The organism is Micromonospora sp. HB375 (genome assembly GCF_017872985.1).
GTDB lineage: Bacteria > Actinomycetota > Actinomycetes > Mycobacteriales > Micromonosporaceae > Micromonospora > Micromonospora chalcea.
In genome coordinates this window covers 56,291-167,666 of the sequence record NZ_JAGGJO010000001.1, presented here as the reverse complement: position 1 = coordinate 167,666, position 111,376 = coordinate 56,291, and the positions used below count along the sequence as shown (strand labels likewise).

Sequence of the window (111,376 nt, the reverse complement as noted above, 5' to 3'; positions counted from 1 at the left end):
ACGGCCGCAGCACCCCGGCCGGTGAACGGGTCGCCGAGATGCGCGACTTCTTCCTCTTCGTACAGGAGGAACTGGAATCGCTCGGCGACCGGTGGCGGGCCCGGCGGGCCGCGACCGGGCACGGCGGCTGACCCGTCAGCGGGTGTTGCCCCAGCGCGCCTGCTCCAGCAGCTCGACCGCGCGTTCGCGGGTGGACGGGTCGTCGTCGGCGCGCAGCAGCGCCGTCGCCTCGTCCACCGCGTCGGTCAGGTGCCGCCACTGCAGATCCCGCTCCCGCACCAGGTCCGACTGGGCGGCGAGCTGCCGGGTCTTCACCCACAGGTCGACGAAGACGGTCACCTTCGCCCGCAGCACCCACGGATCGAACGGCTTGGTCAGGTAGTCGACCGCACCCGCCGCGTAGCCGCGCAACGCGAGCTGCGCGTCCTTGTCCGCGGCGGTCAGGAAGATGATCGGTACGTGCCGGGTGCGCTCGCGCCGCTTGATGTGCGTCGCCGTCTCGAAGCCGTCCATGTCGGGCATCTGGGCGTCCAGCAGGATCACCGCGAAGTCGTCCACGAGGAGCTGCTTGAGCGCGGCCTCGCCGCTCTCCACCGCGACCGACTGCACCGGGAGACCCTGGAGGATCGCCTCCAGCGCCATCAGGTTCTCCCGCCGGTCGTCCACCAGCAGGGCCTTGGCCGTCTGCGTCACGCGTTCTCCTCGCCTCGGCTGCGGCCGATCCAGGACGCCATCAGCTCGATCAGCTCGTCCAGGTCCACCGGCTTGGTGATGTAGTCGCTGCCGCCGGCGCTGAGCGCCGACTCCCGGTCGCCGGGCATCGCCTTGGCGGTCAGGAAGACGATCGGCAGGTCCGCGAACCGGTGGTTGCGGCGGATCTGCGCTGTCGTCTCGTACCCGTCCTGGTCCGGCATCATGGCGTCCATCAGGACGATGTCCACCTCCGGATGCTCGGCGAGCTGGCGGACGCCGTCCGCCCCGTTGTCCGAGTACAACACGGTCATGCCGTGCAGTTCCAACGCGGACGTCAACGCGAACACGTTCCGCACGTCGTCGTCGATGATCAGCACGGTCACGCCGTCCAGCCGCCGGGTGGCCGGCGTCTCCTGCGGCTGCGGCAGCTCCATCGGCATGAGCAGCGACGACGGCAGGCCCGCGCGGCTCGGCGACGGCGGCGCCGGCGCCACCACCGCGTCCGGCGCCAGCACATCGGGTACGAAGAGAGTGAACGTCGAACCCTGACCGGGCGCGGACGAGACGGTGATCGTGCCGCCGAGCAGGCGGGCCAGATCACGGCTGATGGACAGGCCCAGGCCGGTCCCGCCGTACCGCCGGCTGGTGGTGCCGTCCGCCTGCTGGAACGCCTCGAAGATCAGCGACAGCTTGTCGTCGGAGATGCCGATGCCGGTGTCGATCACGGTGAACGCGATCACCCGCTGCGCGTTCGTCAGCGCCGGCACGTCGAAGACGGCGTTCTCGGCCGCCGGCCCGATCCGCAGCGTCACCGCGCCGTTGTCGGTGAACTTCACCGCGTTGGAGAGCAGGTTGCGCAGGATCTGCTGCAACCGTTGGGCGTCGGTCACCAGCGCCGGCGGCAGGTCGCTGCTGACCCGTACCTGGAAGTCCAGGCCCTTCTCCTCGGCCTGCGGCGCGAACGCCTGCTCCACGTAGCTCCGGATCTCGGCGAACTGGATCTCGGTGGGCTCCACGTCCATCCGGCCCGCCTCGATCTTCGACAGGTCGAGGATGTCGTCGATCAGCGAGAGCAGGTCCGAGCCGGCGCCGTGGATGGTCCGCGCGAACTCGATCTGCTTCGCGCTGAGGTTGCGCTCCGGGTTCTCGGCCAGCAGCCGGGCCAGCAGGAGCAGCGAGTTCAGCGGCGTACGCAGCTCGTGGCTCATGTTCGCCAGGAACTCCGACTTGTACGCCGACGCCCGGGTGAGCTGCTGCGCCTTCTCCTCCAGGCCGAGGCGGGCCAGCTCGATCTCCCGGTTCTGCGTCTCGATGTTGGCCTTCTGCTCGGACAGCAGCTTCGCCTTGTCCTCCAGCTCGGCGTTGGTGCGCTGCAACTCGGCCGACTGGTCCTGCATCTCGTGCGCCAGCCGCTGCGACTGCGCCAGCAGCTCCTCCGTACGCCGGTTGGCCTGGATGGTGTTGACCGCGACGCCGATGGTGAGCACCAGCCGCTCCAGGAACGCCAGGTGCAGGTCGGAGAACGTGGCCACGCCGGCGAACTCGATCACGGCGAGCAGTTCGCCCTCGAACAGGACCGGGAGCACCACCAGGTCGGCCGGGGGCGTGTCGGCCAGCCCGGAGCGCACCACGAGGCGCCCGTCCGGCTGCGCCTTGACCCGGATGGTCCGGCGGGACAACGCGGCCTGCCCGACCAGCCCCTCACCCGGGCCGAACGTCACGTCGTGCCCCCGGGCCACGTACCCGTAGGAGGCGGTGAGCCGCAGCCGCATGCTGCCCTCGGAGCTGTCCGCCAGGAAGAACGCGCCGAGCTGCGCGTCCACCAGCGGGGTCACCTCCATCATGATCATGCGGCAGACCTCGCCCAGGTCGCGCTGGCCCTGCAGCAGACCACCGATGCGGGCCAGGTTCGAGTCGAGCCAGCCCTGCTCGGCGTTCTTCTTCGTCGTCTCCCGGAGGGTGACGATCATCTGGTTGATGTTGTCCTTCAGCTCGGCGACCTCGCCCTGCGCCTTCACGTTGATCCGCTGGGTCAGGTCGCCGCGGGTCACCGACGTGGAGACCTGCGCGATCGCGCGCAACTGCGTGGTGAGCGTGGAGGCGAGCTGGTTGACGTTCTCGGTGAGGTCGCGCCACGTACCGGAGACGCCCTTGACCTGGGCCTGACCACCCAGCTTGCCCTCGGTGCCCACCTCGCGCGCCACGCGCGTGACCTCGTCGGCGAACGAGGAGAGCTGGTCCACCATCGTGTTGACTGTGTTCTTCAGCTCCAGGATCTCGCCCTGCGCGTCCACGGTGATCTTCTGACCCAGGTCACCGTTCGCCACGGCGGTGGTGACCGAGGCGATGTTCCGCACCTGGCTGGTCAGGTTCGACGCCATCGAGTTCACGTTGTCGGTCAGGTCCCGCCACGTACCCGAGACGCCCTTGACCTGGGCCTGACCACCCAGCTTGCCCTCGGTGCCCACCTCACGGGCCACCCGGGTGACCTCGTCGGCGAACGACGACAGCTGGTCCACCATCGTGTTGACAGTCGACTTCAGCTCCAGGATCTCGCCCTGCGCGTCCACGGTGATCTTCTGCGACAGGTCGCCCTTCGCCACCGCCGTGGACACCTGGGCGATGTTGCGCACCTGCGCGGTCAGGTTCGACGCCATCGAGTTGACGTTGTCCGTCAGGTCCCGCCAGGTGCCGGCGACGCCGCGTACCTGCGCCTGGCCGCCCAGCTTGCCCTCGGTGCCCACCTCACGGGCCACCCGGGTGACCTCGTCGGCGAACGACGACAGCTGGTCCACCATCGTGTTGACAGTCGACTTCAGCTCCAGGATCTCGCCCCGGGCGTCCACGGTGATCTTCTGCGACAGGTCGCCCTTCGCCACCGCAGTGGTGACCGAGGCGATGTTCCGCACCTGGCTGGTCAGGTTCGACGCCATCGAGTTCACGTTGTCGGTCAGGTCGCGCCACGTACCGGAGACGCCCTTGACCTGGGCCTGACCACCCAGCTTGCCCTCGGTGCCCACCTCACGCGCCACGCGCGTCACCTCGTCCGCGAACGACGAGAGCTGGTCGACCATCGTGTTGACGGTGTTCTTCAGCTCCAGGATCTCGCCCTGCGCGTCCACGGTGATCTTCTGGCCCAGGTCGCCCTTGGCCACCGCCGTGGAGACCTGGGAGATGTTGCGGACCTGGCTGGTCAGGTTGCCGGCGAGCTGGTTCACGTTCTCGGTGAGGTCCCGCCAGGTGCCGGAGACGCCGCGCACCTGCGCCTGGCCGCCCAGCTTGCCCTCGATGCCCACCTCGCGCGCCACCCGGGTCACCTCGTCGGCGAACGACGACAGCTGGTCCACCATCGTGTTGACGGTGTCCTTCAGCTCCAGGATCTCGCCCTGCGCGGCCACCGTGATCTTCTGCGACAGGTCACCCTTGGCGACAGCCGTCGACACCTGGGCGATGTTGCGGACCTGCGCGGTCAGGTTCGACGCCATCGAGTTGACGTTGTCGGTCAGGTCCTTCCAGGTGCCGGCCACGCCCGGCACCTCGGCCTGGCCGCCCAGCTTGCCCTCGGTGCCCACCTCGCGGGCCACCCGGGTCACCTGCTCGGCGAACAGCCGCAGCGTGTCGGTGAGCGAGTTCATCGTGTCGGCCAGCTCGGCCACCTCGCCGCGCGCACCGACCGTGATCTTCTGCGACAGGTCGCCCTTCGCGACGGCGGTCGCCACCTGCGAGATCGACCGCACCTGGCCGGTGAGGTTCGACGCCATGGTGTTCACCGAGTCGGTGAGGTCCTTCCAGGTGCCGGCCACGCCACGCACGTCGGCCTGGCCGCCCAGCTTGCCCTCGGTGCCCACCTCACGGGCCACCCGCGTCACCTCGTCGGCGAACGACGACAGCTGGTCCACCATCGTGTTCACCGTGCGGCCGATGCGCAGATACTCACCCCGGAGCGGACGACCGTCTATCTCCAGCGCCATGTGCTGGGAGAGGTCACCGTCGGCGACCGCCACGATCACCCGGGCGATCTCCGTGGTGGGCCGGCCCAGGTCGTCGATGAGCGAGTTGACCGCCCGCTGCCCCTCCGCCCAGGAGCCGTCCAGGCCCTCGTCGTCCAGGCGCTCGGTGAGCCGGCCGTCGCGGCCGACGATCCGGCTGATCCGGCGCAGGTCCAGGTGCTGCCGCTCCTGCAACGACACCACGTCGTTGAAGGCGTCAGCGACCTCACCGGGCAGTCCGGCCCGGCGCGGCAGGCGTACCCGCAGGTCACCGTGCGCCACCCGGCGCAACGCGTCGACCAGCTCGCCGAGGAGCACCTCGTGGTCGGGCGCGGACGGGTCCGCGGTCACCGACTGTTTTGCCGTGGTCATGGTTCCTCGCTCCGCTCGGGCTCGTGCCGTCACGCGGCCATCCCATCATTCTGCCGCGCGATCCGTCGAGGTCACGGCGTGCAACCGCGCGTCACGCGCCGTATCCGCCCGACTGGCCGGTTCGCCGGACCCTTGGCACCCGGGGCCGGACCGGTGGAGGATACGGAGGTGTCAGCGGAGGCGGGGGCCACTCGGAGCGGCGGTGCGGACGAGCACGTCCGCCGCGTCCGCCTCCCCGCAGACCGCCGCACCCCGGCGGCGGCCCGCGCGGTGGTACGCACCATGCTGCTCGAAGCGCGGCTGCCCGAACTGCTGAACGAGGCGCTGCTGCTCACCACCGAGCTGACCACGAACGCCGTCGAACACGCGCGCACCGAACTGGACATCGAGGTCGAAGCCGACCCGAACGGCCTCACCGTCACCGTCACCGACTTCGCCTCCGGACCCGTCGACGAACTGATCGTCGGCGTGCGCAACACCACCTCCGACATCACCGAAGTGGCCGCGCGGGGACGCGGACTGCTGCTCGTCGACCACTTCTCCAGCCGGTGGGGCACCACGTACCTGCCCACCGGCAAGGGCGTCTGGTTCCGCCTCGACCGGCCCGGCCCCGGCGGCCCCGCCCGCCCGTCGGCCGGCCCACCGCCGGTGACCGAGCCGGAACGGACCGGCGACGGTACGCCCAGCGCCGCCGCGATGAGCGAGTTGATGCAGATCACGCCCGACCCGTACGCCGACGAGCCACTGCCCGAGTTCGCGACCGCCCTGCTGAGCCGGGTCGGCGAGATGGTCGGCGCCGCCGGTGGCACGGTCCGGCTGGACCGGGGCGACGGGCTCGGCACCCAGGTGTTCGCCCGGTACGGCCGGCACCCGCGTGAGGGCAACGAACTGCTGCGCGTACCGCTCGCCGTGCACCGCCCGTACACCGGTGAGCTGGAACTGGACGCGGCGCCCTCGACGTACGCGCGGCCGCTGGCGGTGCTGGCCGCCGAGCGGCTGTCGCTGCACCTGGAGAACGACCGGCTGCGCCGCGCCGACGTACGCCGGTCCACCTGGCTGACGTTCCTGGCCGAGGCGAGCGAACTGCTCGCCCAGTCGCTGGACGTCGAGCTGACCATGGCGCTCATCCCGCAGCTCGTGGTGCCCCGGCTCGGCCAGTGGTGCGCCGTGCACACCACCGACGAGTGGGGGCGGCTGCGTCTCGCCGCCTCCAGCCATGCCGACGAGGCCATGCTGCCGCAGCTGCACCGGATCCTCCAGGAGACCGGCCCGGACTCGATCCAGTCCCGGCTGCGCGAGGCGTCCCGCAACGCCGCCCAGGTGCCGCTCGGCGGACCGATGGAGGGCTTCGCCGTACCGCTGATCGCCCGTGGCCAGCGGCTCGGCACCCTCGCGGTGGGCCGGCACCAGCGGCACCGGCACGACCCGGACGAGGTCTCGGTGCTGGAGGACGTGGCCCGCCGCGCCGCCCTCGCCATCGAGAACGCGCGCATCCACGCCGAACGCCGCCGGGTCGCCCAGACGCTCCAGCAGTCCCTGCTGCCGCCGGTGCTCCCGGTGGTCGAGGGCATCGGCTTCGCCGCCGAGTACGTCCCGACCGGCGACGACGCGGAAGTCGGCGGCGACTTCTACGACGTGGTCCCGCTGCCGGACGGCCGCTGGCTCGTGGTGGTCGGCGACGTTTCCGGCAAGGGCGTGCAGGCCGCCGCCGTGACCGGCCTGGTCCGGGACGTGATCCGGGTCCTCGTCGGCGACGGCAAGCCGCTGCCCGAGGTGCTCAGCCGGCTCAACGAGACGCTCGTCGAGCGCGGCGGCGGACGCTACTGCACGCTGGCGCTGGCGGCCGTCTCACCCGGCGACGGCGACCAGCTCGACGTCTCGCTGCACCTGGCCGGCCACGACCGCCCGGTGCTGCTGCACGGTGGAGGCGGCGCCACCTTCGTCGGCACCGGCGGTACGGCGCTGGGCCTGCTCGACACGATCACCACGCCGACCGCCGAGCTGGCGCTCAAGCCCGGCGACGCGCTGATCTTCTACACCGACGGGGTCACCGAGCGGCGGCGCGGACGCGAGCTGTTCGGCACCGAACGGCTGCGCGAGTCGGCGGCGCCGCTGGCCGGGTACTCGGCCGACGTGGTCGCGGCACGGCTGCGCGCGGCGACGATCGCCTTCTCGGTGGAGCCACCGCGCGACGACATAGCCGTCCTGGTCCTCCGAAACGACACCCCGTAGCCCTCTCCCCGCGCCCCGCCCCCGGTTCCGACTCCGGTTCCGACCCGGCGGTGATCAAGGAGTTTGTGGCCTGGGGAGGCGCGAAACGTGACACAAACTCCTTGATCACGACAGTGGTGGGGAGTGCGGGTTGTCGGTGGCGGGTAGGCGGCGCCAGCTCGCCGAAGTGGCGGCATCCGGCGCACGTGGACACAACCACCACCCCGAACTGGTGCCTGCCGGTGCCGCGCCCGCTGGGACGGGCGTCCAGTGTGGAGGCAGGTCGGGGTGCCGGGTGAGCAGGCCGAGGCGGGCCGGATTCAGAGACCACCGGGGAGGCGGCCGGGGGCCAGCCGGTGGTGCGGGTCCAGGTGGGCCTTGGCGCTGCGCAGGCGCGGCAACGCGGGCAGCTCGCCCCAGAGGTCCACGGCACGGCGCACCGCCGGCGGCGCGGCCACCACCACACACCGGCCTCGCCGGGCGATCAGCACGCTGCGGACGGCGGTGAGGATCGAGGCGACCCGCTCCGGCGGCAGCGCGCCGGGCAGGGCGGCGTGCACCGCGCCGCCGCCGGCCGAGCCGCGTACCGGCACGGGGGTGCCGGCGGCGTCGCGCAGCGCGTAGACGGCGGCGTGCAGGTCGTTGATCGGCACCTCGATGCGCAGCGCGGTGTCTCCGGGCGCGAAGGGATAGCGCCCCCACCACTCCGGCGCGTGGTGGCTGACCATCGCCGGGGCGCCGAGCACGGCGGTGAGCCGTTCGGCCCGCTCGGTCACGTCGGCCGGGCCGCCCTCCAGGAGCACCACCAGGCTGCCCGCCGCGGGCCGGCCGGTCACGGCCGGGTGATCGGGGCGGTTGATCACCGACGGGTGCGTGGCCGGAATCCGGCGACGGGGCAACGGCACCGGCACGGGCAGGTCCAACTCGACGGCGGCCGGGCCGACGCCGGACGCCAGTACGGCACGGACCAGGTCGTGCACCTCCAGCGGGGTCCAGACCGGACGGGACACCCAGACCCGGCTCGCGGGCACGGCCTGCACCCGCATGGTGGCCGAGACCAGCACGCCGAGCCCGCCCTGCGAGCCGCAGAGCAGCCGTGCCACGTCCAGCCCGGGCATCCCACCCCGACCGAGGATCGCATCGCCACCACCGCGACCCGGACCTCCGTCGGCACCGGCATCGGCCGCCGGAGCGCGTCCGCCCGGACGGCCACCGCCAACATCCGGGGCGGCCCGGCCGAACGCCTCCGTGCCGGACTCGCCGACGCTCACCAACTCGCCGTCGGCGTCGAGATAGCGCACGCCGATGAGCTGGGCGCACGGGCTGCCGTGCCGGTGCCGCAGCGGACCGGACTCGTCGGCGGCGAGCACCCCGCCGAGCGTCGCGCCCGGCGAGGGCGCGTCGACAGGCAGCCGCCGGTTGGTGCGCGCCAGCGTGGCCTGGACGGCGCGCAGCGGCGTACCGGCGCCGATCTCGGCCACCGCCGCGGCATGCGGCTCGTGCCAGACGCCGGCGAGGCGGCCGGTGTCGAGCATGATGTCCACCTGCGCCGGAGCGGCGCCCCAGTCGATCTTCGTGCCGGCGCCGCGGGGCACCACTGTCAGGTCGTACGCCGCGGCCAGCCGCAACACCTCGGCGGCGGCGTGCGGGCCGCCCGGCACGGCCACCCAGCGGGCGGTACGCCCGGCCACCTCGTCGGCCGGGCCGGCGAAGCGGGCGAACGGCGAACCACAGATCTCCGCCAGCTTCCGGGTGATGTCGAGGGCTCCGGGTCGGTTGGTGGAACGAGCTGCATCCGCCATGGCGCTTATCGTACACATGTTCGAAAGCCCTGGCGGCGAGTCGCCGGATTCGCGCGGCGGGCGGCCCCGGCGGCGGTCCGGCGCCCGGTAACGTGGCGCCGTGACCGAAACCCCACTGCCCGTCGCCAAGCGCGTCCCGACCGAGCGCGTCCATCACGGTGACACAGTCCTCGACGAGTACGCCTGGCTCGCCGCCAAGGACGACCCGGACACGATCGCCTACCTGGACGCCGAGAACGCTTACACCGAGGCGCGCACCGCCCACCTGGCCGAGTTGCGCGCGGAGCTGTTCGAGGAGACGCGCCGGCGCACCCAGGAGACCGACCTGTCGGTGCCGACCCGCAAGGACGGTCACTGGTACTACACCCGCACCGTCGAGGGGCAGCAGTACGGCGTGCACTGCCGCCGCGCGGTCCGCCCCGGCGAGACCGCGCCCCCGGTCAGCGCCGACGGCGCGCCGCTCGACGGCGAGGAGGTGCTGCTCGACGGCAACCATCTCGCCGAGGGGCACGACTTCTTCTCGCTCGGCGCGTTCGACGTCAGCCCGGACGGCCGCTGGCTGGCCTACTCCACCGACTTCTCCGGCGACGAGCGCTTCACGCTGCGGATCAAGGACCTGACCACCGGCGAGTCGCTGCCGGACGAGGTGCCGGACACGTTCTACGGCACGGCGTGGTCGAGCGACGCCTCGACGCTGTTCTACGTGACGGTGGACGAGGCGTGGCGGCCGAACCGGGTCTGGCGGCACACCGTCGGCACGTCGTCCACCGAGGACGTGGTGGTCTACCAGGAGGACGACGAGCGGTTCTGGGTCGGCGTCGAGCTGACCCGCTCCGAGCGCTTCGTGGTGATCGACATCCACAGCAAGATCACCAGCGAGGTGCGGGTGATCCCGGCCGCCAACCCGACCGGCGAGCCCGCCGTCGTGGCCCCGCGGCGTCAGGGCATCGAGTACGCGGTGGAGCACCACGGCCACCGCTTCCTGATCCTGCACAACGACGGCGCGGAGGACTTCGCGCTGGCGTACACCTCGGCGGACGCGCCGGGCGAGTGGACGCCGCTGATCCCGCACACGCCGGGCACCCGGCTGGAGGCGGTCGACGCGTTCGAGAACCACCTCGTGGTGTCGCTGCGGGCCAACGGACTGACCGGTCTGCGGGTGCTGCCGGTCGGCAGCGACGACAGCTGGGACATCGACTTCCCCGAGCCGATCTACAGCGTCGGGCTGGACGCGAACCCGGAGTACCGCACGAACGAGGTACGGCTGCGCTACACCTCGCTCGTCACCCCGGACTCGGTCTACGACTACGACCTGGTGACCCGGGAGCTGACGCTGCGGCGGCAGAAGCCGGTACGCCCCGGGCCGGACGGGCGGCCGTACGACCCGGCCGACTACGAGCAGCACCGGGACTGGGCGCTCGCCGACGACGGCACCCGGGTACCGATCTCGCTGGTCTGCCGCCGGGACACCCCGCGCGACGGCTCGGCGCCCGCCGTCATCTACGGCTACGGGTCGTACGAGGCGAGCATGGACCCGTGGTTCTCGATCGCCCGGCTGAGCCTGCTCGACCGCGGCGTGATCTTCGCGGTGGCGCACATCCGGGGCGGCGGCGAGCTGGGCCGGCGCTGGTACGACGAGGGCAAGCTGCTGGCGAAGAAGAACACGTTCACCGATTTCGTGGCCTGCGCCCGGCACCTGGTGAAGGCGGGCTGGACGGCGAGCGACCGGCTGGTCGCCCGGGGCGCGTCGGCCGGTGGCCTGCTGATGGGCGCGGTGGCGAACCTCGCCCCGGACGCGTTCACCGGGATCGTCGCGCAGGTGCCGTTCGTGGACGCGCTCACCTCGATCCTCGACCCGTCGCTGCCGTTGACGGTCACCGAGTGGGAGGAGTGGGGCAACCCGCTGGACGACCCCGAGGTGTACGCGTACATGAAGTCGTACACGCCGTACGAGAATGTGACCGCCGCCGACTACCCGGCCATCCTGGCGGTGACCAGCCTCAACGACACTCGCGTGCTCTATCACGAGCCGGCCAAGTGGATCGCCCGGCTGCGCGCGCTCGCGCCGGCCGGCGACTACCTGCTCAAGACCGAGATGGGCGCGGGCCACGGCGGGCCGAGCGGCCGGTACGACTCGTGGCGTGAGGAGGCGTTCGTCAACGCCTGGATCCTGGACCGCGTCGGCCGCGCGTGACGGGGTTCAGGCGGCCAGTGCCGCGGTGAGCACCTGCGGGTCGGCGTTGCCGCCGGTCACGACCGCGACGGTACGGCCGGCCGGCAGCTCGCCACTGTGGAAGAGCCGGGCGGCCAGGGCGACCGCGCCGCTCGGCTCGGCCACCAGTCGCGCGTCCCGGAGCAGCCAGCCGGTGGCCGCCATGATCTCGTCCTCGGTGACCGTGACGATGCCGTCGAGCCGGTCCCGCAGGTGGGCCAGCGTCAGCGCGGACAGGCTGGTCCGCAGCCCGTCGGCGCACGTCCGGTAGGTGCGTTCGACGTCCCAGACGACCACCTCACCGGCGGCGAGTGACTCCTGGGCGTCGGCGGCCAGCGCCGGCTCGACGCCGATCACGGCGGCGGACGGGCGCAGCGCCTTGACCGCAGTGGCCACGCCCGAGCCGAGCCCACCGCCGCCCACCGGCACCAGCACCACGTCCACGTCCGGCAGGTCGGTGACGATCTCCAGCCCGACGGTGCCCTGACCGGCGATGACCGCCGGGTGGTCGAACGGCGGCACCAGCGTCGCCCCGGTCCCGGCCACGATCCGCTCCGCCTCGGCGAGCCGCCGGGCCGGCGGCACCAGCCGTACGTCCGCGCCGAGAGCCCGCATCCGGGCCACCTTGACCTCCGGCGCCCCCTCGGGGACCACCACCGTGCAGGGCGCGCCGAGGGCGCGGGCCGCGTACGCCAGGGCTTGCCCGTGGTTTCCCGACGAGTGGGTGACCACCCCCCGGGCGCGGGTCGCGGGATCGAGCCGGGCCACCGCGTGGGTGGCGCCGCGCAGCTTGAACGACCCCACCGGTTGCAGGTTCTCCGGCTTGAGCCACAGCTGATCGTCCCAGAGCACCGGCACCAACGGGGTCCGCAGCACGGTACCGGCCACGTCCTCGGCGGCGGCGCGGATGTCGGCGATCGAGATCAGCTCCATCGCACCAACCTAGACTGCCGGCATGAGTGCGGAGGAGCCCTCGGCGGCGCGACGCGGACCGACCTGGCTGATCCTCGTGGTGGTGGCCGCCGCGCTCGTCGTCTGCTGCTGTTCGACGGTGATCGGGCTGGTCGTCGCCGGCTCCGCCGGGCTGCTCGGTCGCTGACCGCCGGGCCGGACGCCGGCCGTCCCGGCCCGGCGGGCGCCGCCGTCCGTGCCGCTCGCCGCCCCGTGCCGGCGAGCAAGCAACGTCAGCGGGTCCAGGCCGGGTTCCGTCCGGCCCGGCCGAGCAGCGCGTCCATGCTGGCCGGCGCCGCCTCGGTGGGCACCGGCGGGCCGAACGCGCCCATCTTCTGCCCCATGTCGCCCATCCGGTCCATGAACTCGTGCCCGGCCGACACCACGGCCGGATCCACTGTCAGCTCCTGGCCGGTGGCCCGGGACAGGTCCCACCCGTGCACCGTGAGGTCGATCAGCGCCATCGACCCGACGGTCTCCTGTGGGAGCCCCATGCCGGGTGACACGCCCTCCAGCGCGGCCGGGTCGGACCAGGCCTCGGTGAGCCGGGCCGTCTCGGTCGCGAACCGGTCACGCCAGCCCTCGGTCAGGTGATCGGTCTTGCCGGACCAGTCGACCTCTTCCCGGCGGGCCAGCGCCTGGAAGTTGACCACCACGTCGAACAGGTGCCCGAGCAGGTCGCGCACCGTGTAGTCGGGGCACGGGGTGGGCAGGCCGAGTTGCTCGTCGGAGATGCCGCGAACCACAGCGACCGTACGCGGCGCCGCGACGGCGAGCAGCTCACTAGTCTTCGTGCTCATAGGGGCAGCGTATGAGGGCGGTCTTGAAGAAATGCGACACGAACCTCGGCGTGACAACCGGGGCATCCTCGATCCGGGCCGGCTGCGGCAGCAGGTCCGGTTCCGGCGCCGGATGGCCGCCCCGGCGTTGCGCCGGTGGGTGGAGCACTACTGGTTGATCGACTGGGATCTGACCGAGCCGTTCGAGCAGCGGGTGGTGCCGCACCCCACCGTGAACGTGGTGTTCCAGGCGCAGGAGGGCGCGCCCGAGCAGGGCGAGATCGCCGGCGTCGACACCGGCCTGTTCGCCGTCACGCTGCACGGCGTCGGCCGGGTCTCCGGCGTCCAGTTCCGCCCGGGCGGCTTCCGGCCGTTCTGGCGGCGCCCGGTCGCCGAACTGACCGGCCGGCGCGTGCCGATCCCCGGCGGGCCGATCTGCCCGGGGACCGACGACGAGCGCTGCGCGAGGCTGGACGAGCTGCTGACCTCGTGGCCGCCGGTCGCGGATCCGCTCGCCGCGGAGGCCACCACGCTGGTCGAGGAGATCCGCGCCGACCGGACCGTGCTGCGGGTGACCGACTTCGCCCGGCGGCGCGGCGTCTCCGTCCGCCGGCTCCAGCGCCTCTTCCTCGACCACGTGGGCGTCGGTCCGAAGTGGGTGATCCGCCGCTACCGGCTCCAGGAGGCGATCGAACAGGCCGCCGCCGGGCCGCTGGACTGGTCGCGGGTCGCCGCCGATCTGGGGTACGCCGACCAGGCCCACCTGGTGCGCGAGTTCACCGCCGTCGCCGGGGTCTCGCCCGCGGCGTACGCCCGCTCGCTGGCGGCCCTGCGGCCGTGACGCGGGTCAGGCCTGCCGAGCGCGGGCCAACCCTCACTCCGCGCGGTTACGCAAGGTGACAGTCGGCCCGAGCGGCGGGCCTCGCCTCGCGCCGACTTTGCTCTGCAGCCACTGACGCAACGCACACCGACGGTGACGGTGGCGGTGCGACGCCGCCGACCATGGTCAACAGGAAGCGCCTGCTCAGGCGCCTGCTGCACCGATGGCTGCAGAGCAAAGTCGGCAGCAAGCCCACTCACTCGCCCGGCGGCGGCCGTGACGCAGTGTTACAGGCAGCTTGGCTACGGTACGTGACCGGGAACGCGCGTCAGCGGCGGCGGACCGCCACCACCGCAACGTCGTCCTGGATCTCCGGCGGCGCCAACTCGACCAGCAGCCGCTGGCAGAACTGGTCCAGGTCGTCGTCCACCCGGGCGGCGGCCACGCCGAGCGCCGCCATGCCGTCGTCGATGGTGGCGTCCCGCCGCTCGATCAGCCCGTCGGTGTAGAGCACGAGCGTCGCCCCGGCGGGAAGCACGAACTCCAGGTCGGGCGGGCGCGGCGCGCGTACCCCGAGCAGCGGCGCGGACTGCGCCACGAACTCGACCCGGCCGTCCCGGCTCAGCAACGCCGGCAGGTGCCCGGCGCTGGCCATCCGGACCAGCCCGGTCGACGGCTGGAGCAGCAGCACGCAGATGGTGGCCAGCTCATTCGGCAGCAGGTTGCGCATCAGCTCGTTGACCCGGTCCAGGATCACCCCGGGCTGATGGCCCTCGACCGCGTACGCCCGTACCGCGTGGCGCAGCTCGGCCATCACGGTGGCCGCGTGCAGCGAGTGCCCGGCCACGTCACCGATCGCCACCAGCAGGTGCCCGTCGAGCATCACCAGCTCGTAGAAGTCGCCGCCCACCTCGGTCTGCGCGCTCGCCGGCTCGTACCGCACGGCCAGGTCCAGGCCCACGACGTCGGGCAGCCGCTGCGGCAGCAGGCTGCGCTGCAACGTCACGGCGATCCGGTGCTCCTCGTCGAAGGAGCGCTGCGCCTCCACCGCCGAGGCGACGGCCTGGGCGAGCTGCACCAGCACCGGCGTACGGACGGTCTGGGTGGCGGTCGGCACCACCACGTACAGCGGGGCGCGGTCCTCCCGCAGCCGGGAGGCGGCCACCGTCACCGTGTCCCCGTCCGGCCAGCCCGTCAGCGCCCAGTTGCCCGGGTCGTCGACCCGTACCCGGGTGCCGATCGGCACGCCGGTGTCGTCCACCACCCACGGCACGATCGTGGCCGGCGTGTGCGGGTCGGCCGCCACCCCGGCCAGGCAGTCCCCGTCGAACGTCTCGGCGACCACCGCCGCGGGGGCCTTGAAGATCCGCGCCGCGCCGCTCGCTGCCGCCTCCAGCAGCCGGACGAAGTTCGGCGTCGCGTGCATCTCCACCGTGGCGTCGGCGAGCGCGGCGAGCCGCTCGGCGAGCTGCTCGGCACGCAGCCGGGCCTGGTAGTAGCGCAGCACCGCGTGCGCGGTGGCGACCAGTTCCTCCGGCTCGATCGGCTCGGCCAGGTAGGCGTCCGCGCCCCGGGTGAGACCCTGCGCCCGGTCGACCACGTCCACCGCGTGGGCGGAGACGTGGATGACCGGAATGTACGGGTGCGTCTCCTTGATCCGCTCGCACACCTCGAAGCCGCTCATGTCGGGCAGCCGCACGTCGAGCACCACGAGGTCGACGTGCTCACGGGCCACCCGGTCCAGCGCCTCCGTGCCGTTCTCCGCCTCCACGGTGACGAAACCGGCCCGGGTGAGCCAGTTCACCAGCAGGTACCGCTTGGGGCCGCTGTCGTCGACCACCAGCACGGTCACCGGCCCGCTGTCCACCGTCACGCTCCGCCCGCGGGAAGGACCACTGTGAACGTGCTGCCCCGGCCGGTTTCGCTCGTCAGCTCCAGCGTCCCGCCGAGCAGCGTGACCAGCCGCCGCGCGTACGGCAGGCCGAGCCCGGTGCCACCGACCCGCGTCGTGCCGGGCACCTGGTAGAACTCCTCGAAGACCCGCTCGTGCAGTTCGGGCGGGATGCCGACGCCGGTGTCGGTGACCGACAGCGTCCACTGCTCGCCCCGGCGCTCGGCGCGCAGGCGTACCTCGCCGCGCTCGGTGAACTTCAGGCCGTTGTGCAGCAGGTTGCGCAGCACCTGGGCGAGCAGCACCTCGTCCGAGCGGAGCGTCGCCGGGGCCGGGGGCTCCTCGACCACAAGCTCCACATCGGAGCGGACGGTGAGCGCCCGCAGCGTGCCGCGCAGCTGCCCGAACACCGCGCGCAGGTCGACCTCGGACCAGTCCGGCTCGATCCGGCCCGACTCCGCCTTCGCCAGGTCGAGCAGCTCGTTGACCAGCCCCAGCAGGTCACCGGCGGAGGACCGGATCAGCCCCACCTGGCGGGCCTGCTCGCCGGTGAGCGGGTCGGAGGCGGAGTCGGCCAGCAGCCGGGCCAGACCGATGATCGCGGTGACCGGCGCGCGCAGCTCGTGGCTGACGTTGGCGAGGAACCGGCTCTTCGACTCGCTCGCGGCCCGCAGCTGTGTGGACTTCTCCTCCAGCTCGGCGTAGAGCGCCACCACGCCCCGGTTGGTCTCCTCCAGCTCCTCGGTGAGCTGGTTGTAGAGCGCCATCACGCCCCGGTTGGTCTCCTGCAGTTCGGAGTTGAGCACCGCCAGCTCGTCGCGCTGGCTGCGTACCTCGTCGAGGGCCGCGATGAGCTGGGAGTTCTGCGCGGCCAGCTCGTCCAGCGCGGAGGCCGGAGCACGCTCGGCCAGCTCGGCCCGGAGCCGGCCGGCGCGTTCCGGCGTCAGCTCCTCGGCGTGGTCGGGCACCCGTCTGGACATCCTCACGACGGTATCGCCCTCGACGGCCACGACCTGCAACGTGTCCACCAGACGCGCGACGGCGCCGGACTTCGGCTCGTACCGGCCGCCTGGCAGTGGACGCAACGGCGACAGGTCGACCTGGAGGATCCGGCGGCCCACGGCGTCCCGGTCGAGAGCGAACGTGACGTCCGCGCCGTCGGCGCCGCTCAACAACTCCCGGGCCACCTCGCTGAGCGCGGTGGCGATCCGCACCTGGTCCTGGTGTTCCAGCCCGACCGCCGCGGCCACCTCGCGGCCGCGCTGCCGGACCAGGAAGATGTCCTGCTCGACCCGGAGTGCCAGGTGCAGAAGGGGTTCGGTCATGCCGCCCCCCGCGCGACCAGGACGCAGGCGTCGTCGCGACGGACGGCGGCGTCACGCAGCAGCGTCGCGGCGGCCAGCAACGGGTTGCGCCCGGCCAGCCCGGGGTAGTCGTCCAGGTCCCAGCGATCCACCACCCCGTCACTGTGCATGACCAGGGTGGAGTCACGCGAGAAGGGGTAGTCGTACCCGCGGATCGCCGGACGCTGGTGCCCGGCGATGCCCGGCAGCGAGACGAGCCCGCGCCGCCGCTCGCCCGGCGCGACGATCATCGCGGCGATGTTGCCCAGGCCGGCGAAGCGGAGCAGCCCGGCGGCGGGATCCGGTTCGGCCACCGCGAGCGCCGCGCCCCGGGTGTGCGACATGGCGGCGTGCAGGTGCCGCACCACGACGTCCGGCGGCCCGTCCGGCGCCGAGCGGAACGCGGACACGGCGGCCCCGGTCGCGGCGGCGGCCAGTGGCCCGTGGCCGAGGCCGTCGGAGACCAGCACCTGACGACGGCCGTCCACCTCGCGCACCGCGTACCCGTCGCCGCTGCTCTGCTCGCCGGTGATCGGCCGGGCCAGCCCGGCCGCCCAGTCCGGCTCCGGCGGCGCTCCGTCCCAGACCTGGACGACCAGGACCGTGCCCCGGCCGGGCGTCGAGTAGCCGTCGAACCGGCTCGACTGCCGGGTGATCGCGCCGAGCCCGATGCCGAGCGTGCCGGCGGTGGAGTGGCCGTCGACCGACGAGAGCGTGAGGTCGGCCATGCCGGGGCCGGAGTCGATGGCCACCAGTTCCACCCCGGCCCGTCCGGCCCGGCGCGCCGGGCGCAGCAGGAGCGTGCCCTCGCGGGCGTGCTTGACCAGGTTGCTGGTGATCTCGGCGGTGACGATGGCCAGGTCCGCGACACGATCGGTGCTCAGTTCGAGCTGCCGGCCGAGACGCTCGGCGGCCCGGCGTACGCCGCCGGCGGTCGCGCCGTTGTCGACCCGGAACCACACCCCGTGGTCGGGGACCACGTCGGCGGTCATCGTGACCACTTGGTGACGGTGATCCTCGTCCCCTCGCCGACAGCCGTCTGGATGTCGAAGTCGTCCACCAGCCGGCGGGCCCCGCTGAGCCCGAGGCCCAGCCCGCCCCCCGTGGTGTAGCCGTCGGTCAGCGCCAGGTCGAGGTCGGGGATGCCCGGCCCTTCGTCGGCGAAGAGGATCCGTACGCCACGCCGGCGGCCGTCCTCCACTGTGCTCACCTCGGCGCTGCCCCCGCCGCCGTAGATCAGCGTGTTGCGGGCCAGCTCGCTGGCGGCGGTCACCAGCTTCGTCTGGTCGACCAGGGAGAGCCGGACCGCGACGGCCGTGGTACGCACCAACTGCCGGACCCGCACCACGTCCTCGTCGCTGCGGATCGCCTGCGTCGCCGGCACGCCGAGGTCGACGCCCGTGGTCATGCCGTCGCCGTCGTCTCGGTGTCCTCGTCGTCGGCGCCATCGTCCCACTCGTCGGCCCGGCTGGCCGCGATCAGCTCCATGCCGCGCTCGACGTTCAGCGCGGTACGGATGCCGTTGAGCGACAGCCCCAGCTCGACGAGCGTGATGGCGACGGCCGGGCGCATGCCGACCACCACCGTCTCGGCGTCCAGCACCTTCGAGATGGACGCGATGGTGGAGAGCATCCGGCCGACGAAGGAGTCGACGATGTCCAGCGCCGTGATGTCGATGATCACGCCGTGGCAGCCGGTGGCGACGATCCGCTCGGCCAGGTCCTCCTGCAACTGGATCGCCGTCTGGTCGGACATGTCGACCTGGATGGAGACCAGCAGGATGTCGCCGATCTTGAGGATCGGCACCCGTTCCATCAGGACTCCCGCCGCGGGCGGCGAGCGGTGGTCTCGACCCCGGTCAGGCGCAGCACGTGGCGCAGCGCGTCGGCGAGGCTCGCCTTGGTGGCGATGTCGCCGAACTCGATGCCGAGGGCGACGATCGTCTGGGCGATCTGCGGGCGGATGCCGGAGATGATGCAGTCGGCGCCCATCAGCCGGGCGGCCACCACGGTCTTGAGGATGTGCTGCGCGACCTGGGTGTCCACCGCCGGCACGCCGGTGATGTCGATGATCGCGTACGGCGAGCCGGTGTCGACCAGGGTCTGGAGCAGCCGCTCCATCACCACCTGGGCGCGGGCCGAGTCCAGCGTCCCGACCAGCGGGACGGCGACCACGCCCTCCCAGAGCTTGACCACCGGGGTGGACAGCTCCAGCAGCTGCTCCGCCTGGTCGGCGATCAGGCTTTCGCGGGCCCGGACGAACGTCTCGAACGTGAACAGGCCCATCTGGTCGACGAGCGCGGAGAAGGCGACGAAGTCGCGCAGGGTGTCGTCACCCTTCTCCTCTTCCATCAGCTCCAGCAGGGCGTCCTTGCACGCGAACACGCTGATCGCGGTCTCGGTGGCGGAGAACCCCTGCCGGGCCCGGTTGGTGGACAGCTCGGACAGCACCGCCCGCAGCTCACCGCCGTGCTCGTCGGCCAGGTCGGAGACGCCCTGGCGCCCGGCGTCGACCAGCGCGCGGTGCAGCTCCTGCACCTGCCGGGCCAGCTCGGCCCGGCTCAGGCGACCGCGCAGCGAACTGGCGACGATCTCCGTCCAGCGGTTGGTCAGCCGGTCCGCGTGCTGACTGAGCAGGTGGGCGAGCCGACCACCCTGTTCGGCGCTCAACGCCATCCTGACCTCCCTGATTTGGACGGGCGGACTCTATCACCGGGGGCTGACGCGGTACTTGTCGCGGAGCAAAGAATGATCGACCGCACCCGTGACCGCTCCCGTTCTGCGCGGCGCGCCCGTCGTGGGATACCGTTTCCCCCGAACACAGGAGGTCGACGAATGTCCTTGACGGTGCACACGGAACAGCGCGGCGACGTGGTCGTCGTGTCGGTCGCGGGCGAGCTGGACATGGCCACGGCACCGCAGCTGCAGGACCAGATCACGGATCTGCTGGACAAGGGGCGCAACCGCCTGGTCTTCGACCTGGCCGAGGTGTCGTTCTGCGACTCCACCGGCCTGTCGGTGTTCGTCCGGGCGAAGAACAACTGCGACGAGGCCGGCGGCGTCGTCCGGCTGGCCGCTCCGCAGCGCGGCGTGCTGCGCATCCTCGAGGTCAGCGGGCTGGTCGAGGTGCTGCACACGTACCCGACCGTGGAACAGGCCGTCGCGGGCGAGCCCACCCCGACCTCCTCCTGACCGGTTCCGCTCAGCGCTCGTCCTCGATGTAGCGGGGACGGGCGATCACCATGCCCGCCGCCGTCTGCACGGCGAGCGCCACCAGCAGGAAGCCGATCGGGGCGGTCCAGCCGCCGGTCGCCTCGTAGAGGATGCCCACCAGCAGCGGCCCGAGCGCCGCGATGACGTACCCGGTGCTCTGCGCGAACGCGGACAACGCCACGGTCCCCTCGGCGGTCCGGGCGCGCAGCCCGATCGTGGTCAGGATGAGCGGGAACGCGCCCTGGCCGAGCGCCAGCAGCAGCACCCACAGCGGCGCCAGGCCGTGCGGGGCCAGCGCCAGACCGGTGTACGCGGCGGCGGAGAACACGGTGAGCGACAGCACCAGCGGCCGGAGCGTGGCCAGCCGGCCGGCCAGCGTCGGCATCATCAGTGCCACCGGCACGCCCAGCGCGGTCACGCCGGCGAGCAGCAGCCCGGCCGCCTCCGGGCGGTACCCGGCGTCCCGGAAGAGCTGGGCCAGCCAGCCCATGATCGCGTACCCGCTGAGCGACTGCGCCCCGAAGTAGACCGCCATGGCCCAGCCGAGCCGGGTCCGGGCGGGTTGCACCCGGGCCGGGGTGGCGACGGCCACCGCCGGGGGCGCGGCCCGTCGCGCCGCGCGGGCCCGCAGCGCCAGCGGCACCCACGGGAGTACGGCCAGCGCGGCCAGCCCGGCCCAGACGCCGAGTCCGGCCCGCCAGGAGCCGAAGGCGTGCGCGACCGGCACCGCCGCGGCGGCGGCCACCGTCGTGCCCACCGTCAGGGCCATCGTGTACGCCCCGGTGACCAGCCCGGTGCGGTGCGGGAAGTGCTGCTTGACGAGCATCGGCAGCAGGATGTTCGCCACCGCGATGCCGGCCAGCGCGAGCGCGCTGGTGGCCACGAAGACCGCCGCCGAGCCGGTGAGCGCGCGCAGCACCTGCCCGACGGTGAGCGCCAGCATGGCGAGCACCAGCACCCGGGGCGCGGCCCAGCGGCGGACCAGCCACGGGGTGAGCGCGCCCAGTCCGGCGAACGCGATGGTGGGCAGCGTGGTGACCAGGCCGGCCATCGCCCCGGAGAGGCCGAGACCGACCCGTACCTCGTCGAGCAGCGCGCCGAGGCTGGTCACCGCCGCGCGCAGGTTCAGCGCGACGAGCAGCATCCCGGTCAGCACGAGCAGGCCGCCTCGGACCGCGCGGGGCGCCGGGGTGGGGAGGGCCGCGGAGCCGGCGCCGGGGGCGGGCACTGTCGCGGCGGGCGCGGGTGGCGGAGTCATGACCTCGAACCTACAATCATGGGATGAATTTCGGCACGAGGTGTAACCGGTGACACCCGCCGTGGATTCCGTCGTCGTGCCGCCGCGCGGTCACCGGGTCCGCCAGACCATCGAGCAGCTCCGGGAGCGCATCCTCGGCGGCGAGTGGCCGGTGGGCGGGCGCATCCCCACCGAGCCGCAACTCGTCGCCGAGCTCGGCGTGGGCCGGAACACGGTCCGCGAGGCGGTCCGGGCGCTCGTGCACGCCGGGGTGCTGGTGTGCCGGCAGGGCTCCGGCACGTACGTGGTGTCGACCGACGAATTGGCCCCGGTGGTGGCCCGCCGGCTCACCGACGACCGGATGACCGAGGTGATCGAGGTCCGGCGCGCGTTCGAGGTGGAGGCCGCCCGGCTCGCCGCATTGAGGCGTACCCCTGAGGACCTGGTGGCGCTCGACGGCGCGCTCGCGGCCCGCGAGGCCGCGTGGCGCGGCGGCCGGGTGGACGAGTTCGTCGAGGCGGACGCCGCGCTGCACACGGCAGTGGTGGCGGCCGCGCACAACGCCATGCTGGCCGAGCTGTACGCCTCGGTCGGCGCCGCGCTGCGCAGCACCGTGGCCCAGGCGATGGGCGAGGCGCTGACCCCGGAGCGGTACGTGGATCACGGCCGGCTGGTGGAGGCGATCCGGGCCGGCGACCCGCAGCGGGCGGCGATCGAGGCCGGTGCTTTTCTCGAAGGGCCCGCCGGGGCATAGGTTGTCCCCGACGCAGACTCATCAGGGCACGGGAGTACGGATGCTCAAGGGCTTCAAAGACTTCATCATGCGCGGCAACGTCGTCGACCTGGCGGTCGGTGTCGTCATCGGCGCCGCGTTCACCGGCGTGGTGACCCAGCTCACCAAGTCGTTCCTGGAACCGCTGGTACGCGTGTTCATCGTGTTGATCACCGGCAACGAGGACGGGATCGGCGGCTCGACGCCGTCCTTCCGCGGCGTCGCCTTCGACTGGGTGGCCTTCGTCAACGCGCTGATCACGTTCGTGCTCACCGCGGCGGCGCTGTACTTCCTGGTCGTCTACCCGATGAACAAGCTCGCCGAGCGCCGCAAGCGCGGCGAGGAGCCGCCGCCGTCGGCCCCGAGCGAGGAGGTCAAGCTGCTCACCGAGATCCGTGACGCGCTGCTCGCCGGCAACCACGGCACGCCGGGGCAGCGCAGCGCCCTGGACGACGTGCTCGGCCGCCGGCAGGAGCCGCCCGCGCCGCGCTGACGCCATAGCCGATCGGCCCCCGCGACAATCTCGCGGGGGCCGACGTGTATCGAACACATGTTCGATAGAGTCCGGGCATGGAGCAGCGTAGGCACTGGTGGAACGGGAAATGGGGACGCCTCGCCCGGCGTGACGTCTTCCTCCGGGTGGACGGCGACCGCTGGCACGTCGAGCAGCGGGCCGGCGGCGCCGAGGGGGTTTCCCGGTTCTACGAGCACGCCAGCGTCGAGGAGGCGGAGGAGACGGTCCGGGCGCTGCTGGACGGCACCGACACGTGGCGCGAACTGTCCCCCCGCCCGCCGGGAGGCTGGGCCCCGTCCGTTTAGCGCCCGTGCGGCCCGGGAACCGCTGCCGTATGAGCCAGCAGCAGGACACCGTCTCCCGGGTCACCACCGGCATGCGGGTGGTCGACTCCGCAGGCGTCGAGGTGGGCACAGTCGATCTCGTCCAGCGCGGCGACCCGGCCGCGGTGACCGTGCAGGCGCCCGCGCCGGTCGACCCGGGCAGCAGCCTGGACGAGCTGATCGAGTCGGCGGCGGTCGAGGAGCCCGACGTGCCGGCCGACCTGGCCGCGCGACTGCTGCGCGACGGCTATCTCAAGGTCTCCACCGACCTGGTCCGCACCGGCGCGGTCTACGTGCTGGCCGACCGGATCGCCGCGGTGCACGACGGCGCGGTACGCCTCACCGTCCCGGCCACGGAGCTGCCCGCCGAGGAGTGACGCCCGTCGAGGTGATGGATTTGTCACCCGCAGTAATAGGTGATCAATGCAAGTTGCCCGGAAAAGCCGCCCGTCAATCCCCTTGCGCAGAGTCTCAATGCCATGACTTTGCGCTTTAATCGCTGATGAGCGACTTGATCGTTGATCTTCAAAAACATTGCGCGCGTTCTGGTATCTACATCGGCCTCTCGCCACGGATAGTAATTGGCGAACCAAGGGGGCCGAGGGGGAACAATGAACGAAGCGCTGGCGGAACCGCTCACCGGATATCAGGTGGTGGCCGTGGCCACTGCCGTCGCCGGAGTGGTGGCGGGCCTGGTGCGGGCCTACGTGGCATACCGCGCCCGGATGAACGAGGAACGCGAGGCGACAACACGCACCACAGCGCGGGTCACGTGGCTGATCCGGCTGGCCGAGGCGGACCATGACGTCGTACGGATCGTGGAGCGCGATCGCGACGGGCATCGGGAGGTCGAACTGGGCGGGCGCGCTGCGTCGAAGCCCGGCCCCGTCGAGGAGGCGGCGTGACAGACATCAAGGGCACCGCCGCTCTCACACCGGATCCCGACGACAACGACGCTCTGCGCGAGGCGGAGGCGGCCCGCCTGAAGGCCGTTCACGACCGGGAGTTCGCCGAATTCACCGAAGGCTCGTACCACACCGTGGAACGGATTCTCCGGGCGAGATGCCGGGACCGTCAGGCGGTGGAGGACGCGCTTCACGAAGCCTTTCTGCACGGTCGGGTCGAGTGGTCCAAGCTCCGCGACCACGTCCGGCCGATCGGGTGGATCGTCCGTACGGCGCGGTTCAAGATGCTGAAGGATCACGACCGACGACTGCGGGAGGCCGCGGTGGCGCCGGAGGACCTGCCGCCGTCGTCCCACTCGGACATCGCTGACGCGTGGGAGGCGCAGGAGACGCTGCGCGGCTGGTTGCACCAGTTGCCGGTACGGCACGCCGAGGTGTTCCAGATGTCGAAGGAGGGCTTCTCCAACCAGGAGATCGCCCGCATCCTCGGCCTGACCGAGAACAGCGTCCGCTCCTACAAGGCCGCCGCCAAGAAGGAGCTGTGCGAACTGGCCGAGAAGGCCGGCTTCACCCGCTCGGAGAGCGAGCGGCGGCAGGGGGCCGGCCGTGGATCTCGATGACATCCTGGCGCTCGCCGAGACCACACCCAGCCCGTTGGAGCTCGCGCGCGCCCGCCGGGTGGCGCGGACCGTGCAGAGCCAGCACGACCTGTCCCTCGCCGAGGGCTACAAGATCATCGTCGACACCGACCTCGCCGATCCCCTGACCTGGGACGCCGACGAGGCCGTCCGGGTCACCCGCGCCGCCCAGCTGGCGAAGCAGGGCACCGTCACCTGGCTGCCCGGCGACCACGACGCGGAGCGCTTCGAGCGGCTCTCCTGGTCCGACGAGATGGCGATGATCGTCGGGCACGCGCCGGGAACGCTCCGCCTCACCCCGCGGACGCTCGCCGACCTCGTTCATCCCGCCGATGTCGAGCGCGTCCTCGCCGCGGTGCGGACGGCGTGGGAACAGAGCCGCCCCGACGAGATCGGCTTCCGGGTGGTCCAGCCCGGAGGCAGCGTCCGCCACGTGTACTGCCACCTCGAGATCCTCACCGACGCGGGCCGGCCGGTCGGCGTCATCGCCACCGGCGAGGACATCACCGCGCTCGAACTCGCCCGCCAGGAGCAGCGCCGGCTCGCCGTACGCAGCCGGATGCTCGGCCCCGACCCGGCCGTCCGGGACGTGCTCACCGGGCTCCAGACCCGCGGGTACGTGATCGACGAGGTCGACCGGGCGCGGCGCACCACCGGCGGCGCCCTGATCGTCGTGGCGACCGAACCGGCCACCCGGCTGCCCGACGCGCTGACCGACGAGGACCGCGACCAGGTGACGGCGGAGATCGCCCGGACCCTGCGCGCAGTCGCCGGGGACGGCGTCACCAGCGGGCTGGTGGGTTCCGGCTCGTGGGGCCTACTGCTCGCCCCCCGGGACGACGCGGGGAAGGCCGAGGCCCTGGCCGCCCGGATCGTGGACAAGTTCCGGAACCATCTGTTCAGCGTCCGGCAGAAGCCCCTGCGGCTCAACACCTCGGCCGGCGTGGTCCATTTCGACAACGACATCCCGGACACCGGCTTCGACCTTCTCGTGGACGGCGAGCACGCGGCCCGCGACGCGCACCGCAACGCCACCGCCGTCAAGGTCCTGGAGCGGCCGGTCGCCGAGCGGGAACGGACGGACCGGTGCCGCCGCCGGATTCACCGCGCCGTCTCGGCCAACCGGTTCGCCCTGTACGCCCAGCCCATCATCGATCTCGGGCTCAATCAGGTGGCCCGTCACGAGATTCTGCTGCGCGTTCGCAGCGACACCGGTGAACCGGTCGCGCCGTGGGCCTTTCTCGACATGGCCGAGCGGGTCGGCGAAATCCTGGCGGTGGACAAGTGGGTCATCGACCACGCTCTGGAACTGATCGGCCGCGGGGCACAGACCTCCCATTACCAGGTGAACATTTCCGGGAAGTCGCTCGCCGACCCGGGACTGCTCGCTTTCGTGACCGGGGCGATCCACCGGCACCACGTCAAGCCGGAATGCCTGACGTTCGAAATCACCGAGACCGCGCTCATCGAGAATCGCAACGAGGCGCTGGCCTTCGCCACCGGGATCAGAGAAGCCGGCTGCCACCTGGCGCTGGACGACTTCGGCACCGGATACGGCGCCCTCGCCCAGCTCAAATACCTGCCGGTGGACCTGGTGAAGATCGACGGCGCGTTCATCGTCGACCTGTGCCGGTCGCCGGCCGACCAGGCTGTGGTGTCGGCGCTCGTCGAACTGTGCCACACGCTCGGCATCCGGGTCGCCGCCGAGTACGTCCAGGACCAGGAGACCCTGGATCTCCTGCGCGCCGCGGAGGTCGACTTCGCGCAGGGCTACCAGATCGGGCGACCGGAACCGATAACTGTGAGTCAGGAGGAAGTTCAGAGCATCGAACTCGAACTGCGGCTCCCGCCTCAGCAGACCGCCATGGGATGACCGGTCGTCACCCGGCCCGGCTGGGAACCGGCGGGGCGGGTTCCGCCTCGGGCGACCCGGCCGGCGGGGACGCGGCCGCGCGGCGGCGGAACAGCAGCAGCATCAGCCAGCCCGCGACCAGTCCCCAGAACGCGCCGCCCACCCCGAACAGGCTCACCCCGGAGGCGGTGACCACGAACGTCACCACCGCCGCCTCCCGCGCGTCCGGCTGGGCCACCGCCGCCGCGACCGCTCCGGCGAGCGCGCCGAGCAGGGCGAGCCCGGCGACGGCCTCGACCAGCACCGGCGGGGAGAGCAACACCAGTGTGGTGGCCACGCCCGCGCCGAGCCCGAGCAGCGCCAGCCCGATCCCGGCGGTGACCGAGGCGATCCAGCGCCGTTCCGGGTCCGGGTGAGCGTCCGGCCCGGCCGCCAGCGCGGCGGTGATCGCAGCCAGGTTCACCGCGTGCCCGCCGGCCGGCGCGCCGAGGGCGGTGGCGAGCCCGGTCACCCGCAGCGCCGAGCCCAGCGGGGCCCGATAGCCGTACCCGGCGAGCACCGCGGTGCCGGGCACGTTCTGGGCGGCCATGGTGACCAGGAACAGCGGCAGGGCGAGCCCGACGACGGCGGGCAGCGTCCAGGCCGGCGCGGTGAGCGCGACGACCGGTGCGGCGTCCATCCGGGCCGGGCCGGAGGTGGTGAGCGCGATCGCGACAACTGCCACGGCGAGCGCGCCGGGTACCGCCCAGCGGCGGGCGAACCGGTGCAGCAGGAGCCAGACCAGCACCACCGGCCCGGCCAGCCGGGGCACCTCCACGAGGGCGCGTACGGGCGCCGTACACAGCGGCAGCAGCACCCCGGCGAGCATGGCGGAGGCGATCGGGGCGGGGATCGCGGCGACCGCGCGGCCGAGCGCGGGGATCAGCCCGGCGGCGACGATCAGCAGGCCGGCGAGCAGGAACGCGCCGACCGCGGCGGGCCAGCCGCCGGTGACCGGCCCGGTGGCGACGAGCAGCGCCGCGCCCGGCGTGGACCAGGCGATCGACAGTGGCAGCCGGTGCCGCAGGCCGAGCCAGACCGCGCAGGCGCCACTGGCGACGCAGAGCGCGAGCAGGCCGGAGGCGGCCTGGTCCCGGTCGGCGCCGACGGCGCGCAGCCCGGCCAGGACGACTGTGAACGAGCTGGCGAAGCCGACCAGGGCGGTCACCACGCCGGCCAGGACGGGTTGGAGCCGACCCCCCATGCTCTCCTCCTCCGCCGTTCCGTTTACGGAACGGCACGGTGTAGCACGATAGCCCTCATGACAGCCGCCGCACCACCCGATGACCGGGGCGCCCGGGAGGTCGGCCGGCGCATCCGCTCGCTCCGCACCGAACGGGGCATCTCCCTGTCCGAGCTGGCCCGCCTCGCGGGCGTCGGCAAGGCCACGCTGTCCGGCCTGGAGAACGGCGTACGCAACCCCCGGCTGGAGACCCTGTACGCGATCACCGCGCAGCTCGGCGTGCCGCTGACCGCCGTACTCTCCGCGCCCGAGCAGGCACCGACCGTACGCGGGGCGGCTGTCGGCGCCACGCTGCTGGAGGTCTTCGGCGACCGGGAGGCGACCTACGAGCTGTACCGGATGTGCGTCACCCCGGGTCCGGCGCAGCTCTCCCCCGCCCACTCCAGCGGCGTGACCGAGCACGTCACAGTCTTCTCCGGCGTACTGCGCGCCGGCCCGGTCGACGCCCCGCTCACCGCCGGTCCGGGCGGCTACCTGCGGTGGGTCTCCGACGTGCCGCACACGTACGCGGCGGTGGGCGAGGAGGAGGTCCACGCGAGCCTGCTGCTGCGTTATCCTCGACCGTCCACACCGGACAGTTGACGCATACCCAGGATGCAAGCGGATGACATTTCTTTCAGCAGACCCGCCACCGCGTAGAGACGCGGAGCCGTTCTTCTTGGCAAGCTTGTCCTCATGACGCTCATCCTCCGCTCGGCCATCCTCAACGACGTCGGCCTCGTCCGGACCAACAACGAGGACTCCGCCCTCGCCGGTGACCGCCTCGTGGCGGTGGCCGACGGCATGGGCGGGCTCCCCGCCGGCGAGGTGGCCAGCGAGATCGTCATCCGGATCCTGGACGAGCTGACCCCGCCCACCGGCGCCGACGAGGCGGCCGACGCGCTGCGCGCCGTCGTCAGCACCGCCAACCAGCGCATCCGCGCGGCCATCACCGTCGACCCGGCCCGCGACGGCATGGGTACGACGCTGACCGCCGCCCTGCTCGCCGGGGACACCCTGGTGCTCGCCCAGGTCGGCGACTCCCGCTGCTACCTGCTGCGCGACCACGAGCTGACCCAGCTCACCCGCGACGACACGTTCGTCCAGGCGCTCGTCGACCAGGGCGCGCTCTCCCGCGACCAGGCCCGCCACCACCCGCAGCGTTCGCTGGTCACCCGCGCGGTGCAGGGCTCCGACGCGCCGCCCGCCGTCGGGGCGCTCACCGTGTTCCCCGGCGACCGGCTGCTGCTGTGCAGCGACGGCCTCTCCGACTACGTGGAGGACGCCGCCATCGCGGCGGCGCTCGCCACCTACGGCGACCGCCAGCAGTGCGGCGAGCAACTGGTGAAGCTGGCCCACCAGGCCGGCGCGCCGGACAACGTGACTGTGGTCATCTCGGACGTCACCGAGGCGTGAGTCGGCGTCCTTTCCGGTTGCGGAGCGCGCCCGCTGCGGTTGGGATGAACGGATGCACATCCGCCGGCTGGCCGCCGATGAACGACTGACCACCAGCTTCCCGCTCCAGGCGTACGCGTTCGAGGCCTCGCCGATGGGCGCCTCCCGGACCGACCAGTTCCGCGCCTACCTGCCGTACAACGCCGGGAACACGACACTGGTGGCCGAGGAGGACGGCGTCACCGCGGCGGCGGTCTCGGCGATCCCGATGCGGCAGAACCTGCGCGGCGCGGTGCTGCCGATGGCCGGTGTCGCGGGCGTGGCCACCCATCCGCTGGCCCGCCGGCGCGGACACGTCCGCACGCTCATGCACCAGCTCCTCGACGGCATGCGGGACGAGGGGCAGCAGCTCAGCGCGCTGCACCCGTTCCGCGCCTCGTTCTACGAGCGCTTCGGCTACATCGGGCTGCCCCGGCGGCGTACCGCTGTCTTCTCCCCCGCGGACCTGGCGCCGCTGCTGCGCGCCGAACTGCCGGACGAGCTGGTCTGGGAGCGGATCGGCACCGGCTATGCGCGGTGGCGCGCGTACACCGAACGGTGCCTGCGGGAACGGCACGGCTTCGCGGTCTTCCCGGACTTCCGGGCGGTCGGGCTGCGCGACCGCGACGACCGCTGGCTGGTCAGCGTGGTGCGCGGCGGCGAGACGGTCGGCGCTGTCACCTACCGGATCGACGACCACGCCGGCACGCTGCACGCCGACGACCTGCTCGTCGACGACCCGTACGCCCGGGCGTCGGTGCTCCAGTTCTTCGCCCGGCACGTCGACCAGGTGGCCCGGATCAGCGTCCAGATTCCCCCGGACGAACTGCCCGAGCTGTGGCTCACCGACCTCGACGTGCAGGTGGAGGCGAGGGTGGCCCGGCCCGACCCGACCGCGCCGATGGCCCGGCTGCTCAGCCTGGACGCGCTCGCCGACCAGCCGGTCGGGGTGGGCCGGGTGCTGATCGAGGTGGTCGGCGACCGCTGGCTCGCCGGCCGGCACCTGCTCGACGGCACCACCGGCAAGCTCGCGGTGCTGCCCGCGCAGACCACCGCCGAGGGCGGCGTGCCGGCCGCGCGGCTCACCGCCGCCGGGCTGTCCGCCCTGGCGTACGGGGTGCTCGACCCGGCCGAGGTGGTCGTACGCGGCCTGGGCGACGTGCCGGTGGACGCGGCCGGTGAGCTGCGCCGCCTCTTCCCCCGCGAGCTGCCGCACCTGTTCGCCGACTTCTGACCCGGTTGGCGGCACGCGGCCGGGGGTAGGATCCAGCGCGTGCCGGAATGGCTGGAAGCGGGATTCTGGGGCCTGCTCGCCGGGTCGGCCCTGCTGATCGGGGCGGCCGTCGGGTTCTTCGCGCGCGTACCGCGCCGGACGACCGCCTCGGTGATGGCGTTCGGGGCGGGCGTGCTGCTGTCCGCCGTCTCGTTCGAGCTGATCGACGAGGCGCACGAGCAGGGTGGCCTGCGGCCGGTGGTGATCGGTGCGGCGATCGGCGCGCTCGCGTACACCGGGGCGAACGTCCTGCTGGCCCGGCACGGCGCGCGGCACCGCAAGCGCTCCGGCGACGAGCAGCCCTCCGAGCAGGAGCAGCCCGGCTCGGGTACGGCGATAGCTGTCGGCGCGCTGCTCGACGGCGTACCCGAATCGGTGGTGATCGGCGCGAGCCTGCTCGCCGGCGGCCCGGTCAGCCTGGTCACCGTCATCGCGGTCTTCCTCAGCAACGTGCCGGAAGGGCTGTCCAGCGCGGCCGGCATGCGGCAGGCCGGGCGCACCCGGCGCTACGTGTTCGGGCTGTGGACGGCCATCGCGTTGATCTCCGGCGCGGCTGCGCTGGCCGGGTACACGCTGCTCGGCGGCGCGCCGCCCGAGGTGCTGGCGACGATCACCGCGCTCGCGGCGGGTGCGATCCTCGCGATGATCACCGACACGATGGTGCCGGAGGCGTTCGCCGACGCGCACCTGCTGGTCGGGCTGATCACCGTGCTCGGCTTCCTGGTCGCGTTCGCGCTGTCGCACGCCTGACCGTCGCGCGCTTTGCCGGGGCCGCTGCCCGCGGGCACGCGGCCGCTCGCTGCGGCTGCGGTGGTGGCTGCGGTTGCGGCTTAGCGGCGGGTTAAGGATCGGCTGTGGAGTCGTGCCGGGGCGGCCGGGCCTCCTAGCATCGGGCGGTGCGCGTGAAGTCGGCTGTCCCTCTGCTCGTCCTCGCCCTGGCGACGGCGACGCTGCCCGCCTGCGGCGACGATCCGGCCCCCGCACCCGCCGCCGACCCCGGTTCGCCGGCCGGTCCGGCAGCCGCCCCGTCGGCCACCCCGAGCGGGCGTTCCGGACTGGGTAGCGCCCGGTCGAGCCCGACCCCCGCCACAGTGGCGTTCCGCGCCGGCAACCCCGCCGGCCGGGCGAGCGTGCCGGCCGAGGCGCGTCCGGTGGACACCTCGCGCCCGACCCGTACCGTCGGCAGCGGCACCCCGGCGAGCTGCACCTCCGAGGCGGTGGTGAAGGCCGTCGCGGCCGGCGGCGTCATCACCTTCGACTGCGGGCCCGCGCCGGTCACCATCACCATGAAGGCCACCGCCAAGGTGGTGAACTCGCACGGCCCGCGCATCGTGCTGGACGGCGGCGGCACTGTCACGCTCAGCGGCGGCGGCAAGCGCCGCATCCTCTACATGAACACCTGCGACCAGGCGCAGGGCTTCACCACCTCGCACTGCCAGAACCAGGACCACCCGCAGCTCACCGTGCAGAACCTGACGTTCGCCGACGGCGACTCCACCGGCGAGCGGACCGAGGGCGGCGGGGGCGGCGCGATCTTCGTCCGGGGCGGGCGGTTCAAGGTGGTCAACTCGCGGTTCGTCGGCAACCGCTGCGACCGTACCGGCCCCGACCTGGGCGGCGCGGCGCTGCGCGTGCTCAGCCAGTTCGAGAACAAACCGGTGTACGTGGTGAGCAGCACCTTCACCGGCGGAGTGTGCGCCAACGGCGGGGCGCTGAGCAGCATCGGCGTCTCCTGGACGGTGCTGAACAGCGTCTTCCGCGACAACCGGGCGGTCGGCACCGGCGCGAACCCGGCCCGGGGCGGCACTCCGGGCGGCGGCAGCGGCGGCGCGATCTACTGCGACGGCAACGAGTTCGCGGTACGGATCGCCGGCACGGTCATCGAGGACAACAGCGCGAACGAGGGCGGCGGCGCGATCTTCTTCGTCAGCAACAACCGCACCGGCTCGCTGCAGATCGACAGTTCAACGCTGCGCCGCAACCCGAGCAGAGGCTTCGAGACAAAGGGCCACCCCGGCATCTTCTTCCTGGGTGCCCAAATCTCCTGACCCCCTCCCTGCCCCGCCCCGCCTCGCCTTGCCCCGCCTCGCCTCGTCGATCATGAAGTTGACGGTCCCGATATCGGCGTGTCGACCCGCCAACTTCATGATCACCGGCCAGTCCTCCGCCCTACGGCCCCCGCCCCACCCGCCCCACCCTCGCACCTGCCCTTCAACTCGGTGATCAAGGAGTTTGTGTTCCAGTTGATCTCTGCGCGTGACACAAACTCCTTGATCAACAGGGCGGGGTGGGGCGGGGTGGCGGGGTGGGGCGAGGGCGGGGCCGACGCCGGAGCGGATGGGACAGCGGCGGGCAGCGGCGATGGGTGGGATCAGTAGGGGTTGGGGTGGCCGGGGAGGTGGCCTCGGGTCAGGGCTGCGGGGCGGCCGGGGAGGGTCGGGTCCGGGGACAGCGGCGGGGAATCCGTGCCGGCTCTCGTGGCCATGCCGGTGAACAGGTCCTTCAGGGCGGTCACCGAGTCGATCGCCGGGGCCCAGCCGAGTTCGGTCTCGGCGCGATGGCTGGACATCAGCGGCACGTTCAGCGCCAGGTCGACCCAGCCGGTGTCGACCGGTTGCAGCCGCGCCCGCCAGGTCAGCGCCGCCGCCGCGCGCAGCACCGGCGTCGCCACCGGCACCGTCCAGCCGTGGAAGTGCCGGGCCACCAGCTCCGGCGTCAGCACCGGGTCGGCCGCCACGTTGAAGGCGCCGCTCGCATCCCCCAGAACCGCCCGGGCGTACGCGTCGGCCACGTCGTCGGCGTGCACCGCCTGCATCCGCAGTCGCTTGTTCGACGGCACCAGCGGAATGCGGCCGTACCGGAGAAGGCGCACCGGCGCCAGCGGGCCGAGGAAGTAGCGGCTGATCTCCGTACCGGCCTCCCGCTGGAAGATCAGCCCCGGGCGCAGTCGTACCACCCGCAGCTTCGGGTGCTCCCGCTGCACGCCGTCGAGCAGCGCCTCCACCTCCGCCTTGTCCCGGCTGTACGACGACGTCTCCACCCCGGTCGCCGGCCAGTTCTCGCTGACCGGATGGTTCTTCGGGCCGGGCGCGTAGGTGCCGACCGATGAGGCGTACACCAGGGCCGGAACGCCGACCCGGACGGCGGCCTCGATCACCGCGCGGCTGCCGCCGACGTTGGTCCGGTAGAGCGTGCGGCGGTCGTGGCTGGGCTGGATCTGCCAGGCCAGATGCACCACCGCCCGCGCGCCGGCGAAGATCCGCACGAGCTGGTCGGCGGCACCCGGCGCGCCGATGTCGCAGGAGTGCCACTCCACGTCGGCGTACGGCTCACCGGCGTCCGGTCCGGGCAGCCGGCGCGCCACGCCCACCAGTTCCGCTCCCGCCTCCCGCCGCAGCCGGCGCAGCACGGCCGTCCCCACGTTGCCGGTCGCTCCCACGATCACGATGCGCATGTCCGGTGCGGTACCCGCTGAACCGGACAGCAACCGCTCACGGACGGGGGTTCGTGCGTACCCAGCCCTTCTCCCGATCGCGGCGACCCGACGTGGCGGCCAGGCAGCGCGGACAGACCCAGCCCTCCGGGTCGGCCTCGGTGAGGACGTCGGTGCCGGAGTAGTCGAACGGCACGTGCGGGAAGCGGCGCAGGCGGGTACGGCTCAGCGGCAGCCCGCACAGCGTCTGGTTCTGGCCCGGCAGCCAGGCGTGCACCTCACCGCCGGGCCGGCGTACGCCGTCGGCGCCCGGCACCTCGCGGGAGGCCGCGACGGCGGCGGTGCTGGTGACTCGCATGGTTGCCCCGGTTCCCCAGGCGGGGAGGTTCACGCCTCGCGTCCGGCGCGTCGCCTGGTTCAGGTCTGAAGATCGACAGGCGGTGGAAGCCGCGAGCTTAGGGCGGGTGGGTTCCGGTAACCTGAGCGGGCGGGCCGCTAGCTCAATGGCAGAGCTGTGGACTTTTAATCCATAGGTTCAGGGTTCGAGTCCCTGGCGGCCCACTCTCTTGCAGCTCAACGGCCCCATTGCGTGGGCGCGATCTTGGCTCAGCGGTTCGACCAGGGCGAGACGCGGACCACTTACTTTGGAGGTGGTCATGCGGACCGTCAACTTCGCCCAGCTAAGGCAGAACCTGGCCGCTGAACTCGACAGCGTCATCAACGACGCCGAGGAAGTAGTGGTAACCCGCTCGGGCCACGAGCCGGTGGTCATCGTCCCGCTTGCCGAGTACGAGGCGATGAAGGAAACCGACTACCTCTTTCGCAGCCCGGCCAACGCCGCCGCGCTGCGCCGTTCGATGGAGGAGCTCGAGAAGGGCGATGCGGCTGACTAGAACCAGTACCTCAGCCACACGGGCCAAAAGCTGGTCGAGCTCATCAACGGCCTCATCGCGGACGTGATGCAAGGTTCGAAGCCCTGCCGGCCCACCACATACCGTCTCCCGGGTCCTCCGGGGTCGAGCCGAGTGACGGGCGCCGCGGACCGCGACCCGGCACCGCTGGTCGGATACTGGCCGTGTGACGGAGGAACTGGCTAGCAGGTCGACGCGCTGGACGATTCACAGCGAGCGGGTAGTGGACGGCAGCCGGCGCTCCCGGTTGAGCATCGCCGACGTGGAGTTGCCGGACGGGGTGCGCTTCGAGCAGTACGTGATCCGGGCGCCCAGGTCGGCCATGGTTGCCGTGCTCGACGGCCAGGAGCGCCTGTTGCTGATGCGGCGGCACCGGTTCGTGTTCGACAGGTGGGTGTGGGAGCTGCCGGGCGGATACGTCGATGAGGGCGAGGATCCGGCAACCTGCGCGATCCGCGAGGTCGAGGAGGAAACCGGCTGGCGCCCGGGCACCGTGGAGCCCTTGGTGTCGTTTCAGCCTTGGGTGGCGACCGCAGACGCGGAGAACTTGCTGTTCCTTGCCCGGATTGCGGAGTACACCGGCGCTCCGGTTGACGTCAACGAGACCGAGCGGGTGGCCTGGATTCCGTTGGAGCAGGCACGGCAGCTCGTGTCTGACGGTGAGATCGCAGGCGCCGGCACGGTGATCGCGGTGTTGGAGCTAATGGCACGCCAGGCGCGGGGTGAGCTGTAGTCAGCGCCGCTGGCCGAGCGCCGCGTCGACCCGGGTGATGAACTGCCGCACTGCCGGCTTGCGGCGGTGGGGTGCCAGGCCGGTCTGCAGATCGCGCAGGTAGCGGACGGCGCGAGCCGACCGTAGTTGGGTGGTCAGGGTCAGGGCTTCCGCGCCGACGGCACTCGCACGTTCCGGCTCGCCGTGGCGAGCGTGGACGCTGGCCAGCAGGGCGAGGTTGAAGGCTTTGCCGCGTACGTAGCGCTCGTCCATCTTGAGTGAGCGAGCGGCGAAGCGCTCGGCTCCTCGGTGTTGACCGAGCGCGTGGAAGCAGTGGCCGAACTTGGCCGACAGGTACGCCTCGTCGAAGTAGCCGAGCCACTGAGGATCGCTGCTGCGGTCCGCTCGGTCGAGGGTTCGCTCCGCTTGGTGAAGCGCGGTCGCACAGTCGCGTTCGTGAAGGGCGACAGCGTGGGCATGCGCTTCCATGACCAGCGCTTCGGCAGTCAGCGCGGTGAGGCCGGCGCGTTGTGCTGTCTGCCGGGCGGCGCGGGCGAGGTCGACCCCGGTGGCGGCGTGCCCGAGGTAGGTGGCTTGATGGCTCATCGCGGCGAGGATCTCGGCACCAAGGCCGGCGTCGGCGGCCGTTCGGGCGAGGTCCAGGGCATGCGTGAGGTATCGCTGGGCGAGGCCGTGTTCGGCCATGTCGTACGCCTGCCACCCGGCGAGCTGCGTCAGTTCGGCAGCAGCGGCGAGCAGTCTGCGGCCGGTCGCCGGGTCGTACCGGCCCTCGGTCACCAGGGGCGCCACCTCGTGGTGCAGGAAGCGGGTGACGTTGTCGCGGGCATGCCCGCCGCCGTACTGGTTGTCGAGTCGCCGATAAGTGGCGGTCATCTGCCGGATCGTGTCGATGTCGGGTTGACCGACTGTTCGGCGGCCCTCCTGCTCGACGGGCTGCGCCGTGGTGGCGGTGAACCAGCGTAGGGCGGGCAGGGTGTACGCGGTGGAGCTGAACACTGTCTGGCGAAGCATGTCTCGACGGTTCACATCGCCTTCCCATAGCTGCGCGGCGGCCTGGACGTCCTCGCGCCAGGACCGGTTGGCCGGCACGTCACTGTGCCGACCGAGGGAGTGATCCGCCATGGCCGGGCGATATGACCGCAGGCAGGGCGCGAGGCCCAGCGTCATTCGAGCTTCGTCGGGCATGCCGCAGCCGTCGGCGATCCGCTCCAGCACGTCGATCGAGGTCACCCGTCGGCCGGCGATGATCCGGCTGATGTAGCCCTGCTCCAGGCCGACAGCCGCACCGATGCGAGTTTGGCTCGCGCCGGTGTGCCGAGCGAGCAGCCGGAACACGGCACCGATGTCGCGGGCCGCCAGAGCCTTGTGCATGTCCTCGCGCGACCAGAGGTCGTCGGGTATCCGGAGATTTTCCAGCAGCACTACGGCTCCCAGCGTCGTCAGACGACTACCCATGGTGGTCGATCAGGAGCCTACGGTCGGTGTACGGGCAGGGTCGAGTCCGCTCATGTCACCGTGACATGACCAGTCGACATGGTCACCGCACCCCACTCGGCGGGACCGTCTCCGGCATGGACTTCGACGTCGACAACCCACCGGGCGGGATGTTCGTCTACGGCTCTGAGCCGCCGGTCAGGCTCGCCTTCCCGACCCTGCACGGCAGGACGGGCTCGTGACTATCCGGGGTCGCCTGTGTCCGTTGGTGCGATGGCTGTTCCGGCAACCCGATCCGGCACCACCGTCCGGAACAGGGCAGCGGTACCAGGACGCCGAGCGCGCGGCAGCGCGGCAGCGCCTACTCGACCTGGCAGCGCAGCTGGGGCGACCGGAAGGCAACCGTGAGCCGGCGCAGGACGCGGCAGAGCAGCAATGAGCCGAAGGGCGGCCCGGACGACTCCGAGCAGACGACACGTCTCGTACGAGGACTACCTGGTCGCGACGGCACTCACTCTCGCCCGGAGGCACCGCCCTGTCTGGTGCTGGCGGAAGTGGCGACGGATCTGCCGCTGCGGAGCGGATCTGCCCTGCCGCGCCCGGCACCGAATCCCTATCGATCGTGGCCACTGGCCGGGAGAGGACGCGTCGTGAAGGACGACCTGGAGCAGGCGATCCTGGCTGTGCATGTCCGTGGGTGCGACGGCATGTGCACCGGCTGCCGCGCCTGGTGGTCGCGGCTGTCGCCGTACCCCTGCTGGCAGGTGGAATGGGCGACCAGCCGGCAGGCACGGACGATCACCGCCCGTTTCCTCGAGGGTGTGCGGTGACCACCCACGGCCCGGTCATGCCGGTCTGGAGCTGCGGAGGTTGCGATCTGCCCTGGCCCTGCCCGACACGGAAACGCGAGCTGCGCGCGGAGTATGACCGCGCTCCCGTGTCGCTGGCCCTCTACCTCGGCGCCTACCTGGTCCAAGCCACCGAGGACATGCCGTGGACGCCGGCCGGGGTGTTGCACCGCCGATTTCTCGGCTGGACCAGGCAGGCCGACTAGGTCCGGCCGACGGAGGGTGAGTTCTCGCCCGTGACGGACTTCGAGTTCCCCGTCGGCAACGCGCCCTATGTCGTCACCGCTCAGTATCCCGACGGCACCTGGTCGGGCGGTGCCGGTGTTCCCGGCACTACGACCGCGTACGCGCCGGCCCCTCCGGTGTCGGAGATCGGGACGCCAGAGGGGTCGGCCAGAGCCGGCACTGCCTGTCGATCGACGCCCCCACGCTAACGCTCGTTAGGTCTATGGTCAGCGACCATGATGAATACGAATCGCAATCTGGGGCTGGGGCACGGCAGCGCATTCGGCGAGCGTGGGGTGGCGAAGCGGCTCGGCACATTGGGCCGGCACACATCGCTGACCGGCCGGCGATTACTGGAGATCGGCTGCGGGGACGGCACGTACACGATGCGGCTGGTCGACGCGTTCGCGCAGATCGAGGCCGTCGACATCCAGCAGGATCGGCTGAAACTGTTCCGGGAGCGGCTGGCCGGCGATCCGGCGGCGGCCCGGAAGATCAACGTACGGGAGTTGTCCGCCACCGAGCTGGACTACCCGGACGGCAGCTTCGACCTGGTCACCGCCATCGAGGTGGTGGAGCACATCGACGACCTGGATGCCGCCCTGCGGCAGGTCCACCGCGTGCTCGTGCCCGGCGGCCGGTTCGCGCTGACGACGCCCAACCGGTGGTTCCCGTTCGAGACGCACGGCTTCCTGATCCGGGGCCGGCGGTACCGGCCGGCGCGGGGCCCGTTCCTGCCGTGGATCGTGCCGCTGCACCGTCGGCTCGCCGACGCCCGTTCCTTCACCGCCCGTGGCTTGTCCGCGCAGTTGCGGCGGGCCGGGCTGGAGCCGGTAGCGGTGGACTACATCATGCCGCCGTTCGACAGGTCCCGCTTCGGGCGTCGCATCCGGCCGGTGACCGACGCTATCGAACGCTCGCCGTTGAAGTTCTTCGGCATGGCCCTGGCGGTTGTCGCCCGCCGCCCGGCATGACGGTCCCAGCACGGGAAGCGCCCCAGGTTTAGCAGCTTGCCGGATGGCTATGAGGGGAATCGATCCGCAGACCGACGATCGAGGAGAGAGCCGATGGCCAGCGGTGCGATCCCGTCCGACGATCCGACCCGTACCCTCGTCCACGCCCGGCCCGACGACCCCGGCCTCGCGCACCTCGCCATCGCGGGCGGCACCTACACGATCCTGGTCACCGGTGAGCAGACGGCCGGCCGGTACTGCCTGATCGACATGCGGGTTCCGCCGGGTGGTGGGCCGCCTCCGCACCGGCACGACTTCGAGGAGATGTTCACGGTGCTCGACGGGGCGGTGGAGTTCACGTTCCGGGGCGAGCAGACCGTCGCGCGGGCCGGGGAGACGGTGAACATTCCGGCGAACGCGCCGCATTTCTTCCGCAACTCCTTCGACCAGCCGGCGCGGCTGCTGTGCATGTGCACGCCGGCCGGGCAGGACGAGTATTTCCTGCGCGTCGGCGACCGGGTGGACGGTCCCACTTCGCCGCCGCCGGCTCTGACCGAGGAGGAGCAGGCCGAGCGCCGGAACCGGGCCGCCGCGCTGGCCGCCGACTACCGCACGGAGTTGCTGATCGGCTGACACCGGCAGCACGCGAGCACCACGAAAGCGGCTCACCGCCGTGGCCGAGACCACGACGGTGAGCCGTTTTCCGTACGCGAAGGTCAGCTCGTCGCGACGAGCTGGAACCGCTGGTTGGCCTGGCCGTTGCAGTCGTAGATCTGCACCTGCTGGCCGTTGCCGGTGCCCCAGACGTCGAGGCAGCGGCCGGACTGGACTCCGGTGATGGTGCCGTTGGAGTTGACGTTCCACTGCTGGTTCGTCTGGCCGTTGCAGCTGTAGATCTGGACCGCCGAGCCGTTGCCGGAGCCGGCGGCGTCCAGGCACATCGAGCCGTACACGGTCAGCTGCCGGCTGGAGGTGTAGGTCCACCGCTGGTTGGTCTGGCCGTGGCAGTCGTAGAGCTGCACCCGGGTGCCGTTGCTCTGCGAGGAGTTCGGCACGTCGATGCACCGGCCGGACTGGTTGCCGACGATCCGGCTCGCGCCGGTGGTCGGCGGCGGCGTGGTCGGTCCGCCGGTCGGCCCGGCGGTCGGGGACACGGTCGGCGAGACGGTCGCGGTCGGCGTGGGGTTGGGCGACGCGGAGTTGAGGACGTTGAGGACCGAGTTGTATGCGGCCTTCTTGTTGCCTCCGCCGTCGAACAGCAGCGGGCTCTCGTTGGAACGCCACGAGTCGCTGTCACGCACGCCCCACACGGTGATGCCGATGCAGCGCGGCACGTTGATGCACGCCTGCGTCAGACCGGCGTACTGGCTGGTCGAGGAGTTCGTGACGTCGACCTCGGTCAGCGCCACGTCCACACCCAGCGCGGCGAAGTTCTGCAGCGTGGTCTGGAAGTTGCCGGGCAGCGAGCTGCCGCCGGTGAAGTGGGTCTGCAGACCGACGCAGTCGATCGGCACACCCCGGGACTTGAAGTCCCGGATCATGTTGTAGACGCCCTGCGTCTTGCCGTACGACCAGTTCTCGATGTTGTAGTCGTTGTAGCAGAGCTTGGTCGACGGGTCGGCCGCGCGAGCGGTGCGGAACGCGACCTCGATCCAGTCGTTGCCGGTGCCCTGCAGGTTCGACTGCCGACGGCTGCCGTCCTCGTTGAACGCCTCGTTCACCACGTCCCACGCGGCCAGCTTGCCCTTGTAGTGGGCCATCACGCCGTTGATGTGGTCGATCATCGCCTGACGAAGGTTGCTGCCGTTCAGGCTCTGCATCCAGCCCGGCTGCTGCGCGTGCCACGCGAGGGTGTGGCCGCGGACCTGGAGACCCCGCTGGGTGGCCCAGTTGTAGATCTGGTCGCCGGAGGAGAAGTTGAACTGGCCCCGGTTGGGCTGGAGCGCTTCCGGCTTCATCTCGTTCTCGGCGGTGATCATGTTGAACTCACGCGCCGCGATCGTGCTGTACGTCGAGTCGCCCAGTCGGTTCGCCGCGATGGCGGTGCCGAAGTAGCGGCCCGACTGTGCTGCGGCGGCACCGAGCGTGCTCGCCGCCGCCTGGGCAATGGTGGGCACCACGAGCGCGGCACCGGCGAGAGCCAGCGCGCTGCTGACGGCGGCCAGCACCACGCGGTGGCTGCGCCTCGGTAGATGTTTCATGACACTCCTCTGCATATCGGACGATGATGCGCTGGCGATGCCCGGCTTGACGCGAGTGGAGTAGGCGGTGCGCCCACCCCCCGCGTCACTGCCCTGAAACTTTTCGAAGATGTACCGGTAACTTCCCTGGGAAGATATCCGCGACGGCACGATCGGTCAATGTCGATGTCGACGCGAACATGGACTCAACCGGCTGATCAGCGCGGGAGTCCATGGATGACCGTGCGAGCGAAGGGCGCCGAGAAGCGCGAGCACGACCGAAAGTTTCGGGGATCCGGTCAGTGACCGGCGGCGTCGTACCGCTCGCGGTTGGCGTGCACCTCGTCCATGTGCGCCTCGGCCCACAGCTTCATGCCGTACATCAGCTGGTGCAGCGACTGACCGAGGTCGGTCAGCTCGTAGGTGACAGTCACCGGCACGCTCGGCGTCACGGTGCGGGTGACAAGGCCGTCGCGTTCCAGTGAGCGCAACGTCTGGGTGAGCATCTTCTGGCTGACCCCGGCCAACCGCCGCGACAGCTCGGAGTAGCGCATGACCCGGGGTTCCGCGTTGCGGTCGGGCCCGTCGCGGCCGAGCGCGGCCAGGATCAGCGCCACCCACTTGTCGGAGATCCGGTCCAGGAGTTGCCGGCTCGGGCAGCCGGCGAGGAACGCGTCGTACTCCTCCCGCGCCTGCGCCCGCTTCTCCGCCGCCGTCTGCGTCGGCATCGTCCGCGCCTCCTATCCGGGGGTACCCAACGCACTCCGAAGTGCGTACTTCCCGATGGAAAGTTACCCCTCCATCGTGGAGCAGGGCATCCCTCACGACCAAGGAGACAGAACCATGGGTACGCGTACCTTCCGCACCGCAGTCGTCCGCACCCCGGGCGGACCCGACGCCATCGAGATCATCGACGTCCCGCAGCGCGAGCCGGGACCCGGCGAGGTCCGGGTGGACGTCGCGGCGGCGCCGGTCAACCCGGCCGACCTCGGCGTCGTCAGCGGCTTCTTCCACTCGCTGGGGCTCATCCACCAGCCGCACCACACCGGCCTGGGCTGGGACTTCGCCGGTGTCGTCGCCGCCGCCGGGCCGGGCGTCGACCTCGCCGTCGGCACCCCTGTCGCCGGCCTGGTGGGCGGGTTCGACCGCGACTTCGGCACGTACGCCGAGCAGCTTGTCGTGCCCGCCGCCGACCTGGCCGTCGTACCCGATGATCTGGACCTGGTGGCGGCGGCGACAGTGCCGCTCAACGGCCTGACCGCGGCGCAGATCGTCGACCTGCTCGGCGACCCGCCCGCCGGCGGCCGGCTGCTGGTCACCGGCGCGGCCGGCGCGGTCGGCGGCTACGTCGTGCCGCTCGCCCGGGACCGGGGATGGCGGGTGACCGGCCTGGCGCGGGCCGGGGACGAGAAGTTCGTGCGCGGGCTCGGCGCCGACTTCACCACCGCCGCCGAGCCGGGCTGGGACGCGGTCGCCGACGCCGCGGCGCTCCAGGACCGAGGGCTCGCGCTGGTGGGCGACGGCGGCGTGTTCGTCGGGGTACGGCCGAACGCCCACCCGGCCGCCGAACGCGGTGTCACGGTGCGCGCGGTCGAGGTGCACGCCGACGGGACACGCCTGGCCGACCTGCTCGCCCGCACCGCCGCCGGCGAGCTGCCGGCGCGGGTGCACGCGGTGGTGCCGCTGGACCGGGTGGCGGACGCCCACCGGGCGGCGGCCGAGGGCGGGGTACGCGGACGCTACGTGCTGCGCCCCTGATCAGCAGCGCACCGCCACCCGAGCGACCGCACGGTCCGCGGCCTCGGGTGGCAGGTCGCTCCGGCCGTCGACGTCCAACGCCAGCAGGCCCTGATCCAGACCGACGAGCAACGTTCCGTCGACAGTGCAGCACGTCAGCGCCGGGTGATAGACGGGGATGGTGTGCAGCGCCCGTCCGGTGGACGGGTCCCAGATCCGCACCGTCCGGTCCCGGCTGGTCGAGGCGAGCAGATCCCGCCCGCCGACCCGCACCAGGCTCAGCCCGGTTACGGCAGCCGTGTGGCCGGTGAACACGTCCACGGGCTCACCCCATTCGGCGTCCCACAGACGGATCGTGTGGTCGGCGCTGGCCGACGCCAGCATCCGGCGACCCGCCACGACCAGGCCGCAGAGCGCGGTGACCGCGTCCTGATGTCCCTGCCGGGTCCAGACCGGCGTGTCACCACCGCCCCACAGCATCACCGTGCCGCTCTTGTCGGCCGAGGCGAGCGCCTCCACCTCGGGCCACCGAACCGTCGCGAGGGCCGTCACCCAGGCACGGGTGACGTGCCCGAGCAGGACCGCCCGCACGGTGCCGGTCTGCGGGTGCCAGAGCCGGATGGCCTGGTCGTCGCCGGCCGACGCGACGAGCGTCTCACCGCCGATGACGATCGGGCAGACCGCCGCCACCGGAGCGTGGTGCTCGGTCATCTCCCCCACCAAGGCGCTGTGCCGCACACTCCAGGTTCCGACCGTGTTGTCGTCCTGGGCGGTGACGAGCAGCGGCTCCTCGACGTCGGCGACCGCGCACATCGCGTTTACCGGCCCGCCGGGTGTCGGGATCTCCCGCAGCCGCTCGCCCGTGGCGGCGTCCCAGATCCGCACCCGGCCGTCGGCACCGCCGGAGGCGACCAGGCCCGGTCGCTCGTCAGGGACCGCGCAGAGGCTGTGCACGGGCCCGAGCCGGTCCCGCTCGGCGACGGTGTCGGGTCGGCCGCCGGCCGGGTCCCACAGCCGCACGGTGCCGTCGTCACCCGCCGTCGCCAGCATCCGGTCCTTCGCCGTACGCAGCTCGCAGACCGCACGGATCCAGCTCGCGTGCCCCCGCAGGCTCGGCCGGCTCGCCCACGTCGGCACGTCCCAGACCCGGATGAGCCCGTCCTCACCCGTCGACACCAGCAGACAGCCCTCGTCGACCTCGACCGTGCACAGATCCGTGACCGGTCCACCGGTGGCAAGGACGTGGACGCATTCGCCGCTCTGCGGGTCCCAGAGCCGGACCGTGCCGTCGTAGCCGGCCGAGGCGAGCAACGTGCCACCCGGCGCTCGAACGGCGTAGAGCGTGGTCACCCAGCCGACATGTCCGGTGAGGGTCAGCGTCGGGCGCGTGTCGGCCGTCGGCTCCCAGACCCGGACCACGCCGTCGAAGCCGGTGGAGGCGAGCAGGTGCCGGCCGTCCGACGGGACGTACGTCACGGCCGTCACCCAGCCCGAGTGCCCGGTCAACGCGTAGCGCTGCGTCCCGGTCACCGGATCCCAGATCCGGACCGTCCGGTCGTCGCCGGCCGAGGCGAGCAGGTCGCCGTCCGGCAGTGGAATGACGCAGATGTTGCGGACCCAGTCGTCGTGCCCGCTCAGTTCGTGCCGACGCTGGCCGGTCCGGGGATCCCACAGGCCGACGGTCCCGTCGTGGCTGGCGGTGGCGATCAGCGTCTCGCCGCCGCCGGTACGGACAGCGCACAGCCCGCGGATCGTGTCGTTGTGACACGGGAAGACTCCCACGGCCTGGTTGGTCATCGGGTCCCAGAGCCGGACCGTGCCGTCGTCACCGGCGGAGGCGAGCAACCACCGATCGTCCAGCTCGACGGCCGCCACGTCGTAGACGGCCTGCGAGTGCCCGTCCAGCACGCTGCGCTCCTGCCGGGGCGGGGTGTGCGCCCAGCGCGCGCGGTACGGCGCGCCGTCGGCCTCGATCCCGCTGCCCAGTCCGTCGAGCCGGTCGACGACCGAAAAGAGGGCGGCGCGCTCGGCCGGTGCCGCCGCGACAGCGAGCGGCGTCCGGTGCAGCAGCCGCACCCGTGATCGGGACAGCGGCTCCAGCGGTCTCTCCATGTCGACGACCGAGAGCAACCGCTCCAGGTGCGCGTGCAGGAGGTAGCCCTCGTCGGCGAGGAGCCGCTCCACGAGCCCGGCGCGGGAGGCGTGCTGGGGCAGGGAGCGCCGTAGGTAGTCGGGCACCGAGGCCCATCCCACCTCGGCCGCCAGGTCCGCCCAGGCGGCGACCAGCCGTCGCTGGTCGTCCCGGCGTGACGCGCCGTCCAACAACGCGTCGTTGAGGGCCTGGTGGAACAGGCGGTACGCGGGCCGGCTGCCGCCACCGGTCTCGACCAGGAAGTTCGCCGCCGACGTACGGGCGAACGCGAGGAGTTCGTCCTCGGTGACCGTGCCGCCGAGCGCGGTCACCGCGATCCGCCAGAGCGACAGCGGCAGACCCGGCGTCTCGGCGTACGCCAGGGCGGTGAGGGCGAGCCGGGCGGAGGCCGAGCCGGCAGCCGGCAGCCCGGCCAGATAGGAGTCGAGCGCATGGGCCACTGTCGCGCTGAACGACACCGACGCCGGGTCGACGGGCTCGATGTCGCGCAGCGCGTGTGCCCGTGCGACGAGACCGGCCACCAGGAAGTTTCCCTTCGCCAGCTCGGCGATCCGGCGCGCCAGCGGGATAGCCGCCGCCGAGTCGCTGTACGGGTTGCCCGGCCGTTCCGCGCCGAGCAGTCGCAGGGTCGCCAGGGCGTAGTTCACCAGATCGGCCCCGGCGAAGTATTCCGGTGTGTCCAGATCCACCAGCTCGACCGGATCACCGAAGCAGGCGATCAGGTCACCCCGGTCGTCGCCGCGCCGGGTGCCGACAACCACCCGCACGCCGTACCGGCCGCACTCCCGGGCCAGCGGCAGCAGGACGTCGTCGATGACCTGCCGGGCCTGACCGGGGTCGGCCGTCTCGTCCAGCGCATCGATGACGAGCGCGAAGCGAGCCGGACGCCGCGCCAGCCGGTCCCGCACGGCCGGCATCAGATCGGCCGGCGCACCGGGCAGGTCGACGGCGGCCGCCCGGGCGATCTCGAGCGCCACCTCCAGCGCGGTCTTGCCCTTGGCGTGCACGGCGCAGGACACCGAGCCGACAGTGGCCCGTACGGCGGTGTCGCCGCCCGGCAGGCTGTCCCGGATCTGCTGGTCGGCCGTGGTCACCACGCGGCCCAGGACGGCGGACTTGCCGACGCCTGGCGAACCCGTGACGATCAGCGGCCGGGTGGCGGGCGCCTTCCCGTCGATGAAGTCGACGATCCGCCGGAGCGCGGCCGTACGACCCCGGAACCGCGCGCCGCCCTCGGTGTCCACGGCGACGCCCCGCGCCCGGGGCAGCCAGTGCCGGCCGGCCTCACCGTCGGTGCTCAACGTCCACCCCCAGGCCGATAGCGCGGCGTCGTCGGCGTCCTCGACCCGCCAGGCCGACAACGCGCCCAACGTCATCGCCGGCACCTGCTCGTCGACGTGGTGCAGCGTCACCGCCTGCCCCTTGCCCTTGCCGTCGGCCGTGACGACGACGCCGACCACCGCCTGGTACTCCGGGGACCACAACGCGCCCCCGCTGAACCCCTTGCTGAGCGGCCCGGCAGCGCCGCTGTCGATGGTGACGCGGCCGTACCCGCCGTCTTCGACGACGGAACCGGTCGCCTGCAGGCCGCCGACCACCCCGGCCGGGAAGCCGTACGCCCAGAAGGGGCGGTCGAGCAGCGGCTTGGGGGCGAGGCAGCGCAGCCGCGCCGGGGTGACGGTCGCCGGCACCGGCTCGACGAGTTCGAGCACCACCACGTCGACGTGCGCCGCCGGCATGCCGTCGTGCCGGCACCGCCGGACCTTGCGCCGGTCGAAGTAGGCGACCTTGGGCGCGCGCGGAAAGGCGACAGTGAGATCGGGGCGGAGGGTGCCGTCGGCGGCGAACGCCACGTGGTGGCAGGTGAGCACCAGGTTGGCGGCGATGACGATGCCGGTGCCGAGTGCCGTGTGCGGGTCCGCCTCACGGTGCAGGGCAACCGCCCACGAGCTCTCGTCCGGGGCCGTTGTCACGGGCCGAGCCGTCCGTCAGCGCCGTGGACCGGCACCGCGATCGGTGGGGCCGTCCGGCTGCCAGGCGAGGGTGACCTCGAAGTTCGCCTCTCCGGTCGCCTTCGCCACCACCCAGCTCGCCGTGCCGGTGGCCTTGATCCCGAAGCGCACCTCCACCGCGTCGGGAGAGACGGTCTTGACCTGTTCCAGCAATTCCCGGGCGGCGGCGACCGCCGGTGCCGCGGATTCGCGTACCCAGCCGGCGACGTCGCCGAAGCCTGCGGGCTGGAAACCGGGTGTCGGCTCGACTTCGATCAAGGCAACCGTTTCGTCGTCGACCTGGTAGCGGACCACCTCAGACTGCACGGTCACCTCCGTGACGTATTTCTGGAGAACAGGCAGGAGGGTTCGCGGCGGAGCAGAACTCCGGCCCTCTCGCCGGTCTGCCATGCTGCCCGCTGTCCTTGTCATTTCGCAATGGTCGGGTCGACCGACCGCGCCGAAGCCGCCGAACAGGCGTTTCAATCGAGGCGTCCACGCAGGACCGTTGGAGATCCACTACGCGGTCCTGTCGGCTTTCGTCAGCGAGATCGGTGACCTTGCGCGAGTCCGGCGCCGTCGGCAGAATCGGCCCGTGCGCCGGGGCCGTCCCCGTTGCCCACCTCGATCATGGCCACCCCTTCCGAGCCTTCGATCACACCGTCGACGCGGTGGGAGCTCGTGCCGCAGAGGAGCATCCGCATGCCGGAAAAGGAACTGACCCTCGTCGACCGGTGCATTCTTGTCACGCTGATGGTGAAGGCGGCGCCTTTGCCGCAGACCTACTTCACCAATGTCGCCGGTATCGGCCTGAAAGCCGATCACCGCCGCCGACTTGAATCACTCGGCCTGATCGAGGTCACGGAGAAGCCGATCACGCTGGCGCTCACCGACAAGGGATGGGACCGCGCCACCGAGGAGTTGGGCGCGGAACCGCCGAAGGGCGCCGGTACCGCGGGCGGAACGCTCTACGTCGCGCTCGACTTCCTGCGCCGGCTGATCGACCATTCCGGAACCCGCGCCGACGACCTGTTCCGGATGCAGATCAACCGGGACGAGGTCGTCGCGCCGCCGCCGGTGGCGTCGTCGGCGTCCCCGGCCGCGGACGCGGTCGCGCTGATCCGGCAGGCGTACCACGAGCTGGCCGCCAAGCCCGGTGACTACGTCATGCTGGCCGATCTTCGCGACGCCCTCTCCGACCTGCCCCGCCCCGAGTTCGACGCCGCGCTCGTGACGCTCAACCGGGAGCGCGGCGTGCACCTGGTGCCCGAGTCCAACCAGAAGGTGCTGAAGCCGCAGGAGCGGGCGGCGGCGGTGACCATCGGCAACCAGGACAAGCATCTGGTCGCCATCTCGTCATGATCGGTGACGAGCAACGCCGTGCCCTGGCGGCGCTGAGGTTCAACTGGGCTCCGACCCCGGACGACGTCTGGAAACCCACACCGTTCCACGTGGAGGGTCTGCACCACGACGTCGTCACGACGGTGCTGGACAGCTTCGCGGAGGCTCAGGCCAGCACCGACTCCAGTCCGGTGGGCGTGGCCATCCTCGGCCAGCGCGGCACCGGCAAGACCCACCTCATCGGCACGGTCCGCCAGCAGGTGCAGGGACGCGGCGGCTTCTTCTTCCTGGTCGAACTGCTCGAAGCCCGGACGTTCTGGCAACGCACCGCGATCTCGATGCTGGAGGGCCTGGTCCGTCCGATGCCGGACGAGACGACCCAGCTACGGGCGTTCCTGCGCCGGCTGGCCGACGCGGTGGGTGCGCCCCGGACGGTACGGCGCGCGGTCGCCGGTGAGACCGAACTCAGCCGTCCGACGCTCGACGCCTTCGTCGACCTGATCCGCAAGAAGGACCGGCAGATCGGCACGGAGTGCCAGGACACCGCGCGCGCCCTGGTGCTCTACGCGGCCGAGCAGTCAGCCGTGCAGGACATCGGCTACGACTTCCTCTCCTCGATGGACGAGGAGGAGCCCGGCCAACGGGCCGGGTGGGGGCTGCGGCGCAATCGTCGTGCGCCCCAGGAGGTGGTCCGGGACATCTCCCGGCTGCTCGCCGTCGTCGGTCCGACCGTGATCGCGGTGGACCAGATCGACCTGATGATCGCCCAGTCCGTGAAGGCCACGAACCAGGACGCCCGGGGCGAGGCGGACTGGCAGACCTCGCTCCTGCTCGAACAGGTCGCCAGCGGACTGATGGCGCTACGCGAGACCACTCGCCGGACGCTGTCCGTCGTCTCGTGCCTGCCGCAGACGTGGCGCAGCATCCAGCAGCAGGCGACGGACACCGTCCAGGACCGGTTCCGGGAGGCCGCCCCGCTCAAGGAGATCCCCTCCGTCGAGGTGGGCCGCGAGCTGGTCGAGAAGCGGTTCGCGGTGCTTTTCGAGGGCCTCGGGTTCACCCCGCCGCACCCCACCTGGCCGGTCCACCCGGACGCGTTCCAGGAGGTTGTCGGCTTCACCCCTCGTGAGCTGCTACGGCGGATCGACACGCACGTCCGGGCCTGCCTGGCCGACGGCGAGGCGCGGGAACTGCGGCACCTGCTGCACACGAGCGGCGAGCGCGTCGCCGGGGATATCGCGCCCGCCACGGTCACCGGGCCGCCACCGGAGAGCCGGACGAACGGATTCGGCAAGCTCGACGCCCGGTACGCGGAGCTGGTCGCCGCCGCCGACACCGCCCTGTCCCCGCAGACGGAGGACGCCCGCGTCCCGCGCCTGCTCGAAGCCGGCCTGACCGCGTGGATCGCCGCGCAGGGCGCGGCAGTCGACGCGTTCAGCCTCGACCCGATCCCCGCCGGAACCAAGCCGGCGCTGCACGCCCGGCTACGGCACAGCCTGAGCGAGGACAGCGAGGACGAGGAGCACTGGTCGTTCCGGGCGATCTCCGCGCCGCACCACATCGCCGTGCTCAACCGGATCCGCAACGCGATCACGACCGCCGGACTCACCGAGGGGGTCGCCAAACGACGGCTCTTCCTGCTGCGCAGCGCGGAGTGGTCGGCCGGTGCCCGTACCCGCGAGGTGCTTGACGCGTTCGAGCGGGCCGGCGGTCGGCGGCTTCCCCTGGACGCGCCGGACGTCGCCCGGCTGGCCGCGCTCGAACAACTCATCCAGGACTACGGGCGGGAGACGCTGCGGCCCTGGTTCGCCGATCGCCGGCCGGCGTCCCACATCACCTGCCTGCGGGAGGCGCTGGGCGACTGGCCGGGTGCGCCGGAAGCCGTCCGGACCGAGGAGCGGCCAGAGGAGGCGCCGGACCGACCCCCGGTCGGGACGCCACCGCCGGTCACCGCTGCACCGCGCTCCGCCGGTCCCGTCCCGACGCCGCGCTCCGCCGGGCTCGACCCGGCGCCGCCGGTGGTCGCTCCCCTGCCACCGGTGGCGGGCATCGACCCGGAGCGGATGGAGATCGGCACTGTCACCGGGCGGCCCGAACCGGTCGGCCTCGACCTGGAAGCGCTGCGCCGGCACACAGTCATCTTCGCCGGCTCCGGTTCCGGCAAGACCGTACTGATCCGCCGCCTGGTCGAGGAGTGCGCCCTGCGCGGCGTGTCGGCCATCGTGCTCGACCCCAACAACGACCTGGCCCGGCTCGGCGAGACCTGGCCCGCCGCACCGCCGGGCTGGGGCGCGGACGACGCCCGCCGCGCGGCGGAATATCTGGCCGGCACCGACGTGGTCGTCTGGACGCCGGGACGGCAGGCCGGTCGGCCGTTGAGCTTCCAGCCGTTGCCGGCCTTCGCCGACGTGCTCGACGACCCGGACGGGTTCACCTCGGCCGTCAACGCCGCCGTCGCCACGCTCGCCCCGCACGCCCGGGTGGACGGCGGCACCGACAAGGCCCGGCTCGGCCGGGCCGTGCTGCGCGAGGCGCTGATCGGCTACGCCCGCAGCGGCGCGAGTGACCTACGTGAGTTCACCGACGTCCTCAACGATTTACCGGACGGGGTGAGTCAGCTCGACAGCGCGCCCAAGCTGGCCGCCGGCATGGCCCAGCTACTCAAGGCCGCCCTGATCAACGATCCGCTCCTGGGCGGCGTCGGAACGCCTGTCGACCCGGGCGAGCTGCTCACCCCGCCCCCCGGTCGCCGCGCCCGGGTCTCGGTGATCAACCTCGCCGGGTTGCCCGAGGACAATCAGCGGCAGAGCTTCGTCAACCAGTTGCAGCTCGCCCTGTTCACCTGGATCAAGCGTCATCCGGCCGGGGACCGGCCACTCGGTGGACTCTTCGTCATGGACGAGGCGCAGACGCTGGCCCCGTCCGGCGCCGTGACCGCCTGCACCCAGAGCACGCTCGCGCTGACCTCGCAGGCCCGCAAGTACGGGCTGGGGCTGGTCTTCGCCACCCAGGCACCGAAGGCGTTGCACAACCAGATCCCCGGCAACGCCGCCACGCAGTTCTTCGGCCTGCTCACCGTGCCGGTGCAGATCGAGGCGGCCCGGGATGTGGCCAGGGCGAAGGGCACCGACGTCCCGGACATCGGCAAGCTGCGTACCGGCCAGTTCTACGCCGCGGTCGAGGGGGCCCGGTTCGTCAAGATGCAAGCTCCCATGTGCCTGACCCACCATCCCCGCAGCCCGCTGACCGCTGAGGAGATCGTCCGGCTCGCGACGCTCAGGTGATGTCGCGGCGCATCGGGACGACCACGGCGATCGCGGCTGCGGCGAGCGCGTACCCGGTCAGCAGCAGTGCGCCGGCCGCCGGCGGCAGGAGCGCGACGGCGTCGCTGCCGAGCTGCGCGGACATCGCGTCGGCGACGTACGTGAAGTCGGTGAGCGCGGCGGTGGCGCCGCCGGGCAGGAGCGGGTAGAGCGCGTTGACGCCGGGGATCATCATCAGTACGGGCTCGGCCAGGTACAGGTAGCCGACCACGACGCACACGGCCGCTACCTGGTTGCGGAGCAGCGCGCCCACGCCGGTGCCGACGAGCAGGTACACCGCCATCGCGACGCCGATGCGGGCGAGCAGCGCCAGCACCGTGGGAGCGGGCAGGCCCAGCGACACGCCACGCGCGGCGGCGACTGTGAACAGGGCCGCCGCGGCGGCGACGGCGAGCACGAGGCCGTAGGCGAGGCCGACGATCGCGTGGGTGGCGAGTTTGGCGGCCAGCACCCGCCCTCGGCGCGGCGCGAACATGAACGTGACGGCGGCGGTGCCGTGCCGATGCTCGGAGGTGGCCGCGAGGGCGCCGGCGGCGGCGGGCACGAAGGCGGTGAAGCCGAGGATGCCGAGGATGGACCGCAGGCCCTCCTCGGTGTGCAGGCCGGGCATCGGCGGGTCGAAGTTCTCCGGCCCGACGAGCGCCATGAGCCCGACCAGGCCGCCGCCGAGCGCGACGGCCGCGAGCAGCAGCGCACCCCACATCCGGGTGGCCAGGACCCGGCGTAGTTCCGCTCTGATCAGGTTCATCGGGCCTCCGCCTTTTCGGTGGTCAGGTCGAGGAAGAGCTGTTCGAGGCTTGTGGTCTCGGTGACCAGCTCGTGGACCCGCACGCGATGGGCCGCGGCCAGGTCGGCGACGCGCGGCGCGTCCAGTCCGCGTACCCGCAGGCGGCCGGGCCCGGCGGCCTCGACGGACCCGGCGGCGGCCGCCAGCGCGGCGGCCAGGGCTGTCGCGTCCGGCGAGGTGACGAGCACCGTCGGCGGGCCGGTGAGCCGCGACCACGGCCCGGCGGCGACGAGTTCGCCGCGCCGGATCACCACCACGTCGTCGACCACCTGCTGGACCTCGTGCAGGACGTGGCTGGAGACCAGTACGGTGCGGCCCTCGTCGGCGAGGCGGCGCAGCAGCCCGCGCAGCCACGACATGCCTTCCGGGTCCAGGCCGTTCGACGGTTCGTCGAGCAGCAGGACACGCGGGTCGCCGAGCAGCGCCGTGGCGAGGCTGAGCCGTTGCCGCATGCCGGTGGAGAACCCCCGGGTACGACGGTCGGCGGCCTGCGCGAGGCCGAGCAGATCCAGCAGTTCCGCGACCCGGCTGTCCGGGCAGCCGGCCATCGCGGCGTAGACGCCCAGGTGGTCACGGGCGGTGTGGCCGGGGTGGAACGCGTTGCCGTCGAACACCGCGCCGACGGTCCGTGCCGGCTGGGCCAGTCGGCCGTACGGCTGCCCGCCGATCGTGGCGGTGCCGCTGGTCGGCGTCACCAGCCCGGTCAGCATGCGCATCGTGGTGGTCTTGCCGGCGCCGTTCGGGCCGAGGAAGCCGGTGACCGCGCCGGGTCGTACGGTGAAGGTCAGGTCGCGTACGGCGGTGACGTCGCCGTAGCGTTTGGTCAGGCCCGACGCCTCGATCGCCAGGTGGTCGCCGGTCATGGCCGGCCCCGCGTCGCGCGCCCGATCGTCTCGGCGAGGCCCGGCGCGGCCGGGTCGGAGACCACCACCTCGTCGAACTCGCCGCCGGCCGCCGCGCGGTCCAGCACCAGGTGCAGGCCGGGCTGACCGCGCCGGGCCGCCACGAGCTGCCGGGGACCGCCGAACAGACCCCAGACGCCGATCTTGGCGAAGCCGGACACGGCGTACCCGCGCCGGGCGCCCCGGGCCAGCCGGATCGGCTCGTCCACCGGGGCGGCGTGCCGCACGGCGGCCAGGCGCAGCGCGAACCGCTCCCGCCCGACCCACATCCGTTCCCATCCGGTGAACCGGATGTCGATCACATCGCCGTTGAGCATTACGGAGGCCATCAGTCGTCGCCCTTCGTCGTGTCGGAGTCGTGCGCTGACGTGTGCGTGTCGCCGGGGGTCGCCGGGCGATCGGCGGGCATCAGGACGGTCGCCAGCAGCCGGGGGATCCGGCCGTCGCCGGGCCCTCTGGCGAGCAACGGGCCGACCAGCGCGTTGAGCCCGGCCGCGAACTCGTGCAGCTCGGCGTCGGTCAGGTGCAGTACGAGCTGCTGGTATCCGACCCCGTCGGCGACGAAGTCGACGCGGTCGCGGGCGAGGTAGCGGGAGAACTCGGAGAGCAGGCTCGACACGAACGCGGTGAAGTAGCGCGCGTGCTCCTCCGGCGTGGCCGTGGCCAGGGCCGCCGGGTCCAGCGCCGCGCCGTGCGCGGGCAGCGCGTACACCCGCTCGACGGCGCCGCGCACCTTGCGCTCCTGCACCACGTTGAGCATCCCGGCCTTCACGAGCGTCGCCAGGTGCCGGTAGAGCGTGGCGTGCGGGACGTCGGGCAGCAGCTCGGCCAGGTCGTGAGTGGTCACCCGGGTGCCCGCCACAGCACGCAGGACGCGGAGCCGCACCGGGTGCAGCGCCACCTCCGCCCACCGCTCCATCGACATCGCCATGACTGAACCGTATCACTATCGATAGTGATATAGGTAGGGAGTGGGGCGACCGGGCGCGAAAGCCGGACGATCAGACGGACGGACGGGTGTGGTGGGCCAGCACCCGAGCAAGGAGCCGGGTCAGGTCCGCCCGCTCGTCCGGCGTCAGCGGCGCGAGCAGGTCGTCCTGCACCTCGGCGAGTCGCTTCTCCAGCCGCCGCAACTGCCGCCGCCCCGCCGCGGTGATGGTGACGACGTTGCGCCGCCGGTCGGACGGGTCCGGGGCGCGGACCACGAACTCCCGCTCGGCGAGCTCGTTGAGGGCCGCCACCACGTCGCTGACGTGGATGCCGCTGCGCCGGCCGAGCGCCGCCTGACTGGCCGGGCCGAACTCGTCGAGCGTGGCGAGCAGCCGGAAGTGGTAGCCACGCGCGTCGACCGCCGCCAGCCCGTCGCTCACCAGCCGGCCGGCGCGTACGGCGGTCTGGGTGATCAGCCAGCTCGGCAGGCCGGCCAGGCGGGTGGGTACGACGTCCGGCTCCGGGTTCTCCACATGCCCAGCCTATCCAAAAACGTTGGCGTCCCCAACGATCTGCGCTATCGTTCGTCGCACAAACGTTAGTGACACCAATGATCGGAGCTACCGTGATCGAGCCGTTCCGTATCCACGTCCCCCAGGCCGACCTCGACGACCTGGCCGACCGCCTGGCCCGCACCCGCTGGCCCGACGAGCTACCAGGCGCCGGGTGGGACTACGGCATCCCGCTGGCCCGCGTACGCGAGCTGGCCGAGCGCTGGCGCACCGCGTACGACTGGCGGCGGGCCGAGGCCGAACTGAACCGGTATCCGCAGTTCACCACCACCATCGACGGGCAGAACATCCATTTCCTGCACGTACGGGCCGCCGACCCGGACGCGCTGCCGCTGATCCTCACGCACGGCTGGCCCGGCTCGGTCGTGGAGTTCCTCGACGTGATCGGCCCGCTGTCCGAACAGTTCCACCTGGTCGTACCGTCGATCCCCGGTTTCGGCTTCTCCGGCCCGACCCGGGAACGCGGCTGGGACGTCGACCGCGTCGCCCGCGCCTGGGCCGAGCTGATGCGCCGGCTCGGCTACCGGCGGTACGGCGCCCAGGGCGGCGACTGGGGCTCGGTGATCTCCACCCGGCTCGGCGGCATCGACCCGGAACACGTCGTCGGCGTGCACCTCAACTACCTGCCCACGCCCCCGCCACCCGGCTGGACCGGCGAGGCCGGACTGTCCGGCGAGGACCGGGACCGGCTCGCCCGGATCATGCGACTCAAGACGCAGCGGCACCCGCACCAGGTGCTCTACGCCAGCCGCCCGCAGACCGTGTCGTACGCGCTCAACGACTCACCCGTCGGGCAGCTCGCGTGGATCGCGGAGAAGTTCACCGAGTGGACCGACCCGGGATCGGCCGTCAGCGTGGACCGCATCCTCACCGACGTCTCGGTCTACTGGTTCACCGGCACCGCCGCCTCGTCCGCGCGGCTGGTGCGGGAGAGCGCGTTCGGTGGCCCGCCCGCGCCCTGCCCGCCCCCGCTCGGAGTCGCCGTGTTCGCGCACGACATCACCCGGTCCGTACGCCCGATCGCCGAGCTGACGTACACGATCCGGCACTGGAGCGAATTCGACCGGGGCGGTCACTTCGCCGCGCTCGAGGTGCCGGACCTGTTCGTCGACGACGTCCGGTCGTTCTTCTGGAACCTGCGATGACGCCTGGGACGAGTCGCGGAAGTCCCCTGTCCCACCCTCACCGTCGTGGATCTGCACCTGGTGGTGTGCCGTGCCCTGTGCGCCGTCACCTGTGTCCTGTGCTGGGCATGCGTTGTGTGCCGGGGAGTCGAACCCCTGCGCCTGCCCTCGGCGCGCCAGGAGTGAGCCGGATTGCCCGCCGGCTCTCGGGGGCGTGCACGCCTCCACGTCGGCTACCTGCTCCGCGACTCGTCAGTCCAGCAGGTCGACCTCCCAGTTCGTCCGCTGGATCGTGGTGTCCACCTCGCGGATCTGCCGGGCCAGCTCGTCGGCCTGCCGGCGCAGCTCCGCCACCGGCAACGCCGGAACCATCTTCAGCTCCGACCGGAGCTGACGGTAGCCGCGCTGGCCCTCGCCCGCGGCGGCGTCCGCTGCCGCTGTGACCACGCCGTGCCGCAGGCGCAGCACGTCGCGACGCGCGAGCGCGTCGGTCAGGGTGCCACCGTCCACGACAGTCGCGGCGTTCGTCCGGTTGATCCGCCGGATCAGCGTCTCCAGCTCACCGAGCACCCCGGCCGCCTCGACGAGCAGCGCCGAGGCGTCCTCGGCGGGCGTCTCGCCCTCCTGGTAGCGGGCGCTCGCGGTGATGCGGGCACGGAGCTGTTCGGCGCGTCGCGCCGCATCCGCCCGCAGCGCAAGGGCCTCCGCAATCTTCATGGCGAGCAGTATGGCCACAGGGGATCACGGGTGTCGCCGCGTTTTCCGGGGGCGGTCCGGCCCGGGACGACCGGGCCCGACCGCCGCCGCGGCGTTCAGCTCATCGCCGCCGCGAACATCCCCGGCTCGTACGAGCCGCCGCGCTGGTGCACGAGCACCGCGAACCGGTTCGCCGCGTTGATCAGCCCGAGCAGGCACACCAGCGCGGCGATCTGGTCGTCGTCGTAGTGCTCGCGTACCCGCGCCCACGTCTCGTCGGACACGCCCTGATGCGCGTCGGCCAACCGGGTGCCCTCCTCGGCGAACGCCAGCGCCGCGCGCTCGGCCTCGGTGAAGACTGTCGACTCGCGCCAGGCGGCGACCAGGTTCAGCCGCACCGCGCTCTCACCCCCGGCCACCGCCTCCTTGGTGTGCATGTCGATGCACCAGCCGCAGCCGTTGATCTGGCTGGCCCGCAGCGACACCAGCTCCTGGACGGTGCGCGGCAACGTCGACTGGTGGATCGCCAGGCCCGCGCCGGCGAAACGCTTCATGAACGCCGCCGAGACCGGGTTCTCGAACAGGTTGAATCGGGTCTGCATGGGTTGGCCCTCTCTGCTTCGGTGGTGTCGGACGAACACGAGATGCCGGAGACCGCTCCGGCGTGACGGCGCCGGCGGGTGAGGACCACCACAGCGACCCGATGTCACACGGCGGCGGCGGGCGGCGTCTGGTGAGGAGCGCAGCCGGACAGCGGAGGAGCCAGTCATGGCGGACCAGGCCACCGAGGACTTCCTCGCACACCGGAACCTGCTCTTCACCGTCGCGTACGAGATGCTCGGCTCGGCCGCCGACGCGGAGGACGTGGTGCAGGAGACCTGGCTGCGCTGGGCCGGCGTCGACCTCGGCGAGGTGCGGGACCGGCGCGCCTACCTGGTGCGCATCACCACCCGCCAGGCGCTGACCCGGCTGCGCACGCTCGGGCGGCGCAAGGAGTCGTACGTCGGGTCGTGGCTGCCCGAGCCGCTGCTCACCGCGCCCGACGTGGCGGACGACGTGGCGTTGGCCGAGAGCGTGTCGATGGCGATGCTGCTGGTGCTGGAGACGCTGACGCCGACCGAGCGGGCCGTGTTCGTGCTGCGTGAGGTGTTCGACGTCGGCTACGACGAGATCGCCGAGACGGTCGAGCGGACGCCCGTCGCCGTGCGGCAGATCGCGCACCGGGCGCGCGCCCACGTCGCGGCGCGCCGCCCCCGGCGTACCGTCCCGGCTGCCGAGGCCCGCGACGCCCTCGACGCGTTCCGGCGGGCGGTCGAGACCGGCGACCTGGACGGGCTGCTCCGCGTCCTGGCCCCGGACGCGGTCCTGGTCGGCGACGGCGGCGGGATCAAGCAGGCGCTTGCCCGCCCGGTCACCGGCGGCGACAAGGTGGCCCGGCTGCTGGCCGGCGGCTGGTCCCGGATCGCCGCCGTGGCGTCGATGGAACCGGCGCAGGTGAACGGCTACCCGGCACTGTTGGTACGCCTCGACGGCGAGCTGGACACCGTCGTCGCGGTACGCCTCGACGACGGCCGGATCAGCGGCCTCTACGCGGTGCGCAACCCGGAGAAGCTGTCCCGCATGACCCGGGAAACCACACTGCGCCGGTGAGCGCGTGGTCGTGGGACGATCGCCGGATGAGCAGCGCCGCCTCACCCGACGTCAGCGCCCTCGCCATCAACGTGACGGTGCCGGAGGAGCTGCGCTGGACCGACACCCGGCGCGGCGAGGAGTTCACCCTGACCACGCTCAACGTGCGGCTGCTGCCGGACGGGCGGCTCGCCGCGAAGGCGTACGGCCGGCCCACCGCCGGCGGCCGCGGCGCGTACGTGTCGTTCCGGGTGCCCGACCGGCCCGAACTGGCCGCGCTCGTGGCGGCGGCGGCCGACCGCGCCGCCGCGCTCTGGGCCGCGCACGGCGGCCTGGACTGACTCCCGCCTCAGCGGCGCACGCCCACCCCGCCGTAGCCGTGCGACACCGCGGCCTGCGGCTCGCCGTCGGGCCGCCAGTCCGCCACCTTGACCAGGCCCGGATCGACGAGCTCGTACCCGTCGAGGAAGCGGGCCACCTCGTCGCGGGTGCGGGGCACCAGCGGGGAGCTGCTGCGGCGGTAGATCGCGGTGCCCTGCTCGGTGGGCAGCGTCGGCAGGCCGTCCAGCGTGAGGTGGGACAGCGCGAGCACGCTGCCCGGCACTGTGGCGTCGCGCAGCGTCGCCACCGCCGCGTACGGGTCGTCGGCGTCCGGCACGAAGTGCAGCACCGCCAACAGCAGCACCGCCACCGGCTCGCTCAGGTCGATGGTGGCCCGCAGCGTCGGGTCGGCCAGCAACTCGCCGGGCCGCCGCAGGTCACCCCGGAGCACCACGGTGCGGCCGTCGGTGGGCAGCAACCGCCGGGCGTACGCGACCGCCACCTCGTCGTGGTCGACGTAGACCACCCGGGCGTCGGGGCGGATCGCGCGCACCACCTCGTGCACGTTGCCCTGCGTGGGCAGGCCGGCGCCGATGTCGAGGAACTGGCGAATGCCCTGCTCGGCGGCCCAGCGCACGACCCGGCGCAGGAACGCGCGGTTGCTCTGCGCGGCGACGCCGGTGTCCGGGAAGATCCTCAGGACCTCCTCGGCGGCGGCCCGGTCGGCGGCGAAGTTGTGGCAGCCGCCCAGGTAGTAGTCGTACATCCGGGCGACATTGGGTCGGTTCTCAGCCTCCGTCACGCCTCGATGTCTAGCACTCTGCGCGACACACCGCTGACCCGTCGTGTCGATGATCCGGCCGATCCCGCCGTCCACCTGGTACGACGGTGGGACACGCCGTCGCGAGGAGGTACCGATGACAGGTGGACGGGAGACAGTGGAGGTCGAGCCGGCGGTGTTCCGCGCCGTCTACGACTCGCCCGCGTCGCTGCCCGGGCGGCACCGCTGGACCACCCCGGAGGCGGACGTACGCCGGCTGGAGAAGCTGCTGAACATGCCGGCGCGCAGCATCGGCGCTCCGCTGTGGGTCAGCGGCGACGAGCCGGACTGCCCGAAGTGCGGGCGGCGGCCGACCTGGTACGACATCGTCGCGTCCGCGCTGCACGGCGTGCACGACCGCACGATGATCGCCCGGGTGATCCTCGGCGAACGCAAGTACGTGAACACCGAGGTGCCGGACGCGATCCCGGGCGTCCACTGTGCCGACTGCCGCACCCCGATCACCGGGTTGCGCAGCTTCAAGTGCCACAACTGGGCGTACGCGTTCGAGGCGCTGGAGGAGGTCGTCGCCCGGATGTCCGGCCTGCCGGCTCAGTCGTCGCCGCCCGCCGCCTCCTGAGCGCGCCGTTCCGGACGGCGGCCGGGCGGAGCCTGCGGCTCCGGGCCGGGGTCGGGCACCGGCGGCATCGGCCGGGTGACCGGCCCGTCGCCGGTGACGCGGAGCTGTTCGCCGTGGTGCCACAGCTCGACCGCGTCGCCCGGACCGGCGTCCGGCAGCTCGTAGCGGGCCTCCCGCGGCGTGAGCGTGACCCGCAGCCGGTGCCCGTGCCGGCGCAGGTGGAACACCAGCCGGGTGATCCGCCCCGGTAGCCGCGGCTCGAACGCGAGCACGCCCCGGTTGTCGCGCAGCCCGCCGAAGCCCTGCGCCACCACCAGCCAGGCGCCGGCCAGGGACGCCAGGTGCAGCCCGTCGGCGGTCTTGTCGCCCAGGTCTGCGAGGTCCTGCAACGCGGTCTCGGCGAACAGGTCGTACGCCAGGTCGAGGTGCCCGACCTCGGCGGCGAGGATCGCCTGCGCGGACGCCGACAGCGACGAGTCCCGGACGGTCCGCGCCTCGTAGTAGGCGACGTTGCGCGTCTTCTCCTCGGCGGTGAACTCCCCCGGGCAGCGCAGCATGGCCAGCACCAGATCGGCCTGCTTGACCACCTGCTTGCGGTACAGCTCCTGGTAGGGGAAGTGCAGCAGCAGCGGATAGTCGTCCTCGCCGGTGCCGGCGAAGTCCCACTCCGGCTGCGCGGTGAACCCGGCCGACTGCTCGTGCACGCCGCGCTTGCCGTCGTACGGGACGAACATCGCGTCGGCGGCGGCCCGCCAGCCAGCCACCTCGGCGGCGTCGACACCGAGCCGGGCGGCCACCTCGGGCCAGTCCTCGGCGGCGTCGGCGGCGCCGCGCAGGTTGCGCCGGGCCATCAGGTTCGTGAAGACGTTGTCGTCGACCAGCGCGGAATACTCGTCCGGCCCGGTGACGCCGGTCAGGTGGAACGCGCCGGCGTCGTCGAAGTGGCCGTAGCCGTGCCACAGCCGGGCGGTCTCGATCAGCACCTCGGCACCGCACTCGGCGAGGAACGCGGTGTCGCCGGTGGCCGCGACGTACCGCAGGATCGCGTCCGCGATGTCCGCGTTGACGTGCAGGCCCGCGCTGCCGGCCGGCCAGTAGCCGGAGCACTCCCGGCCGCTGAGCGTCCGCCACGGATAGGTGGCGCCGGTCAGACGCAGCTCGGCCGCACGCTCGCGGGCCTCGGGCAGGTGGGCGTGCCGCCAGCGCAGCGCCGAGCGGGCCAGCTCCGGCGCCAGGTACGTCAGCACCGGCAGCACGTAGCCCTCGGTGTCCCAGAGCACGTGCCCGTCGTAGCCGTTGCCGGTCAGCCCCTTCGCCGGAATGGTCCGGGCCCCGTCGGCGCGCCCCGACTGGAGCAGGTGGAACACCGAGAACCGCACCGCGAGCTGCAGCTCCGGGTCACCGTCCAGCTCGACGTCGGCGGTGGCCCACGCGGCATCCAGCGCGGCGCGCTGCTCGGCGAGCAGGGCGTCGAACCCGTCGGCCCGGGCCGCGTCCGCCTCCGCGACGACCAGGTCGGCCAGCTCACCAGCCGGGGTGCCGTCGACCTCCGCCCACTCGTACGCGGCGAACCGGGTGACCCGGATCCGCTCGCCGGGGCGTACCGGACCGGACAGTGCCAGCCGGAACCGGTCGGCGGTCAGCTCGGTGCCGGTGGCGATCTCGTCGGGTGCCTCGACCCGGTGCGCGACGGCGACGGCGACCCGCTGGCCGCTGCGCCCGGTCCGGTGCACGAGCACCCCGTCCAGGCCGTCGTCGCGGCGGATCTCGCCGGTGAGCGGGTCGTGGATCACCGAGGCGGCCCGGGGGTCGTCGGCACGTTCCGGCACACGCTGGTTGGCGAGCAGGTCGGCGCCGATCCGCAGCCGTACCGGCTCGTCCAGCGGTTCGACAGCCCAGTCGACGGCGGCGACCGGACGGCGGGTCAGCGAGACCAGGCGGGTGCTGCGGATCCGGACACCCCGGCCACCCGGCGAGACCCATTCGGTCTCCCGCCGGACCACCCCGGCGCGCAGGTCCAGCTCCTGGTGGTGCCGCCGGATCGTGCCGGTGCCCAGGTCCAGCGGCTCGTCGCCCACCCAGAGCCGGATCAGGGCGGCGTTCGGCGCGCTGATCACGGTGTCGCTGCGCTCCGGGAAGGCGTATCCGCTCTCCGGGTAGCTCAGCTCGTGCTGCTCGTGGAATCCGTTGAGGTAACTGCCCGGCATGCCGCACGGCTCGCCCTCGTCGAGCGTCCCGCGCCAGCCCACCCAGCCGTTGGCGAGCGCGAAGACCGACTCGGTCTCGCCCAGCCGGTCCAGGTCCGCGCTGGTACGCCGGATCCGCCAACCGTCGTCGCCGTGCGACACGTGCCCTCCCGAGTCCGAAGCCTGGACCGCCACCGAACCAGACCCGGCTGGGAGGCGGCTGGGACCCCGATACCCGTGGCGACCCCGCCCGCACCTACGGGTGGCCGATCACACGGTGACGAGCACCAGCGTGGCGGCGGTGCCGAGCACCAGGAACGGCCCGAACGGCAGGTGCCCGGACCAGCGGACCCGCCGGGCGGCGAGCAGCGCCACCCCGGTCGCCCCGGCGAGGAGGAGCGCGAGCACCAGCCCGGCCACCAGCACCGGCCAGCCGTACCAGCCGAGCAGCGCGCCCGCGCCGAGCGCCAGCTTGGCGTCGCCGAGGCCGAAACCGCGCCGCCCGAGCAGCAGCGTGGTCGCGGCGAAGCCGCCGCCGAGCGCCAGAGCGGCGGCTGTGGCGCGGATCCACGGGTCCGCGCCCGTGCCGGTCAGCGCGGCCACCCCGAGCAGCGCCCACGCGCCGGCCGCGGCCGGCCAGGTGAGCCGGTCGGGCAGCCGGTGCACCATCGCGTCCACGATCGTCATCGGCACCGCCCAGAGCAGCCACCAGGCGAGCGCCAGGCGCGCGGCGGGCACGCCGCCGGCAAGCACCGGCACGGCGACCGCCACGAGCAGCGCCACCTCGACCACGGCCGGGGCCGCGCCGACCCGGGCCCGGCAGGCCGGGCACCGGGCCGCGGGGCCGAGCGCCGGCAGTGGCCGGTCCAGCCCGATCGGGGCGGCGCAGCCGTCGCACGCCGTCCGGTCCGGACAATCCGGGGGTACGGCGTAACGCGCCACCGCCAGCCGGAGCAGCGGTACGACCGCGAGGGCGGCCAGCAGCCGGACGACCGGACGGCTGACCTCGGCCACCGGTCCGGTACGCCGTACCCGTTCAGTGGTCACGCCGGCTCCCCCGTCCGGTCGCCGTATGTTCCATCGTGAAGCACGCAGAGTGATTTCTCGTTCGCGCTGATGTGACGGGGGAGCCCGCAGCGGCGTGCGGCGCGACGCGCGACCGGCCGGGACCGACCGCGGTGTGAGCCCTATCGAACCGGCGGGACGGATCGGACGAGCGGCACGCTCCCCACCCATACCGGCGGCTCGTCGCCACCGCCACGGCGGGTACGGGTGAGCACACGCCCGCCGGCCCGGAGCCCACCGGAAGCCCACTCGTCATCGTGACGACACACACCGGCCACCACCTCCCGTCTTCACTCACCGTGTTCACGTGAATTTCCTCTGTTGCATCGGCGGACGTGAGCTTATGCTCGCCCCTTGGGTACGACGCAACCCCCGATCAATTGGCGTCGGAGGAGTCAGGGCACAGAACCCGCAGCTATCAGTACAGGTCAATACGAGTGGCGGCGACGGGGACCCGGAGCGACAGTTCCGGGTGCGCTTCCGCATGCCCGGAGCGGGTCGGCGTGATCGCCCCGGGCCGGCACCGAGGAGGGATCGGCGTTGCGCACACGGCAATCCCGCCGATGGGAAATCTACCTGCTCAGCCTCGCGCTGGCGGTCGGCGCGGCCGGCTGCGGCACCGAGCCGGAGGCGGCCAACCGACCGCTCACCGGCCGCGCCGCCGCCCCCGCCACCCATTCCGCCGAGGCGGAGAAGGAAGCCGAAAAGGCGGCGCTTGCCGCGTATTCCGGCTATCTCGACGCGTCCCGGGCGGCGAGCGCCCGAAGCGATCCGTCCCATCCCGCTCTGGCCCGTTTTCTGGCTGATCCGCTGCTGACCCGGGTGCGAATGGCAATTCTCGACGCGAAGGAGCACGGCGCGATGCGTACCGGGAAACTGGTCTCCGACCCCACAGTGGTCTCGGTCGACCTGACCGCCCGCCCACCCACCGTCGAGATCCAGGACTGCCTGGACGCGAGCGGCTACCGGCTCGTCTACGCCAAGGACCGCAAGGCCGTGCCGGGCACCCGCGGCGGGCGCTACCTCGCCACCGCCACAGCGGCCCGCTTCCCGGACGGCCGGTGGCTGATCAACGGCGGCGCCGCACATCAGGACCAGCCGTGCTGACCTGGGGAGGAAGGGGTGTCCCGGCCCGCCCGCCCCGGGCCGGGACGCTCCGCCGGGTGCTGCTCGCCGCCGGCCTCGCCGCGCTGCTGACGCTCACCGGCGCGCCCGCGCGTGCCGCCGACCCCGGTGGCTCGTGCCCGCCGGAACAGACCGACTGCGACGTGTGGGACGACGACCCCGGCACCCCGGGCGGCCCGGGCGGGCCGGGCGGCGGGGACAACGGCGGCGGCGGCAACGGCGGCGGCGCGCCGAAGTGCCAGTGGAACGGCCGCGTCATCCCCTGCTACAACGAGACGCTCGGCTGGTTCAACAACGCCGACGGCTGCTACTACAAGCTCGCCGAGCCGCAGGACGAGGCGCCCCCCGGCAAGCAGTGGTACCAGCTCACCTGCAACGGCGGCGACACGGGCAGCATGCGCCAGGAGCTCCTGGACGCCCCGCCGCCCGGCTACGGCGCCCCGCCGGACCCGGAGGAGCTGGCCCGGCGCGCGCTGGCCTCGATCTCGCTGCTCCCGCCCCGGGCCTCGGTCGCGCCCCGGCGCAGTCAGGGACCCGGCCTGGTCGGGCTGCCGGTCTGGATGTGGGCCAGCCCGGGCGAGGCGTACTTCGGGCCGCTGAGCGCCTCCGCCTCCGACCGCGGGCTGACCGTGAGGATCACGGCGAAGGTGGACCGGATCGTCTGGCACATGTCCGACGACATCGACGTCACCTGCCACGGACCGGGCACGCCGTACCGGGCCGACGGGCCACGGGCCGGCTTGACCTCGCCCGACTGCGGTCTCGACGCCGGCTATCCGAAGGCCGACACCTACCAGGTCAGCGCCACCACGTTCTGGACCGTCGAGTGGTCCGGCGGCGGGGAGAGCGGCGTGATCGCCCAGAGCCGGTCCAGCGGCGTCATCCCGGTACAGATCAACGAGCTTCAGGTGGTGACCCGATGAGTGTGGTGGCAGCCCGCAACGGAACCCCGATGGAGGCGCCGGTCGCGCCGCCGAAGGTGGTCCGGCAGCGACGTGTCCGGCCCGGCCTGCTCGGCCTGGCGATCCTGCTGATCGCCCTCGGCGGGCTCGGCGCGGCGTTCGCGGTCACCTCGGTGCGCTCCACCGGCACGTACCTGGCCGTGGCCCGGCCGGTCGACGTGGGCCGGCAACTCACAGCCGACGACCTGGTGCCGGTGCGCGTCTCCGGCGGGCGGGAACTCCAGCCGGTGCCGGCCGACCGGATGGACGAGGTGCTGGGACTGCGGGCGGCCGTCCGGCTCACCCCGGGCACGCTGCTCACCGAGGCGCAGCTCACCGAGGCCCCGCTGCTCGGCGCCGGCCAGCAGCAGATCGCTCTCGGGCTGGAACCCGAGCAGGTGCCGGCCCGCAAGCTGAACCCCGGCGACAAGGTGCTGCTGGTCAGCACACCGAGCAGCGCCACGAACGGCTCCGACGCGTCCCGTGCCGGCGGAACCCGGTTCGAGGGCACCGTGATCGACACCGCCACACCGCAGAACGGCGACGTGGTGGTCTACCTGGCGCTGACCGTGCGGGACGTGCCGGCGGTCGTGGCGCTCGCCGCCGCCGACCGGATCGCGCTCGTGCTCACCGAGGCGGCCTGATGGCGATCATCGCCCTGGTCTCGGCGAAGGGATCGCCGGGCGTCACCACCGCGGCGCTCGCCGCCGCGCTGAGCTGGCACCGGCGGCTCGTGCTGGCCGAGTGCGACCCGGCGGGCGGCTCGATCCTCGCCGGCTACCTCGGCGGGGCCCTGGACGGCCCGCGCGGCATCGGTGAGCTGGCGGTGGGCGAGCTGCGCGACGGCAGCCTGGAGCACACGTTCTGGTCCCAGCTGGTCGACCTGGACGCGCCCCGGCGCGAGCGGCTGCTGCTGCCCGGCGTGGTGGACCCGGCCCAGGCCGGCAGCGTGATCCCGCTGTGGCAGCGCTTCGCCGACTACTTCACCGGGCTGGAGCGCGGCGAACCGCCGTACGACGTGCTCGTCGACTGTGGCCGGCTCGCCGTCGGCGGTCCACCGTGGCCGCTGCTGCGGGCCGCCACCGTGGTGCTGCTGGTCACCCGGGCGACCCTGCCCGACCTCTCCGCCACCCGGGCCACCGCCCGGGCGATCGAACGGGACCTCACCGAGCACCGCGTACCGCCGGGCACGCTGCGGCTGCTCGTGGTCGGGGACGGGCACGGCACCAGCGAGATCAGCAAGGCGCTGCGGCTGCCGGTGATCGCCCGCCTGCCGCACGACCCGCGTACCGCCGAGGTGCTCGCACACGGCGGCACCGTACGCGCGAACCGGCCGCTGATGCGCGCGGCCGGCGCCCTGGAGGTGCCGGTCCGGGCGCTGCTGGACCGGCGGCGGGCCCGGCTCGCCTGGCCGGGCGCGACCACACCGCGCGCGGTGACCGCCCCGAGCGTGCCGGGGGTGTCCGGTGCGGTTTGAGCCGGTCTCCCACGACCCGCGCGGGCAGCAGCCCGGTGTCGTCTCCACGGTTCCGCCGCTGGCGCCGCCGAACGGGCGGCACCACGTGCCCGGCCCGCTCCCCGCCGCGCCCCCGCCACCGCCGCGCCCCCGGATCGACTTCGCTGTGGTCCGCGAGCTGCGCCGGGAACTGAGCGAACGGCTCACCCACTGGCAGCGCGGCCGCGAGTTCGACGCCGACGCCGAGGAGGTCGAGCGCGCCCGGCTGGCGGTCACCGTGGTCTCCGCGTACGCCGACTCGGTACGCCGGTCCGGCACGCCGATGGCGGCGGACGAGGAACGGCTGCTGCTCGACCAGGTGACAGCCGAACTCGTCGGGCTGGGCCGGCTCCAGACGCTGCTCGTCGACGACAGCATCGAGGAGGTGCACATCCTCGGCTGCGACCAGGTACGCATCACCCGGCACGGCGGCGGCGTCGACTGGGCCGAGCCGATCGCCGAGACCGACGACGAGCTGGTGGAGATCCTCCAGGCGGCGGCCCGCCGGGCGGGTGCCACCGAACGGTCGCTGTCCACCTCGAAGCCCACGCTCGACCTGCAACTGCCCGACGGCAGCCGCCTGGCCGCCGTGTTCCTGGTCAGCCACCGCCCGTACGCGGTGATCCGCAAGCACAACACGCTCGCGGTGAGCCTGGAGGACATCGCGGGCGGCCGGCCCGACCTGGACGAGATGATCGACCCGCTGCTGCGCGACTTCCTGCGCGCGTCCATGCGGGCCGGGCTGAACATCATGGTCGCCGGGCTCGCCGGGGCCGGGAAGACCACTGTCATCCGGGCGCTGATGGACGAGATCCCGGCCGACGAGCCGTACGTGCTGCTGGAGGAGAGCCGGGAACTGCTGCCGGCCCGGCGTGGGCACAAGCACCGTGCGGTGATGAGCTTCGAGTCCCGGGAGGGGCACGGCGAGCGCGGCGCGGACGGACGGCCGGCGGGTGAGGTCAGCATCGCCGACCTGATCCCGGTGTCGCTGCGGATGGGCGTGCTGCGGATCATCGTCGGCGAGGTGCGGTCCCGGGAGATCGTGCCGATGCTCCAGGCGATGACCACCAGCCGCGGGTCGATGTGCACCATCCACGCGCGTACCCCCTCGGGGGTGAGCGAACGCATCATCGAGCTGGCGCTGTCGCACGGCCGGGAGATGACAGTCGACCAGGCCCGCCGGATGGCCGGCAACGCGCTCGACCTGATCGTCTACGTGACGGTCGAGGACGAGACCGCGATCGGCGGGCGCAAGCACCGCTTCGTCTCGCACGTCGAGGAGGTCATCGGCGTCGGCGAAGGCAACCGGATCACCACCACGACCGTCTTCGGCCCCGGGCCGGACGGCCGCGCGGTCCCCCGCCACCTGCCCGAACGCATCCGCGAGCAGTTGCTGCGCGTCGGCTACGACGCCCGGCTGCTCACCCGGTTCGTCGAGGCCGGCGTGGGCGCGTGGCGGCGGCCCCGGCACACCCGCCTCGGGGCACGGCCGAACGGAGGCCCGGCGTGACGCAGATCGAACTGATCGCCCTGGTCTCCGGCGCGGCCTGCGTGGCCGGGCTGGTGCTGGCGGTGGTCGCGCTCGTCGGCACCCGCCGCCCACCGGGCCCGGCCCCGGGCACCGGGCCCGGCCTGAGCCGACTCTGGACCGGTTCCGGCGCGAGGCGCGCCGACCAGCGCCGCTACCAGCTCCTGCTCGGCGCCGCTGTGGTCGCCGGGGCGGCGGCGTTCCTGCTCACCGGGCTGCCGGTGGTCGGCCTGCTGGTGGCGCTCGCGGTGCCGGGCGTGCCGTGGCTGTTCGCGGTGGGCCGGGCCGAGCAGCGGGCCATCGCCCGGGTCGAAGCCGTAGGCGAGTGGACCCGCCGGCTCAAGGACATCTCGGCCACCGGCCAGGGGCTCCAGCAGGCGATCATCGGCACCATCGCCACCGCGCCGGAGGAGATCCAGGAGGAGGTACGCACGCTCGCCGCCCGCCTGCAGGCCGGCTGGCTGGCCCGCTCCGCGCTGCTCGCCTTCGCCGACGAGATCGCCGACCCGGTCGCCGACCAGGTGGTGGCCGCGCTGATCCTGCACCTCACCGACCGGGGTGAGCGCCTCGGCGACGTGCTCGGCTCGATCGCCACCGCCGCCTCGGCCGAGGTGGCGACGCGGCGCGAGGTCGAGGCCAAACGCACCCAGCCGCGGTTCGCGGTCCGCTTCCTCACCGGCATGACGCTGGCGACCCTGGCGTACGGGCTGGTGAACAGCGACTACATCCGTCCCTACGGGACGCTCACCGGTCAGCTCGTGATGGCGGTGCTCGGCGCGGCGTTCGTCGGCCTGCTGGTCTGGGTGCGCTCGATGAGCCAGCCGCCCCGGCCCGCGCGCTTCCTCCCGGCGCCCGATCCGGAGGAGGCAATCGCGTGATCCTCAACTGGCAGATGGCGATCGCGGTCCTCGGCGGGTGCGCGGTCGGGCTCGGGCTGTTCCTGGTGGTACGCGAGGCGCTGCCGGCCACCCCGGCGCTCGGCCCGGCGCTGCGCCGGCTGCACCAGCCGCCCGGCCAGGCCCCGGCCGCCGGCGCCGGACCGGACTGGATCGGCGGGTTCGCCCGCTGGCTGCGCCCGCCGCACCGGCAGCTCGCGCTGCTCGACCGCACCCCCGAGCAGTACGCGCTGTCGGTGCTGCTCTCCGCGCTCGTCGGGTTCGCCACCCCGGCGGTCGCCTCGGCGGTGCTCTTCGTCGGCGGGGTGGCGCTGCCGCTGGCCGTGCCGGTGGTGGCCAGCCTGGGTCTGGCGCTCGGCGCCGGACTGCTCGCGCACCGCTCGGTCCTCGCCAAGGCCGACGCCGCCCGGGACGAGTTCCGGCAGGCGGTCTGCACCTACCTCGACCTGGTGGCGCTGCAGCTGTCCGCCGCGCACGGCCCGGTGCAGTCGCTGGAACGCGCGGCGGCGGTCTGCGACGGCTGGGTCTTCGACCGGATCCGGGAGGCGCTGCGGCTCGCCCAGCTCCAGATGCACTCGCCCTGGGACGAGTTGCAGGAGCTGGCCGACCGGATCGGCATCCCGGAACTGGGCGACGTGGGCGCGATCATGCGCTCCTCCGGCAGCGAGGGCGCCCAGGTGCACGAGACGTTGCGGTCCCGTGCCGACTCGCTGCGCGACCAGATCCGTACCGACAACCTGGCCCGGGCCGAGGGGGTCACCAGCAAGTTGGACATCCCCGGCTCGCTGCTGGTGTTCGTCCTGCTCGGCTTCGCCGTCTATCCGTTCCTCGCCCGTCTGTGAACCCCATCGAGAAGGAGACGACCATGCACCTCTACGCCTACCTGTACGTGGCGGTGAGCACCCGCCTCGCCGAGCTGCGCCGGGACTCCGAGCGCGGCGACAGCCCGGTGCCGACCGCGGTGATCATCTTCGGCCTGGTCGCGGTGGCCATGGCGGTCACCGGGCTCGCGCTGGCCAAGGCGAACAACTGGATGAACGCCATCCCGAACAACACGGCGCCGCAGGCCCCGTGATGCCCCGCCCCGCCCGTACGGTCCGGAGCCGGCCGGCGCCCGCCGGCCGGCCCGCCGGTCCGCCCGGTCCGGGGCGGATCGCCGCTGCTCTGCGCGCCCGTCTGGCCGAGGGCGAGCGGGGCGCCAATCCGGTCGAGCTGGCCGTGGTGATGCCGGTGATCCTGGTGATGCTGTTCGGCTCGATCCAGGTCGCCGTCTGGTTCGTGGCCCGGTCCACGGCGCTCAACGCCGCGCAGACCGGTGTGAACGCCCAGCGCACGATCGACGCCGGGCCGGACGCCGGCCGGGAGCGGGCGATCAGCTTCCTGCAGCAGTCCGGGGACTGGCTGGTCGACTGGGAGCAGACCGGCCCGACGTGCGTCGAGAGCGCCACCGCCGTCACCTGCACGGTGCAGGGGCGCTCCCTGTCGGTCATCCCGGGTGTCTCGTTCGCGGTCACGCAGACCGCGCACGGCCCGGCCGAACGCTGGACCACCGGATGAGCGCCGGGCCGCGGCGGGACCGGGGTTCCGTCTCGATCGAGGTGGCGGTGCTCGCGCCCGCCTTCATCGGGCTGATGGTGCTGGCCGGGGTCGCCGGGCGGACCGCGATCGCGGACGAGGCGGTGGAGTCGGCCGCGCACGACGCCGCCCGGGCCGCCTCGCTCGCCCGCAACGCCGACGACGGCGCGGAGGCCGCCGAGGAGGCGGCCCGGAACCAGCTCGGCTGGGCGGGGCTGAACTGCTCCGGTCCACCCCAGCTCGACCTCGCGGGCTCGGTGGCCGGTACGACGACGAGCTTCGCCGCCGCGTACGCGAGCGCCGCAGGCGTGCCGGCGACCGTGACGGTCACTGTGACCTGCACCGTCTCCTTCGACGACCTGAGCGCGCCCGGCCTGCCCGGCGTGCCCGGCGGCAAGACCGTCTCGGCGAGGTTCACCTCGCCGCTGGACACCTACCGGAGTCGCGGATGACCGGGCGGCGCGCGGCGGAGAACGGCCGGGTGAGTCTCTTCCTGGCCGTGGCGATGACCGGCGTACTGGCGATCATCAGCCTCGCCTACGACGGCGCCGGCCAGCTGCGCACGCTCCAACGCGCGGACAACCTGGCCGCCGAGGCGGCCCGCGCCGGCGGCCAGATGATCGACCGCGCGCGGGCCATCGAGGGCGGCCCGAAGCAGATCGACCAGGTCGCCGCCCGCGCCGCGGTCGCCGCCTACCTCGACGCGGCGGGCGGCGTCCAGGACCACGAGGTCGACTTCCCCGTGGTCGGCGCCGAGACCCAGATCCGGGTGAGCGTGCAGATCACCTACAGCCGGGACCTGCTGAGTCTGTTCGGCGTGCAGAAATCCGCCACCGTCACCGGTGAGGCCACCGCTCGGGCGCTCACCGGCCCACCGTAGGAAGGGAAGGCCGCCATGGGCGCACCCCGACGCTCCCCCGTCCGCCGCGCCGGCCAGGTTCTCACCGGCCTCGGCGCCCTCGTCGTGCTCGTCGGCGTGCTGGCCGGCGGGCCGGTCGCGCTGCTGGCGTTCGCCGGCAACCCGCTGCCGGATCACCTGCCCACGTTCGCCGAGATCGGTACGACGTTGACCAGCCGCGACGACGGTCAACTGTTCCTGCGCGCGCTGGCGGTGGTGGGCTGGTTCGGCTGGGCCACGTTCGCGATCTCCGTCGTGGTGGAGTTGCTCGCGGCTGCGGTACGCCGGCCGGCGCCGAAGCTGCCCGGCATGCACCGCCAGCAGAAGGCCGCAGCCGCGCTCGTCGGTTCGGTCGCGCTGATCCTGGCCGCGAGCCCGGCCGCGGCGAGCGCCGCCGCGCTGACCGCCCCGCAGCCGGCGGTCGCCGCTTCTGCCGTCACCGCGCCGAGCCGGGTCGCGCCGCCGGCCCCGGTCGCGTCGGAGGCGGACGACCCGGCCGTGTACCGGGTGGCGAAGGGCGACTACCTGGGTGAGGTGGCCGACCGCTACCTGGACGACTTCGACAGGTACAAGGAGCTGGCCCGGCTGAACCGGCTCGCCGACCCGGACCGGATCCGCCCCGGCCAGCTCATCACGCTGCCGGACGGCGCGACGGACTCCGGCGCCCGGCGGCACGCCACCGGGCGGCTGGTGGTGACCAAGCCGGCCCAGACCGCACCGGTCAAGCCGGGTGGCGGCGGCGCGTCGTCGAGCGCGCCGCAGGCGAAGCCGAAGCCCACCCCGCGGGACGCGACGCCCACAGTGGAGGCGCCGGTCGGTCAGCCGCCGGCCATGTCGGCGGGCGCGTCCCGGCCCACCGCCGAGGAGGGCATCAACCGTCCGCTCGCCATCTCGGCGGTGCTGGCGGTCGCGAGCATCGTGGGCGCGCAGATCGGCGCGCTGCTGGGGTTGCGCAAGCGGCCGGTGCCCGCCCGCGCGGGTTCCAGCGGGCGGCACCGGCGGGACTGAGTCAGGGCAGCCGGGCCTCGACCCGGCCGGACACCACGCGGGTGGGGAGCACGATCTGGTCGTTCGCGGCCGGGCCGTGCACCACCTCGCCGCCGTTGAGCCGGAACGCGCTGCCGTGCCAGGGGCAGACCACGCAGGCGTGACCGTCGATCCGCTCCACAGTGCCCTCGCCGAGCGGGCCGCTCTGGTGCGGGCAGCGCTCCAGCATCACCGTGACGTCGTCGCCGTCCCGGTAGAGGATCACCGAGACGTCGTCGATCTTCTTGGTGACCAGTTCGTGCCGGGGCAGGCTGCTCAGGTCGCCGACCCGGTGCCAGCCGTCGCTGATCAGGTGCAGCTCGGAGACGCTCTGGCTGGCCTGGGCGCCCTGCTTGTACGCGAGGTGCCCACCCAGGTACGCGCCACCGCTGGCGGCGGACAGACCGAGGTAGGACAGCGCCCGGCCGAGGCCGTGCCGCCCGTTGAGGCGGGCCGCCAGCGAGCCGGCGTACAGCGCCAGGCCGACCGTGTTGGCGGCGGCGTGCACCAGGCCGATCCGGCGCTGGTCGCGGGTGAGCGTGGCCCAGTCGTTGAGCCCGGCGACGGCTGCGGGCAGCGCGCTGACCGTACCGAGGCCCACCAGCGCGGTGGCGGCTCGGCGCTGGCCGGGCAGCAGGTCCACCACGGCGGCGGAGATCCAGGCGCCGACCGGCACCTGCACCATCGCGGGGTGCAGCGGATGGCCGAGCCACACGCCGTGCAGCGCGTCGCGTACCCGCTGGGAACGCAACGTGCCCTGGACGGCGCGCTGCAACCGGTCACCCACCCGGTCGAGACCGGTGGCCTGTTCGATCTTCGTCAGTAGTTCGCGCACCCGTTCCGACTTCCCGGCAGGAGAGCCCCCAAACCGGACGCCCCGGAATTCCCTCGCACAGCCTCCGCGCTGGATATACTCGGGCGGCTGGTCGTATATAGGGAGCCGCGATGACCAAGATCCTGGTGGACGTCGACGACGAGGCGCTGGCGGATGCCGCCGAGGCGTTCGGCACGAAGACCAAGAAGGACACGGTGAACGTCGCTCTCCGCGAGGGCGCGGCGAGACTGCGCCGCGCCCGGGCACTGGCGGAGCTGGCCGAACGCGGGCAGGCCGGTGACTTCGACGAACTGCTCGACAAGGGTGCCTACCGCTCGTGAAGCTGGCCGACTACCTGATCGACACCAGCGCCCTCGTCCGGCTCCTGCGTGATCCCGACGTGCTGGCGCGCTGGGAACAGCAGGTGACAGCGGGTCTGCTCGCCGTGTGCCCGCTGGTCGAGCTGGAATTCCTCTACACCGCCCGGTCGGTCGCCGACCGGACGCGCCTGACGGAGCAGCTCCGGGCCGCCTTCGGCTGGGTGGTCATGCCGGACCGGATCTACGAACGCGCCGCCGAGATCCAGGGCGAGCTGACCGCGCGGGGCACGCACCGCTCGGCGGGCGCGGTCGACCTGCTCATCGCCGCCACCGCCGAGTACCACGGCCTCTCGCTGCTGCACTACGACCGGGACTTCGACCAGGTCGGCGCCGTCACCGGCCAGCCGATGCGCTGGCTGACCCGATCCGGCTCGATCAAATAGGGCGTAGCCACGGCAGCGCCGTCGCGGGCATGCTGAGCCCATGGGGGTACGCGTCGAGCACGCCGGTGCCGTGACCACTGTGATCCTGGACCGGCCCGAGGCCCGTAACGCCGTGGACGGGCCGACCGCACGAGCGCTCGCCGACGCGTTCCGCGCGTTCGACGCCGACCCGGACGCGGCGGTCGCGGTGCTCTGGGGCGCGGGCGGCACGTTCTGCTCCGGCGCCGATCTGAAGGCCGTCGGCACGCCGCGCGGCAACCGCGTCGAGCCCGAGGGGGACGGACCGATGGGCCCCACCCGGATGCGGCTGTCCAAGCCGGTGATCGCGGCGATCTCCGGGTACGCGGTGGCGGGCGGGCTGGAGCTGGCGCTCTGGTGTGACCTGCGTATCGCCGAGTCGGACGCGACGCTCGGCGTGTTCTGCCGCCGGTGGGGCGTACCGTTGATCGACGGCGGGACGGTCCGGCTGCCCCGGCTGATCGGCGAGAGCCGGGCGATGGACCTGATCCTCACCGGACGCCCGGTCGGCGCCGACGAGGCGTACGCGATGGGTCTGGTCAACCGGCTGGTCGCGCCGGGTGAGGCCCGCGCGGCGGCCGAGGAACTGGCCGCCGCGATCGCCCGGTCTCCGCAGACGTGCCTGCGCAACGACCGGGCGGCGGTGCTGGACGGCGCGGGGCGGCCGGAGCCGGAGGCGATGGCCACCGAGCTGGCCTACGGCATGGAGTCGCTGGCGGTGGACGGGGTACGCGGGGCCGGCCGGTTCGCCGCCGGGGCCGGCCGCCACGGTGCGCCGGCCGGCTGAGGCGTCACTTCAGGGCGCGCAACGCGTCCTCGATGGCCCGGTGGAACGTCGGGTACGCGTAGATCATGTGCCGGAGCTGGCTGATCGGCACCGCCGCGTGCACCGCCACGACGAGCGCGGAGAGCACCTCGCCGCCGGCCGGTCCGGCCGAGGTGGCCCCGATGAGCACGCCCTGGTCGGCGTCGGCGACCAGCTTGATGAACCCGGCGTTGCCGGTCTTGTGGATCCAGCCCCGGGCCGACGAGGTGAGATCGGCGTATCCGACCTGGACGTTGACGCCGCGCTCGCGGGCCTGCTGCTCGGTGAGGCCGACCGCGCCGACCTCGGGGTCGGTGAACGTGACCCGGGGCAGCGCCCGGTAGTCGGCGACCGGGACGCTGCCCGGCGCGACGCTCGATCCGCCCGCGCTCATCGCGCCGCCGACCGAGCTGACCACACCGGCCGCGCCGCCGACCACGCTCGCGGTGCCGCTGGCGTCCGGGCCGCCCTTGGTACGCCGCATGTGGTCGAGGACGTCGGCCACCACGATGCCGGCCTGGTACATGGCGATGTGGGTGAACGCGCCCTCGCCGGTGAGGTCACCGACCGCCCAGATCCCCTCGGTGACGTGCATCCGGTCGTTCACCGGCAGGTAGCGCTGCCCGGCGTCCACCCCGACCGTGTCCAGGCCCAACTCCTCCAGGTGCGCCTTGCGGCCGGTCACCACGAGCAGCTTCTCGCCGGTGAACTCGGCGCCGTCGGCGTACACGGTGAACGCGCCGCCGTCGTGGCCGACCCGGCCGGCCTTGACCCCGGTGTGGATCTCCACCCCGTCGGCGCGCAGCGCGTCGGCGGCGAGCGCTGACGCCTCCGGCTCCTCGACGGCGAGCACCCGGTCGGCCGCCTCGATGACCGTCACCCGCACGCCGAACCGGGCGAAGACCTGCGCGAGTTCCAGCCCGATCGCGCCGCCGCCGAGCACCAGCAGCGACGCGGGCAGCTCCTCCACCTCGATGGCCTGGTGATTCGTCCAGTACGGCGTGTCGGCCAGCCCGTCGATCGGCGGGACCGAGGGCCGGGTGCCGGTGCCGAGGACCACGCCGTACCGGGCCTGGAACACCTGGTCGCCGACGCGTACCCGGTTCGGGCCGTCGAGCCGCCCGCTGCCCCGGACGAACCGGCCGCCCTTGCCGGTGAAGCGGTCCACCGCCACCTTGTCGTCCCAGGTGTCGGTGGCCTCGGCCCGGATCCGCTTCGCCACCGGCGCCCAGTCCGGCCGCACCTGGGCGGACCCGGCCAGCTCGTTGACCCGGTGCGCCTCGGCCAGCGCGTTCGCCGCCCGGATCATCATCTTGCTCGGCACGCACCCCCAGTAGGGGCACTCGCCGCCGACCAGGTCCCGTTCGATGCCGACCACTGTGAGGCCGGCCTCGGCGAGCCGTCCGGCCACCTCCTCGCCGCCGACGCCGAGCCCGACCACTACTACGTCAACCTGTTCCGGCTCCGCCATTCCGCAAGCATTCCGTACCTTCGGGACACCGGCCACCGCACCGGCCCCGAATTCCCGCGCTCGTCACGAACGCGACCGCCTACCGTGGCCGCATGCACACGCGCTTCACCCCGGTCCGGGACTGCTTCCACGACCTGTTCGTCACCGGCCGGGAGACCGGCGCGTCGCTCGCGGTGCGGCACGACGGCGTACCGGTGATCGAGCTGATGGGCGGCACGGCGGCGGCGGTCCCGCCCAGTGCGGTCGTGCCGATGGCAGGGGCGGACCGGGCGTGGCGTCCGGACACGCTCGTGGACGTCTACTCGACCGGCAAGCCGGTGGTGGCGCTCTGTCTGCTGCTGCTCGTCGACCGGGGCCGGGTCGACCTGGACGCGCCGGTGTCGGCGTACTGGCCGGAGTTCCGCACCCCGGCGACCGTCCGGCAGGTCCTCGCCCACACCGCCGGGCTGCCCGCCTTCCCGGTGCCCCGGCCCGCCGCGGCCATCGCCGACTGGGGCCTGCTCTGCGCCGACCTGGCGGCGGCCGAGCCGGAGTGGGACCCGGGCGCCGTCGCGGGCGAGCACGCCTGGACGTACGGGCACCTGGTGGGCGAGTTGGTCCGCCGGGTGGACGGGCGGCCGGTGGGCCGGTTCCTGGCCGAGGAGATCGCCGGTCCGTGGCGCCTGGACCTGGCCTTCGGGCTGGGTGAGGCCGACCGGCGGCGGTGCGCCGACCTGTCGTACGCCGATCCGGCCTGGCCGGACGCGATGCGCGGCGAGCCGGGTTCGTTGCGGGCGCGGGCGCTGGACAACCCGCCCGGCGGGCGCGACGTCGCGATGGTGAACAGCGACCTCTGGCGGGCCGCCGAGATCCCGGCGGTGAACCTGCACGCCACCGCCCCGGGCTCGCCCGGCTGTACGCGGGCCTGCTCGCCGGCGGCACCCTGGACGGGGTACGCCTGTTCAGCCCGGAGCTGGTCGCCGAGGCGACGCGGGTGCAGTATTCCGGGCCGGACCTGCTGCTGGACCGGCCGGTGTACTGGACGCTCGGCATGCAGTGGGAGCCGGACGGCAGCTGGGGTATGGGCGGGATCGGCGGCAGCAGCGCCTGGGCCGAACCGGAGCGGGGCTACACCTTCGCGTACGCGACCGCCCGGCTGGCCGACCACGATCGGGTGGAGGAGCTGGTCGAGGCGCTGCACTCCTGCCTCTGACGGTCAGTCACGTTCTGTAATTCCGGCGCGTCGTCACGCAGCGCATTCGGCCGGCAGTCGCGCCTGGCTTCCCCTTTTCCGACTTTGCTCTGCACCCATTGGCGCAGCACCGAGTTGAGCAGCGGATTTCCGCTAGGTCCGAAATCCGCGAGAGGCCCGCACCGGTCACGTTCCGCAACGGGTGCGGATATGGCTGCAGAGCAAAGTCGGCGGAGGTGGATGGCGCGGGCTAGAGGTGCAGTCACCCGCAGTAATCGTGGGCGCCGTGCTGGGGCCCGCTCGGGCTGTGCGTCAGCGACGTTGGGCTCGTGTGACGTTCGCGCTCGTGCGCGGGCGGCGGGCGGCGAGGGGCGAGGGGCGAGGGCGTCAGCGGAGCCAGACCGGGTCGGCGCCGGGCACCTCCAGCGGCGGCGGGTAGTCGAGCGTGCGACGCACAGCGTCGGGCAGCCGCCACGGCTGGTGCACCGCCTTGCCCGCCACCGATTCCAGCTCCGGCACCCACCGCCGCACGTACGCGCCGTCGGGGTCGTAGCGCTCGGCCTGCCGTACCGGGTTGAAGCCGCGGTACGGCCGGGTGTCGTTGCCGGTGCCGGCCACCCACTGCCAGTTGCCGGAGTTGTTGACCCGGTCGCCGTCGAGCAACCACCGGAAGAAGACTTCCAGGCCGGGCCGCCAGTCCAGCCCGAGGTGCTTGGTCAGGTAGCCGGCGGTGATCAGGCGGGCCCGGTTGTGCATCCAGCCCTCGGCGCGCATCTGACGCATGCCGGCGTCCACGATCGGCATGCCGGTCCGACCCTCGGCCCAGGCGTCGAGCGCGTGCTCGTCGTACCGCCAGTCCTCCCGGGCGCCCCGCCGGTAGGCGGCCGTGGACAGGTCCGGGAATCCGGCGACGACCTGGTGGTAGAAGTCGCGCCAGCAGAGCTGCCGGACGAACGGGCCGTCGCGGTCGCCGGCCCGGGTCGCCACCGCCAGCGGGGAGACGCAGCCGAAGCGCAGGTACGGGCTGAGCCGGGAGGTCTCGTCGCCGACCATGTCGTCGTGGATGTCGTCGTACCGGTCGAGGGTGGGCAGCCAGGCGGTGAGCCGGCGGCGGGCGGCGTTCTCCCCGCCCACGGCGGCGGCCGGGCTGTCGCCCTTCGGCGGGTCGGGCAGGCGGCCCGGGTCGACGCCGTCGGGCAGCCGGACCCGCTTCGGCGCGGCCAGTTCGTCCCGCAGGCGCACGCCCTGCCAGGCGCGGAAGTAGGGGCTGAACACGCGGTAGTGGTCGCCGCCGCTCGGGCGCAGCGCGCCCGGCTCGACGATCGTCAGGCCGGGGAACAACCGCAGGAACATGCGGTGCCGGTCGCACTCGGCGCGCAGGCGGCGTTCCCGGCTGCGGGCGTAGTGGCTGACGTCGGCGGAGAGCCCGACGCCCTCGGCGCCCACCTTCCGGGCCAGCTTCACCGTCTCGGCCACCGGGTCGCCGCGCCTGATCACCAGGTCGCCGCCGCGCTTGCGCAGCGCCTCGCGCAGGTCGGCCAGGCTCTGGTGCAGGAACCGGATGCGGTTCGGCGAGAGCTGCTGCAACTCCGGGTCGAGCACGTAGAGCGGCACCACCCGCTCGAACGCGGAACAGGCGGCCGCCAGCGCCGGGTGGTCGTGCACCCGCAGGTCGCGGGTGAACAGCACGACCGCCGTCCGGCCGGTCATCCGGCCAGGGCCGGTTCCAGCGCCGGGCCGGGCACCTGAACCGGCGTGCCGGGCGGGGTGAGCAGCGCCCGCGCGGCCACCGCCATCCGGCGCCGCTGCGGCACCAGGGCCCGGCGGACGAAGACGTCGTAGTCCTGCGCGGCGACCTCGTCCAGGATGCCGCCGTAGAGCGCGTACGCGGTGCGCATGCACGCCTGCGAGGCGGGGTTGAGCAGCGGGATGCCCGGCGCGGCGGCGAGGTAGTGGGCCTGCGCGCGGGTCACCTCGTACTCGATCAGCTCGCGGATACGCGGCGTGGTGCGACCGGCGGCCTTGGCCGCGACGAGGTCGGCGCGGGTGACGTCGAACTTGGCCAGATCCTCGTCGGGCAGGTAGGTCCGGCCCCGGTCGAGGTCCTCGGCGACGTCCCGGATGAAGTTGGTGAGCTGGAAGGCGAAGCCGAGCTGGCGGGCGGGCTCCCGGGCGGCGGCCGGGTCGGAGCTGCCCAGGATCGGCAGCATCATGGTGCCGATGACGGCGGCCGAGCCCTCCATGTAGTCGAGCAGGTCGTCGTAGGTCGGGTACGACATCACCGTCAGGTCCATCGCCATGCTGCGCAGGAACGACGCGAAGTCGTCGCGGTCCAGGTCGAACACGGCGATGGTGTGCAGCACGGCGGGGAGCAGCGGGTCGTCGACCGACGCGCCGTGCAGCCCGGCCACGAATCGATCCGACCACTCGCGCAGCCGGGCCGCGCGCTCGGCGGGCGGCAGGTCCTCGGTGCGGTCGACGATCTCGTCCGCGTAGCGGGTGAATCCGTACAAGGCGTGCACATGTCGCCGTTTCCAGGCGGGGAGCAGCCGGGTGGCGAGATAGTAGGTACGGCCGTGACGCCGGTGCAGCTCGCGGCAGCGGTCATAGGCGGCGGCCAGATCCACGTCCATCGGCCCTCCTCAGTTTCGACGCAGCAATCGACGCAACTCGTAACCCTAGGGTACGCTCGCCCACATGGCCAACGACGCAGTTGCGGGTAATGCGCTCCGCGTCGCGCCGGCTCAGGCCGGGGCGACGGACGATCCGGTCCGCGGCGTACTGGCCGCGTTCACGAAAGACCTGATCAAAGGGGTCGATGAGACGCTGGTGGCGTTCCTGGCCGCGGAAGTCGATTCGCTGACCGAGATCGACGCAGCGATGGGTGCATTCGCCGCAACCGCGCGCGACTGCGTGCTGGCCGGCGGCAAACGGGTCCGGCCCACGTTCGCGTACTGGGGATGGCGGGGCGCTGTCGGCGGGGAGGAACCGATGTGTTCGGTGCTCCCGGCCCTGTCCGCCCTCGAACTGCTGCACACGTTCGCACTCGTGCACGACGACGTGATGGACGCCTCCGACACCCGGCGCGGGCTGCCGACCGCGCACCGGGCCGCCGCCGCCCGGCACCGCGCCGCCGGGCACGCGGGCGACCCCGACCGGTACGGCGAAGCGGTCGCCGTACTCATCGGCGACCTCTGCATGGTGTGGGCCGACCGGCTCATGGGCCACGCGGCGGTCCCCGCCGAGCGGCTGCTCGACGTGCGCCGCTGCTACGACCAGATGCGGGTGGAGACGGTCGCCGGGCAGTTCCTGGACGTGCTCGGCGAGAACGACGCGGGGAACTGGACGGTCGACCGGGCGCTACGGGTGGCCCGGTACAAGACCGCCAGCTACACGGTCCAGCGGCCGCTGCTCTTCGGCGCCTGCCTGGCCGGCACCGACGCGGACGACCCGCTCATCGCCGCGTACACCCGGTACGGGCTGGCCGTCGGCGAGGCGTTCCAGCTCCGCGACGACCTGCTCGGCGTCTACGGCGACCCGGAGACCACCGGCAAGCCGGCCGGGGACGACCTGCGTACCGGCAAGCCGACCGCGCTGCTGATGCTGGCCCGGCAGCTCGCCGACCCGGCGCAGCGCCGGGCGCTGGACCGGGCCGGCTCGGTCACCACGGCACGCGACGTGGACCGGCTTGCCGACGTGGTCCGCGACACCGGCGCCACCGCCCGGGTGGAACGGATGATCGCCGACCGGGTCACCGAGGCGCTCGCCGCGCTCGGCACCGCACCGATCGACGAGACCGCGCGCACCGCGCTGACGGGTCTCGCCACCGCCGCCACCGCGCGGCGGGCATGATGAGCAACTTCGCGAGCAAGGGGGCCGGAATGCGTACCGTCAAGGGACGGACCGACCGGGTGGTGGTGGTCGGCGCCGGGCTGGGTGGGCTGGCGTGCGCGCTGCACCTGGCCGGCAGCGGCCGGCAGGTGACGGTGCTGGAGCGCGAGCCGGTGCCCGGCGGGCGCGCCGGGCGGCTCAGCGTCGACGGGTACGAGTTCGACACCGGCCCGACCGTCCTCACCATGCCCGACCTGATCGCCGAGGCGCTCGGCGCGGTCGGCGAGGAGCTGACCGACTGGCTCGACCTGAGCCCGCTCGACCCGGCGTACCGCGCCTACTACCCGGACGGGTCGACGCTCGACGTCATCACCGACACCACCCGGATGGCGGCCGAGATCGCGCGTGTCTGCGGTCCCCGGGAGGCGGACGGCTACCTGCGTTTCGTCGACTACGCCCGCAACCTGTGGCAGTGGGAACGGGCCGACTTCATCGAGCGCAATCTCGACGCGCCGACCGACCTGCTCACCGGCAACCTGCTGAAGTTGTTCGCCAACGGCGCCTTCCGGCGGCTCCAGACGAAGATCAACCAGTTCTTCCGCGACCCGCGGACCCAGCGGATCTTCTCCTTCCAGGCCATGTACGCGGGCCTGTCGCCGCACGACGCGCTGGCGATCTACGCGGTCATCGCGTACCTCGACTCGGTGGCCGGTGTCTGCTTCCCGCGCGGCGGCATCCACGCGGTCTCCCGCGGGATGGCCGGCGCGGCCGAGAAGCACGGCGTGCAGTTCCGGTACGGCACCACGGTGACCCGGGTGGAGACCGCCAACGGCCGCGCCACCGGCGTGATCACCTCCGACGGCGACTTCGTCCCCGCCGACACGGTGGTGCTCAACCCCGACCTGCCGGTCGCCTACGAGGACCTGCTGCCGCCCAGCCGGCAACGCAAGCTCACCTACTCGCCGTCCTGCGTGGTGCTGCACATCGGTTCGACGCAGGGCTATGGCAAGATCGCCCACCACAACATCCACTTCGGGCGCTCCTGGAAGGGGACGTTCGACGAGGTGATCCGCCGAGGCGAGCTGATGACCGACCCGTCGCTGCTGGTGACGAACCCGAGCCGCACCGACCCGTCGGTGGCGCCGGCCGGGAAGCACACCTACTACGTGCTGGCGCCGGTGCCGAACCTGGAGCGGGCGCCGTTCGACTGGACGGGCGACCTCACCCAGCGGTACGCCGACCAGCTCGTAGGCACGCTGGAGGAACGCGGATACGTCGGCTTCGGCGACGGCATCGAGGTGATGCGGGCCGTCACCCCGGCCGACTGGGCGGCGCAGGGCATGGCCGCCGGCACGCCGTTCGCCGCCGCGCACAGCCTCTTCCAGACCGGACCGTTCCGCCCCTCCAACCTGCACCGGAAGCTGGACAACGTGGTCTTCGTCGGCTCCGGCACGCAGCCGGGCGTGGGGGTACCGATGGTGCTGATCAGCGGCAAGCTCGCGGCGGCCCGGATCACCGGGGCGACGGCATGAGCGAGCGGGAGGAACACCTGGTCGAGCTGGTCGGCGACGACGGGCAGGTGCTCGGCGAGACCACCGTGGCGACCGCCCACCAGCCACCCGGCCGGCTGCACCGGGCCTTCTCGGTGCTCCTGGTCGACCCGCAGGGGCGGGTGCTGCTGCAGCAGCGGGCCGCGGTGAAGACGCGGTTCCCGCTGCGCTGGGCGAACTCCTGCTGCGGGCACCCGCTGCCGGGCCAGTCGCTGACCGAGGCCGCCAACCGGCGGCTCGGCGAGGAACTCGGCGTCGGCCCGGTCGAGCTCACCGAGGTGGGCGTCTACATCTACTACGCCGAGGACCCGGCGACCGGCCGCGTCGAGTTCGAGTACGACCACGTGCTGCGCGCCGACGTACCCGCCGACCTGGTGACGCGGCCCGATCCGGACGAGGTGGCCGAGCTGCGCTGGGCCGACCCCGGCGCGGTGGTGGCCGACCTGGACGCCGACCCCCGCGCGTACGCCCCGTGGCTGGGCGGCGTGGTCAACCGGCTGCTGCATCCGGCGGGCCCGGCCCGGCCGGGCGTCGCGGCCTCCGAGGCACCGGAGCGGTCGGGTGGCCGATGAGGCGCTGAGCGCGGGGGCCGTGGCACGCCGGTTGGGTGTGGCGGTCACCACGCTGCGCACCTGGCACCAGCGGTACGGCCTCGGTCCCAGCGAGCACGTGCCGGGCCACCACCGGCGCTACACGCCCGCCGACCTCGCCCGCCTGGAGATCATGCGCCGGCTGACCACCGAGGGGGTGGCGCCCGCCGAGGCGGCCCGCTGGGCCCGGCAGGCCCCGGCCGTGCCGCCGCCGGACCGGCTCGCGCTCAAGGCACGGACCTCGGCGGTACGCGACGGCGGCGGCACGACCATCCCGGTCGGCCGGGCCGGCCCCGCCGCACGGGGGCTGGCCCGTGCCGCGATGCGCCTGGACTCGGTGACCATCGCGCGGACCATCGCCGAGGCGCTCGCCGCCGACGGGGTGGTGGCGACCTGGGAGGGGCTGCTCCGGCCGGTGCTCACCGGGATCGGGGAACGGCACGCCGCCACCGCCGGCCTGATCGAGGTGGAACACCTGATGTCCCGGTGCGTCTCGGTGGCGTTCGCCACGGTGATCCGGGCCCACCCGAACGGCGGACCGCCCCGGATCCTGCTCTCCTGCGCCGACGAGGAACAGCACTCGTTGCCGCTGGAGGCGCTCGCCGCCGCGCTCGCGGAGGCCGGTGTGAGCTGTCGCATGCTCGGCGCCCGGGTGCCGTTGCCCGCCCTGGTGGAGGCGGTCAACCGGACCGGGCCGGCGGCCGTGGTCCTCTGGTCGCACACCCGCGCGACCGCCGACCCGTGCCAGCTCACCGCGCTGCTGACCGTCCCCCGCCGGCCGCTGCTGGTGCTCGCCGCCGGGCCCGGCTGGCGGGCCGACTCGCTGCCGGCCGGGGTGGTCCGGCCGGTGGATCTGGCCGAGGCGCTCTCCCTCGCCCTGGCGGTACGGGACTCGCTGGACCAGTCGACGAAGGGCTGACGGCCCTTTTCGCTCCGGGGCGCGTCCACTACGGTCGGAAAGTCCGTCTGACCCCGACCCCTCCGGGAGCGACGAATGCGTCCACGCGCCCTGCCGGCGCTCGCCCTGGGCCTGGTGCTCCTCGTCACCGCCTGCGGCGAAGCCGGCAAGTCACCCGATCAGGCGGCGGCCTCGCCGTCGGTCTCGGCGTCGCCGTCGCCCGTGACGAAGCCCTCACCGACCCCGACCGCCACCCCCAGGAAGCCGAAGCTGCGCCCGGTGCCCAAGAAGCTCCCGGCGGGCCTGCACCGGGCCAGCGGGAGCAGCGGGGTGGCGCTCACCTTCGACGACGGACCGGATCCCCGCTACACCCCGCAGATCCTGGCCCAGCTCCGGGCGGCCCGGGTCACCGCGACGTTCTGCGTGGTCGGCCAGCAGGCCAAGCGCTACCCGGAGCTGGTGGCCCGGATCGTCCGCGAGGGTCACCAGCTCTGCAACCACAGCTGGCACCACGACGTGAACCTCGGCCGGCGGTCGGCCACCGAGATCCGGGCCGACCTGGAACGGACGAACGACGCCATCCGCGCCGCCGCGCCCAAGGCGCCGATCACCTGGTTCCGCCAGCCCGGCGGCCGGTGGACCGCCGAGGAGATCGTGGTGGCCCGGCAGATGGGCCTGCGCCCGCTGCACTGGAGCGTGGACCCGCAGGACTGGGACCACCCGCCAGCGAAGACGATCATCAAGCGGGTGAAGGGCGCCACCCGGAACGGCTCGATCGTGCTGATGCACGATGCGGGCGGTGACCGGGCCCAGACGATGGCCGCGTGCCGGCACCTGATCCCGGACCTGAAGCGGCGATACGGGATCGCGCGGCTACCCTGACCTGCGGTTTTGCCCGGCGTCGCGGCCATGCCCATACCGGTTTGGCCGTCCGTGCAGACATGACATATGCTTCTCCTGCCTCCGGCGGGGCCGGATGGGAGCAAGTCCGCTTGAAGTTGCGAGTGTGCAATGATGGCGGGGCCGCCCTCATCGTCTAGCGGCCCAGGACGCCGCCCTTTCAAGGCGGTAGCACGGGTTCGAATCCCGTTGGGGGCACGGTCCGGCTCGCGCCGGATGCAACACCAGCCAGGTCCTGTGGAGCAGTTGGAGTGCTCGCCGCCCTGTCAAGGCGGAGGTCGCGGGTTCAAGTCCCGTCAGGACCGCAAGCGCTGACGCCGCGCAGCTCAATGCGCGGCGTTCTGCGTATCGGCTCATGCGGTAGCATGTGCCGAGCACCACGGCCAGGTAGCTCAGTTGGTACGAGCGTCCGACTGAAAATCGGAAGGTCGGCGGTTCGACCCCGCCCCTGGCCACATAGCCTTTCGCCGGGCTACAGGAACGCCGACCAGCGGATACGCAGGTCGGCGTTCTGCTTTCAGCCCAGGTGGGCCGCCTCCGCCCGCAGATGCTCGAGAAAGTGCGTGACCGCCGGCGGCGGCGTCCTGCCCCGCACGGTCGCCGCGAATATCTGCCGCACCGACTCGTCGTCCGGGTGCAGGCGGAGCAGGGCGATGTCCGGCGGGGTTCCGCGTACCGCCAGGGCCGGAACCAGGGCCACCCCCAACCCGGCGGCGACGCATCCCAGCTTGCCGGTCCACTCGGCCGCGACGATGTCGATGCGCGGCGAGAAACCGCTGGGCAGGCTTGCGCGGAGCAGGCTGTTCTCCGCGGTGGCCGAGCCCACGACGAACGCTTCCGGGGCGAGGTCCGCCAGGCGCACCGAGCGGCGGCGCGCCAGCCGGTGGTCACGCGCGACCGCGACCAGGAGCCGCTCGTCGAGCAGGTGTCGCAGGTCGAATCGTTCGCGGTCCAGCTCGCCCGTGGGCGAGGTGCTGACCACTGCCACATCCGCCTCCTCGGCGAGCAGGCGCTCCAGCAGCCGCGGCGTCACGCCCTCGACCAGCGACAGCGAGACCTCCGGGTAGGCCGAGCGGAACGACGCCATCGCCCGGGGTACGAGAGCCGCGACAGCGGTCGGGAAGGCGCCCACACGCAGCCGCCCCCGGCCGAGCCCGCGCAGGTCGTCGAGGTCACGCCGGGCCGCGGCGAGCCGGTCGAGGACCGCCTCGGCGTGCGGGAGCAGCTCTCGTCCCTCCTCGGTGAGGGCGACGCCGCGGGGCAGCCGGTCGAAGAGCCGGGCGCCGATGTCGGCCTCGAGCGCGGCTATCTGCCGGGAGACAGCCGACTGGGTGAAGCTGAGGGCGCGCGCGGCGGTGGTGATCGAGCCGTGCCGCGCGACGGTGCGGAACACCTCCAGCAGCTGAGTCTCCATGGGCAGGCATGGTAATCACGCATGGCAGGCATGCAAGACATTCGTTGGTCGCATTACCCTCACCGGCCTAGCGTTACCGCGTGAAGATCATCGCGGTCCTCGGGACCGGGCACATGGGTACGCCGATCGCGCGCCGCCTCCTGGCCGGCGGCAACCGGGTCAGAGTGTGGAACCGCAGCCCGGAGCGTTCGGAGCCGCTCGCGGCGGTCGGCGCCACGGTGGCCGCGAGCCCGTCCGCCGCGGTCGACGGAGCCGAGGTCGTCGTCGTCATGCTCGCCGACGCCGGCGCGGTCGAGACGGTGCTGTTCGGGCCGGACGGCGCCGCCACCGCGCTCCGACCCGGGACGGTCGTGGTGCAGATGTCGACGATCGGGCCGGACGAAGTCCGAGCGGTGGCCGACCGGCTTCCGGCGGGCGTCTACCTCCTCGACGCCCCCGTCGGCGGCAGCGTCAACGCCGCCCGGGCCGGCACGCTGGTGATCTTCGCGGGCGGCCCTGCCGATGCCGTGGAGAGGGCGGCTCCGGTGCTGGGGCAGCTCGGGACGGTCCGTCACTGCGGTCCGATCGGCGCAGGTGCCGCCGTCAAACTCGTCGCGAACACGGGCCTGGTGACGGCTGTCGCCGCGCTGCACGACGCGCTGGCTGTCGCCGCAGCGCTCGGTGTCGACAGGCAGACCGCCCTCGACGTGCTCGACCGTGGGGCCCTCGGCGGCGCGGTCGGACGGGCCACCGCCCCGGGCGCCTCGTTCGCAGTCACGATGGCGGCGAAGGACGCGCGGCTGGCGCTGCGCCGCCCGGTGCCGGCCCCCGTGCTGGAGGCCGCCCTCGACCTGATGCGGGCCGCGCCGGACCAGGACGCCGATCTCTCCTCCCTCGTCTCCCCCGACTTCTGCGAAGGGACGCTGATGCGCCTCACCCTGGACAACCCCGAATCCGTCGCGGCCCCGTTCGGCGACCGCTTCGCGCACGTCGCCCGGATCGATGTCGGCGGCGGCGCGCTGCTGATGCTCGCCGGACAGGTCGCCGTCGACGACGACGGCGAGGTGGTGGCCCCCGGAGACGCCGGCGCCCAGGCCGAACGGATCTTCGAGATCGTGGGCGGCGTGCTCGCGGCGCACGGTGCGAGCTTCGACGACGTGCTGCACGTCCGCACGTTCATGACGGACCTGGCTGACCTGTCGGCGTACGCGGCCGTCCGGCGCCGACTCTTCACTGGCACACCGCCGCCGGCGAGCACGACTGTCGAGATCAGCAAGCTCTTCCTGCCGGGCGCTGTGCTCGAGGTCGAGGTCACGGCCGTGGTCCGGTCCCGCTAGGTGTCGCGACGATTGCGCTTCCCGATCGACGGGCCGTATCCACGGCCGGCACAGGTCGCCACCCTGAGTACCTAACGGGTGTACAGTCCCCGGCAACGGCGGCGGCGCCTACGGTGAGCCCGCTGAGTGACGGACGAAATGAGGCAGGTGAGCACCAGAAGGTCGCGTGTGCGGACGCTGCGTACGGCTCTGACGTCGGTCCTCGTACTGGCCGTGATCCTGGTGGGCGGGTGCGGCCGGATCTCGGGGCTCCTGGATTCCGTCTCCCTGTTCCATCCGGTGTGGGCCGCCGACGGCTGGGTCTACTACCTGCGGGAGGTGACCTCGACCTCGGGCTCGGGAGTAGCCGAGGTGTGGCGGCAGCGGCCCGACGGGAGCGGCGAGGAAGCCGTTCTCACGCGCGCCCCGGCGGTGCCCGCCTGCGAAGCGGGCTTGTTCAGCTTCTTGTTCGCCGACCCCGACGGCGACCTCGGGGTGGCCCTCGAATGCGGCTGGGACGGAACGGAGCTGCTCACCTACTCGCCGGCCGACAAGACGTTCGAGCCTCTGGCGTCGACGCGCTTCCTCGCCGGTGCCGCACTCGTGAACGGTGACGGCAGGGGATATGTGCAGGCGCGCCGGCAGTGCGGGCCGGGGGGAATCCAGCTGCTCGCTGACGGGAAGGCGTCTGAGTTCCCCTCTCCGGTGACGGTCGACGGGACAACCTTCAACCTCAGTGGCAGTGATACGGGTTGCGAGTCCATGGTGCTGGTGCGGTCGCCGGCAACCATGGGTGAGCGGCTGTTCTTCATCACCGCACCCGACACCCTCGGCAGGTTGCCGCTGCCTGTCGAGGTGTATCCGTCTGACTTCACCTGGCACCTGACCGAGTGGGACGTCGGATCGGCCACGGCCAGGTTCCTCGCGGAGCTTCCCGGGCTCGCCGACCTGGCGGTGTCGCCGGACGGCAGGTCGGTGATCGCCGCCGTCGCGTCGGATCACGTGGGCGGCGTGTGGTCGGTCGACGTCGACACCGGGAAGAAGACGCGGATCGCCGACGGTGAGCGCGCGTACCACCCGAGCTTCTCTCCGGACGGCAAGCGGTTCGTCTACGTCGAGGCCTTCAGGCGGCTGAGGTTCGCCGAGGCACGGTAGTCGCCGGCCGGCTCACGCCGCGAGGGACGCCCCGCGCCTCGGCCGCACGATATGTTGCACGCTGTGACAGGGCCTGAGATCACCGTTGCGACGCCGGAAGACCGTGGCAGCGTGGTCACCTCGCTGGTCGCGGCGTTCACCAAGGATCCGGTCCTGCGGCACCTGTTCCCCGACCAGGCGACCTATGCGCGTTATGCGGCCGTCTTCTTCGGGCACCTGTTCGACAAGCGGGTGCACAAGGAGACGATCTGGACGATCGGGCACGGCGCGTCGGTGGCGATCTGGGAGCCGCCGGCATCCGGGAGCGCCCCGCCGGACGACGATCTCGCCGCCCAGCTTCCCGCCGACGTGTTGCACCGCGTCCGCGCCTACGACGAGGCGGTGCACGCCGCGCTGCCGTCGGCGCCGTTCTGGTACCTGGGGGTGCTGGGTACGCACCCGGACCACGCCGGCCGCAGGTGGGGCCACGCCGTGATGCGGGTGGGGCTGGACCGGGCCGCCGCGGACGGCCTGCCGGCGATTCTGGAGACCAGCAACCCGGACAACGTCGAGGTGTACCGGCGCGCCGGCTGGGAGGTGGTGCACGCCTTCGCGGAGCCGCTGCCCACCTGGGTCATGCGGAATCGCCGTACCTGACCGTACGACAGAGATCCCCACCGGCGGAGACGCCGGTGGGGATCCGCCGTTCAGACGCCGGCGGGCTGCTCCGCGGTGTCCGAGGCGCAGCAGGCGCTCTCGGTCACCTTCTCCAGCTGCGGCGAGTCGGCCTTGACCGTGTAGACCTCCCACGGCTCGTCGCCGGGGCCGCGCACCCAGACCTTGTCCTGGAGCGCGTAGCAGCACTCGGTGTCGTTCTCCTCCAGCGTGATCAGGCCGGACTCGGTGAGCCGGCTGGTCGCGGCGTTCACCTCGCCGGTGGTGGCCACCTCGACCCCGAGGTGGTCCATCACCGTCGGCAGGCCGGGCTCACCTTCGAGGAGTACGAGCTTCAGCGGCGGGTTCTCCACCGCGAAGTTGGCGTAGCCGGGGCGGCGCTTGGCCGGCTCGACGCCGAACAGCTTGCTGTAGAAGGCGACGGAGCCTTCGAGGTCGGAGACGCGCAGGGCGAGCTGGACGCGGGACATGTGAACTCCCTGTCTAGATGTTTATCGAAGCAGACTCCACCCTGCCCTCTGCTTTGAAGTCTGTCAACCTAGAGAAATGTCGAAACAAGCGCTGCCGGCGCCTCGGCGTCGGAGATCTGCGTCTGACTCCGAACGGCGTGGCACCTGGGCCTGGCACCGGGTACGCCCCGAGGCGTTCCGCCAACTCGGCGCGCCTGTCCCACCACACAGCGCTGTCGTGGAGCGGCGTTCCCGGTGTCCGGAAGCGGGCGCAACGGAAGCTGCGCACCGAGACATGAGCCGGTATGGTCCGGACCTATGGGACAGGAGATGGCCGATCCGGATGAGGTCCGGCAGGAATCCGACCGCTTCTCCCTCCGCAGCAACCTGTTCGTCCCGGCGTCGGCCGAGCGGGCGTACGCCGTGTTCACCGGATCGCTCGCCGACTGGTGGGTACGCGAGTACACCTGGTCCGGCCCGCAGGCGCTCGCCGCGCTCGGCATCGAACCCCGGGCCGGCGGCATGCTCTACGAGATCGGCCCGTACGGCTTCCGCAACGACTGGGGCCGCGTGCTGACCTGGGATCCGCCCCGGCGTCTGGTCTTCACCTGGCAGATCGGCCCGGACCGGGTGCCGGTGCCGGACCCGGCCGGGGCCAGCGAGGTGGAGGTCCTGTTCCACCCCGAGGGCCCGGAACTGACCCGGGTCGAGGTCGAGCACCGCTACTTCGACCGGCACGGCGCCGCGGCCGAGGGCTACCGCGAGGCGCTCACGGCCGGCTGGCACGAGTTGCTCTGCCGCTACCTGGCGACGGTCGCCCGCACCGCCTGACCCGTACCCGATGGGCCCGGTCAGCCGGTGATGCCCGGCGTCGCCGCGGCGCCGGGCACGCCGGTGCCGCCGAGGTCGGCGCGGCGGCCGGCGTCCGCGCCCGGCGCGAAACCACCGCCCGCGAGGCGCCGTCGCGGCGCGGTGCGCAACCTGGGGTACGCCTCGGCGACCCGGCGCTGGACGCGGTCGGAACGGTCGGCGAGTACCAGGGCCGTCGAGGGGCCGCCCGCCTCGGCCACCGCGTTCTCCTCGGCTGCGCGCAGCCGCTGCGCGACGACGTACGCGAAACCGGCCAGCCAGGTACGCCGGAACGCGGCCGGGTGCTCCCCGTCCGGCACGGCGGCTCCCGCCAGTCCGTGCGCGGCCTGCACCAGCAGCGAGGTGAACAGCAACTCGACGCGTTCCAGGTCGCTGGCGAAGCCGAACAGGTGCATGGCGAAACCGTTGCCCTGCCGTCGGCGTACACAGCGGCAGCGCAACGGTTCGGCGACCGCGGCCAGCAGTCCGGCCTTGTCCCGGGCGTACGGCGCGACCACCTCGACCGTCCGGTCGCCCACCGGGTCGACGGCCGGGTCGCGTGCCGCGAGCAGCGCCCGGTCGACGCCGTAACGGGCGATCAGCTCGGTGGCCTTGGCCATGAACGCGGTCGACTCGGCGGGCGTGCAGGCCGGGTCCTCGGCCTGGGCGAGCAGCTTGCGCACCTTGCTGAGCATCGCCTCGGACATGACCCAGAGCTATCACAGCCGGCGCGCGTCGCGGCGCGGCGGGCTCAGTCGGACCGGCTGCGCAGCGTGGCGATGGTCGAGCCGGCGAGGGTGAGCAGGCAGTCGGGCAGCAGCCCGTCGGCGGCGGCCGCGCCGAACAGCGCCTCACCGGTGTCGGCGTCGTCGTTGGCGCACGCGCTGACGAAGCGGGCCACCCAGCGGGTGTCGTAGTCGGCCTGGTCGATGCCGGGGAAGTCGAGGGCGGCCCCGCCGGCCGGCGCGTCGTCGCCGAGCATGGTGGCGGCCAGGCACCACGCCACCCCGTACGCCCCGGCCAGGCCGGAGCGGTCCACCACCGCGTCGAACGTGCCCACCACCCCGGCGCCGTCGCCGGCGAGGGCGGAACGGAGCACGGCGGTCGCGTCGTCCAGCGTCTGCTGTGCTTCGTCGTTCACCCGCGGAACAGTAGCGCCGGGGGTCAAGCCGTGACCCGGAAATCGCTCGATGAACACGCAGCGTGATTCCCGCAGTCGGGGTGCCGACGGAGCCGACTCCACAGTCCCGCCTACCGCGTGGGCACGCTAAGGTGCGCAGCGGACCTTCGCCGGAGGAAGGACGACCATGCTGAGAACACGCACGTCGCGCGCGGCCCTGTCCATGGCCTGCGCGGCGCTCCTGCTCGCCACGAGCGCCTGCGGGAGCGACGAGCCGGAAGAAGCGCCCGCCACCCAGGTGCGCCTCTACGGCACCGACGGCAACATGCTCAATTCATACCCAGCCGAGCTGAAGGATCGGGCGGATCTGGTGAACGGGATGAAGGGCACCACGCCCCTCACTCCGCTGCCCGAGAGCTTCAAGGAACGACTACTCGCCGTAGACGCGAAGCTGGGTGACTTCCTCTACTCCGCCGAGTCCTACGACGCGGTCGTGATCAGCGCGCTGGCCGCCCAGCTCGCCGGCACCACCGCGCCGGGCGAGATCGCCAAGCAGATCGTCGGGGTCACCACCGGCGGCGAACGCTGCGACGAGGTGGCGACCTGCCTCCAGCTCGCCCGCGCCGGTCAGGACATCCAGTACCGGGGCGTGTCGCTCACCCGGGCCGGGTTCACCGACAACGGCGAGCCGGCCACCGCCAGCTACGGCACCATGCACTTCGACAACCAGAAGATCGACGACAGCAAGACCGAGTTCGTCGGCGCCGGTGAGGAGTCCGGGGCGAGCAGCAAGACGCCGCCGCGCGGTCGCAAGCTGCGCGACGGGAAGGCGAAGGACGCGCCGCTGGTCCTCGGCGGCCTCCTGCCGAAGACCGGTGACCTGGCGCTGGCGTACCCGCCGTTGGCCGCCGGCGCCGCGCTCGCGCTCCGCGAGGTCAACGCCGCCGGTGGTGTGCTCGGTGAGCCGGTGAGGTGGGTCGAGGGCGACGACGGCACCAACCCGGCGGTCGCCAAGGCCACTGTCGCCTCGCACGTCCGGGAGGGCGTCCACGTCATCATCGGCGCCGGTGGTTCGGGCATCTCCCGGGCGGTGCTGCCGGACGTGGTGGCCGCCGGGCGGATCCTGTTCTCGCCGTCGAACACCGACGCGGGGCTGAGCGCGGTGGACGACAACGGCCTCTACTTCCGTACCGCCCCGCCGGACAGCCTCCAGGGTCGCGCGCTGGCCGACGTGATGCTCCGGGACGGGCCGCGCAAGATCGCGATCCTGGCCCGTAAGGACTCCTACGGCGAGGGCCTCCAGGAGAACGTCCGTTCGGAGCTGGAGAAGGCCGGCATCGGCGCGGACCGGGTCAAGCTGCTGACCTACGAGCCGCCGGAGGACCCGAAGACCCCCGTCGACTTCTCCGGCATCGCCCAGGAGATCAAGGCGTACGGGCCGGAGGCGCTGCTGCTCATCGGCTTCGCCGAGTCCGCGCCGGCGATCCCGGCTCTGGCCGACGCCGGAGTCCAGATCAGACGCTGAGAAGAGCCGACGACGAGGGCCGCGCCGGGAACACCGGCGCGGCCCTCGTCGTGTTCCGGCTCAGCGCGCCTTTCGCCGGTCCAGGAACTCGGTCATCCGCCGGTGTTTCTCCTCGTCCTCGAAGAGCACCGCCTGGCTGAGCAGGTCGAGTTGCGGGTGCGCGGCCGCCGGGGCGTCCACCGCCAGCTTGGTCAGCCGCAGGGCCAGCGCGGAGCCCTTCGCCATCTCGTCGAGCAGACCGTGCGCGGTGGGCAGCAGTTCGTCCGGCTCGGCCACCACCCGGTTCACCAGCCCGATCCGCAGCGCCTCCGCGGCGTCCACCCGCCGGCCGGTGAAGAGCAGTTCCTTGGCGCGGGCCTCACCGATCAACGCCGGCAGCCGGTAGGTCGCGCCCGCGCCGGCCAGGATGCCCAGCCGCACCTCGGGCTGACCAAAGACCGCGCGGTCCGTGCACACCCGCAGATCGCAGGCGTACGCGAGTTCGGCGCCGCCGCCCAGCGCCGGCCCGTCGACCGCGGCCACGGTGGGCATCGGGAGCGCCCGGATGCGGGCGAAGACGCCCTGGTTGATGGCGGCCAGCGCGTCCAGCCGGCCGCGCTCGCGCAGCTGGGCGATGTCGGCGCCGCCGGCGAAGATGCCCGCCGTCCCGCCGGTGAGCAGCAGCAGCCGGGGGCGTGCCTCCAGGTCGGCGCAGACCGCGTGCAGCTCGGCCACCAGGTCGGCGTCGATCGCGTTGCGTTTCTCCGGCCGGTCCAGCGTCACCACCAGCCGGTCCGGCAGCTCCTCGATCCGCAGCCCGCTCAATTCTTCTGGCCGTCCTTCCAGGTGTAGAAGCCCTGCCCGGACTTCTTGCCGAGCTTCCCGGCGGCCACCATCTCGACCAGCAGCGGCGGCGGCGCGAAGCGGTCCCCGTACGCGGCCTGGAGCGTACGCGCGATGTCGAGCCGCACGTCCAGTCCGACCAGGTCGGTCAGCTCCAGCGGGCCGATCGGGTGCCGGTAGCCGAGCACCATCGCCTTGTCGATGTCGGCCGGGCTCGCCACCTCGTCGGCCACCATCCGGATCGCCTCCAGGCCGAGCGTGACGCCGAGGCGGGAGGTGGCGAAGCCGGGCATGTCGCGTACGACGACGGGGTCCTTGCCCAGCCGGGCGGCGAGCGCGACGGCCGCCTCGGTGGTCTGCGGTGCGGTGGCCGGGCCGACCACGACCTCCAGCAACGCCATCGCCCAGACCGGGTTGAAGAAGTGCAGTCCGACGAAGTCGGCCGGGCGGTCCAGCCCGGCGGCCAGTTCGGCGATCGGGATGCTGGACGTGTTGCTGCCCAGCAGCGCGGGGCGGCGGCTCTCCGCCTCGCGCAGCACGGCGCGCTTCAGGTCGAGCCGCTCGGGCACCGCCTCCACGATCACGTCGGCGCCCTCGGGCACCTCGGTGAGCCCGGCCCGCAACGTGACGCGCCCGCGGTTGGCGGTGGCGGCCTCCTCGGTCAGCTTGCCGCGCTGCACGCCCCGGTCCCACAGCTCGCCGAGCCGGCGGACGGCCTCGGCGCCCCGCGCGGGGTCGACCTCGACCAGTTCGACCGCGTACCCGGCGCCGGCCGCCACGTACGCGATGCCGAGGCCCATGGTGCCGGCCCCGACGACCACAAAACGACCACTCATCGGTGTCCCCTCGCCGCGGCGGGGGCGCGCGGGGTCTCCGCCGCCGGGCCCGTCCGCTCGCTCGTTCCTGCATGCGACCCTATGCAGGGCCGGGCCGCCGGGATGAGTGGGGGCGGAGCGGACGGGGTAAGGACGGCCGTCAACGTCGAAGGAAGGAACGAGATGAGCCAGGCACCGGAGAGCGCGGAGAACACCGAGACGGTCGAGACCCGCGGCGACGAGCGGGTGGACCTGCTCCGCGCGGACACCAACAACGACGGCAAGACCGACGTGTGGGTGGTGGACACCGACGGCGACGGCAAGGCCGACCTGTTCCAGTTCGACACCGACGGTGACGGCAAGGTGGACATCACCATGGTGGACATCGACGAGGACGGCACGCCGGACGAGGTGGTCGACGGCGACGGCGGACTGCCCCCGGAGCAGACCACCCCCACCGTCCAGGTCTGAGCATGTAAGGAAGGGCCCCTTGTTAACGCCTGGGCGCTTGAAAGGGGCCCTTCCTAACGCCGCAGCTCCAGCGTGGCGAGGTAGTACGGGTGGTCGGTGTCGTCCACGTCGGCCAGTCGCCACGGCGAGCCGTGGACCAGCTCGGCGAACTCCTCGGGCGAGCAGACCAGGTAGTCGAACCACCCGGTGCCGAGCAGCCGGTAGCGCAGCCGCAGCCGCAGTTGCCCGCCGATCCGGCCCCGCTGCCGGTTGCGCTCGTGATAGGCGGTGTGCACCGGGTCGGTGGTGCCGTACGGGTCGGTGCCGTGGGCGATCACCCGGGCGCCGGGGCGGGCCAGGGCGGCGAGCGCGGCCAGCATCGTCGGCGCCCGTTCCCGCCCCTCGAACAGCCCGAGGTTGTTGCCGAGCAGCAGGAACGTGTCGTAGCGCGGCCCGTCGGCGGTGTGCTCGTCGACGGTGCCGTGGACGAGGTCGCGTACGCCCCGGTGCCGGCTGACCCGCAGCGCGCCCAGCGAGGTGTCCAGGCCGGTGACGGGCACGCCGCGCTCCTGGAGTTCCAGCGCGATCCGTCCGGCGCCGACGCCGACGTCGAGCACATGTCCGCGTACCCGGTCCACCGCCCGGTGGTCGTGCGGCTGCCACAGCTGCGGCGGGTCCAGGTAGTGCCCGGCGGGCGCGCCGTTGATCAGCCCGTCGTCCCGCTCGATGATCTCGATGACCGGCCGGGGCAGGCGCCCACCGGCCATCGGCCGGGGTCCGATCCCGGTGGCGACCGCGTACGCGTCGCGGATCATCTCGCCGAACACGTCGCCGATCTCGGGTTCCCCGGTCATGCCCGCAACGCTATCCGGGGGTCGGCGGCGCCGTGGCCGCCGTATCCTGGGCGGCGTGACCGACCTGGACCGCCTGGCGGCGGAGAAGTACGTCCTGCTCACCACGTTCCGCAAGGACGGCCGGGCGGTGGCGACACCGGTGTGGGCGGTACGCGACGGTGACTCGCTGGCGGTGTGGACGGTGTCCGACTCCGGCAAGGTGAAGCGGATCCGGCGCGACGGCCGGGTCACTGTGGCGCCGTGCGACGTGCGCGGGCGACCGCACGGCGAGGCGGTGCCGGCACACGCGACGATCGCCGATCCGGAGAGCACCCGGCGGGTGCGGGGCCTGCTCAAGCAGAAGTACCGGCTGATCGGGCGGCTGAGCCTGCTCGGCAGCCGGCTGCGCCGGGGCGAGGGGGGCACGGTGGGGCTGCGGATCGTGCTGGACGGCGCGGCCCCCGGACACGATTGAGCCCGGGCACGATTAAGGGCGGCGCCGCGACGGCACCGCCCCTGATCGGAACGCCGGAGAACGCCGGTTCGTCAGTCTCCCTGGCGCTGCTGGGGGATCTGCCCCTGCAGTAGCGCCCGAACCTCTGACTCACGGTAGCGGCGGTGGCCGCCAAGGGTCCGGATGGCGCTGAGCTTGCCAGCCTTGGCCCACCGGGTCACCGTCTTCGGGTCGACACGGAACATCGACGCCACCTCGGCCGGTGTGAGTAGCGGCTCAGGTTCGTGCGTTCGCGATGCCATCGGGGTCACTCCTCCACATGTATAGACATCGGCCGGGGTCCCGCCGGCCGACGCGTCTCCCATGGTCCGGCTAGTCCCCGATGTCCGACATGGGCCGAACGGCTGAAGGTCCCTAGACGGACGGATGAAGCATGACCGATTTTTACGACTTTTATGCCGCAGAAACTACCTTATTAGGACTCATGATCACGGTTCGTGACGCATCAACTACGAGACACTCTCGTGTCCAAGACCACTTATCGGGGTAAACCGGGCGTCAGTTGCAGCGCTCCAACAGCTGCACCGCGCGCCAGCGGGCGACCAGCTTGTCGTACGCGGCGGACGCCTCCTCGGCCTCGCCCCGGCCCAGTCCGGACAGTCCGGTGGCCACCAGATCGGTCGAGTCGTCGGCTTCGAGCGTCTCGTCCGGCAGCAGTTGAACCAGGCCGCCGTAGTCCAGCTCGACCACCGAGCGCGGGTGGAACTCCTCCAGCCACCGGGCCGCCTCCTCGACCGCCTCGGTGATCGGCGCCTCGCCGATCGACTTGCGCAGCACCGACAGCGCCCGCGACGCGCGGCGGCGCGCCTTGGAGATCTCGGTGCGGTAGCGCAGCGCGCGCCGCTCCGGCTCGGTGACCAGGTGCCGCTCACCCGCCTCGAACAGCACGAACCAGCGCAGCGGCACGCCCCAGGTGGCGATCTGCTCGTGCACCCGGGGCACGCCGTGCTCCAGCACCCGGGCGCCGCTGCGCCAGTCCTCCACCACGGCCTTGGCCTGCCCGGCGAGCACCGGCGGCACGAACGCGTCGGCCAGCACCGAGGGCACGCCGTCGCGGGCGCTCAGCGCCGCCTCGGCGACCCGGATGCGCAGGTTCCAGGGGCAGACCAGCAACGAGTCGTCCGACTCCAGGACGTACGCCTCGTCGGGCAGGTCGGGCAGCCGGGTCCAGCCCGCGCCCAGCGCCTCGATCACGGCGGTCCGTTGTCGTACCGGCCCTTCCAGCGGGGCGATCGCCCGGCCCTCGCTGACGTACCGGCGCCAGTAGGACTGCCGGTCCCGGTCGAAGGCGGTCAGCGGCTCGTACACGCGCAGGTATGAAGCGAAGAGCGACGGCACGGCGCGATCCTCCCACGAGACGGGACCGCCCGTCGCCGCCCGTGAGCCCGTGGCGTGACGTGCGCGACAGTACGGTTCGGGCCGATATTAGGCTCAGAGACACCGGCAGCATCCCGCCGGCGTGCCACCAGGTTCCGCTCCCCACAAGGGCGCTCACCGACACAGGAGTCAGCCATGGGCGTATTCGCCAGCACCGACGACCCCGTTTCCACGGGGCATGAGCAGGTCGTGTTCTGCCAGGACAAGCAGTCCGGCCTGAAGGCGATCATCGGGATCTACTCCACCGCGCTGGGCCCCGCGCTCGGCGGGACCCGGTTCTACCCGTACGCCACGGAGGCCGACGCCCTCGCCGACGTGCTCGACCTCTCCCGCGGCATGGCCTACAAGAACGCGCTGGCGAACCTCGACCTCGGTGGCGGCAAGGCGGTCATCTGGGGCGACCCCGAGCAGATCAAGAGCGAGGCGCTGCTGCGCGCGTACGGCCGCTTCGTCGAGTCGCTCAACGGCCGCTACTACACCGCCTGTGACGTCGGCACGTACGTCGCGGACATGGACGTGATCGCGCGCGAGACCCGGTACGTCACCGGCCGCAGCGTGGAGCACGGCGGCGCGGGCGACTCCTCGATCCTCACCGCGTGGGGCGTGTTCCAGGGCATGCGTGCCGCCGCCGAGCACGTCTGGGGCAGCCCGACGCTGGCCGGCCGCCGGGTCGGCGTGGCCGGGCTGGGCAAGGTCGGCAAGTACCTGACCGCCCACCTGCTCGACGACGGCGCCGAGGTCGTGGCGACCGACGTGAACCCGCGCGCCCTGGAGTGGGCGCGCACCACCCACCCGCAGGTCACCCTGGTCGACGACACCGCGGCGCTGGTCGCCTCCGACATCGACGTGTACGCCCCGTGCGCGCTCGGCGGCGCGCTGAACGACGAGACCGTGCCGGTGCTGCGGGCGAAGGTCGTCACCGGAGCGGCGAACAACCAGCTCGCCCACTCGGGCATCGAGAAGGTGCTCGCCGACCGGGGCATCCTCTACACCCCGGACTACGTGGTGAACGCGGGCGGCGTGATCCAGGTGGCCGACGAGATCGAGGGCTTCAACTTCGAGCGCGCCAAGCTGCGCGCCACCCGGATCTTCGACACCACCCGGCAGATCCTCCAGCTCGCCGACGACGAGGGCGTACCCCCGGCGGTGGCCGCGGACCGGCTCGCCGAGCGGCGGATGGCCGAGGTCGGCCGGCTGCGCGCGATCCATCTGCGGTGAAGCTCACCTCCGGGGGCGGAGCGGCGACTCCACCCCCGGAGGCCGTGCGCGTTAAGCTGAGCCTCGGGCCCGTTCGTACCCATTTGTCCGCTGTCACGGCCAGCCCCGGACCTTACCCCTTACCCGGTACACTTGGTGACGGCTGGACCACTGCGACGCGCAGGTCCGGTCGACGGTGACCCGAGGTGCCGAACGATGGCATCCCCATGTACCGTAAGAGCCACGAGAGATGCCTGACGTCATCGGGGCCCGCCTTCGGGCTGCCCCGCATTCTGTGCGAGGGGGTCGAGCCATGGGGCGCGGCCGTGCTAAGGCCAAGCAGACGAAGGTGGCGCGGGAGTTGAAGTATCACTCCCCGAACACCGACCTAACCGCCTTGCAGCGCGAACTGGCGGGTAGTGGGAAGTCTGAGCACAACTTCGACGACGACTACAAAGAGTATGTCGACGACGATGACGAGGACCACGCGGACGACGACCCGGACACCTGGGCTCGTCCGACCCGCTGACCTCCGGTCACATCTGAGCACGCGGTAACCCCCGCGTGCTCACGCATGTGCTCTGCTGAGCCGGCGTACGACCGACGATCAGGGACCTGCCGTGCCGGGGTGCCGCCCCGACTCGCCGGCAGGTCCCTGATCGCGGAACCGAGCCCTCAGCGCGGCCGGTTGTTCCAGTTGTAGAACGTCGGGATGTTCTCGAAGTGGTTCCAGGCGCAGACCGCGTTGGCGCCGTCGCCGCCCGACACCTCCGCCCGCAGCAGCCGCGCCGCCTCCGCCTCACGGAGCAGAGCGGTAAGCCCCGCAGCGGCGTCCCGCACCCGGTCGGCCACTGCCCCCCGGTCGGTGTCACTGATGGTCTCGGGCATGCTCCAACACTCCCTCCAGTAGGCGGATCTTGCTGTTCCGGCAGTGCTCGGTCTCCGTACCGTCGAAACGCCCCAGCTCGAAGTAGCGGTTGGCGGCGTGCCCACCCCCACAGAAGCCGAAGTACGCGCAGGACGTCCGGCACGCCTCCACGCCGGTGAGGAACTCGCCCACCCAGGGCGTGCCGGCCGCGTCGGCGAGGATCTCGCCCAGCGGGGTGGTGAGCACGTTCCCGCTGGTGAAGTCGCCGTAGTGCGGGTCCGTGAAGCCGGCCAGCTCCGGCGAGAGCACCACCACCGAACCGTCGTGCCCGACCGTCGGGATCGGGTCGAGGCGGCGGGGCAGCAGGTCGTCGGCGGTGCCGGCCAGCACCGCGCCCGCGTACCGCAGCGACCACTCCACCTCGCGCAGGTGGATCCGGGGATCACGCCGCCAGGCCGCGACCAGCTCCGCCCAGAACCCGGTGACCGCGCCCGCGTCCCGGGCGTTGGTCCGGGTGTTGACGCCCTCGGTCTCCTCGATGTTGACGCCGAGCACGTCGCAGCCCAGGTCGAGGAAGTAGTCGTACAGCTCGGTCGCCAGGCCCGGCTCCGGCCGGGACACCACAGCCAGCGCCGAGAACGGCACGCCGTGGCGGCGCAGCGCCGCCACGCCGGCCACGATCCGGTCGTACGCGGGCCGCCCGCCCCGGGTGACCCGCTCGGCGTTGCGGGCCCGTGGCCCGTCCACGCTGACGCTGACCCGCACCCGGTGCTCGGCGAAGAACGCGCACCAGGCGTCGTCGATCAGCGTGGCGTTCGTCTGCACGTGGTGCTCGACGTCCGGCCCGAACGGCGCCAGCAGGGCGGCCAGATGCTCCCGGCCGGCCGCGAGCGGCTCCCCGCCGTGCCAGACCACGGAGAAGCGACCACCCGTCGCCCACGGGTTCACCGACGCCGCCACCGCCTCGGCGACGGCCACCGGCATCCGCCGATCGGCCGCCCGAAGCGGCAGGTAGCAGTAGGCGCAGTCGAGGTTGCACAGGGTGGTCGGCTGCATCACCACGTACGACGGGACGGCGGCGATACCCCGCATCCCTTCGGGCGCACGTGCGGCCATCAGCACCTCCCCCGCCTGCCTGAAAACCGAACCTCCAGGCTAGGCCGCGGCGACCGCTCGGGTGAACCCCCGATCAGGTGCCCGGCCGATCGGCGCAGGGTGATCAGCCCCGGGTGTGCTGCCCGACCATCTGCACGTTGCCGGACCCCTCGATGATCTCGCCCGCCTGCCAGGCGTCCACGCCCCGGCCGGTCAGGGTGGCCAGCGCGCGGTCGGCGTCCTCGGCGGAGACGATCGCGAACATGCCGACGCCCATGTTGAACGTCGCCTCCATCTCCGGGTCCTCGATCCGGCCCTTGGTCTGGATCAGATCGAAGATCGGCTGCGGCTTCCAGGTGGAGCGGTTGACCACGGCGTCGACGTGCTCCGGCAGCACCCGGACCAGGTTGCCGGGGATGCCGCCGCCGGTGACGTGGGCCAGCGCCCGCACCTCGGCCTCGGCGATCAGCTTGAGGCAGTCCTGCGCGTAGATCTTGGTCGGGGTGAGCAGCTCCTCGCCGAGCGTCCGCTGGCGGCCGAAGTCGTCGATCACCACGTCCAGCCGCATCCGGCCGGCGCCCAGCAGCACGTGCCGGACCAGGGAGTAGCCGTTGGAGTGCAGGCCGGAGGAGCGCATGGCGATCACCACGTCACCCACCTCCACCCGCTCCGGGGTGAGGATCTCGCTCTCCTCCACCACGCCGACGCCGGTGGCGGAGATGTCGTACTCGTCGGGGCGCAGCACGCCCGGGTGCTCGGCGGTCTCGCCACCCAGCAGCGCGCAGCCGGCGTACCGGCAGCCGTCCGCGATGCCCGCGCCGATCTCGGCGACCTTGTCCGGCACGACCTCGCCGGTGGCGATGTAGTCGAGCAGGAACAGCGGCTCGGCGCCGCAGGCGACCAGGTCGTCGACGACCATGGCGACCAGGTCGATGCCGACCGTGTCGTGGATGTCGAGCTGCTGCGCGATCACCAGCTTGGTGCCGACGCCGTCGGTCGAGGAGGCCAGGATCGGATTCTTGTACTTCTTCGTGTCCAGCCGGAACAGGCCGGCGAAGCCGCCCAGGTCACCCAGGACCTCCGGGCGCCGGGTCTCCTTGACCTTGGACTTGAGCAGCTCGACCGCGCGGTCGCCCGCCTCGATCGACACCCCGGCGTCGGCGTACGAGACCGAGCGTTTGCGCTGCGTCCGGCCGGACCCCGCCGACCAGGGCTGGCGGTCGCCGCCGGCGCCCGTCGGGCTGGATCCTGCGCCGCTGCGCTCGGACACGTGCGTCACGGTTCTCCCCTTTGTGGTTCCCGCGAGCCCGGAGCGGCCGGACCCGCGTCGGTGGTGCTACGGGTGGTGGGTCGGTGTGGCGACGAGCGGACCGGTCGGCCCGGCCGCCTCGGCGGCGACCCGGCGTCCCACTCCTTCGAGCACGTGCTTGCCGATCAGGTTCCCGGCCGGCAGTTCGATCGGATACTCCCCATCGAAGCACGCCCGGCAGAGCCGGCTCTTCGGCTGCTCGGTCGCGGCGATGAGACCGGGCAGCGATACGTACCCGAGCGTGTCGGCGCCGATCGAGCGCCGGATGCCCTCGTTGTCCAGCCCGTTGGCCAGCAGTTCGGCCCGGGTGGCGAAGTCGATGCCGTAGAAGCAGGGCCAGCTCACCGGCGGCGAGGAGATCCGGACATGGACCTCCAGGGCGCCCGCCTCGCGCAGCAACCGGACGATCGCCCGCTGGGTGGTTCCGCGGACGATCGAGTCGTCCACCACCACCAGGCGCTTGCCGCGTACGTTCTGCCGCAGCGGGTTCAGCTTCAGCCGGACGCCGAGCGCGCGCAGCGTCTGCGAGGGCTGGATGAAGGTGCGCCCGACGTACGGATTCTTCATCAGGCCCTGGCCGTAGGTGATGCCTGATTCCTCGGCGTAGCCGATCGCGGCCGGCGTGCCGGACTCCGGCACCGGGATCACCAGGTCGGCCTCGACCGGGTGCTCCTTGGCGAGCTGACGGCCGATCTGCACCCGCGCGGCGTGCACGTTACGGCCGGCGATGGTGGCGTCCGGCCGGGCGATGTACACGTACTCGAAGAGGCAGCCCTTGGGCTCGGGCGCGGCGAACCGGCTGGAGCGCAGCCCGTTCTCGTCGATGGCGATCAGCTCGCCCGGCTCGACCTCGCGGACCACGCTCGCGCCGACGATGTCCAGCGCGGCGGTCTCGCTGGCCACCACCCAGCCGCGTTCGAGCCGGCCGAGCACCAGCGGGCGTACGCCGTGCGCGTCGCGCGCCGCGTAGAGCGTCGACTCGTCCATGAACACGAAGCTGAACGCGCCGCGCAGTTGCGGCAGCACCTCCAGCGCCGCCGCCTCGACCGACAGGTCGGGCCGGCTGGCCAGCAGCATCGTCACCAGCGAGGTGTCGTTCGTCGAGCCGTCCGGGTCGAGCCCGCGCACTGCGGCCTCGCGCTGCAGCTCGGCGGTGTTGACCAGGTTGCCGTTGTGCGCCAGCGCGATGGTGGTGCCGGCGCTGGTGGCGCGGATCGTCGGCTGGGCGTTCTCCCAGGTCGAGCCGCCGGTGGTGGAGTAGCGCGCGTGCCCGATCGCGACGTGCCCGCGCAGGCTCGCCAGCGTCGGCTCGTCGAACACCTGGGCGACCAGGCCGAGATCCTTGTAGACCACGACGCCGGAACCGTCGCTCACTGCGATGCCCGCGGCCTCCTGGCCCCGGTGCTGGAGGGCGTAGAGCCCGAAGTAGGTGAGGTTGGCGACCTCTTCCCCGGGGGCCCAGACGCCGAAGACGCCGCACGCGTCCTGGGGGCCGGGTCGCTCGGGGTCAAGGTCGTGGCTCAGCCGGCCATCGCCTCGGGGCACCTGCCGCTCCCTCTTGGTGGGGTCTGAACTGGCCTGGCGGAGTCGGGGGTCAGCTCCGCACGCTATGGGCCGGGACCGTCGTCGGCTCTCAGTGTACGCGAACAGCAGTCGATACCGACAGTCACGGAGTCCCCGCTCAGGGTGAGTGCAGTTTGCGGCCGTCCGCCGGCTAAATCGGGAGGTACGCGGAAAGGTCGGCCCGGTTGCCCGACACCCGTACGCGACCGTCGGTGACCGCTCGCGCCCAGTCGAGGCGTCCGGTGGCGAGCGCCAGCCACGTCGGCGGGTCCATCTCCACCACGTTCGGGGGCGTGCCGCGGGTGTGTCGTGGACCACTCACGCACTGCACCGCACCGTAGGGTGGGACGCGCACCTCCACCGATCGGCCGGGGGCGCGATCCGTGAGGGCAGCCAAGAGGGTCCGGACCGCCTCCCGGAGGACCGGCCGTTCGGGCGTACGCCCCTCGTCCAGCGCCGCCAGGGCGGCGAGTACCGCTTCGGAATAAGCGTGCGGAGAGGACACGACGGGACGATACGACCCGGCAGAACGCCGCCCTGCGGCGGCCCTGGGTAGAGATGATCCGGTCAGACAAGGCATAGTTGCCGACGGCGTTATTCGTACCGTGAGTGATCAACCTCGGCCGAGCGGCCGGCGGAGAGATCAGACCCGGAAGGCGGTGGACGTGTCAACACACCGACGTGCCTGGAAGCAGCGGGCCGGTGTGGTCGTAGCGCTGGTCTTCGGCGCCCTGCTCACCGTCCCCGCCACCCCCGCCCTCGCGGAGCCCCCGGAAGTCAGCGTCAACCCGGGTGCTGTGACTATCAGCGCCGGCAGCGACGCCTCCGTTCAGGTGAGAGTCAAGGTCACCGATCCCGGCCCAACCCAGGTCACGATCAGGGTGGCCGGTCTGCCGGCAGGCGTCACGTGCAGCGCGGGCTGCAATGCGCCAACTGCTGTCGTTGGACAACGCAATGTGCCAGTAACGCTAAAGGCCAGCGCCAACGCGTCGGCAACCGACGGTGCAAGCGTTCAATTCACCGCAGAGACGCCGAGCGACTCGAACAGCGCGTCCCTTTCTCTAACGGTGCGAGCCGCCGCGCAGGAGCCGCAGCAGCCGCAGACCGTCAAGACGGTGTCCGGCAAGGTGGTAAACGCCGACGGCGACCCGATCGAAGGCGCCCTCGTGATGCTGCGCGACAGCGCGGGCAAGGAGCGCCGTACCAACACCAGCGGCAACGGCAACTTCAGCTTCAGCGGCTCCGACTCCAACCCGATCGCGCCCGGCCGGATCGAGGTGGGTGCCTCGACCGACGGCGCCACCCCGGTCGCCAGGTCGATAAACGCCAGCGCCGGCCAGTCCGTGACCGGCGTCCGGCTCAGCATTCAGCTGCGGGCGTCGGCGAGCCCGAGCGCCACCCCGTCGGCGAGTGAGTCCGCCCCGCCGTCGGACGAGCCGCTCGAGGAGGACCCGGCCGACACCCCGGCCACCGACGCGCCGGCCGCCCAGGAGCCGACCGCGAACGAGGACTCCGGGGGCATGGGCTCCTGGCTGCTGATCCTGCTCGGCGGCCTGTTCGTCGCCGTCGGTGTGGGCACCATCGTGCTGCTCTACATGCGGCGCAAGAACGAGGGCGACGACGGTGACGGCGACGGCCCGGGTGGACCGGTCGGTCCGGGTGGCCCGGGCGGCGCCGCCGCGGCCGGCGCGATCCCCGCGGCCCGGGGCGCCTACCACGGCACCGACGACCAGACCCGCGTGGTGAACGGCATGGGCGCCGGACCGGCGGCGACGATGGTCGGCGGCCCGTCGATCAGCGACGCCCCCACCATGCTCCAGCGGCCGGTCGTGGACGACGTCCCACCGGACCCGTACGGCGCACCGCCCGGACCGGCGTACGGCGTCGGCGCGGGACAGGCCGGGTACGGCTACGGCGACGACGCGCCCGGGCAGGGCGGCTACGGCGCCGGCAACGGCTACGGCGACGCGCCCGCCTCCGGCGGCGGATACGGCACCGCGCCCTCCTCGGGCGGCGGCTACGGCAACGGTCCGTCCTCCGGGGCCGGCTACGGCAGCCCGGACTACGCCGCGGGCGCCGCGGCCGGCGCGGCCGGATACGCGGCCCAGGGCGGCGGCTACGGCAACGAGCGCTTCGACGAGCCCACCGGCCGCTACACCGGCGACAGCACGCAGTACGCGCCGGCGGCCGACCCGTACCCGACCAGCACCTACCAGCCGGAGCAGGACCGCGGGTACGACCAGTCCGGCCCGGCCGGGTACGGCCGCGGCGCGGAGCAGGGTGACGGCTACCGCTCCGGCGGCGGGTACGGCGCCGCCTCGGGTGGCTACGACAACGCGCCCACCGGCGGCTACGACAGCGGCCGCCAGCAGGGCGGTTACGGCGACGCCCCGGCGGGCGGCTACGGCGGCGCCGGTGGCTACGGCGACGCCCCGGCCGGCGGGTACGGCGACGCGGGCTACGGCGGTGGCCGGGCCACCGGTGGATACGGCGACGCCCCGGCTGGTGGCTACGACAGCGCGCCCGCAGGCGGGTACGACGCCCCGGCCGGTGGCTACGACGCCGGCCGCCAGCAGGGCGGCTACGGCGACGCTCCGGCCGGTGGATACGACAGCCCGGCCGGTGGCTACGACGCCGGTCGCCAGCAGGGCGGTTACGACAACGCCCCGGCCGGTGGCGGCTACGGCAGCACCGGCGGATACGACGGCGGGCACCAGGCGGGCGGATACGGCCAGCAGGGCGGCGGATACGGCGACGGCTACGGCCAGTCCCCGCAGGGTGGTTACGGCCAGCAGGGTGGTTACGGCCAGGAGCCGCCGCAGCAGCGCGGTGGCGGCTACGACAACGCCTACCCCAACGACCCGGCGCAGGCCGGTCGCGCCCGCCCGGACGCGCAGGGGGACCGCGGCGGCCGGCGTCTCGACTGGCTGGACGACTGACAGCCACCAGCACGCATGACTGTGGCCGCCCGCGTTCGCGGGCGGCCACAGTCGTTGGTTGATACCCCGTCGAGCGGGTGGTGGAGCCGGTGACTCAGGCGGCGGCGAAGTAGTCCTGGCGCAGCACCGGCACCACGTCGGAGACGCCGACCTCGGTCGCGACGTCGACGTCCTCGGCGAAGCCACCCTCGGCGAGTTCCCGGCCGGACACGCACCCCCGCACCGCCGCCGGCACATCAGGGGTGCTGGCGAGCGCGGCCAGCGCCATCGCTGCCTCCACCGAAAGTCCGCCGGGCACCCCGGCGAGCGCGTCGAGCACGCAGGCCGCGCCGAGCTGGTCCTCCACGCAGGGCCGCAGTGACCCGTCGGGCCAGCGCTCCCCGGCCGCCACCACACCCACGGGAGCGTCGGTCGAGCCGTACCCCTGGGTGCGGAGCCAGCGCCCGACGGCGCGCGCGTTGCGCAGGCAGGCCGCGACCACCGGCACTCCGGTGGCGCTCGCGGCGGCGCTGATCGCCGAGCCGTTCGGCGACGGCAGCACCAGGTCGGCGACGACGGGCGCGGCCCGCAGCGCCGCCGGGGAGAGCGACCACGGGTGCTCCGCTGTCGTCCTCCGGCGGCCCACCGCGGCTACGGCGCCGACCCGGCGGGCGTAGTCGGCGGCCTGCTCGCCCCACGGGAACGGGTGCACCCGCATGCCGCGGCTCACCGCCACCTCCACGGCGGTGGTGAACGACAGCACGTCCACCACCACCAGGGCGGCGCAGACCCGGCCGAGCTCCGCCGCCCCGGTCAGTCCCCAGTCGAAGCGGGCACCGGCACCGGGCTGGGCGAAAACGGCCAAGGCCGGGGCCTCAGCGCCGGTCCGGCGCCGGCTCACCGGGAGCCGGGCCGTCGGACCCGTCGGCAGGCGCCGAAGCGTCCTGCGCCGGGGTCGCGTCGGCGGCCGGCGCGGTCTCGTCGGAATCCGCGTCGGACGCGGCCGGAGCGGAGTCGGTGGCGGCCGGCGCGGGCGCCTCGGCCGGCGAGGCGTCCGTGCCCGTCTCGGCGATCGGCTCGGAGGCGACCTCGGCCGGGTCCACGCCGACCGGCTGCTCGGCGGTGGCCGGAAGCACGGTGGTGGTCCCGGTACGGGTCGCCGCCACCTCCACCCGCGCCGCCTCGGCCACGCCGAACAGGCGCGGCAGCGTGCCGCTGTGCGCCTCGCGCAGCTCGTCCAGGCCGATCCGGAACTGGCCGTGCACCTCCAGCGCGCCGGAGGCCGGGTCGGTGACGCCGATGAACTCCCACGGCACGCCGCGCTCGGCGCAGAGGGCGGTGAACGCCTTCTCGTGCCCGCGCGGCACCGACACCAGCGCCCGGCCGGCGGACTCGCTGAACAGGAACACGAACGGCATCGAGCCACCGGCGAAGTGCTCCGGCACCACGACCCGGGCGCCGACACCGCGGCGCAGGGCCGACTCGACCAGGCTCTGCGCCAGGCCGCCGTCGGAGAGGTCGTGCGCCGAGCTGAGGTGACCGACGCGGGCCGCCTCGGCCAGCAGCTCGGCGAGCTGCCGCTCACGGGCCAGGTCGACCTGCGGCGGGATGCCGCCCAGGTGCTCGTGGGTCACCCAGGCCCACTCCGAGCCGGACAGCTCGACGTGCGTCTCGCCCAGCAGGAAGAGCTGGTCGTGGTCGCCGGCCGCGCGGGGCACGAAGCCCATCGGCACCCGGTTCGCCACGTCGTCGAGCACGCCGAGCACGCCGACCACCGGGGTCGGGTGGATGGCCGCCGCGCCGGTCTGGTTGTAGAAGCTGACGTTGCCGCCGGTCACCGGGATGCCCAGCTCCAGGCAGCCGTCCGCCAGGCCGCGTACGGCCTCGGCGAACTGCCACATCACGCCCGGGTCCTCCGGCGAGCCGAAGTTCAGGCAGTTGGTGACCGCGATCGGCTTCGCGCCGGTCACCGCCACGTTCCGGTACGCCTCGGCCAGCGCCAGCTTCGTCCCGTGGTACGGGTCGAGGCGGGCGTACCGGCCGTTGCCGTCGACGGAGAGCGCGACGCCGAGGCCGCTGCGCTCGTCGATCCGGATCACGCCGGAGTCCTCCGGCTGGGCGAGCACGGTGTTGCCGAGCACGTAGCGGTCGTACTGCTCGGTGACCCAGGTCTTGTCGGCCAGGTTGGGCGACGCGATCATGCGCAGCACGGTCTCCCGGAGCGCCTCCGGGGTGTTCGGCCGGGGCAGCGTCTCGGCGCGGTCGGCCTGGAGCAGGATCAGGTCGGCCGGCTCGCGCATCGGCCGGGCGTAGACCGGGCCGTCGTCGACGAGCGAGCCCGGCGGCACGTCCACCACGAGCTGGTCACGCCAGGTGACGACCAGGCGGCCCGGCTGGCCGTCCGGGGACGGCGCGGTGACCTCGCCGATGGCGGTGGCCCAGACGCCCCACTTCTCGGCGGTCTTGAGGACCGCGTCGAGCTTGTCCGGCGACACGACGAGCAGCATCCGCTCCTGGGACTCGCTGGCCAGGATCTCGTGCGGCTCCATCGACGGCTCACGCAGCGGCACCCGCTCCAGCCACACCCGCATGCCGGTTCCGGCCGAGGCGGCCGTCTCGGTGAGCGCGCAGGTCAGGCCGGCGCCGCCGAGGTCCTGGATGCCGACGACCAGTTCGGCGTCGTACAGCTCCAGGCACGCCTCGATGAGCAGCTTCTCCATGAAGGGGTCGCCGACCTGCACGGACGGGCGGCGCTGCTCGCTGCCCTCGTCGAAGGTGGCGCTGGCCAGCACCGACACGCCGCCGATGCCGTCGCGGCCGGTCTTGGCGCCCATCAGGACCACGATGTTGCCGGGGCCGGTGGCGTCCTTCTTCTGCAGGCGGTCGACCGGCAGCACGCCCAGGCAGAGCGCGTTGACCAGCGGGTTGCCCTGGTAGCAGGGGTCGAAGACGACCTCGCCGCCGATGTTGGGCAGGCCGAGGCAGTTGCCGTAGCCGCCGACGCCGGCGACCACGCCGGGCAGCACCCGGGCGGTGTCCGGGTGGTCGGCCGCGCCGAAGCGCAGCGGGTCCATCACGGCGACCGGGCGCGCGCCCATGGCGAGGATGTCGCGGACGATGCCGCCGACGCCGGTCGCCGCGCCCTGGTACGGCTCGACGAAGCTCGGGTGGTTGTGCGACTCGACCTTGAAGGTCACCGCCAGCTCGTCGGAGACCTGGACCACGCCGGCGTTCTCCCCGATGCCGGCGAGCAGCCGGTCGCTCGGCGGGGCCTTCTCCCCGAACTGGCGCAGGTGCACCTTGCTCGACTTGTAGGAGCAGTGCTCGCTCCACATGATCGAGTACATGGCCAGCTCGGCCTGGGTGGGCCGGCGGCCGAGGATGTGCCGGATCCGGTCGTACTCGTCGTCGCGGAGGCCCAGCTCGGCGTACGGCTGAAGCTCTTCCGGCGTCTCGGCGGCCCGGGGGACGGTGTCCACGCCCGGCGCCCACTCGTCGGTCG

The 111,376-nt window shown here is 72.8% G+C and carries 112 protein-coding genes and 4 tRNA genes (2 of these 116 cut by a window edge); 66 read left to right on the top strand and 50 right to left on the bottom strand.

All coding sequences use genetic code 11. The annotated features are described in order from the left end of the window. A protein-coding gene (locus J3R08_RS00865; protein ID WP_280841761.1) for a GbsR/MarR family transcriptional regulator crosses the window boundary here: on the top strand, window positions 1-131 show its 3' end. 382 nt of this gene lie to the left of the window's left edge; the window shows 131 of its 513 coding nt (coding positions 383-513); the start codon falls outside the window, past its left edge; it ends in the stop codon at window positions 129-131. 4 nt (window positions 132-135) lie between these two features. Here J3R08_RS00865 and J3R08_RS00860 read toward each other — a convergent pair whose 3' ends face one another. Continuing rightward, window positions 136-693: a two-component system response regulator gene (locus J3R08_RS00860; protein ID WP_013283536.1), complete on the bottom strand. Its 558-nt coding sequence runs from the start codon at window positions 691-693 to the stop codon at window positions 136-138. After that, the gene (locus J3R08_RS00855) at window positions 690-5,054 is read right to left on the bottom strand and encodes a HAMP domain-containing protein (protein WP_043327414.1); all 4,365 of its coding nucleotides are present in this window, start codon (window positions 5,052-5,054) and stop codon (window positions 690-692) included. The genes J3R08_RS00860 and J3R08_RS00855 overlap by 4 nt, the downstream gene beginning before the upstream one ends. 168 nt (window positions 5,055-5,222) lie before the next feature. On the opposite strand from J3R08_RS00855, the gene J3R08_RS00850 reads away from it, so the two are divergent. Continuing rightward, the gene (locus tag J3R08_RS00850; protein ID WP_043327416.1) at window positions 5,223-7,286 is read left to right on the top strand and encodes a SpoIIE family protein phosphatase; all 2,064 of its coding nucleotides are present in this window, start codon (window positions 5,223-5,225) and stop codon (window positions 7,284-7,286) included. A 299-nt stretch (window positions 7,287-7,585) separates the two neighbouring features. Here the strand turns inward: J3R08_RS00850 and J3R08_RS00845 are convergent, their stop codons facing one another. Then, window positions 7,586-9,067 (bottom strand): FAD-binding oxidoreductase, encoded by a 1,482-nt coding sequence (locus J3R08_RS00845; protein ID WP_245254645.1) that lies wholly within the window; start codon window positions 9,065-9,067, stop codon window positions 7,586-7,588. A gap of 100 nt (window positions 9,068-9,167) precedes the next feature. Here J3R08_RS00845 and J3R08_RS00840 point away from each other — a divergent pair, with 100 nt between their 5' ends. Further along, window positions 9,168-11,261: a S9 family peptidase gene (locus J3R08_RS00840; RefSeq protein ID WP_209959635.1), complete on the top strand. Its 2,094-nt coding sequence runs from the start codon at window positions 9,168-9,170 to the stop codon at window positions 11,259-11,261. 6 nt (window positions 11,262-11,267) lie between these two features. Here the strand turns inward: J3R08_RS00840 and J3R08_RS00835 are convergent, their stop codons facing one another. Continuing rightward, window positions 11,268-12,212 carry a threonine/serine dehydratase gene (locus tag J3R08_RS00835; RefSeq protein WP_209959634.1) on the bottom strand — a complete coding sequence of 315 codons (945 nt, stop codon included), beginning with the start codon at window positions 12,210-12,212 and terminating at the stop codon, window positions 11,268-11,270. A 22-nt stretch (window positions 12,213-12,234) separates the two neighbouring features. On the opposite strand from J3R08_RS00835, the gene J3R08_RS00830 reads away from it, so the two are divergent. Further along, window positions 12,235-12,378, top strand: a complete 144-nt coding sequence (locus J3R08_RS00830; protein WP_166455678.1) for a hypothetical protein — start codon at window positions 12,235-12,237, stop codon at window positions 12,376-12,378. Window positions 12,379-12,463: 85 nt separating this feature from the next. On the opposite strand, the gene J3R08_RS00825 is transcribed toward J3R08_RS00830, so the two are convergent. Then, a complete protein-coding gene (locus J3R08_RS00825; protein WP_209959633.1) occupies window positions 12,464-13,030 on the bottom strand; it encodes a TIGR03086 family metal-binding protein in 567 nt (188 codons plus the stop codon). 31 nt (window positions 13,031-13,061) lie between these two features. Here J3R08_RS00825 and J3R08_RS00820 point away from each other — a divergent pair, with 31 nt between their 5' ends. After that, window positions 13,062-13,850: an AraC family transcriptional regulator gene (locus J3R08_RS00820; RefSeq protein ID WP_104114820.1), complete on the top strand. Its 789-nt coding sequence runs from the start codon at window positions 13,062-13,064 to the stop codon at window positions 13,848-13,850. Between the two features lie 307 nt (window positions 13,851-14,157). On the opposite strand, the gene J3R08_RS00815 is transcribed toward J3R08_RS00820, so the two are convergent. Genes J3R08_RS00815 through J3R08_RS00790 form a run of 6 tightly spaced genes read right to left on the bottom strand, consistent with a single transcriptional unit; the run spans window position 14,158 to window position 19,738 of the window. Further along, on the bottom strand, window positions 14,158-15,696 hold the full coding sequence (locus J3R08_RS00815; RefSeq protein ID WP_209959632.1) for a SpoIIE family protein phosphatase: 1,539 nt from the start codon (window positions 15,694-15,696) through the stop codon (window positions 14,158-14,160). Between the two features lie 2 nt (window positions 15,697-15,698). After that, window positions 15,699-17,045 (bottom strand): sensor histidine kinase, encoded by a 1,347-nt coding sequence (locus J3R08_RS00810; protein ID WP_064448391.1) that lies wholly within the window; start codon window positions 17,043-17,045, stop codon window positions 15,699-15,701. After that, window positions 17,042-18,055 carry a SpoIIE family protein phosphatase gene (locus J3R08_RS00805; protein WP_209963945.1) on the bottom strand — a complete coding sequence of 338 codons (1,014 nt, stop codon included), beginning with the start codon at window positions 18,053-18,055 and terminating at the stop codon, window positions 17,042-17,044. Before J3R08_RS00805 ends, J3R08_RS00810 begins: the two co-directional genes overlap by 4 nt. Further along, on the bottom strand, window positions 18,052-18,471 hold the full coding sequence (locus J3R08_RS00800) for an ATP-binding protein (RefSeq protein ID WP_043327430.1): 420 nt from the start codon (window positions 18,469-18,471) through the stop codon (window positions 18,052-18,054). Before J3R08_RS00800 ends, J3R08_RS00805 begins: the two co-directional genes overlap by 4 nt. Then, window positions 18,468-18,878, bottom strand: coding sequence for an STAS domain-containing protein (locus J3R08_RS00795; protein ID WP_209959631.1), 411 nt, complete (start codon window positions 18,876-18,878; stop codon window positions 18,468-18,470). The genes J3R08_RS00800 and J3R08_RS00795 overlap by 4 nt, the downstream gene beginning before the upstream one ends. After that, the gene (locus J3R08_RS00790; protein WP_043327435.1) at window positions 18,878-19,738 is read right to left on the bottom strand and encodes an STAS domain-containing protein; all 861 of its coding nucleotides are present in this window, start codon (window positions 19,736-19,738) and stop codon (window positions 18,878-18,880) included. Before J3R08_RS00790 ends, J3R08_RS00795 begins: the two co-directional genes overlap by 1 nt. Before the next feature lie 159 nt (window positions 19,739-19,897). On the opposite strand from J3R08_RS00790, the gene J3R08_RS00785 reads away from it, so the two are divergent. Continuing rightward, entirely contained in the window at window positions 19,898-20,254 is a 357-nt protein-coding gene (locus J3R08_RS00785) for an STAS domain-containing protein (RefSeq protein ID WP_030500698.1), read from the top strand. A gap of 10 nt (window positions 20,255-20,264) precedes the next feature. On the opposite strand, the gene J3R08_RS00780 is transcribed toward J3R08_RS00785, so the two are convergent. Then, entirely contained in the window at window positions 20,265-21,533 is a 1,269-nt protein-coding gene (locus J3R08_RS00780) for an MFS transporter (protein ID WP_113972223.1), read from the bottom strand. Window positions 21,534-21,582: 49 nt separating this feature from the next. On the opposite strand from J3R08_RS00780, the gene J3R08_RS00775 reads away from it, so the two are divergent. The 7 genes from J3R08_RS00775 (at window position 21,583) to J3R08_RS00745 (ending at window position 26,537) form a co-directional block, all read left to right on the top strand. After that, window positions 21,583-22,266 carry a FadR/GntR family transcriptional regulator gene (locus J3R08_RS00775; protein WP_043327439.1) on the top strand — a complete coding sequence of 228 codons (684 nt, stop codon included), beginning with the start codon at window positions 21,583-21,585 and terminating at the stop codon, window positions 22,264-22,266. A gap of 40 nt (window positions 22,267-22,306) precedes the next feature. Next, on the top strand, window positions 22,307-22,777 hold the full coding sequence (mscL, locus tag J3R08_RS00770; protein WP_043327441.1) for a large conductance mechanosensitive channel protein MscL: 471 nt from the start codon (window positions 22,307-22,309) through the stop codon (window positions 22,775-22,777). Window positions 22,778-22,854: 77 nt separating this feature from the next. After that, entirely contained in the window at window positions 22,855-23,103 is a 249-nt protein-coding gene (locus J3R08_RS00765; protein ID WP_026268772.1) for a hypothetical protein, read from the top strand. Window positions 23,104-23,132: 29 nt separating this feature from the next. After that, a complete protein-coding gene (locus J3R08_RS00760; protein WP_069088720.1) occupies window positions 23,133-23,498 on the top strand; it encodes a hypothetical protein in 366 nt (121 codons plus the stop codon). 234 nt (window positions 23,499-23,732) lie between these two features. After that, window positions 23,733-24,026, top strand: a complete 294-nt coding sequence (locus J3R08_RS00755) for a hypothetical protein (RefSeq protein ID WP_069088721.1) — start codon at window positions 23,733-23,735, stop codon at window positions 24,024-24,026. Further along, complete coding sequence (locus J3R08_RS00750) at window positions 24,023-24,646, top strand: RNA polymerase sigma factor (RefSeq protein ID WP_113972225.1); 624 nt, start codon at window positions 24,023-24,025, stop codon at window positions 24,644-24,646. Before J3R08_RS00755 ends, J3R08_RS00750 begins: the two co-directional genes overlap by 4 nt. Next, the gene (locus J3R08_RS00745) at window positions 24,633-26,537 is read left to right on the top strand and encodes a GGDEF domain-containing phosphodiesterase (RefSeq protein WP_209959630.1); all 1,905 of its coding nucleotides are present in this window, start codon (window positions 24,633-24,635) and stop codon (window positions 26,535-26,537) included. Before J3R08_RS00750 ends, J3R08_RS00745 begins: the two co-directional genes overlap by 14 nt. A gap of 7 nt (window positions 26,538-26,544) precedes the next feature. Here the strand turns inward: J3R08_RS00745 and J3R08_RS00740 are convergent, their stop codons facing one another. Further along, entirely contained in the window at window positions 26,545-27,759 is a 1,215-nt protein-coding gene (locus tag J3R08_RS00740; protein WP_113972227.1) for a benzoate/H(+) symporter BenE family transporter, read from the bottom strand. A 57-nt stretch (window positions 27,760-27,816) separates the two neighbouring features. Between J3R08_RS00740 and J3R08_RS00735 the strand changes: the two genes are divergently transcribed. The 5 genes from J3R08_RS00735 (at window position 27,817) to J3R08_RS00715 (ending at window position 32,532) form a co-directional block, all read left to right on the top strand. Beyond that, window positions 27,817-28,380: a helix-turn-helix domain-containing protein gene (locus tag J3R08_RS00735; RefSeq protein ID WP_209959629.1), complete on the top strand. Its 564-nt coding sequence runs from the start codon at window positions 27,817-27,819 to the stop codon at window positions 28,378-28,380. Between the two features lie 93 nt (window positions 28,381-28,473). Continuing rightward, window positions 28,474-29,193 carry a PP2C family serine/threonine-protein phosphatase gene (locus J3R08_RS00730; RefSeq protein ID WP_013283512.1) on the top strand — a complete coding sequence of 240 codons (720 nt, stop codon included), beginning with the start codon at window positions 28,474-28,476 and terminating at the stop codon, window positions 29,191-29,193. 52 nt (window positions 29,194-29,245) lie between these two features. Beyond that, a complete protein-coding gene (gene eis, locus J3R08_RS00725; RefSeq protein WP_043327453.1) occupies window positions 29,246-30,445 on the top strand; it encodes an enhanced intracellular survival protein Eis in 1,200 nt (399 codons plus the stop codon). Between the two features lie 39 nt (window positions 30,446-30,484). Then, a complete protein-coding gene (locus J3R08_RS00720) occupies window positions 30,485-31,234 on the top strand; it encodes a ZIP family metal transporter (RefSeq protein ID WP_209959627.1) in 750 nt (249 codons plus the stop codon). A 152-nt stretch (window positions 31,235-31,386) separates the two neighbouring features. Beyond that, a complete protein-coding gene (locus tag J3R08_RS00715; protein WP_209963942.1) occupies window positions 31,387-32,532 on the top strand; it encodes a hypothetical protein in 1,146 nt (381 codons plus the stop codon). 323 nt (window positions 32,533-32,855) lie between these two features. On the opposite strand, the gene J3R08_RS00710 is transcribed toward J3R08_RS00715, so the two are convergent. Both J3R08_RS00710 and J3R08_RS00705 read right to left on the bottom strand, forming a co-directional pair. Next, window positions 32,856-33,938 carry an NAD-dependent epimerase/dehydratase family protein gene (locus tag J3R08_RS00710; protein WP_209959625.1) on the bottom strand — a complete coding sequence of 361 codons (1,083 nt, stop codon included), beginning with the start codon at window positions 33,936-33,938 and terminating at the stop codon, window positions 32,856-32,858. A gap of 37 nt (window positions 33,939-33,975) precedes the next feature. Further along, window positions 33,976-34,275 carry a hypothetical protein gene (locus tag J3R08_RS00705; RefSeq protein WP_043327456.1) on the bottom strand — a complete coding sequence of 100 codons (300 nt, stop codon included), beginning with the start codon at window positions 34,273-34,275 and terminating at the stop codon, window positions 33,976-33,978. Between the two features lie 131 nt (window positions 34,276-34,406). Here J3R08_RS00705 and J3R08_RS00700 point away from each other — a divergent pair. From J3R08_RS00700 to J3R08_RS00690, 3 genes are all read left to right on the top strand, one after another. Further along, window positions 34,407-34,478 (top strand) — tRNA-Lys (locus tag J3R08_RS00700). Between the two features lie 95 nt (window positions 34,479-34,573). Then, window positions 34,574-34,810: a type II toxin-antitoxin system Phd/YefM family antitoxin gene (locus J3R08_RS00695; RefSeq protein ID WP_209959624.1), complete on the top strand. Its 237-nt coding sequence runs from the start codon at window positions 34,574-34,576 to the stop codon at window positions 34,808-34,810. A 184-nt stretch (window positions 34,811-34,994) separates the two neighbouring features. Then, the gene (locus J3R08_RS00690; protein WP_209959623.1) at window positions 34,995-35,561 is read left to right on the top strand and encodes an NUDIX hydrolase; all 567 of its coding nucleotides are present in this window, start codon (window positions 34,995-34,997) and stop codon (window positions 35,559-35,561) included. On the opposite strand, the gene J3R08_RS00685 is transcribed toward J3R08_RS00690, so the two are convergent. Then, window positions 35,562-36,983 (bottom strand): helix-turn-helix domain-containing protein, encoded by a 1,422-nt coding sequence (locus J3R08_RS00685; protein ID WP_209959622.1) that lies wholly within the window; start codon window positions 36,981-36,983, stop codon window positions 35,562-35,564. It lies immediately after the preceding gene. 416 nt (window positions 36,984-37,399) lie between these two features. On the opposite strand from J3R08_RS00685, the gene J3R08_RS32575 reads away from it, so the two are divergent. The 4 genes from J3R08_RS32575 to J3R08_RS00665 all read left to right on the top strand — a co-directional run bounded on the left by J3R08_RS32575 (window position 37,400) and on the right by J3R08_RS00665 (window position 39,654). After that, a complete protein-coding gene (locus J3R08_RS32575; protein WP_374102374.1) occupies window positions 37,400-37,825 on the top strand; it encodes a hypothetical protein in 426 nt (141 codons plus the stop codon). Continuing rightward, window positions 37,822-38,049, top strand: coding sequence for a hypothetical protein (locus J3R08_RS00675; protein ID WP_043327471.1), 228 nt, complete (start codon window positions 37,822-37,824; stop codon window positions 38,047-38,049). The genes J3R08_RS32575 and J3R08_RS00675 overlap by 4 nt, the downstream gene beginning before the upstream one ends. Window positions 38,050-38,304: 255 nt before the next feature. Next, window positions 38,305-39,042, top strand: a complete 738-nt coding sequence (locus J3R08_RS00670) for a class I SAM-dependent methyltransferase (RefSeq protein ID WP_187692983.1) — start codon at window positions 38,305-38,307, stop codon at window positions 39,040-39,042. A 93-nt stretch (window positions 39,043-39,135) separates the two neighbouring features. Further along, entirely contained in the window at window positions 39,136-39,654 is a 519-nt protein-coding gene (locus J3R08_RS00665) for a cupin domain-containing protein (protein WP_043327473.1), read from the top strand. 83 nt (window positions 39,655-39,737) lie between these two features. Here the strand turns inward: J3R08_RS00665 and J3R08_RS00660 are convergent, their stop codons facing one another. Continuing rightward, entirely contained in the window at window positions 39,738-41,222 is a 1,485-nt protein-coding gene (locus J3R08_RS00660; RefSeq protein WP_209959620.1) for an endo-1,4-beta-xylanase, read from the bottom strand. Window positions 41,223-41,500: 278 nt separating this feature from the next. Beyond that, window positions 41,501-41,929: a helix-turn-helix domain-containing protein gene (locus tag J3R08_RS00655; RefSeq protein WP_043327477.1), complete on the bottom strand. Its 429-nt coding sequence runs from the start codon at window positions 41,927-41,929 to the stop codon at window positions 41,501-41,503. 115 nt (window positions 41,930-42,044) lie between these two features. On the opposite strand from J3R08_RS00655, the gene J3R08_RS00650 reads away from it, so the two are divergent. Then, entirely contained in the window at window positions 42,045-42,959 is a 915-nt protein-coding gene (locus J3R08_RS00650; protein ID WP_209959618.1) for an NADP-dependent oxidoreductase, read from the top strand. On the opposite strand, the gene J3R08_RS00645 is transcribed toward J3R08_RS00650, so the two are convergent. Both J3R08_RS00645 and J3R08_RS00640 read right to left on the bottom strand, forming a co-directional pair. Beyond that, window positions 42,960-47,063 carry a WD40 repeat domain-containing protein gene (locus J3R08_RS00645; RefSeq protein ID WP_209959616.1) on the bottom strand — a complete coding sequence of 1,368 codons (4,104 nt, stop codon included), beginning with the start codon at window positions 47,061-47,063 and terminating at the stop codon, window positions 42,960-42,962. Window positions 47,064-47,078: 15 nt separating this feature from the next. Continuing rightward, window positions 47,079-47,408 carry a CU044_2847 family protein gene (locus tag J3R08_RS00640; protein WP_013283485.1) on the bottom strand — a complete coding sequence of 110 codons (330 nt, stop codon included), beginning with the start codon at window positions 47,406-47,408 and terminating at the stop codon, window positions 47,079-47,081. Window positions 47,409-47,783: 375 nt separating this feature from the next. Between J3R08_RS00640 and J3R08_RS00635 the strand changes: the two genes are divergently transcribed. Further along, window positions 47,784-48,443, top strand: a complete 660-nt coding sequence (locus J3R08_RS00635; RefSeq protein ID WP_064448372.1) for a hypothetical protein — start codon at window positions 47,784-47,786, stop codon at window positions 48,441-48,443. After that, window positions 48,440-51,706, top strand: coding sequence for a helicase HerA domain-containing protein (locus tag J3R08_RS00630; protein ID WP_187692978.1), 3,267 nt, complete (start codon window positions 48,440-48,442; stop codon window positions 51,704-51,706). The genes J3R08_RS00635 and J3R08_RS00630 overlap by 4 nt, the downstream gene beginning before the upstream one ends. On the opposite strand, the gene J3R08_RS00625 is transcribed toward J3R08_RS00630, so the two are convergent. From J3R08_RS00625 to J3R08_RS00605, 5 genes are all read right to left on the bottom strand, one after another. Continuing rightward, on the bottom strand, window positions 51,699-52,493 hold the full coding sequence (locus J3R08_RS00625) for an ABC transporter permease (RefSeq protein ID WP_209959615.1): 795 nt from the start codon (window positions 52,491-52,493) through the stop codon (window positions 51,699-51,701). The two genes, J3R08_RS00630 and J3R08_RS00625, sit on opposite strands and share 8 nt — an antisense overlap. After that, on the bottom strand, window positions 52,490-53,395 hold the full coding sequence (locus J3R08_RS00620) for an ABC transporter ATP-binding protein (RefSeq protein WP_209959613.1): 906 nt from the start codon (window positions 53,393-53,395) through the stop codon (window positions 52,490-52,492). The genes J3R08_RS00625 and J3R08_RS00620 overlap by 4 nt, the downstream gene beginning before the upstream one ends. Next, window positions 53,392-53,763, bottom strand: a complete 372-nt coding sequence (locus J3R08_RS00615; protein ID WP_064448368.1) for a hypothetical protein — start codon at window positions 53,761-53,763, stop codon at window positions 53,392-53,394. Before J3R08_RS00615 ends, J3R08_RS00620 begins: the two co-directional genes overlap by 4 nt. Continuing rightward, window positions 53,763-54,365 (bottom strand): helix-turn-helix domain-containing protein, encoded by a 603-nt coding sequence (locus J3R08_RS00610; RefSeq protein WP_245254642.1) that lies wholly within the window; start codon window positions 54,363-54,365, stop codon window positions 53,763-53,765. Before J3R08_RS00610 ends, J3R08_RS00615 begins: the two co-directional genes overlap by 1 nt. Window positions 54,366-54,435: 70 nt before the next feature. After that, complete coding sequence (locus tag J3R08_RS00605) at window positions 54,436-54,897, bottom strand: MarR family winged helix-turn-helix transcriptional regulator (protein ID WP_104113499.1); 462 nt, start codon at window positions 54,895-54,897, stop codon at window positions 54,436-54,438. A gap of 92 nt (window positions 54,898-54,989) precedes the next feature. Here J3R08_RS00605 and J3R08_RS00600 point away from each other — a divergent pair, with 92 nt between their 5' ends. After that, window positions 54,990-56,081, top strand: coding sequence for an epoxide hydrolase family protein (locus J3R08_RS00600; RefSeq protein ID WP_280841801.1), 1,092 nt, complete (start codon window positions 54,990-54,992; stop codon window positions 56,079-56,081). Between the two features lie 231 nt (window positions 56,082-56,312). On the opposite strand, the gene J3R08_RS00595 is transcribed toward J3R08_RS00600, so the two are convergent. Next, window positions 56,313-56,777 (bottom strand): DIP1984 family protein, encoded by a 465-nt coding sequence (locus J3R08_RS00595; protein ID WP_064448468.1) that lies wholly within the window; start codon window positions 56,775-56,777, stop codon window positions 56,313-56,315. Between the two features lie 95 nt (window positions 56,778-56,872). After that, window positions 56,873-57,358, bottom strand: coding sequence for a carboxymuconolactone decarboxylase family protein (locus J3R08_RS00590; RefSeq protein WP_043327495.1), 486 nt, complete (start codon window positions 57,356-57,358; stop codon window positions 56,873-56,875). A gap of 166 nt (window positions 57,359-57,524) precedes the next feature. Between J3R08_RS00590 and J3R08_RS00585 the strand changes: the two genes are divergently transcribed. Both J3R08_RS00585 and J3R08_RS00580 read left to right on the top strand, forming a co-directional pair. Then, the gene (locus tag J3R08_RS00585) at window positions 57,525-58,406 is read left to right on the top strand and encodes an RNA polymerase sigma-70 factor (RefSeq protein ID WP_064448365.1); all 882 of its coding nucleotides are present in this window, start codon (window positions 57,525-57,527) and stop codon (window positions 58,404-58,406) included. Next, a complete protein-coding gene (locus tag J3R08_RS00580; protein WP_231915634.1) occupies window positions 58,403-58,726 on the top strand; it encodes a hypothetical protein in 324 nt (107 codons plus the stop codon). Before J3R08_RS00585 ends, J3R08_RS00580 begins: the two co-directional genes overlap by 4 nt. Window positions 58,727-58,734: 8 nt before the next feature. Here J3R08_RS00580 and J3R08_RS00575 read toward each other — a convergent pair whose 3' ends face one another. After that, window positions 58,735-59,508 carry an SAM-dependent methyltransferase gene (locus tag J3R08_RS00575; RefSeq protein WP_064448364.1) on the bottom strand — a complete coding sequence of 258 codons (774 nt, stop codon included), beginning with the start codon at window positions 59,506-59,508 and terminating at the stop codon, window positions 58,735-58,737. 115 nt (window positions 59,509-59,623) lie between these two features. On the opposite strand from J3R08_RS00575, the gene J3R08_RS00570 reads away from it, so the two are divergent. Next, a complete protein-coding gene (locus tag J3R08_RS00570) occupies window positions 59,624-60,106 on the top strand; it encodes a hypothetical protein (protein ID WP_043330744.1) in 483 nt (160 codons plus the stop codon). Here J3R08_RS00570 and J3R08_RS00565 read toward each other — a convergent pair. Beyond that, a complete protein-coding gene (locus tag J3R08_RS00565; protein ID WP_209959608.1) occupies window positions 60,079-62,454 on the bottom strand; it encodes a glycoside hydrolase family 65 protein in 2,376 nt (791 codons plus the stop codon). The two genes, J3R08_RS00570 and J3R08_RS00565, sit on opposite strands and share 28 nt — an antisense overlap. Window positions 62,455-62,562: 108 nt before the next feature. Further along, complete coding sequence (locus J3R08_RS00560) at window positions 62,563-63,339, bottom strand: prepilin peptidase (protein WP_209959606.1); 777 nt, start codon at window positions 63,337-63,339, stop codon at window positions 62,563-62,565. Between the two features lie 558 nt (window positions 63,340-63,897). On the opposite strand from J3R08_RS00560, the gene J3R08_RS00555 reads away from it, so the two are divergent. The 12 genes from J3R08_RS00555 to J3R08_RS00500 are packed head-to-tail and all read left to right on the top strand — an operon-like array spanning window position 63,898 to window position 72,823. Next, window positions 63,898-64,464 carry a hypothetical protein gene (locus tag J3R08_RS00555; protein ID WP_043327504.1) on the top strand — a complete coding sequence of 189 codons (567 nt, stop codon included), beginning with the start codon at window positions 63,898-63,900 and terminating at the stop codon, window positions 64,462-64,464. Beyond that, a complete protein-coding gene (locus J3R08_RS00550; RefSeq protein WP_113972245.1) occupies window positions 64,458-65,405 on the top strand; it encodes a hypothetical protein in 948 nt (315 codons plus the stop codon). Before J3R08_RS00555 ends, J3R08_RS00550 begins: the two co-directional genes overlap by 7 nt. Continuing rightward, entirely contained in the window at window positions 65,402-66,067 is a 666-nt protein-coding gene (locus J3R08_RS00545; RefSeq protein ID WP_113972246.1) for an SAF domain-containing protein, read from the top strand. The genes J3R08_RS00550 and J3R08_RS00545 overlap by 4 nt, the downstream gene beginning before the upstream one ends. Next, a complete protein-coding gene (locus J3R08_RS00540) occupies window positions 66,067-66,900 on the top strand; it encodes a hypothetical protein (protein ID WP_043327507.1) in 834 nt (277 codons plus the stop codon). The genes J3R08_RS00545 and J3R08_RS00540 overlap by 1 nt, the downstream gene beginning before the upstream one ends. After that, window positions 66,890-68,428, top strand: coding sequence for a CpaF family protein (locus J3R08_RS00535; protein WP_030500636.1), 1,539 nt, complete (start codon window positions 66,890-66,892; stop codon window positions 68,426-68,428). Before J3R08_RS00540 ends, J3R08_RS00535 begins: the two co-directional genes overlap by 11 nt. After that, entirely contained in the window at window positions 68,371-69,324 is a 954-nt protein-coding gene (locus J3R08_RS00530) for a type II secretion system F family protein (RefSeq protein WP_370446778.1), read from the top strand. The genes J3R08_RS00535 and J3R08_RS00530 overlap by 58 nt, the downstream gene beginning before the upstream one ends. A 14-nt stretch (window positions 69,325-69,338) precedes the next feature. Then, the gene (locus tag J3R08_RS00525) at window positions 69,339-70,184 is read left to right on the top strand and encodes a type II secretion system F family protein (RefSeq protein WP_113972382.1); all 846 of its coding nucleotides are present in this window, start codon (window positions 69,339-69,341) and stop codon (window positions 70,182-70,184) included. A gap of 23 nt (window positions 70,185-70,207) precedes the next feature. Next, window positions 70,208-70,417 (top strand): hypothetical protein, encoded by a 210-nt coding sequence (locus J3R08_RS00520; protein ID WP_013283462.1) that lies wholly within the window; start codon window positions 70,208-70,210, stop codon window positions 70,415-70,417. Continuing rightward, a complete protein-coding gene (locus J3R08_RS00515; protein ID WP_104113534.1) occupies window positions 70,417-70,899 on the top strand; it encodes a TadE family protein in 483 nt (160 codons plus the stop codon). The genes J3R08_RS00520 and J3R08_RS00515 overlap by 1 nt, the downstream gene beginning before the upstream one ends. Further along, window positions 70,896-71,369, top strand: coding sequence for a TadE/TadG family type IV pilus assembly protein (locus J3R08_RS00510; RefSeq protein ID WP_043327510.1), 474 nt, complete (start codon window positions 70,896-70,898; stop codon window positions 71,367-71,369). The genes J3R08_RS00515 and J3R08_RS00510 overlap by 4 nt, the downstream gene beginning before the upstream one ends. Then, the gene (locus J3R08_RS00505) at window positions 71,366-71,797 is read left to right on the top strand and encodes a hypothetical protein (protein WP_043327511.1); all 432 of its coding nucleotides are present in this window, start codon (window positions 71,366-71,368) and stop codon (window positions 71,795-71,797) included. The genes J3R08_RS00510 and J3R08_RS00505 overlap by 4 nt, the downstream gene beginning before the upstream one ends. A gap of 15 nt (window positions 71,798-71,812) precedes the next feature. Then, window positions 71,813-72,823, top strand: a complete 1,011-nt coding sequence (locus J3R08_RS00500; protein ID WP_113972248.1) for a LysM peptidoglycan-binding domain-containing protein — start codon at window positions 71,813-71,815, stop codon at window positions 72,821-72,823. Between the two features lies 1 nt (window position 72,824). Here the strand turns inward: J3R08_RS00500 and J3R08_RS00495 are convergent, their stop codons facing one another. Further along, a complete protein-coding gene (locus J3R08_RS00495; protein WP_113972249.1) occupies window positions 72,825-73,676 on the bottom strand; it encodes a Rieske 2Fe-2S domain-containing protein in 852 nt (283 codons plus the stop codon). Window positions 73,677-73,786: 110 nt separating this feature from the next. Between J3R08_RS00495 and J3R08_RS00490 the strand changes: the two genes are divergently transcribed. Genes J3R08_RS00490 through J3R08_RS00480 form a run of 3 tightly spaced genes read left to right on the top strand, consistent with a single transcriptional unit; the run spans window position 73,787 to window position 75,223 of the window. Then, window positions 73,787-73,996: a type II toxin-antitoxin system VapB family antitoxin gene (locus J3R08_RS00490; RefSeq protein WP_030500628.1), complete on the top strand. Its 210-nt coding sequence runs from the start codon at window positions 73,787-73,789 to the stop codon at window positions 73,994-73,996. Then, on the top strand, window positions 73,993-74,418 hold the full coding sequence (locus tag J3R08_RS00485; RefSeq protein ID WP_113972250.1) for a PIN domain nuclease: 426 nt from the start codon (window positions 73,993-73,995) through the stop codon (window positions 74,416-74,418). The genes J3R08_RS00490 and J3R08_RS00485 overlap by 4 nt, the downstream gene beginning before the upstream one ends. A gap of 40 nt (window positions 74,419-74,458) precedes the next feature. Further along, window positions 74,459-75,223, top strand: coding sequence for a crotonase/enoyl-CoA hydratase family protein (locus J3R08_RS00480; RefSeq protein WP_113972251.1), 765 nt, complete (start codon window positions 74,459-74,461; stop codon window positions 75,221-75,223). Between the two features lie 4 nt (window positions 75,224-75,227). Here the strand turns inward: J3R08_RS00480 and J3R08_RS00475 are convergent, their stop codons facing one another. Then, window positions 75,228-76,712, bottom strand: coding sequence for an NAD(P)/FAD-dependent oxidoreductase (locus J3R08_RS00475; RefSeq protein ID WP_113972252.1), 1,485 nt, complete (start codon window positions 76,710-76,712; stop codon window positions 75,228-75,230). Between the two features lie 92 nt (window positions 76,713-76,804). On the opposite strand from J3R08_RS00475, the gene J3R08_RS00470 reads away from it, so the two are divergent. Next, complete coding sequence (locus tag J3R08_RS00470) at window positions 76,805-78,022, top strand: serine hydrolase domain-containing protein (protein ID WP_233514601.1); 1,218 nt, start codon at window positions 76,805-76,807, stop codon at window positions 78,020-78,022. A gap of 248 nt (window positions 78,023-78,270) precedes the next feature. Here J3R08_RS00470 and J3R08_RS00465 read toward each other — a convergent pair whose 3' ends face one another. Then, window positions 78,271-79,593, bottom strand: coding sequence for a deoxyribodipyrimidine photo-lyase (locus tag J3R08_RS00465; RefSeq protein ID WP_209959604.1), 1,323 nt, complete (start codon window positions 79,591-79,593; stop codon window positions 78,271-78,273). Further along, entirely contained in the window at window positions 79,590-80,516 is a 927-nt protein-coding gene (locus J3R08_RS00460) for a phytoene/squalene synthase family protein (RefSeq protein WP_043327518.1), read from the bottom strand. Before J3R08_RS00460 ends, J3R08_RS00465 begins: the two co-directional genes overlap by 4 nt. Window positions 80,517-80,580: 64 nt before the next feature. Between J3R08_RS00460 and J3R08_RS00455 the strand changes: the two genes are divergently transcribed. From J3R08_RS00455 to J3R08_RS00420, 8 genes are all read left to right on the top strand, one after another. Continuing rightward, window positions 80,581-81,735 carry a polyprenyl synthetase family protein gene (locus tag J3R08_RS00455; protein WP_043327519.1) on the top strand — a complete coding sequence of 385 codons (1,155 nt, stop codon included), beginning with the start codon at window positions 80,581-80,583 and terminating at the stop codon, window positions 81,733-81,735. A 29-nt stretch (window positions 81,736-81,764) separates the two neighbouring features. Beyond that, window positions 81,765-83,246 carry a phytoene desaturase family protein gene (crtI, locus tag J3R08_RS00450; RefSeq protein WP_181373707.1) on the top strand — a complete coding sequence of 494 codons (1,482 nt, stop codon included), beginning with the start codon at window positions 81,765-81,767 and terminating at the stop codon, window positions 83,244-83,246. Beyond that, window positions 83,243-83,836 (top strand): isopentenyl-diphosphate Delta-isomerase, encoded by a 594-nt coding sequence (idi, locus tag J3R08_RS00445; protein WP_043327521.1) that lies wholly within the window; start codon window positions 83,243-83,245, stop codon window positions 83,834-83,836. Before crtI ends, idi begins: the two co-directional genes overlap by 4 nt. Further along, the gene (locus J3R08_RS00440) at window positions 83,826-84,773 is read left to right on the top strand and encodes a MerR family transcriptional regulator (RefSeq protein WP_064448346.1); all 948 of its coding nucleotides are present in this window, start codon (window positions 83,826-83,828) and stop codon (window positions 84,771-84,773) included. Before idi ends, J3R08_RS00440 begins: the two co-directional genes overlap by 11 nt. Window positions 84,774-84,848: 75 nt before the next feature. Next, window positions 84,849-85,634: a polysaccharide deacetylase family protein gene (locus J3R08_RS00435; protein ID WP_043327523.1), complete on the top strand. Its 786-nt coding sequence runs from the start codon at window positions 84,849-84,851 to the stop codon at window positions 85,632-85,634. Between the two features lie 143 nt (window positions 85,635-85,777). Further along, window positions 85,778-85,850: transfer RNA gene (locus tag J3R08_RS00430), tRNA-Glu, on the top strand. Window positions 85,851-85,883: 33 nt separating this feature from the next. After that, window positions 85,884-85,957, top strand: a tRNA-Asp gene (locus J3R08_RS00425). 76 nt (window positions 85,958-86,033) lie between these two features. Next, window positions 86,034-86,107 (top strand) — tRNA-Phe (locus J3R08_RS00420). A gap of 62 nt (window positions 86,108-86,169) precedes the next feature. On the opposite strand, the gene J3R08_RS00415 is transcribed toward J3R08_RS00420, so the two are convergent. Beyond that, a complete protein-coding gene (locus J3R08_RS00415) occupies window positions 86,170-87,066 on the bottom strand; it encodes a LysR family transcriptional regulator (protein WP_043327524.1) in 897 nt (298 codons plus the stop codon). An 80-nt stretch (window positions 87,067-87,146) separates the two neighbouring features. Between J3R08_RS00415 and J3R08_RS32570 the strand changes: the two genes are divergently transcribed. The 3 genes from J3R08_RS32570 (at window position 87,147) to J3R08_RS00400 (ending at window position 90,152) form a co-directional block, all read left to right on the top strand. Then, entirely contained in the window at window positions 87,147-88,382 is a 1,236-nt protein-coding gene (locus tag J3R08_RS32570; protein ID WP_209959602.1) for an NAD(P)-binding domain-containing protein, read from the top strand. A gap of 168 nt (window positions 88,383-88,550) precedes the next feature. After that, a complete protein-coding gene (locus J3R08_RS00405) occupies window positions 88,551-89,516 on the top strand; it encodes a PD40 domain-containing protein (protein WP_209959600.1) in 966 nt (321 codons plus the stop codon). Window positions 89,517-89,567: 51 nt separating this feature from the next. Next, window positions 89,568-90,152 carry a GNAT family N-acetyltransferase gene (locus tag J3R08_RS00400; RefSeq protein WP_209959598.1) on the top strand — a complete coding sequence of 195 codons (585 nt, stop codon included), beginning with the start codon at window positions 89,568-89,570 and terminating at the stop codon, window positions 90,150-90,152. A 50-nt stretch (window positions 90,153-90,202) separates the two neighbouring features. On the opposite strand, the gene J3R08_RS00395 is transcribed toward J3R08_RS00400, so the two are convergent. Next, window positions 90,203-90,640 carry an ArsI/CadI family heavy metal resistance metalloenzyme gene (locus tag J3R08_RS00395; RefSeq protein ID WP_043327526.1) on the bottom strand — a complete coding sequence of 146 codons (438 nt, stop codon included), beginning with the start codon at window positions 90,638-90,640 and terminating at the stop codon, window positions 90,203-90,205. Between the two features lie 297 nt (window positions 90,641-90,937). Between J3R08_RS00395 and J3R08_RS00390 the strand changes: the two genes are divergently transcribed. Next, window positions 90,938-91,450, top strand: coding sequence for an SRPBCC family protein (locus J3R08_RS00390; protein ID WP_043327527.1), 513 nt, complete (start codon window positions 90,938-90,940; stop codon window positions 91,448-91,450). Between the two features lie 20 nt (window positions 91,451-91,470). Here J3R08_RS00390 and J3R08_RS00385 read toward each other — a convergent pair whose 3' ends face one another. Both J3R08_RS00385 and J3R08_RS00380 read right to left on the bottom strand, forming a co-directional pair. After that, complete coding sequence (locus J3R08_RS00385) at window positions 91,471-92,175, bottom strand: DUF2786 domain-containing protein (RefSeq protein ID WP_209959596.1); 705 nt, start codon at window positions 92,173-92,175, stop codon at window positions 91,471-91,473. 44 nt (window positions 92,176-92,219) lie between these two features. Beyond that, window positions 92,220-92,609, bottom strand: a complete 390-nt coding sequence (locus tag J3R08_RS00380; protein WP_043327529.1) for a hypothetical protein — start codon at window positions 92,607-92,609, stop codon at window positions 92,220-92,222. Between the two features lie 166 nt (window positions 92,610-92,775). Here J3R08_RS00380 and J3R08_RS00375 point away from each other — a divergent pair, with 166 nt between their 5' ends. Further along, on the top strand, window positions 92,776-94,113 hold the full coding sequence (locus tag J3R08_RS00375; RefSeq protein WP_043327530.1) for an ABC transporter substrate-binding protein: 1,338 nt from the start codon (window positions 92,776-92,778) through the stop codon (window positions 94,111-94,113). A 60-nt stretch (window positions 94,114-94,173) separates the two neighbouring features. Here the strand turns inward: J3R08_RS00375 and J3R08_RS00370 are convergent, their stop codons facing one another. Then, a complete protein-coding gene (locus tag J3R08_RS00370) occupies window positions 94,174-94,917 on the bottom strand; it encodes an enoyl-CoA hydratase/isomerase family protein (protein WP_064448341.1) in 744 nt (247 codons plus the stop codon). After that, the gene (locus J3R08_RS00365) at window positions 94,914-95,771 is read right to left on the bottom strand and encodes a 3-hydroxyacyl-CoA dehydrogenase family protein (protein ID WP_209959594.1); all 858 of its coding nucleotides are present in this window, start codon (window positions 95,769-95,771) and stop codon (window positions 94,914-94,916) included. The genes J3R08_RS00370 and J3R08_RS00365 overlap by 4 nt, the downstream gene beginning before the upstream one ends. A 162-nt stretch (window positions 95,772-95,933) precedes the next feature. Between J3R08_RS00365 and J3R08_RS00360 the strand changes: the two genes are divergently transcribed. Continuing rightward, window positions 95,934-96,221, top strand: coding sequence for a hypothetical protein (locus J3R08_RS00360; protein WP_043327533.1), 288 nt, complete (start codon window positions 95,934-95,936; stop codon window positions 96,219-96,221). A 53-nt stretch (window positions 96,222-96,274) separates the two neighbouring features. On the opposite strand, the gene J3R08_RS00355 is transcribed toward J3R08_RS00360, so the two are convergent. After that, the gene (locus tag J3R08_RS00355) at window positions 96,275-97,054 is read right to left on the bottom strand and encodes a bifunctional 2-polyprenyl-6-hydroxyphenol methylase/3-demethylubiquinol 3-O-methyltransferase UbiG (RefSeq protein WP_113972257.1); all 780 of its coding nucleotides are present in this window, start codon (window positions 97,052-97,054) and stop codon (window positions 96,275-96,277) included. Window positions 97,055-97,109: 55 nt separating this feature from the next. Here J3R08_RS00355 and J3R08_RS00350 point away from each other — a divergent pair, with 55 nt between their 5' ends. Then, window positions 97,110-97,508 (top strand): PPOX class F420-dependent oxidoreductase, encoded by a 399-nt coding sequence (locus tag J3R08_RS00350; protein ID WP_064448338.1) that lies wholly within the window; start codon window positions 97,110-97,112, stop codon window positions 97,506-97,508. A gap of 71 nt (window positions 97,509-97,579) precedes the next feature. On the opposite strand, the gene J3R08_RS00345 is transcribed toward J3R08_RS00350, so the two are convergent. Next, the gene (locus tag J3R08_RS00345) at window positions 97,580-97,789 is read right to left on the bottom strand and encodes a BldC family transcriptional regulator (RefSeq protein ID WP_007073996.1); all 210 of its coding nucleotides are present in this window, start codon (window positions 97,787-97,789) and stop codon (window positions 97,580-97,582) included. Between the two features lie 256 nt (window positions 97,790-98,045). Continuing rightward, entirely contained in the window at window positions 98,046-98,885 is an 840-nt protein-coding gene (locus tag J3R08_RS00340; protein ID WP_030500602.1) for a hypothetical protein, read from the bottom strand. A gap of 174 nt (window positions 98,886-99,059) precedes the next feature. Here J3R08_RS00340 and J3R08_RS00335 point away from each other — a divergent pair, with 174 nt between their 5' ends. Both J3R08_RS00335 and J3R08_RS00330 read left to right on the top strand, forming a co-directional pair. Beyond that, window positions 99,060-100,142: a Glu/Leu/Phe/Val dehydrogenase gene (locus J3R08_RS00335; RefSeq protein WP_069088136.1), complete on the top strand. Its 1,083-nt coding sequence runs from the start codon at window positions 99,060-99,062 to the stop codon at window positions 100,140-100,142. 292 nt (window positions 100,143-100,434) lie between these two features. Then, a complete protein-coding gene (locus J3R08_RS00330; protein WP_013283429.1) occupies window positions 100,435-100,650 on the top strand; it encodes a DUF3073 domain-containing protein in 216 nt (71 codons plus the stop codon). A 146-nt stretch (window positions 100,651-100,796) separates the two neighbouring features. Here the strand turns inward: J3R08_RS00330 and amcA are convergent, their stop codons facing one another. From amcA to J3R08_RS00305, 5 genes are all read right to left on the bottom strand, one after another. Next, a complete protein-coding gene (gene amcA / locus J3R08_RS00325) occupies window positions 100,797-101,009 on the bottom strand; it encodes a multiple cyclophane-containing RiPP AmcA (protein ID WP_030500600.1) in 213 nt (70 codons plus the stop codon). Next, the gene (gene amcB / locus J3R08_RS00320; RefSeq protein WP_176722793.1) at window positions 100,990-102,081 is read right to left on the bottom strand and encodes a cyclophane-forming radical SAM peptide maturase AmcB; all 1,092 of its coding nucleotides are present in this window, start codon (window positions 102,079-102,081) and stop codon (window positions 100,990-100,992) included. Before amcB ends, amcA begins: the two co-directional genes overlap by 20 nt. A gap of 127 nt (window positions 102,082-102,208) precedes the next feature. Continuing rightward, the gene (gene purM, locus J3R08_RS00315; protein WP_043327537.1) at window positions 102,209-103,363 is read right to left on the bottom strand and encodes a phosphoribosylformylglycinamidine cyclo-ligase; all 1,155 of its coding nucleotides are present in this window, start codon (window positions 103,361-103,363) and stop codon (window positions 102,209-102,211) included. A 57-nt stretch (window positions 103,364-103,420) separates the two neighbouring features. Then, window positions 103,421-104,938: an amidophosphoribosyltransferase gene (purF, locus tag J3R08_RS00310; protein ID WP_043330756.1), complete on the bottom strand. Its 1,518-nt coding sequence runs from the start codon at window positions 104,936-104,938 to the stop codon at window positions 103,421-103,423. Window positions 104,939-105,107: 169 nt separating this feature from the next. Next, entirely contained in the window at window positions 105,108-105,461 is a 354-nt protein-coding gene (locus tag J3R08_RS00305; protein ID WP_043327538.1) for a sterol carrier family protein, read from the bottom strand. A gap of 160 nt (window positions 105,462-105,621) precedes the next feature. On the opposite strand from J3R08_RS00305, the gene J3R08_RS00300 reads away from it, so the two are divergent. Then, the gene (locus J3R08_RS00300; RefSeq protein WP_209959591.1) at window positions 105,622-107,895 is read left to right on the top strand and encodes a carboxypeptidase-like regulatory domain-containing protein; all 2,274 of its coding nucleotides are present in this window, start codon (window positions 105,622-105,624) and stop codon (window positions 107,893-107,895) included. Between the two features lie 94 nt (window positions 107,896-107,989). Here J3R08_RS00300 and J3R08_RS00295 read toward each other — a convergent pair whose 3' ends face one another. Together J3R08_RS00295 and purL are read right to left on the bottom strand one after the other, a co-directional pair. After that, window positions 107,990-108,739, bottom strand: coding sequence for a 2-phosphosulfolactate phosphatase (locus J3R08_RS00295; protein ID WP_064448462.1), 750 nt, complete (start codon window positions 108,737-108,739; stop codon window positions 107,990-107,992). 10 nt (window positions 108,740-108,749) lie between these two features. Further along, a protein-coding gene (purL, locus tag J3R08_RS00290) for a phosphoribosylformylglycinamidine synthase subunit PurL (protein ID WP_209959589.1) crosses the window boundary here: on the bottom strand, window positions 108,750-111,376 show its 3' portion. The gene runs 46 nt beyond the window's last position; only the last 2,627 of its 2,673 coding nucleotides appear in the window; its start codon lies off the right edge, out of view; its stop codon occupies window positions 108,750-108,752.

Coding starts and splice junctions, on each gene's coding strand:
- J3R08_RS00375 (WP_043327530.1), top strand. CDS start 92,776: ATGCTGAGAACACGCACGTCGCGCGCGGCCCTGTCCATGGCCTGCGCG.
- J3R08_RS00475 (WP_113972252.1), bottom strand. CDS start 76,712: ATGGCGGAGCCGGAACAGGTTGACGTAGTAGTGGTCGGGCTCGGCGTC.
- J3R08_RS00335 (WP_069088136.1), top strand. CDS start 99,060: ATGGGCGTATTCGCCAGCACCGACGACCCCGTTTCCACGGGGCATGAG.
- J3R08_RS00385 (WP_209959596.1), bottom strand. CDS start 92,175: ATGTCCGAGGCGATGCTCAGCAAGGTGCGCAAGCTGCTCGCCCAGGCC.
- J3R08_RS00735 (WP_209959629.1), top strand. CDS start 27,817: ATGACAGCCGCCGCACCACCCGATGACCGGGGCGCCCGGGAGGTCGGC.
- J3R08_RS00805 (WP_209963945.1), bottom strand. CDS start 18,055: ATGACCGCCGACGTGGTCCCCGACCACGGGGTGTGGTTCCGGGTCGAC.
- J3R08_RS00820 (WP_104114820.1), top strand. CDS start 13,062: ATGCGACACGAACCTCGGCGTGACAACCGGGGCATCCTCGATCCGGGC.
- J3R08_RS00455 (WP_043327519.1), top strand. CDS start 80,581: ATGGCCAACGACGCAGTTGCGGGTAATGCGCTCCGCGTCGCGCCGGCT.
- J3R08_RS00660 (WP_209959620.1), bottom strand. CDS start 41,222: ATGAAACATCTACCGAGGCGCAGCCACCGCGTGGTGCTGGCCGCCGTC.
- J3R08_RS00435 (WP_043327523.1), top strand. CDS start 84,849: ATGCGTCCACGCGCCCTGCCGGCGCTCGCCCTGGGCCTGGTGCTCCTC.
- amcB (WP_176722793.1), bottom strand. CDS start 102,081: ATGCGGGGTATCGCCGCCGTCCCGTCGTACGTGGTGATGCAGCCGACC.
- J3R08_RS00500 (WP_113972248.1), top strand. CDS start 71,813: ATGGGCGCACCCCGACGCTCCCCCGTCCGCCGCGCCGGCCAGGTTCTC.
- J3R08_RS00785 (WP_030500698.1), top strand. CDS start 19,898: ATGTCCTTGACGGTGCACACGGAACAGCGCGGCGACGTGGTCGTCGTG.
- J3R08_RS00400 (WP_209959598.1), top strand. CDS start 89,568: ATGTTGCACGCTGTGACAGGGCCTGAGATCACCGTTGCGACGCCGGAA.
- J3R08_RS00670 (WP_187692983.1), top strand. CDS start 38,305: ATGATGAATACGAATCGCAATCTGGGGCTGGGGCACGGCAGCGCATTC.
- J3R08_RS00480 (WP_113972251.1), top strand. CDS start 74,459: ATGGGGGTACGCGTCGAGCACGCCGGTGCCGTGACCACTGTGATCCTG.
- crtI (WP_181373707.1), top strand. CDS start 81,765: ATGCGTACCGTCAAGGGACGGACCGACCGGGTGGTGGTGGTCGGCGCC.
- J3R08_RS00620 (WP_209959613.1), bottom strand. CDS start 53,395: ATGACCGGCGACCACCTGGCGATCGAGGCGTCGGGCCTGACCAAACGC.
- J3R08_RS00395 (WP_043327526.1), bottom strand. CDS start 90,640: ATGTCCCGCGTCCAGCTCGCCCTGCGCGTCTCCGACCTCGAAGGCTCC.
- J3R08_RS00460 (WP_043327518.1), bottom strand. CDS start 80,516: ATGGACGTGGATCTGGCCGCCGCCTATGACCGCTGCCGCGAGCTGCAC.
- J3R08_RS00845 (WP_245254645.1), bottom strand. CDS start 9,067: ATGGCGGATGCAGCTCGTTCCACCAACCGACCCGGAGCCCTCGACATC.
- J3R08_RS00610 (WP_245254642.1), bottom strand. CDS start 54,365: ATGGCGATGTCGATGGAGCGGTGGGCGGAGGTGGCGCTGCACCCGGTG.
- J3R08_RS00390 (WP_043327527.1), top strand. CDS start 90,938: ATGGGACAGGAGATGGCCGATCCGGATGAGGTCCGGCAGGAATCCGAC.
- J3R08_RS00655 (WP_043327477.1), bottom strand. CDS start 41,929: ATGCCGACGCAGACGGCGGCGGAGAAGCGGGCGCAGGCGCGGGAGGAG.
- J3R08_RS00760 (WP_069088720.1), top strand. CDS start 23,133: ATGAGCCAGCAGCAGGACACCGTCTCCCGGGTCACCACCGGCATGCGG.
- J3R08_RS00730 (WP_013283512.1), top strand. CDS start 28,474: ATGACGCTCATCCTCCGCTCGGCCATCCTCAACGACGTCGGCCTCGTC.
- J3R08_RS00810 (WP_064448391.1), bottom strand. CDS start 17,045: ATGACCGAACCCCTTCTGCACCTGGCACTCCGGGTCGAGCAGGACATC.
- J3R08_RS00355 (WP_113972257.1), bottom strand. CDS start 97,054: ATGACCGGGGAACCCGAGATCGGCGACGTGTTCGGCGAGATGATCCGC.
- idi (WP_043327521.1), top strand. CDS start 83,243: ATGAGCGAGCGGGAGGAACACCTGGTCGAGCTGGTCGGCGACGACGGG.
- J3R08_RS00630 (WP_187692978.1), top strand. CDS start 48,440: ATGATCGGTGACGAGCAACGCCGTGCCCTGGCGGCGCTGAGGTTCAAC.
- J3R08_RS00795 (WP_209959631.1), bottom strand. CDS start 18,878: ATGGAACGGGTGCCGATCCTCAAGATCGGCGACATCCTGCTGGTCTCC.
- J3R08_RS00790 (WP_043327435.1), bottom strand. CDS start 19,738: ATGGCGTTGAGCGCCGAACAGGGTGGTCGGCTCGCCCACCTGCTCAGT.
- J3R08_RS00800 (WP_043327430.1), bottom strand. CDS start 18,471: ATGACCACGGGCGTCGACCTCGGCGTGCCGGCGACGCAGGCGATCCGC.
- J3R08_RS00585 (WP_064448365.1), top strand. CDS start 57,525: ATGGCGGACCAGGCCACCGAGGACTTCCTCGCACACCGGAACCTGCTC.
- J3R08_RS00835 (WP_209959634.1), bottom strand. CDS start 12,212: ATGGAGCTGATCTCGATCGCCGACATCCGCGCCGCCGCCGAGGACGTG.
- J3R08_RS00330 (WP_013283429.1), top strand. CDS start 100,435: ATGGGGCGCGGCCGTGCTAAGGCCAAGCAGACGAAGGTGGCGCGGGAG.
- eis (WP_043327453.1), top strand. CDS start 29,246: ATGCACATCCGCCGGCTGGCCGCCGATGAACGACTGACCACCAGCTTC.
- J3R08_RS00665 (WP_043327473.1), top strand. CDS start 39,136: ATGGCCAGCGGTGCGATCCCGTCCGACGATCCGACCCGTACCCTCGTC.
- J3R08_RS00525 (WP_113972382.1), top strand. CDS start 69,339: ATGGCGATCGCGGTCCTCGGCGGGTGCGCGGTCGGGCTCGGGCTGTTC.
- J3R08_RS00740 (WP_113972227.1), bottom strand. CDS start 27,759: ATGGGGGGTCGGCTCCAACCCGTCCTGGCCGGCGTGGTGACCGCCCTG.
- J3R08_RS00825 (WP_209959633.1), bottom strand. CDS start 13,030: ATGAGCACGAAGACTAGTGAGCTGCTCGCCGTCGCGGCGCCGCGTACG.
- J3R08_RS00570 (WP_043330744.1), top strand. CDS start 59,624: ATGACAGGTGGACGGGAGACAGTGGAGGTCGAGCCGGCGGTGTTCCGC.
- J3R08_RS00505 (WP_043327511.1), top strand. CDS start 71,366: ATGACCGGGCGGCGCGCGGCGGAGAACGGCCGGGTGAGTCTCTTCCTG.
- J3R08_RS00705 (WP_043327456.1), bottom strand. CDS start 34,275: ATGCGAGTCACCAGCACCGCCGCCGTCGCGGCCTCCCGCGAGGTGCCG.
- J3R08_RS00625 (WP_209959615.1), bottom strand. CDS start 52,493: ATGAACCTGATCAGAGCGGAACTACGCCGGGTCCTGGCCACCCGGATG.
- J3R08_RS00780 (WP_113972223.1), bottom strand. CDS start 21,533: ATGACTCCGCCACCCGCGCCCGCCGCGACAGTGCCCGCCCCCGGCGCC.
- J3R08_RS00465 (WP_209959604.1), bottom strand. CDS start 79,593: ATGACCGGCCGGACGGCGGTCGTGCTGTTCACCCGCGACCTGCGGGTG.
- J3R08_RS00545 (WP_113972246.1), top strand. CDS start 65,402: ATGAGTGTGGTGGCAGCCCGCAACGGAACCCCGATGGAGGCGCCGGTC.
- J3R08_RS00415 (WP_043327524.1), bottom strand. CDS start 87,066: ATGGAGACTCAGCTGCTGGAGGTGTTCCGCACCGTCGCGCGGCACGGC.
- J3R08_RS00765 (WP_026268772.1), top strand. CDS start 22,855: ATGGAGCAGCGTAGGCACTGGTGGAACGGGAAATGGGGACGCCTCGCC.
- J3R08_RS00470 (WP_233514601.1), top strand. CDS start 76,805: ATGCACACGCGCTTCACCCCGGTCCGGGACTGCTTCCACGACCTGTTC.
- J3R08_RS00360 (WP_043327533.1), top strand. CDS start 95,934: ATGAGCCAGGCACCGGAGAGCGCGGAGAACACCGAGACGGTCGAGACC.
- J3R08_RS00635 (WP_064448372.1), top strand. CDS start 47,784: ATGCCGGAAAAGGAACTGACCCTCGTCGACCGGTGCATTCTTGTCACG.
- J3R08_RS00520 (WP_013283462.1), top strand. CDS start 70,208: ATGCACCTCTACGCCTACCTGTACGTGGCGGTGAGCACCCGCCTCGCC.
- J3R08_RS00510 (WP_043327510.1), top strand. CDS start 70,896: ATGAGCGCCGGGCCGCGGCGGGACCGGGGTTCCGTCTCGATCGAGGTG.
- J3R08_RS00855 (WP_043327414.1), bottom strand. CDS start 5,054: ATGACCACGGCAAAACAGTCGGTGACCGCGGACCCGTCCGCGCCCGAC.
- J3R08_RS00595 (WP_064448468.1), bottom strand. CDS start 56,777: ATGAAGATTGCGGAGGCCCTTGCGCTGCGGGCGGATGCGGCGCGACGC.
- amcA (WP_030500600.1), bottom strand. CDS start 101,009: ATGCCCGAGACCATCAGTGACACCGACCGGGGGGCAGTGGCCGACCGG.
- J3R08_RS00345 (WP_007073996.1), bottom strand. CDS start 97,789: ATGGCATCGCGAACGCACGAACCTGAGCCGCTACTCACACCGGCCGAG.
- J3R08_RS00365 (WP_209959594.1), bottom strand. CDS start 95,771: ATGAGTGGTCGTTTTGTGGTCGTCGGGGCCGGCACCATGGGCCTCGGC.
- J3R08_RS00590 (WP_043327495.1), bottom strand. CDS start 57,358: ATGCAGACCCGATTCAACCTGTTCGAGAACCCGGTCTCGGCGGCGTTC.
- J3R08_RS00650 (WP_209959618.1), top strand. CDS start 42,045: ATGGGTACGCGTACCTTCCGCACCGCAGTCGTCCGCACCCCGGGCGGA.
- J3R08_RS00615 (WP_064448368.1), bottom strand. CDS start 53,763: ATGGCCTCCGTAATGCTCAACGGCGATGTGATCGACATCCGGTTCACC.
- J3R08_RS00755 (WP_069088721.1), top strand. CDS start 23,733: ATGAACGAAGCGCTGGCGGAACCGCTCACCGGATATCAGGTGGTGGCC.
- J3R08_RS00540 (WP_043327507.1), top strand. CDS start 66,067: ATGGCGATCATCGCCCTGGTCTCGGCGAAGGGATCGCCGGGCGTCACC.
- J3R08_RS00830 (WP_166455678.1), top strand. CDS start 12,235: ATGAGTGCGGAGGAGCCCTCGGCGGCGCGACGCGGACCGACCTGGCTG.
- J3R08_RS00490 (WP_030500628.1), top strand. CDS start 73,787: ATGACCAAGATCCTGGTGGACGTCGACGACGAGGCGCTGGCGGATGCC.
- J3R08_RS00695 (WP_209959624.1), top strand. CDS start 34,574: ATGCGGACCGTCAACTTCGCCCAGCTAAGGCAGAACCTGGCCGCTGAA.
- J3R08_RS00710 (WP_209959625.1), bottom strand. CDS start 33,938: ATGCGCATCGTGATCGTGGGAGCGACCGGCAACGTGGGGACGGCCGTG.
- mscL (WP_043327441.1), top strand. CDS start 22,307: ATGCTCAAGGGCTTCAAAGACTTCATCATGCGCGGCAACGTCGTCGAC.
- J3R08_RS00515 (WP_104113534.1), top strand. CDS start 70,417: ATGCCCCGCCCCGCCCGTACGGTCCGGAGCCGGCCGGCGCCCGCCGGC.